96 protein-coding genes (2 of these 96 only partly in view) are annotated in these 114952 nt (G+C 68.7%); 36 read left to right on the plus strand and 60 right to left on the minus strand.

Annotation, left to right across the window (positions count from 1 at the left end; translation table 11 throughout):
• A protein-coding gene (locus IPF36_RS00265; protein ID WP_135703056.1) for a ring-cleaving dioxygenase crosses the window boundary here: on the plus strand, positions 1–137 show its 3' end. It extends 814 nt beyond the left edge of the window; 137 of the gene's 951 nt are visible here — the last part of the coding sequence; its start codon lies off the left edge, out of view; its stop codon occupies positions 135–137.
• Positions 138–154: 17 nt separating this feature from the next.
• Positions 155–781 carry an NAD(P)H:quinone oxidoreductase gene (gene wrbA, locus IPF36_RS00270; protein WP_195426926.1) on the plus strand — a complete coding sequence of 209 codons (627 nt, stop codon included), beginning with the start codon at positions 155–157 and terminating at the stop codon, positions 779–781.
• 91 nt (positions 782–872) lie between these two features.
• Here wrbA and IPF36_RS00275 read toward each other — a convergent pair whose 3' ends face one another.
• The 4 genes from IPF36_RS00275 to IPF36_RS00290 all read right to left on the minus strand — a co-directional run bounded on the left by IPF36_RS00275 (position 873) and on the right by IPF36_RS00290 (position 5420).
• On the minus strand, positions 873–1844 hold the full coding sequence (locus IPF36_RS00275) for a glutathione S-transferase family protein (RefSeq protein ID WP_368671090.1): 972 nt from the start codon (positions 1842–1844) through the stop codon (positions 873–875).
• Between the two features lie 104 nt (positions 1845–1948).
• Complete coding sequence (locus IPF36_RS00280) at positions 1949–2857, minus strand: tryptophan 2,3-dioxygenase (protein ID WP_135703053.1); 909 nt, start codon at positions 2855–2857, stop codon at positions 1949–1951.
• On the minus strand, positions 2854–4275 hold the full coding sequence (locus IPF36_RS00285) for an amidase (RefSeq protein WP_195426933.1): 1422 nt from the start codon (positions 4273–4275) through the stop codon (positions 2854–2856). Before IPF36_RS00285 ends, IPF36_RS00280 begins: the two co-directional genes overlap by 4 nt.
• Positions 4275–5420 (minus strand): iron-containing alcohol dehydrogenase, encoded by a 1146-nt coding sequence (locus IPF36_RS00290; RefSeq protein WP_195426935.1) that lies wholly within the window; start codon positions 5418–5420, stop codon positions 4275–4277. The genes IPF36_RS00285 and IPF36_RS00290 overlap by 1 nt, the downstream gene beginning before the upstream one ends.
• A 257-nt stretch (positions 5421–5677) precedes the next feature.
• On the opposite strand from IPF36_RS00290, the gene IPF36_RS00295 reads away from it, so the two are divergent.
• Positions 5678–6361 (plus strand): nitroreductase, encoded by a 684-nt coding sequence (locus IPF36_RS00295; RefSeq protein ID WP_133096025.1) that lies wholly within the window; start codon positions 5678–5680, stop codon positions 6359–6361.
• Between the two features lie 107 nt (positions 6362–6468).
• Here the strand turns inward: IPF36_RS00295 and IPF36_RS00300 are convergent, their stop codons facing one another.
• On the minus strand, positions 6469–6990 hold the full coding sequence (locus tag IPF36_RS00300) for a hypothetical protein (protein WP_133095724.1): 522 nt from the start codon (positions 6988–6990) through the stop codon (positions 6469–6471).
• A 421-nt stretch (positions 6991–7411) separates the two neighbouring features.
• Here IPF36_RS00300 and IPF36_RS00305 point away from each other — a divergent pair, with 421 nt between their 5' ends.
• The 6 genes from IPF36_RS00305 (at position 7412) to IPF36_RS00330 (ending at position 13642) form a co-directional block, all read left to right on the plus strand.
• On the plus strand, positions 7412–7999 hold the full coding sequence (locus IPF36_RS00305; protein WP_135703050.1) for a hypothetical protein: 588 nt from the start codon (positions 7412–7414) through the stop codon (positions 7997–7999).
• Between the two features lie 156 nt (positions 8000–8155).
• Positions 8156–10477 (plus strand): DUF3141 domain-containing protein, encoded by a 2322-nt coding sequence (locus IPF36_RS00310; protein WP_135703049.1) that lies wholly within the window; start codon positions 8156–8158, stop codon positions 10475–10477.
• Positions 10478–10513: 36 nt separating this feature from the next.
• Complete coding sequence (locus tag IPF36_RS00315; protein ID WP_218959454.1) at positions 10514–11476, plus strand: phosphate acetyltransferase; 963 nt, start codon at positions 10514–10516, stop codon at positions 11474–11476.
• 4 nt (positions 11477–11480) lie between these two features.
• Positions 11481–12683 carry an acetate/propionate family kinase gene (locus IPF36_RS00320; RefSeq protein ID WP_135703048.1) on the plus strand — a complete coding sequence of 401 codons (1203 nt, stop codon included), beginning with the start codon at positions 11481–11483 and terminating at the stop codon, positions 12681–12683.
• 93 nt (positions 12684–12776) lie between these two features.
• Positions 12777–13043 (plus strand): hypothetical protein, encoded by a 267-nt coding sequence (locus IPF36_RS00325; protein WP_133095719.1) that lies wholly within the window; start codon positions 12777–12779, stop codon positions 13041–13043.
• Between the two features lie 62 nt (positions 13044–13105).
• Positions 13106–13642 carry a GNAT family N-acetyltransferase gene (locus tag IPF36_RS00330; protein WP_195426937.1) on the plus strand — a complete coding sequence of 179 codons (537 nt, stop codon included), beginning with the start codon at positions 13106–13108 and terminating at the stop codon, positions 13640–13642.
• A gap of 60 nt (positions 13643–13702) precedes the next feature.
• Here the strand turns inward: IPF36_RS00330 and IPF36_RS00335 are convergent, their stop codons facing one another.
• Complete coding sequence (locus IPF36_RS00335; RefSeq protein ID WP_255519635.1) at positions 13703–14368, minus strand: hypothetical protein; 666 nt, start codon at positions 14366–14368, stop codon at positions 13703–13705.
• A 17-nt stretch (positions 14369–14385) separates the two neighbouring features.
• The gene (locus IPF36_RS00340; protein ID WP_135703046.1) at positions 14386–15063 is read right to left on the minus strand and encodes a hypothetical protein; all 678 of its coding nucleotides are present in this window, start codon (positions 15061–15063) and stop codon (positions 14386–14388) included.
• A 459-nt stretch (positions 15064–15522) separates the two neighbouring features.
• On the opposite strand from IPF36_RS00340, the gene IPF36_RS00345 reads away from it, so the two are divergent.
• The 3 genes from IPF36_RS00345 (at position 15523) to IPF36_RS00355 (ending at position 18528) form a co-directional block, all read left to right on the plus strand.
• Positions 15523–16551, plus strand: a complete 1029-nt coding sequence (locus IPF36_RS00345; protein WP_133095716.1) for a YeiH family protein — start codon at positions 15523–15525, stop codon at positions 16549–16551.
• Between the two features lie 186 nt (positions 16552–16737).
• A complete protein-coding gene (locus IPF36_RS00350; RefSeq protein WP_240745823.1) occupies positions 16738–17670 on the plus strand; it encodes an IclR family transcriptional regulator in 933 nt (310 codons plus the stop codon).
• 45 nt (positions 17671–17715) lie between these two features.
• Positions 17716–18528 carry an SDR family oxidoreductase gene (locus IPF36_RS00355; RefSeq protein WP_133095715.1) on the plus strand — a complete coding sequence of 271 codons (813 nt, stop codon included), beginning with the start codon at positions 17716–17718 and terminating at the stop codon, positions 18526–18528.
• A 23-nt stretch (positions 18529–18551) separates the two neighbouring features.
• On the opposite strand, the gene IPF36_RS00360 is transcribed toward IPF36_RS00355, so the two are convergent.
• The 3 genes from IPF36_RS00360 to IPF36_RS00370 all read right to left on the minus strand — a co-directional run bounded on the left by IPF36_RS00360 (position 18552) and on the right by IPF36_RS00370 (position 24209).
• Positions 18552–19943 carry an MFS transporter gene (locus IPF36_RS00360; RefSeq protein ID WP_133096023.1) on the minus strand — a complete coding sequence of 464 codons (1392 nt, stop codon included), beginning with the start codon at positions 19941–19943 and terminating at the stop codon, positions 18552–18554.
• A 148-nt stretch (positions 19944–20091) separates the two neighbouring features.
• Positions 20092–23535 (minus strand): ATP-binding protein, encoded by a 3444-nt coding sequence (locus tag IPF36_RS00365; protein WP_195426940.1) that lies wholly within the window; start codon positions 23533–23535, stop codon positions 20092–20094.
• Positions 23536–23561: 26 nt separating this feature from the next.
• Positions 23562–24209 (minus strand): response regulator transcription factor, encoded by a 648-nt coding sequence (locus IPF36_RS00370; protein WP_135703043.1) that lies wholly within the window; start codon positions 24207–24209, stop codon positions 23562–23564.
• Between the two features lie 468 nt (positions 24210–24677).
• On the opposite strand from IPF36_RS00370, the gene IPF36_RS00375 reads away from it, so the two are divergent.
• On the plus strand, positions 24678–24842 hold the full coding sequence (locus IPF36_RS00375) for a zinc ribbon domain-containing protein (protein WP_133096022.1): 165 nt from the start codon (positions 24678–24680) through the stop codon (positions 24840–24842).
• 181 nt (positions 24843–25023) lie between these two features.
• Complete coding sequence (locus tag IPF36_RS00380; RefSeq protein WP_135703042.1) at positions 25024–25275, plus strand: hypothetical protein; 252 nt, start codon at positions 25024–25026, stop codon at positions 25273–25275.
• Between the two features lie 57 nt (positions 25276–25332).
• On the opposite strand, the gene IPF36_RS00385 is transcribed toward IPF36_RS00380, so the two are convergent.
• Positions 25333–25776: a BLUF domain-containing protein gene (locus tag IPF36_RS00385; RefSeq protein WP_133095711.1), complete on the minus strand. Its 444-nt coding sequence runs from the start codon at positions 25774–25776 to the stop codon at positions 25333–25335.
• Positions 25777–25832: 56 nt separating this feature from the next.
• Positions 25833–26582, minus strand: a complete 750-nt coding sequence (folE, locus tag IPF36_RS00390) for a GTP cyclohydrolase I (protein WP_133095710.1) — start codon at positions 26580–26582, stop codon at positions 25833–25835.
• Between the two features lie 323 nt (positions 26583–26905).
• On the opposite strand from folE, the gene IPF36_RS00395 reads away from it, so the two are divergent.
• Complete coding sequence (locus tag IPF36_RS00395) at positions 26906–27103, plus strand: arsenite efflux pump ArsB (protein ID WP_368671091.1); 198 nt, start codon at positions 26906–26908, stop codon at positions 27101–27103.
• Between the two features lie 44 nt (positions 27104–27147).
• On the opposite strand, the gene IPF36_RS00400 is transcribed toward IPF36_RS00395, so the two are convergent.
• The 3 genes from IPF36_RS00400 to IPF36_RS00410 are packed head-to-tail and all read right to left on the minus strand — an operon-like array spanning position 27148 to position 31621.
• The gene (locus IPF36_RS00400) at positions 27148–28401 is read right to left on the minus strand and encodes an arsenic transporter (RefSeq protein WP_133095709.1); all 1254 of its coding nucleotides are present in this window, start codon (positions 28399–28401) and stop codon (positions 27148–27150) included.
• A gap of 45 nt (positions 28402–28446) precedes the next feature.
• Positions 28447–30603, minus strand: a complete 2157-nt coding sequence (locus tag IPF36_RS00405; protein WP_195426943.1) for a penicillin-binding protein 1A — start codon at positions 30601–30603, stop codon at positions 28447–28449.
• Between the two features lie 55 nt (positions 30604–30658).
• On the minus strand, positions 30659–31621 hold the full coding sequence (locus IPF36_RS00410; protein ID WP_135703040.1) for an alpha/beta hydrolase: 963 nt from the start codon (positions 31619–31621) through the stop codon (positions 30659–30661).
• Between the two features lie 206 nt (positions 31622–31827).
• Here IPF36_RS00410 and IPF36_RS00415 point away from each other — a divergent pair, with 206 nt between their 5' ends.
• Positions 31828–32070, plus strand: a complete 243-nt coding sequence (locus IPF36_RS00415) for a hypothetical protein (RefSeq protein ID WP_133095706.1) — start codon at positions 31828–31830, stop codon at positions 32068–32070.
• 179 nt (positions 32071–32249) lie between these two features.
• Entirely contained in the window at positions 32250–34211 is a 1962-nt protein-coding gene (locus IPF36_RS00420) for a sigma-54-dependent Fis family transcriptional regulator (RefSeq protein ID WP_195426946.1), read from the plus strand.
• Positions 34212–34217: 6 nt separating this feature from the next.
• Here IPF36_RS00420 and IPF36_RS00425 read toward each other — a convergent pair whose 3' ends face one another.
• From IPF36_RS00425 to IPF36_RS00440, 4 genes are all read right to left on the minus strand, one after another.
• The gene (locus IPF36_RS00425; protein ID WP_195426949.1) at positions 34218–34613 is read right to left on the minus strand and encodes a DUF779 domain-containing protein; all 396 of its coding nucleotides are present in this window, start codon (positions 34611–34613) and stop codon (positions 34218–34220) included.
• A gap of 14 nt (positions 34614–34627) precedes the next feature.
• Positions 34628–35656: an alcohol dehydrogenase AdhP gene (gene adhP, locus IPF36_RS00430; protein WP_195426951.1), complete on the minus strand. Its 1029-nt coding sequence runs from the start codon at positions 35654–35656 to the stop codon at positions 34628–34630.
• A 115-nt stretch (positions 35657–35771) separates the two neighbouring features.
• The gene (gene adh, locus IPF36_RS00435) at positions 35772–37292 is read right to left on the minus strand and encodes an aldehyde dehydrogenase (RefSeq protein WP_195426955.1); all 1521 of its coding nucleotides are present in this window, start codon (positions 37290–37292) and stop codon (positions 35772–35774) included.
• Positions 37293–37541: 249 nt separating this feature from the next.
• Complete coding sequence (locus IPF36_RS00440; protein WP_195426958.1) at positions 37542–40028, minus strand: FAD-dependent oxidoreductase; 2487 nt, start codon at positions 40026–40028, stop codon at positions 37542–37544.
• A gap of 304 nt (positions 40029–40332) precedes the next feature.
• Between IPF36_RS00440 and IPF36_RS00445 the strand changes: the two genes are divergently transcribed.
• Complete coding sequence (locus IPF36_RS00445) at positions 40333–41376, plus strand: sigma-54-dependent Fis family transcriptional regulator (RefSeq protein ID WP_240745821.1); 1044 nt, start codon at positions 40333–40335, stop codon at positions 41374–41376.
• 47 nt (positions 41377–41423) lie between these two features.
• Here the strand turns inward: IPF36_RS00445 and IPF36_RS00450 are convergent, their stop codons facing one another.
• From IPF36_RS00450 to IPF36_RS00590, 29 genes are all read right to left on the minus strand, one after another.
• Positions 41424–41888, minus strand: a complete 465-nt coding sequence (locus tag IPF36_RS00450; RefSeq protein ID WP_133095701.1) for a hypothetical protein — start codon at positions 41886–41888, stop codon at positions 41424–41426.
• Positions 41885–44704 (minus strand): DUF4157 domain-containing protein, encoded by a 2820-nt coding sequence (locus IPF36_RS00455; RefSeq protein ID WP_195426959.1) that lies wholly within the window; start codon positions 44702–44704, stop codon positions 41885–41887. Before IPF36_RS00455 ends, IPF36_RS00450 begins: the two co-directional genes overlap by 4 nt.
• Entirely contained in the window at positions 44701–48297 is a 3597-nt protein-coding gene (locus IPF36_RS00460; protein WP_195426961.1) for a DUF4157 domain-containing protein, read from the minus strand. The genes IPF36_RS00455 and IPF36_RS00460 overlap by 4 nt, the downstream gene beginning before the upstream one ends.
• An 11-nt stretch (positions 48298–48308) precedes the next feature.
• Positions 48309–50444 carry an ATP-binding protein gene (locus tag IPF36_RS00465; RefSeq protein ID WP_195426962.1) on the minus strand — a complete coding sequence of 712 codons (2136 nt, stop codon included), beginning with the start codon at positions 50442–50444 and terminating at the stop codon, positions 48309–48311.
• A gap of 4 nt (positions 50445–50448) precedes the next feature.
• The gene (locus IPF36_RS00470; protein ID WP_195426964.1) at positions 50449–52197 is read right to left on the minus strand and encodes a hypothetical protein; all 1749 of its coding nucleotides are present in this window, start codon (positions 52195–52197) and stop codon (positions 50449–50451) included.
• A gap of 2 nt (positions 52198–52199) precedes the next feature.
• Positions 52200–52448 carry a hypothetical protein gene (locus IPF36_RS00475; protein WP_195426966.1) on the minus strand — a complete coding sequence of 83 codons (249 nt, stop codon included), beginning with the start codon at positions 52446–52448 and terminating at the stop codon, positions 52200–52202.
• Positions 52449–52459: 11 nt separating this feature from the next.
• Positions 52460–54724, minus strand: a complete 2265-nt coding sequence (locus IPF36_RS00480; RefSeq protein WP_195426968.1) for a hypothetical protein — start codon at positions 54722–54724, stop codon at positions 52460–52462.
• A 12-nt stretch (positions 54725–54736) separates the two neighbouring features.
• Positions 54737–56725 carry a hypothetical protein gene (locus IPF36_RS00485; RefSeq protein WP_135703029.1) on the minus strand — a complete coding sequence of 663 codons (1989 nt, stop codon included), beginning with the start codon at positions 56723–56725 and terminating at the stop codon, positions 54737–54739.
• Between the two features lie 13 nt (positions 56726–56738).
• The gene (locus IPF36_RS00490) at positions 56739–59234 is read right to left on the minus strand and encodes a YncE family protein (protein ID WP_195426970.1); all 2496 of its coding nucleotides are present in this window, start codon (positions 59232–59234) and stop codon (positions 56739–56741) included.
• Between the two features lie 74 nt (positions 59235–59308).
• Positions 59309–61693 carry a hypothetical protein gene (locus tag IPF36_RS00495; protein ID WP_195426972.1) on the minus strand — a complete coding sequence of 795 codons (2385 nt, stop codon included), beginning with the start codon at positions 61691–61693 and terminating at the stop codon, positions 59309–59311.
• Positions 61690–63684, minus strand: coding sequence for a putative baseplate assembly protein (locus tag IPF36_RS00500; RefSeq protein WP_195426975.1), 1995 nt, complete (start codon positions 63682–63684; stop codon positions 61690–61692). The genes IPF36_RS00495 and IPF36_RS00500 overlap by 4 nt, the downstream gene beginning before the upstream one ends.
• Positions 63685–63694: 10 nt before the next feature.
• The gene (locus tag IPF36_RS00505; protein WP_133095690.1) at positions 63695–64093 is read right to left on the minus strand and encodes a GPW/gp25 family protein; all 399 of its coding nucleotides are present in this window, start codon (positions 64091–64093) and stop codon (positions 63695–63697) included.
• Between the two features lies 1 nt (position 64094).
• Positions 64095–64859 (minus strand): hypothetical protein, encoded by a 765-nt coding sequence (locus IPF36_RS00510; protein ID WP_135703025.1) that lies wholly within the window; start codon positions 64857–64859, stop codon positions 64095–64097.
• A 53-nt stretch (positions 64860–64912) separates the two neighbouring features.
• Entirely contained in the window at positions 64913–65425 is a 513-nt protein-coding gene (locus IPF36_RS00515; RefSeq protein WP_135703024.1) for a phage baseplate assembly protein V, read from the minus strand.
• Positions 65422–66669: a phage late control D family protein gene (locus IPF36_RS00520; RefSeq protein ID WP_135703023.1), complete on the minus strand. Its 1248-nt coding sequence runs from the start codon at positions 66667–66669 to the stop codon at positions 65422–65424. Before IPF36_RS00520 ends, IPF36_RS00515 begins: the two co-directional genes overlap by 4 nt.
• A gap of 10 nt (positions 66670–66679) precedes the next feature.
• Entirely contained in the window at positions 66680–67384 is a 705-nt protein-coding gene (locus IPF36_RS00525; protein ID WP_133095686.1) for a LysM peptidoglycan-binding domain-containing protein, read from the minus strand.
• Positions 67381–67611 carry a hypothetical protein gene (locus IPF36_RS00530; RefSeq protein WP_133095685.1) on the minus strand — a complete coding sequence of 77 codons (231 nt, stop codon included), beginning with the start codon at positions 67609–67611 and terminating at the stop codon, positions 67381–67383. The genes IPF36_RS00525 and IPF36_RS00530 overlap by 4 nt, the downstream gene beginning before the upstream one ends.
• Positions 67608–68162 carry a phage tail protein gene (locus tag IPF36_RS00535; RefSeq protein WP_133095684.1) on the minus strand — a complete coding sequence of 185 codons (555 nt, stop codon included), beginning with the start codon at positions 68160–68162 and terminating at the stop codon, positions 67608–67610. The genes IPF36_RS00530 and IPF36_RS00535 overlap by 4 nt, the downstream gene beginning before the upstream one ends.
• Positions 68159–70237: a phage tail sheath C-terminal domain-containing protein gene (locus IPF36_RS00540; RefSeq protein WP_195426977.1), complete on the minus strand. Its 2079-nt coding sequence runs from the start codon at positions 70235–70237 to the stop codon at positions 68159–68161. Before IPF36_RS00540 ends, IPF36_RS00535 begins: the two co-directional genes overlap by 4 nt.
• A gap of 32 nt (positions 70238–70269) precedes the next feature.
• The gene (locus IPF36_RS00545) at positions 70270–70728 is read right to left on the minus strand and encodes a phage tail protein (protein WP_133095682.1); all 459 of its coding nucleotides are present in this window, start codon (positions 70726–70728) and stop codon (positions 70270–70272) included.
• A 33-nt stretch (positions 70729–70761) separates the two neighbouring features.
• Positions 70762–74562, minus strand: a complete 3801-nt coding sequence (locus IPF36_RS00550) for a phage tail sheath C-terminal domain-containing protein (protein ID WP_195426980.1) — start codon at positions 74560–74562, stop codon at positions 70762–70764.
• A gap of 54 nt (positions 74563–74616) precedes the next feature.
• Positions 74617–75798, minus strand: coding sequence for a hypothetical protein (locus IPF36_RS00555; RefSeq protein ID WP_195426981.1), 1182 nt, complete (start codon positions 75796–75798; stop codon positions 74617–74619).
• Positions 75795–76433: a DUF4255 domain-containing protein gene (locus IPF36_RS00560; RefSeq protein WP_133095679.1), complete on the minus strand. Its 639-nt coding sequence runs from the start codon at positions 76431–76433 to the stop codon at positions 75795–75797. The genes IPF36_RS00555 and IPF36_RS00560 overlap by 4 nt, the downstream gene beginning before the upstream one ends.
• A 3-nt stretch (positions 76434–76436) precedes the next feature.
• Positions 76437–76682: a hypothetical protein gene (locus IPF36_RS00565; protein ID WP_135703018.1), complete on the minus strand. Its 246-nt coding sequence runs from the start codon at positions 76680–76682 to the stop codon at positions 76437–76439.
• A 291-nt stretch (positions 76683–76973) separates the two neighbouring features.
• Positions 76974–77825, minus strand: a complete 852-nt coding sequence (locus IPF36_RS00570; RefSeq protein WP_195426983.1) for an EamA family transporter — start codon at positions 77823–77825, stop codon at positions 76974–76976.
• A gap of 111 nt (positions 77826–77936) precedes the next feature.
• Entirely contained in the window at positions 77937–79070 is a 1134-nt protein-coding gene (locus tag IPF36_RS00575) for a 2-aminoethylphosphonate--pyruvate transaminase (RefSeq protein ID WP_135703016.1), read from the minus strand.
• A 57-nt stretch (positions 79071–79127) separates the two neighbouring features.
• The gene (locus tag IPF36_RS00580; RefSeq protein WP_195426984.1) at positions 79128–80936 is read right to left on the minus strand and encodes a putative 2-aminoethylphosphonate ABC transporter permease subunit; all 1809 of its coding nucleotides are present in this window, start codon (positions 80934–80936) and stop codon (positions 79128–79130) included.
• Positions 80927–82039: a putative 2-aminoethylphosphonate ABC transporter ATP-binding protein gene (locus tag IPF36_RS00585; RefSeq protein WP_135703014.1), complete on the minus strand. Its 1113-nt coding sequence runs from the start codon at positions 82037–82039 to the stop codon at positions 80927–80929. The genes IPF36_RS00580 and IPF36_RS00585 overlap by 10 nt, the downstream gene beginning before the upstream one ends.
• Before the next feature lie 72 nt (positions 82040–82111).
• A complete protein-coding gene (locus IPF36_RS00590; RefSeq protein WP_195426986.1) occupies positions 82112–83143 on the minus strand; it encodes a putative 2-aminoethylphosphonate ABC transporter substrate-binding protein in 1032 nt (343 codons plus the stop codon).
• 267 nt (positions 83144–83410) lie between these two features.
• Between IPF36_RS00590 and IPF36_RS00595 the strand changes: the two genes are divergently transcribed.
• From IPF36_RS00595 to gdhA, 5 genes are all read left to right on the plus strand, one after another.
• The gene (locus IPF36_RS00595; RefSeq protein ID WP_135703012.1) at positions 83411–84130 is read left to right on the plus strand and encodes a phosphonate utilization associated transcriptional regulator; all 720 of its coding nucleotides are present in this window, start codon (positions 83411–83413) and stop codon (positions 84128–84130) included.
• A 47-nt stretch (positions 84131–84177) separates the two neighbouring features.
• Complete coding sequence (gene phnA, locus IPF36_RS00600) at positions 84178–85446, plus strand: phosphonoacetate hydrolase (protein ID WP_195426988.1); 1269 nt, start codon at positions 84178–84180, stop codon at positions 85444–85446.
• Positions 85447–85526: 80 nt separating this feature from the next.
• Positions 85527–86990: a phosphonoacetaldehyde dehydrogenase gene (gene phnY / locus IPF36_RS00605; protein WP_135703010.1), complete on the plus strand. Its 1464-nt coding sequence runs from the start codon at positions 85527–85529 to the stop codon at positions 86988–86990.
• A 145-nt stretch (positions 86991–87135) separates the two neighbouring features.
• Positions 87136–87891 (plus strand): DeoR/GlpR family DNA-binding transcription regulator, encoded by a 756-nt coding sequence (locus IPF36_RS00610; protein ID WP_133094256.1) that lies wholly within the window; start codon positions 87136–87138, stop codon positions 87889–87891.
• Positions 87892–88180: 289 nt separating this feature from the next.
• Complete coding sequence (gene gdhA / locus IPF36_RS00615; RefSeq protein WP_135703009.1) at positions 88181–89524, plus strand: NADP-specific glutamate dehydrogenase; 1344 nt, start codon at positions 88181–88183, stop codon at positions 89522–89524.
• A 105-nt stretch (positions 89525–89629) separates the two neighbouring features.
• Here the strand turns inward: gdhA and IPF36_RS00620 are convergent, their stop codons facing one another.
• The gene (locus IPF36_RS00620; protein WP_133094258.1) at positions 89630–90061 is read right to left on the minus strand and encodes a phasin family protein; all 432 of its coding nucleotides are present in this window, start codon (positions 90059–90061) and stop codon (positions 89630–89632) included.
• Between the two features lie 271 nt (positions 90062–90332).
• Here IPF36_RS00620 and IPF36_RS00625 point away from each other — a divergent pair, with 271 nt between their 5' ends.
• Positions 90333–91874, plus strand: a complete 1542-nt coding sequence (locus IPF36_RS00625) for a methyl-accepting chemotaxis protein (protein WP_195426990.1) — start codon at positions 90333–90335, stop codon at positions 91872–91874.
• Between the two features lie 79 nt (positions 91875–91953).
• Here the strand turns inward: IPF36_RS00625 and IPF36_RS00630 are convergent, their stop codons facing one another.
• The gene (locus IPF36_RS00630) at positions 91954–93324 is read right to left on the minus strand and encodes an esterase-like activity of phytase family protein (RefSeq protein ID WP_195426992.1); all 1371 of its coding nucleotides are present in this window, start codon (positions 93322–93324) and stop codon (positions 91954–91956) included.
• 347 nt (positions 93325–93671) lie between these two features.
• Between IPF36_RS00630 and IPF36_RS00635 the strand changes: the two genes are divergently transcribed.
• Positions 93672–95909 carry an NADP-dependent isocitrate dehydrogenase gene (locus tag IPF36_RS00635; RefSeq protein WP_195426994.1) on the plus strand — a complete coding sequence of 746 codons (2238 nt, stop codon included), beginning with the start codon at positions 93672–93674 and terminating at the stop codon, positions 95907–95909.
• 79 nt (positions 95910–95988) lie between these two features.
• Here IPF36_RS00635 and IPF36_RS00640 read toward each other — a convergent pair whose 3' ends face one another.
• Entirely contained in the window at positions 95989–96207 is a 219-nt protein-coding gene (locus IPF36_RS00640; protein ID WP_135703006.1) for a hypothetical protein, read from the minus strand.
• A gap of 281 nt (positions 96208–96488) precedes the next feature.
• Between IPF36_RS00640 and IPF36_RS00645 the strand changes: the two genes are divergently transcribed.
• From IPF36_RS00645 to IPF36_RS00655, 3 genes are all read left to right on the plus strand, one after another.
• Positions 96489–96692, plus strand: coding sequence for a cold-shock protein (locus IPF36_RS00645; RefSeq protein ID WP_135703005.1), 204 nt, complete (start codon positions 96489–96491; stop codon positions 96690–96692).
• A gap of 177 nt (positions 96693–96869) precedes the next feature.
• Entirely contained in the window at positions 96870–97157 is a 288-nt protein-coding gene (locus tag IPF36_RS00650) for a hypothetical protein (protein ID WP_133094263.1), read from the plus strand.
• Between the two features lie 84 nt (positions 97158–97241).
• Positions 97242–97616 carry a hypothetical protein gene (locus tag IPF36_RS00655; RefSeq protein ID WP_135703004.1) on the plus strand — a complete coding sequence of 125 codons (375 nt, stop codon included), beginning with the start codon at positions 97242–97244 and terminating at the stop codon, positions 97614–97616.
• A gap of 62 nt (positions 97617–97678) precedes the next feature.
• On the opposite strand, the gene IPF36_RS00660 is transcribed toward IPF36_RS00655, so the two are convergent.
• From IPF36_RS00660 to IPF36_RS00675, 4 genes are all read right to left on the minus strand, one after another.
• Entirely contained in the window at positions 97679–97933 is a 255-nt protein-coding gene (locus IPF36_RS00660) for a translation initiation factor 1 (protein WP_135703003.1), read from the minus strand.
• An 80-nt stretch (positions 97934–98013) separates the two neighbouring features.
• Positions 98014–98235, minus strand: coding sequence for a translation initiation factor IF-1 (gene infA, locus IPF36_RS00665; RefSeq protein WP_133094266.1), 222 nt, complete (start codon positions 98233–98235; stop codon positions 98014–98016).
• 73 nt (positions 98236–98308) lie between these two features.
• Complete coding sequence (locus tag IPF36_RS00670; RefSeq protein ID WP_135703002.1) at positions 98309–98569, minus strand: isochorismatase; 261 nt, start codon at positions 98567–98569, stop codon at positions 98309–98311.
• Positions 98570–98986: 417 nt separating this feature from the next.
• Positions 98987–99895 carry a LysR family transcriptional regulator gene (locus IPF36_RS00675; RefSeq protein ID WP_135703001.1) on the minus strand — a complete coding sequence of 303 codons (909 nt, stop codon included), beginning with the start codon at positions 99893–99895 and terminating at the stop codon, positions 98987–98989.
• A gap of 157 nt (positions 99896–100052) precedes the next feature.
• Between IPF36_RS00675 and IPF36_RS00680 the strand changes: the two genes are divergently transcribed.
• Together IPF36_RS00680 and ycaC are read left to right on the plus strand one after the other, a co-directional pair.
• Positions 100053–100730: a hydrolase gene (locus tag IPF36_RS00680; RefSeq protein WP_195426996.1), complete on the plus strand. Its 678-nt coding sequence runs from the start codon at positions 100053–100055 to the stop codon at positions 100728–100730.
• 85 nt (positions 100731–100815) lie between these two features.
• Positions 100816–101442 carry an isochorismate family cysteine hydrolase YcaC gene (gene ycaC / locus IPF36_RS00685; RefSeq protein ID WP_135702999.1) on the plus strand — a complete coding sequence of 209 codons (627 nt, stop codon included), beginning with the start codon at positions 100816–100818 and terminating at the stop codon, positions 101440–101442.
• Positions 101443–101568: 126 nt separating this feature from the next.
• Here the strand turns inward: ycaC and IPF36_RS00690 are convergent, their stop codons facing one another.
• The 4 genes from IPF36_RS00690 to IPF36_RS00705 form a co-directional block, all read right to left on the minus strand.
• Positions 101569–102927 carry an MFS transporter gene (locus IPF36_RS00690; protein ID WP_135702998.1) on the minus strand — a complete coding sequence of 453 codons (1359 nt, stop codon included), beginning with the start codon at positions 102925–102927 and terminating at the stop codon, positions 101569–101571.
• A gap of 32 nt (positions 102928–102959) precedes the next feature.
• Positions 102960–104564: a benzoate-CoA ligase family protein gene (locus IPF36_RS00695; RefSeq protein WP_195426997.1), complete on the minus strand. Its 1605-nt coding sequence runs from the start codon at positions 104562–104564 to the stop codon at positions 102960–102962.
• Between the two features lie 92 nt (positions 104565–104656).
• Positions 104657–106204 (minus strand): 3,4-dehydroadipyl-CoA semialdehyde dehydrogenase, encoded by a 1548-nt coding sequence (locus IPF36_RS00700; RefSeq protein ID WP_195427000.1) that lies wholly within the window; start codon positions 106202–106204, stop codon positions 104657–104659.
• Between the two features lie 8 nt (positions 106205–106212).
• Positions 106213–106704: a DUF4863 family protein gene (locus tag IPF36_RS00705; protein WP_135702995.1), complete on the minus strand. Its 492-nt coding sequence runs from the start codon at positions 106702–106704 to the stop codon at positions 106213–106215.
• A gap of 87 nt (positions 106705–106791) precedes the next feature.
• Here IPF36_RS00705 and IPF36_RS00710 point away from each other — a divergent pair, with 87 nt between their 5' ends.
• From IPF36_RS00710 to boxA, 4 genes are all read left to right on the plus strand, one after another.
• Positions 106792–107754 carry a helix-turn-helix transcriptional regulator gene (locus tag IPF36_RS00710; RefSeq protein ID WP_133094274.1) on the plus strand — a complete coding sequence of 321 codons (963 nt, stop codon included), beginning with the start codon at positions 106792–106794 and terminating at the stop codon, positions 107752–107754.
• A gap of 212 nt (positions 107755–107966) precedes the next feature.
• Complete coding sequence (gene boxC / locus IPF36_RS00715) at positions 107967–109625, plus strand: 2,3-epoxybenzoyl-CoA dihydrolase (protein WP_195427003.1); 1659 nt, start codon at positions 107967–107969, stop codon at positions 109623–109625.
• A gap of 56 nt (positions 109626–109681) precedes the next feature.
• Positions 109682–111109 carry a benzoyl-CoA 2,3-epoxidase subunit BoxB gene (gene boxB, locus IPF36_RS00720; protein WP_195427006.1) on the plus strand — a complete coding sequence of 476 codons (1428 nt, stop codon included), beginning with the start codon at positions 109682–109684 and terminating at the stop codon, positions 111107–111109.
• Between the two features lie 128 nt (positions 111110–111237).
• Positions 111238–112518: a benzoyl-CoA 2,3-epoxidase subunit BoxA gene (gene boxA / locus IPF36_RS00725; protein WP_135702991.1), complete on the plus strand. Its 1281-nt coding sequence runs from the start codon at positions 111238–111240 to the stop codon at positions 112516–112518.
• A gap of 91 nt (positions 112519–112609) precedes the next feature.
• On the opposite strand, the gene paaX is transcribed toward boxA, so the two are convergent.
• On the minus strand, positions 112610–113533 hold the full coding sequence (paaX, locus tag IPF36_RS00730; RefSeq protein WP_133094278.1) for a phenylacetic acid degradation operon negative regulatory protein PaaX: 924 nt from the start codon (positions 113531–113533) through the stop codon (positions 112610–112612).
• Positions 113534–113672: 139 nt separating this feature from the next.
• Between paaX and paaA the strand changes: the two genes are divergently transcribed.
• Together paaA and paaB are read left to right on the plus strand one after the other, a co-directional pair.
• Positions 113673–114671: a 1,2-phenylacetyl-CoA epoxidase subunit PaaA gene (gene paaA / locus IPF36_RS00735; RefSeq protein WP_135702990.1), complete on the plus strand. Its 999-nt coding sequence runs from the start codon at positions 113673–113675 to the stop codon at positions 114669–114671.
• 69 nt (positions 114672–114740) lie between these two features.
• Positions 114741–114952, plus strand: partial view of a 1,2-phenylacetyl-CoA epoxidase subunit PaaB gene (gene paaB, locus IPF36_RS00740; RefSeq protein WP_029044895.1) — the 5' portion only. The gene runs 70 nt beyond the window's last position; only the first 212 of its 282 coding nucleotides appear in the window; it begins with the start codon at positions 114741–114743; its stop codon lies off the right edge, out of view.

Consider the following 114952-nt stretch of genomic DNA (forward strand, 5'->3'; position numbering starts at 1 on the left):
TCGAGGCCACGACCACCGACATCGGCTTCGCGATCGATGAAGAGCCCGGCCATTTTGGCGAGGAGTTCCAGCTTCCGCCCTGGCTGGTGGATCGCAAGGATGAGCTGCTGGGCCGGCTCGAGCCCATTTCCGCATGACGTTGCCGGGGATCGATATGCGCAAGCCAAAGGTACTGATCGTTTTCTATTCACGCAACAGCTCCACCGAGATGCTGGCCAAGGCTGTCGCCGAGGGGGCCCTCGAGACCGGCGCCGAAGTCCGCATGCGGCGCGCGCGGGAGGTCGTCGGCCCCGACGTCATGCGGCAGGCGCCGGGCTGGCTCGAGAACGCCACGGAGATGAACGCGAAATACGACGCGCCGACCGAAGCCGATGCCGAGTGGGCCGACGCCATCGTGTTCGGCACGCCGACGCGGTTCGGGACCATCTCGACCGAACTCAAGGCCTATATCGACGGGCTCGGCGGCCTGTGGTTCGCGGGCAAGCTCAACGGCAAGGTGGGCTCGGTGTTCGGCACGACGTCCTCGCGCCACGGCGGCAATGAAGCCACGCTGCTGGCGGCCTACACGCCCATGGCCCACCTGGGCCTGATCATCGTGCCGCTGGGCTATGCCGACGCGGCGATGTTCAAGGCCGGCACCCCCTACGGCGCGACGCACGTCTCGCACCGTGACACCGTGAAGCCCGACGACGATCACCTCGACGTTGCACGGTACCAGGGCCGCAGGGTGACGACTGTCGCCCGTGCCCTGCACGTCCAGCCGGAGCCCGTGGCAGCCTGAAAGTAAAAGCCTGATCGTAAAAAAAGGCGGAGACTCGGAGTCTCCGCCCGATTGCTTCATCGGCACAGCCCGATGACAAGCTGGCTACCGCTCAGGCCGGCGCCGTCTCCATGCAGGTTCCCAAGGCATCCATCTGTCGCGATGGCGGCAGCGAGTCGATCGTGGCGCGGACCGCCTCCCTGCAGAGCGAAGGCCGCTTGACCAGGGTTTCGACATAGCGGGCAACGTTGGGCAGGTCGTGCCACATCGGCGCGAGCCCCAGGTACGCCAGCCGCACCAGGTTGACACCCCACAGCACATCTCCAAGGGAGAACGCGTGTCCCGCAACATACAGGGCCGGTGCGGCCCCCAGCGTGCGGTCCAGCTCCTTCAACACGCCTTCGACGTGATGGTGCGCGGCACGCTGGAATGCGGCATCGCGGCGGACCGCCCGGCCGCCGCGCTCCTTCGCGAGCTTGGCGCGATAGGCGGCAACGAGTTCAGCGTCGTCGCCATTGCCGGCCAGCATGGCCTCGAGCGCTGCGATCTTGTGGTCGTAGACCGTTTCCATGACCGTCTTGAGCGCGTCTGGCCGCCGGTCGGTGTCGGGATGAAAGCCATATAGCAGGGCGCCGTTCGGCATCTGGTCGACGATGCTCACCTGGCGCATCACCGCGGCACGCGCCTCGGCATCGTCCGGCAAGAGCTGGACGGGCGCGCGCGATGCCGCGTCGAGATAGCAGCAGATCCGCCGGGAATCCGCGATCACGCGGGAGGCTTCGTAGTCGACGAGCAATGGCACCGCGCACGGATCGAAGCCGTCGGTATCCACGGAAGGGCGCCCGCTATAGCCGCTGACGAACTCCCGCCCGATTTCCAGTCCGGCCATCAGCCGCAGGCGTACATAGGGCGGGTGATAGTGCTCCGCGGGAACGACGCCGTCCGGACCCATCGAACTCAGGATCATCATGTCGTTCGACCGGTATGGCAACTGCTTCTCGGACAGCACCGTGCGGACCTTCTGCGAGCACAGCGAACTGGCCGCGTGGAACAGCTCAAAGCGCGGGTTTGCATCGCTTCCCACGATGGAGATCCGCGCAGGATCGGCGATGGCAGCGCGGGCACCGGCTGCCAGGTTTCTCAACAAGTCATTGCGCATGGGTTTCTTCCAGCTGATGGTTAGTCACGTCACTCCGCAGCCCGGGCGCCGGCCTGTCCGCGCGCGTGCGGACACACCGCGGGCGGATCGCCGATGAAGCCGCGCGCGGACCAGAGTTCAGGGAACGGGATCTCGTTCATGGTCGGCAGCAGCCAGGCAATGCCCTCGGTGCCGAAGTAGGCCGGCCGGGCGCCGAAGGTCCGGCGCGTGGCCATCAGGTGCAGGTGCTTCCATGCGGAGAATCCCTCCGCAATATCGGCCAGCGTCTCGCCGAGTTGCTGCAGTTCGCGGTGCTGGTCCGGGTCGGCGTAGACGTCGCGCCAGACGTTTTCGACCGCCTTGTCCGGCGCGTAGGGCACGCTGAAATCGCGGTCGAGTGCCAGCGCCGGCACGGCGAAGCCCTTGCGGCTCAGGTGGGCGAGCACGTCGTCATACAGGCTCGGCTCTGCCAGCGCCTTGCTGAGCTGCTCCCAGCGCCGGGGCTGCGGCAGGAAGTGCTGCAGGTGCTCCCCCTGCTTGATGCCGAGCAGGTAGACCATCTGCCGGAACGTCCAGCCCTGCAGTGCGGTGTCCTTGCCAAACTTCGGCCCGACGCAGGACAGGATGGCCAGCAGGTCGACCGGCGTCATCCACGCGATGGAGCGCCAGGTGGCATTGAGCGGCTCGTGGTGGGCAACCACGCGCCGCAGCGTGCGGCATGCGCCGGCCAGGTCATCGGCACGCAATTGCGCCTGCGCGGCCTGGATTTCCCTGATGATCAGCATCCAGTAGAGCTCGGACACCTGCGCCGATACGATCCAGGCGTGCTCGCCGGGATGATCGCTGACCGGGTGCTGCAGCGAGTGGAGCACGTCTGTCTGCAACCAGTCACTGTATGGCGTGCGCCCGGCTGGCGTTTCTGCCGGTGCCCGGGATGCGGGCTTGACGGAATCTTTCATTCTGGTCTCCTCGTGGTGGTGTGGTCAGGCAAGTCTTGTGCAACGGAGACGGTCCCCAGCATCGACTCGATCTGCTGCGCGACCTGCAGCAGCGCGCCGTCGCCGCCGGGCCTGCCGACGACCTGCAATGCGGCTGGAAGGCCGCCGACGCGGGGCGGCAGCGGAATCGAGATGGCGGGAAATCCCGCGACGTTGAACGGCGCGGTGTAGGTCATCAGGGCCTCGCGGACGGTGCCGGTCCAGTTGCCGATGTCGACCGTGCCGGCATCGCGGGGCGGGGCGGTGCAGGGGCAGGTCGGCAGCACGAGATAGTCGAGTGTCGACATCGCTTCATGCAGCCGGGCCGTGAAATGCCGCCTCGACTGGTGGGCCGACGCATAGGCGCGCAGGTCCATGGCCTGTGCACGCCTGAGTCTGTCGACCGTTTCCGGGTTGTAGTGCGTGGCGATGCGATCCCAGTCGTGGCGTCGGAAATGCTCGATTCCGCCCTCGATAAGAACGATGGCCGCAAAGGCATCGAACACCATATCGAACATGGCGTCGAACCGGCGGATCTCGCCGAGGTCGACGCAGCTGAATCGCTGCGCCAGTTGTTCCACCGCCTCGTCGAATGCGCTGGCGACCTCAGGACTCAGCGGCACCGGCGCGATCTGCCTGACGATGCCGAGGCGGGCGGAAGGCGTGGCATCGCTGCGGCGGATGTCGATGCCAGCGGCATCGGCGAGCACCAGCACGTCATCGACCTGTCCGCCCAGCAGGCCGACGTGGTCGCAGGTGGCCGCCAGCGGAAACACGCCGCGCGTGGACAGCGTGCCGAGCGTCGGCTTGAAGCCGACGACACCGCACAGCGCGGCCGGGATACGGACCGAGCCGCCGGTATCGGTGCCCACGCCCGCCATGACCGCGCCATGCGCGATCGCCGCCGCGGCGCCGCCGCTGGAGCCGCCGGGAATGCGGGAATGGTCGAGGGGATTCAGGGTGTCGCCGAAGCTCGGGCTGGCGGTCGTCACGCCCCACGCAAATTCGTGGGTGGTGGTCTTGCCGATGACGATGGCGCCGCATCCGGTCAGTGTCTTCACGATGTCGGCATCGGCAGCGGGAACATTGCCGCGGTAGGCGGCAGATCCATACAGTGTTTCGATGCCCTTCGTGTCGATCAGGTCCTTGATGGCGATGGGCAGCCCTTCCAGCGGACGCTGGCTGCCTTCGCCGTAGCGGCGGTCGCTCTCCGCCGCGGCCTGCAGCGCGCGGTCCTGGTCAATGGCGGCGAACGCGTTGAGCGATTGCTTGCTGGCTTGCGCGCGGAGGAGCGCCTCTTCGGTCAGGCCCGTCGCCGTGATCCGCCGGCTGGCCAGGGCCGCAAGCGCGTGGCGCAGGCCCGCGGGATGCGGGAAGCTGTAGGATGGCTGGCCGGTCATTACCACAGGCTCTCCAGCAGCGCATCCAGCCTGGTGCCGGCATTGTCGCCAAGGTCGCCAAGGTCGCCAAGGTCGCCAAGGTCGCCGACTTCGGAAGGATAGTTCTGCCTGAGCAGGGCCGCGATCTCGGGAAGCTTAGCCCGATCGAAATCGAGGTCGCGGAGCCGGCTGGGCAATTGCAATGCATCCACGGCTGCCTCGATGCGGTCGGCGAGAAATGCGGCGGGCGGGCGGCTGCCGCGTTCCGTGGCGAAGATCTCGAGCTTGCGGCCATAGGCGCCGGCGCAGGCGCGGATGACGGGCGCCAGCGCAATGCACGAAGTCACGCTGTGCGGTACCCCGAAGGTCCCGCCGAGGATGTGGCCGATGCGATGGCTCAGGCCGTAGATGACCGAAGCGGGATAGAAGTAGCACTGCCACGCGGCGAGCTGAAGCTGCAGCAGGTCGTCGGTCGACACGAGTCCGCCCGCGATGGCCTCGCGCGTTTCGAGCTTGCGCGGCCACTTCTCCAGCACGGCAAGGAAACGCTCCACGCCCCTGGCGGCCAGGATGGCGTGAGGGTGATCCACGTCGACCCGGCGCATGCCTTCCACCGCATGGTCGATCCCCTTGATGGCCGAACTCAGCAGCAGCATGCGTGGCGTGTCGACGATCATGCGGGGATCGAGCACCACCAGCCGCGGTGTCGTTTCGCGCACCGCATAGCTGCGCTTGAACTTCTGCGGGCCGTCCGTTTCCGTCACGCCGAAGTAGTGGGAGAACTCCGAGCCCGACAAGGTCGTCGGAATCGCCGCAATCGGCAGGTAGCGGCCCGTCTGCTGGAAATGCTGGTACGAGACTGCCTTTGCGGCGTCGAGCACGGAGCCGCCGCCGAGGGCGATGATCGATGCCGCATCGGCCTCGATGCAGGCACGCAGCCCGTCGCGTACGGCGAAATCGGGCACATGCGGCGGCAGGCCGGTGAAGGTGCCCACGCCGTCGCCGATGACAGGCTGCAGGTGCTCGCGGTTCAATGCCTCAAGGAATTCGACCGTGAACGTGATCGGACGGCGGATGTCGTAGTTCTCCATGGAGGCAGCGACGGTCTTCAGCACGTCGTGTCCCCAGGCAATCTCTTCCTGCGGCAGGCATTTCAACTGGTTCATTCCACGTCTCCCCATGTTTTCATATGCGATCGGGGCTCCGATCCCGTGTAGGAAGATAGGCGAATCGCGTGCGCGCGTGCGCGCGGGATCGGGGAACGAAGCGTTCAGGAATTTGGACGCCGGGCCTGCGCGGTCGCGCGCCGTCGTTCGCTGCTGCCGAACGAAGCATTCAAGCATTGCCATCTTCACAAGGCAGGGGACGTGTCTATGATCTTTTCCACCGTAGCGACCCCCACCACAAGAACGGAGACATGAAGATGGAGACAATGCAGATGACGGAAGCGCTGATCCGCGGACGCCACAGCAAGCGCGGCTTCCTTGACCGGCCGGTGCCGATGGAGACTGTCAGGGACATCCTGTCGGTCGCGAAATACGCGCCGAGTTCGAGCAACACGCAGCCCTGGCGCTGCTATGTGCTGACCGGAAAGGCGCGCGAGAAAATCGCCGGTGCCGCGGTCGAGGCGTATCGCGCCGATCCCGAGGGACTGGTGCCCGATTACCCTTTCTTCCCAAAGGAATTGCCGGCGCCATTTGCGTCGCGCTTCAACACGTTTCGCGGGATGCTGGGCGACGCGCAGGGCGTGCACAGGAGCGATATCGCCGGGCGCCGGCGCGACGTCGAACGGCAGTTCCGGTTCTTCGATGCGCCAGTGGGACTGATCTTCACCATGGACCGGCGCCTGGAATGGGCCAGCTTCATCTGCTACGGCTGTTTCCTGCAGAACCTCATGCTGGCCGCTCGCGCGCGGGGGCTGGACACCTGCCCGCAGCAGATCTGGTCGCTGCAATCGCCGGTGCTTCGTGAAGGACTCGCCATTCCCGACGGGGAGATGGTCGTGGCCGGGATGTCACTCGGCTATGCGGACAACAGCATCCCCGAAAACAACATGGAGCTTTGCAAGCTGGAGCTGGACGAGTTCGTCTCGTTCGTCGATGGCTGACATGCGGAACCGGACAGGCCGCGCCCCGACCTGTCCGGCGCAATTGTCATCGGCGAGTGTGGTGCGACGCCATGGGCCTGCGCGCAGGCGGCCTGCCCGCGGCCGGCCTATTTGCTGCTGTCGCGCGCGTCGCCGCCGATCGCGTCGAGGATGATCATGGTCCGGTCGAGAACGCCGCGTTCGTCAAAGTAGGCGCTGAAATGTGCCGGCATGTAGGCACCTGCGTAGAGCCGGTAGGACCAGGCTTCCCGCTTCATCAGCGGGTAGAACTGGATGGGCTCGCGCGGATGGCCAAAGCGCTCGGCAATATCCTGCTTGGTCCAGACGCCCGGGCGCGCTTCGTAGATTTCCTTCTCGGTGAGCATCTGCCTGAACCTTGTCAGCTTGCCGTTTCCGTCAAAGTCTGCCGCGTAGACCTCGAAGCCGAGCGGCTGCTTCGAATAGATCCAGCGGGTGGTGCCGTCGGCGAGCTGGTAGGTTTCGGTGGGAGTGCCGAACGTATCGCGCACGGCATTCTGCGGAGCGCCGAGCATGCGTTCTGCCGTCTGGAGGGGCTGGAGGGAGGCGCAGGCGCCCAGCACCAGGCTCGCCACGGCGGCGGCCACGCAGGTGGGGAGGCGATAACCCATGATCGTTCTCCTGGGAGGCGGCGGGGCACGCGCCGCGCCAGTTCAGCATAGCGCACGCAGCGCAGGAGTGTTCATGCATCCGGCCGCCCGTGACCGAAATTTTTCTCATGTCGTCTTCCGAAAAGATTCAGTTCAGTTGCGACCACGACTGACGTTAGAGTTCGGAGCGACCTTATCCACGGATACCCGCATCAAAAGCCTTTTCATCGTCACCCACGACGGGCACGCCTTCGGGCGGGATCCCGGGCCGGACAGTGACGCCCTGTCAAGCTGCAAGTACAGGTTGCGAGGCGCCTCCACGGCATGTTCTCCAACAGTCACAGGATTTCCGCCCTGGTAGTGAGTGAGCGCTTCAACCGAGGCGAAAGGCGGCATAGGAAGCCCGAATGGGCGCAAGGCAAGTCTGATCAGAGGGGATAGCATGAAACGAATGACTCTACTGGCTGCGGCGGTCATGGTCGCGGCGACCGCTTCTGTCTGGGCGCAGCCCGAAACCCGCGTGGATGTCACGCAGTCGCCCGGACAGGCGACCGCGACCGGCACGGCGAAGCTCAATGCCACGATCGTCAAGATCGATGCGCCGACGCGAACGGTCTCGCTGAAATCCGCCGACGGCAAGGTCACGGATCTGGTGGTGGGGCCGGAGGCGCGGAACTTCGAGCAGCTCAAGGTCGGCGATACCGTCGCGATCGAGTACAAGGAAGCCCTGACCATGAGCCTCAAGAAGGGCAAGGGGCCGCTTGCCATGACCGAGCGCGAGATCTCGGACCGTGCGGCGCCGGGCGCCAAGCCGGGCGGCACAGTCGGCCGCGAAGTGACCGTGACCGCCGACGTTGTGGCGGTCAATACCAGCGCCAAGACCGTCACCCTGAAGGGGCCGAAGGGACGCACCGTGGACCTGCTGGTCGAGGATCCGGAACGTCTCAAGGGCATCAAGAAGGGTGACCGGGTCGAAGCGGTCTATACCGAGGCCATTGCTGTGTCCGTGCAACCGGCCGCAGCCAAGTAGCAGTACCGAAAAGCACCGAATTGCTCCAGGACAGGCCCGCCGGTCATGCGGGCCGTTTCCTGGCGTCCGCGGTCGGGGCGGTCGGGGCGTACCGCCACGGTGGACCGACCCCCGCCCCCTGGCCTCCCTGTCACAGAATGTCTGGTGGAGAACGGCATGGATGCAGCAAAGCAACTGGTTCACGCGCGTGAAGTTGGCCTCAAGACCGGCATGGTGCTGCAAAAGCGTCTGAAGAATGCGCAGGAGGCCTATAGCGGCCGCGTGCAGCAAGCCGTTGGAGCTCCGGGGAGCGCTCCGTCCACGCCGATGGCCGACATGGATCCGATGGGCGGCTATGCCTATGCCGTCGACAGCATGCAGCGTGCCATCCTGTTCTGGGACACGCTCAGGCAACGGGGCAACAACTTTGTCGAAAATACCATGCAGGGCCTCAAGCCGGTCCTGCATTTCGGCTACGAGACCATCATGGACGGGCGCCAGTTCGAGCGGCCCGTCAACTATGCGCTGCTGAAGATAACGGCGCCCGATGGCGTGACGATCGATGACAGCCGCCGGCCCTACGTCATCATTGATCCGCGCGCCGGCCATGGGCCGGGCATCGGCGGCTTCAAGGACGACTCGCAGGTCGGCGTGGCGATGCGTGCCGGCCATCCCGTGTATTTCGTCATCTTCTTCCGCGATCCCGAGCCGGGACAGACCCTGCTGGATGTGTGCGAGGCCGAGCAGCAGTTCATCAGGAAGGTGCGCGCGCTGCATCCGGACAGCCCCAAGCCGGCCATCATCGGCAATTGCCAGGGGGGCTGGGCCGCGATGATGCTGGGCGCCTCGGATCCCGACGACACCGGGCCGATCGTCATCAACGGCGCGCCGATGTCGTACTGGAGCGGTGCCTGGAGCGAGGGCGAAGGCGACAACCCGATGCGCTATTCCGGCGGGCTCCTTGGCGGCACCTGGCTGGCCTCGTTCACGGCGGACCTTGGCAACGGCAAGTTCGATGGCGCCTGGCTGGTCCAGAATTTCGAGAACCTGAATCCTGCCAACAGTCTCTGGGACAAGTACTACAACCTGTACCGGAAGGCCGATACCGAGCCGCCGCGCTTCCTGGAGTTCGAACGCTGGTGGGGCGGCTACTACCTGATGAACCGCGAGGAGATCGAATGGATCACGCGCAATCTGTTCGTCGGCAACAAGCTCTGGAGCGGTGACGTCAAGAACGCCGGCGGCAAGGCGTTCGACCTGCGCGAAATCCGCTCGCCCATCGTGCTGTTTGCGTCGATGGGCGACAACATCACCCCGCCGCAGCAGGCATTCAACTGGGTGGTGGACATCTACGGCAGTACCGAGGAGATCAAGAGCCGCGGCCAGGTGATCGTTGGCATGATGCACCGGAGCGTCGGCCATCTCGGCATCTTCGTTTCCGGCAAGGTGGCGCAGAAGGAGCACGCGCAGATCGTCTCGGTGCTCAAGAGTATCGAACTGCTGCCGCCGGGGCTCTACGGCATGGTCATCCATGAGCGCAAGGGCAGCGATGGCGTGGAGTACGAGGTCGAGTTCGAGGAGCATTCGCTCGAGGACATCGCCAGCCGGCTCAACCGCTTTGAGCGCGTCGACGAGCGGCCATTCCAGACCGTCGCCAACCTGTCGGACTTTACGCAGCGCGCCTACGAGCTGTTTGCGCAGCCTTATGTCCAGGCGGTGTCCAACGAGATGACAGCGCGGGTGCTGCGCGAATTCCATCCGCTGCGCATGCAGAACTGGCTGTTCTCGGACCTGAACCCGTGGATGGCATGGCTGAAGCCTGCCGCCGAGGCGATCAAGGCCAACCGGCAGGCGCTGGAACCGGACCATCCGCTGCGGCGGCAGGAACAGGCAGGCGCGGAATTGCTCAGCGCCGGACTGGACGCATACCGCGCCGTGCGCGATGCGATGACCGAGTACACCTTCTTCAATGTGTATGCCAACCTGTTCCCGTTCCAGCCAAGGAGCGAGCCCGATGCGCACGCGGGCACACCGGCGGCGACCGACCCGCGGGAGCTGCCGGAAGTCAAGGCGGCGCTAGCCGCGGCCGGGCAAGGCGGGTACGCCGAAGCCATCGCCCGGCTGGCCTGCCTGCTGAGCCGCAAGGGCGAGCCCCTGCCGCTGTCCAGGCTGGAGTTGCGCAAGGAACTGGTCACGGACTATGCGGATCTGCTACCGGAACTGGAGCCGGACGCCTGGCGCAAGATCCGCGGCCGGCAGGAACTGATCACGCGCTACGCGCCCGAGGAGGCGCTCGCGACGCTGCCCGCCTTGCTCAGGCATCAGGCCGACCGCCAGCGGCTGCAGGCGCTGGCGGACAAACTGCGTACCGATGAGCGCGTGCTTGGCGCCACGCCCACCGACGAGCAGGCGGCAATGCTTGAGCGGATCCGCACCGTGCTCGGCAGCCGGCCAGAACGCGCGCGCGGCGCGGCCGTTCCGATCAAGCGCGCTTCCTAGCGCGCCGTGGAGCTGCATCGCAGGCGACTGAAACCGATGAACCCGACGCAGGAGCAAACCGTGAATGCCAAGCATGAGAAGTACCAGCGTCTGATCGACTACTGCAAGACCATGCCGCCCACGCCGACCGCAGTGGCGCATCCGTGCGACAAGTCTTCGCTGGAAGGCGCCGTGGAGGCCGCCCGGCTGGGTCTGATCGCGCCGATCCTGGTCGGCCCGCGCGCCCGCATCGAGGACGCCGCCCGTGAAGCCGGCATCGACATCCGCGAGTACCCGATCGTCGATGCCGCGCACAGCCATGCGGCGGCGGCTGCCGCCGTGCAGCTGGTGCGCGAGAGCAAGGCCGAGGCCCTGATGAAGGGCAGCCTGCACACCGACGAGCTGATGGGAGCCGTGGTCAAGGGCGACACCGGCTTGCGCACCGCGCGGCGTATCAGCCACTGCTTTGTGATGGACGTGCCCGGGCACGAGGACGCGCTGATCGTCACCGACGCGGCCGTCAACATCGCCCCCACGCTGGCCGAGAAGGCCGACATCCTGCAGAACGCGATCGACCTGGCCCATGCCTTGCGGGTCGAGGAGGTGCGCGTGGCGATTCTTTCGGCCATGGAGACGGTCAACCCCAAGGTGCCGTCCACGCTGGATGCGGCCGCGTTATGCAAGATGGTCGACCGCCACCAGATCACCGGTGCCGTCGTCGACGGGCCGCTCGCCCTGGACAACGCCATCAACCTGGATGCCGCGCGGATCAAGAAGATCGACTCACCGGTGGCCGGGCGCGCCAATGTGCTGCTGGTGCCGGACCTGGACGCCGGCAACATGCTGGCCAAGAGCCTGACCTTCCTGGCCGGCGCCGACGCCGCGGGCATCGTGCTGGGCGCGCGCGTGCCCATCATCCTGACCAGCCGCGCCGACTCCGTCACGACCCGGCTGGCGTCGTGCGCGGTGGCCGCGCTGGTGGCCAGGGCGCGCCGCGAGTCCGGCCAGGTGGCGGGGTGATGCCATGGCCGAACTGATCCTGGTCCTGAATGCGGGTTCGTCGAGCATCAAGTACTGCGCCTACGATACCCATGACGATGCCCTGAGACTTGTCTTGCGCGGCAGCCTCGAAGGCCTCTATACGGCGCCGGCATTCCGCGCCACCGACGCGGCAGGGGCCGAGATCGAGGCAAAGCGCTGGGAGGCCGGCACCGAGCTCGGGCACGAGGGTGCCATCGCCTTCCTGGCGGACTTCCTGCGCAGCCACGGCGAAGGGCATGCGCTGAGCGCGGTGGGGCACCGGGTGGTGCATGGCGGCGTGCGCTTCACCCAGCCGGCCAGGGTGACCGATGCGCTGCTGGCCGAGCTGGATACGCTTTGCCCGCTTGCCCCCTTGCACCAGCCCCACAACCTCAAGCCGATCCGCATCCTCGCCGAGCGGCGTCCGGAACTGCCGCAGGTCGCCTGCTTCGATACCGCCTTCCACCGGGCGCAGCCGGAAGTGGCACAGGCCTTCGCGTTGCCGGCGGAGATTACCGACAGGGGCGTCAGGCGCTACGGCTTTCACGGGCTGTCCTACGAGTACATCGCAAGCGTCCTGCCGAGTGTCGATGCGCGCGCCGCCGCGGGCCGCACGGTTGTGGCGCACCTCGGCAACGGCAGCAGCATGTGCGCGCTGGTCGGAGGGCGCAGCGTGGCCAGCACCATGGGCTTTACCGCGGTGGACGGGCTGCCGATGGGAACCCGCTGCGGCAGCCTCGATCCGGGCGTGATCCTGTACCTGATCAGCGAACTCGGCATGGATGCCCACGCCATCGAGGACCTGATTTACCGCAAGTCCGGCCTGCTTGGCGTCTCCGGCTTGTCGAGCGACATGCGCGCGCTGCTCGCCAGCGACGATGCGCAGGCCCGCTTTGCCGTCGAGTTGTACACCTACCGCATCGCCCGGGAGCTTGGCTCGCTGGCCGCCGCCGCGCAGGGGCTGGACGCGCTGGTGTTCACCGCAGGCATCGGCGAGCATGCTGCGCCGATCCGCGAGCGCGTATGCCAGCTCGCGGCATGGCTCGGCGTGAGCGTAGATGCCGCGGCGAACGCGGGCGACGGACCGCGCATCAGCCCGGCGTCCGGAAAGGTTCCGGTCTGGGTCATCCCGACCAACGAGGAACTGATGATTGCCAGGCATACCAGGGAGGTCCTCGCAGTGCCCGCACGCCGGTCGGACGGATGACGGGGGCGATGCCAGACCGCGCCAGCTAGCCAAGCTCTCCTGCGGAAACTAAAGTGGATTGACGACACAAGGCCGATCCATCAAGGAGGCGCCATGTTCCATTCCTACCCGCTGCGGCTGGCTTCCCTGGCGGCATCGCTGGTCCTTGCCAATGTTGCGTTTGCCAGCGTTGCATGGGCGACCGAGCAAGCGCAACAGCGCCGTGCCGGTCGTGACGTTCGCCAGGAAACACGTCAGGACTCCAGGCAGACCAAGCAAGACTGTCGTGCCGCGGACCAGCAAAGCAATGCCGGTTGCCGGCAGGACAAGCGGCAGACAAAGCAGCAAGGCCGCGAGACAGCCAGGGACATCAAGTATTGATGCATGGCAATTCGGAGCTGCCGTCCAGCGAACCCGCTTTCTTTTCCACCCACAACGTTGCCATGCAAGACAAGCCTGCAGCGACAAGCTTCGTGCCCTTCAACGTGCCGCTGCGCGATGGACGGCAAGTGCTTGTGCGGGAGATAACCGAAGACGACAAGGTCGGGCTGCTGGCGGCATTCAACAGGCTGTCGGCCGATGCGCGCTACGCCAGATTCATGGCTGCCATGCAGCAGCTGCCGGAAGCGATGCTCGAACATGCGACGCACCCCTCGGTCGAGCGCGAGTTTGCGCTGGTGGCGCTTGCCACGGAAGGCAAGGCGTCGTCCATCGTGGGTGGCGCGCGCTACGCTGCGGCACCGGGCAGCAATACCTGCGAGTTCGCGGTAACGGTCGCCGATGACTGGCACAGGCTTGGGCTGGCCAGCCGGCTGCTGGGCACCCTGATCGACATTGCCCGGAGCCGCGGCTATCGGAGCATGGAAGGCTATGTCTTGTCGTCGAATACCGGCATGCGGCGACTGGCCAGGCAATTTGGCTTTGCCGACGTGGCCTGTCCGGACGATGCCACGCTGCGCGTGGTGACGCTTGCGCTGTAAGTCCAAGCGCACGCATCCGGATCAAACCGTACTCAAACGTACGTGCTGCGCTCGCCAGCGTCAGAAGCTCAGCCCGATCGAGACCACGGCGATCTGGTCGTGCGCGGCGGGGTTGAACCAGTAGACCGCCCCGGAGACGTGCTTGCCCTTCACTTGCGCAAACACGCCGCGCTGCAAATTGCGGCCATTGTCAGGCACACGCGTGCGCTGGGCCGCCAGGCCCAGCCGCAGCCAGTCCCGAGGGCGCCAGGCTAGCTCGCTCCATGCATAGGCGTACCCGGACGGCTCGGCGTCCGGCACGTACTCGAACTCGATATAGGCATCGGCATAGCGGCCGGTCAGCGTGGCCTCGAACCCGCCCACGACGCTGTGCGTGCTGCCGGTGACCACACCCAGGATCGGCGTGAAATCCAGCCGCAAGGCGTCACCCCAGCCAAGGTTGTAGCCGACGAAGAACGAGTACGCATCCATGCCTTCGTAGTTGCTGCGCGCCTCCAGGTGCAAGGCGCCGCGCTTGGCGATGGCGATGCCCGTGACATAGGCTTCGCTGCCGCGCGGCAGATTGAGGTAAGCCGAGACTCCGCCGCTCCACGCCGGCGCCTCCGCGGTCGCGGGCGCGACGCTGTCTTCGGCGGCATGCAAGGGCAGCGGCGCGGTTGCCGCGGCCAGCACCAGCCAGCGTGCGGCCAGTCGTGTTGCGGGTCGTGTTGCGGGTGGTGCAGCCATACCCCCGGCCTCCATGGTCAGCCTCCAAGCGCGATGATGGCCACGGTCAGTGCAACGCCGACCAGCGTCATCGCCGCACCCGCTATCCATCCGCCGAAGCCGGCATAGCGCCCAAGCGCGATGCCGGCCCCGAACAGCATCAGGATGGTCAGCACGCGCGATACCAGCAGCGCCGTGGAGACGTCCGCAAACACGATAAACGGCAGGGCCACCGGGAAGGTGGCAAGCACGACCAGCAGGAAGATCCCGGCAGCTGCCAGCAGATCCTGTGTGCCCAACGCCGGGCGCGCGGGCAGATCGACGGTGCGGGCGATGCGGCCCCGCATCGCTTCCAGCTCGGCATCGTCGACCAGCGTGCGCAAGGCGGGCGAAAGCGCATCACGCAGGCGCGCGATGGCGTCGCCCGGGTCGCCGGCATTGCGAACCGCCTTGACCAGCGACAGCCTGCGCCCGCGCTCGGTCAGCGTGCGCACCAGGTACATCACGGCATCGGCCAGCCCCCAGGCCAGGTTGCAGCCCAGCGCAGTGAAGAACATCGTGCGTGGGGCATCCGCCGGCGCGCCGACGGCCGACACCGCGCCAACGAAGGTCAGGGCCATGAACAGGCCGAAGCACATCTCGCATACGCGGTCGACGGTATCGAGCAGGCGCGGCCGCACTTCGGCGGCGTGGGGGTCGAGGGAAGTAGTCAACACTGGCTTGCACCCGGCTGCAACTGCCCGCGGCGAAGGTCTGCGACGAAGCCCCCGCCCCCCGTGCCGGGTGCGACAGCATCGAGCCTGCGGCTCCCGGGCGGGCAGGCATCCCGGGGGCGCGACCTGACGGCGAAGGCGGCGCCGCCGGCACTCGCCAACTGCCGCCGCATCTACTGTAGGCAAAGATCCACACCGACGATAGCGGCGCATGGTGCGGAAATTACACCCGGAGGTATGGCGGCAGCCTGCGGTACCTTCGGCATCTGCGCCGCCATCAGCCCGAAGCGAGGTGCTGCAGGGAACGCTCACCAGTAACGGTGGCATGTAATGCAAAGCCGCTGGCATCCTTTGCATGGCGGAAACCGGTTCGCTGCACCATGCTTGCCGGATGGGAAATTGCAGAGTGTGTCCGCGTGCGTTTTCCGGTTTGCAACGATGGCGGACATCGGAGAGACATTCATGTCCGAAAGATTTCTGAATCCGGGCTGGCTGGGCACCTTCCGCGGCTACCTGCCCGGCATGGTCATCAGCGCGGTGGTAACCGTGGCAGCCATGTCGCTCGCCGCGCATTACCAGGCGCCGGTAATGCTGTTCGCCCTGCTGTTAGGCATGGCGCTGAACTTCCTGTCCCGGGAATCCTCCAGCGCCGCAGGCATCGACTTCAGCGCCAAGCAGGTGCTTCGGCTGGGCGTGGCCTTGCTGGGGTTGCGCATCACGGCGTCGCAGGTGGCGGCACTGGGTTGGCACTCGGTTGCCATGGTCATACTGGCGGTGGCGCTGACCATACTGTGCGGCATCGTGCTGGCCCGGTTGATGGGATTCCAGACCTTCTTCGGCTTGCTCACCGGCGGCGCCGTGGCAATCTGCGGGGCTTCCGCGGCGTTGGCCCTGTCGGCGGCCATGCCCCAGCATCCGCTAAAGGAGCGCGCGACGCTGTTCACGGTGATCTCCGTCAGCGCGCTGTCGACGATGGCGATGGTGGTGTATCCGATGATCGCGCAACTGCTGGCCTTGCCTTCCCTGCAGGCCGGAGCCTTTATCGGCGGGACCATCCATGACGTGGCCCAGGTGGTTGGGGCCGGTTACAGCATCTCGCACGAAGCCGGCGATGCGGCCACGCTGGTCAAGCTGATGCGGGTGGCCATGCTGCTGCCGGTGATCGCGCTGGCCGCGTGGTTGTCGCAGCGGCATCAGCGGGCGCAGGGAGAAGCCGGAAAGGGGCCGCGTCCGCCGCTGCTGCCGTGGTTTGCCGTGGCGTTTGCGGTACTGGTGGCGATCAACAGCACCGGCTGGCTGCCTGCGGGACTGGTTAAGGCGGGGCAGTTCGCGTCGCAGTGGTGCCTGGTCATGGCCATGGTCGCAATCGGCATGAAGACTCACCTCAAGGACATTCTGTCCGTAGGGTGGAAGCCCGTGGCGCTGATGGTCCTGGAAACGCTGTTCCTGGCCATGCTGTTCTACGGCATGCTGGTGTTGGCGCGGTCCTAGTTTGTCCGGCGGCTCGGCAGGCTTTTGCTCCCGCGGTCAACGGCAATGGTCGCGCGAACGTGCGGATTCGTGCCCATGAACGCCGTCTCTCGCGCACATGATTTCGCTACATACCGATGCCAGCTTCGGCCGGGAACTGCTATCAAGAGTCCTTTGCCGTTGCCGCACGCCGTAGCCGCCTGCCCGATGAAGCGCTCCACCACCATCCCGACTCCGCCGCCCGATGCCGCCCACGCGCTTGCGCCGGTCGACGCGCAGGCGAACTCCGGTTGCGAGGACCGCAATTTCGTCACGGCGCTGGCGCGCGGCATGGAACTGCTGCGGGCCTTCGGGCCGCAGGACGATTACCTCGGCAATGCCGAATTGTCGCGCCGCACCGGCATCCCGCGGCCGACCGTGTCGCGGCTGACTTACACGCTCGCCACGCTCGGCTACCTGACCTATATCGAGGGCACGGAGAAATACCGGCTGGGGCAGGGCGCGATGGTGCTCGGCCATCGCTACATCGCGGGCGCGGGCATCCGCGAGATCGCGCAGCCGCTGATGCAGTCGCTGTCCTTTGCCACCGACTGCACCGTGGCGCTGGCGATGCCGGACCGGCACGCCATGGTCTACCTGGAAAGCTGCCAGCCGCGCGGCGCGCTGGTGATCCGGCTGGCGCCGGGTGCGCGCCTGCCGATGGCCACCTCGGCGATCGGGCGCGCCTGGCTGGCAGGGCTCGACCCCGGCCAGCGCGAAGCGGCACTGGCCGAGCTGGCGCGCCACTACGGCGCGCGCTGGGCTGCCATGCGCAGCGGCATCGAGCGCGCGCTGCACGACTACGCCCGCCGCGGCTTCTGCGTGGCGCACGCGGAATGGGACCGCACCGTCAGCGGCGCCGCGGCGCCGCTGCGGCTCGCGGGCAGCAGCGAAGTGCTGGCGATGAATATCGGCGGCTCCGCGGCGCGGCTGTCGCCGGAGATCCTGGAAGGCAATCTCGGCCCGCGCATCCGCGACCTGGCCGAGACGTTGCAGGCGCGCCTGTGGCAGCCCGGCGGCGCGCGCGCTTCGATGCGCCTGCCAGCGGATGGGCCCGAGGCGGGCGCATGTCCCGCCGGCCAGCGAGCCGCCAACGAATGACGCGGTGGCAGACCATATCAACAAGGATCGATGAGGAGATAGCGCATGGACATACGTAACAAGACCGTAGTGGTGACCGGCGCGGCCACCGGCATTGGCCGCGCGCTGGCGCTGGCGTTTGCCCAGGCCGGTGCACGTGGCGTGGCCGTGGCCGACCTGAACGAGGCCGGCGCCGCCAAGGTCGCCGGCGAAGTCCAGCAGGCAGTGCCGTCGTGCCAGGTGTTCGCGCAAGCGGTGGACGTTGCCGATGCCGCCGCGGTGCAGGCACTGGCCGACGAGGCCACGCGCCGCTTCGGACAGGTCGATGTGTTCTGCTCCAACGCCGGCATCATCCTGCGCAAGGGCCTCGACGCGGGTGCCGACGAATGGCAGCGCATCTGGGAAATCAACGTGATGGCGCATATCCACGCGGCGCGCGCGGTGCTGCCGCAGATGCTCGAGCGCGGCGACGGCTATTTCGTCAATACGGTATCGGCGGCAGGGCTGCTGTCGCAGATCGGCTCAGCCCCCTACGCGGTGACCAAGCACGCGGCGATCGGGTTTGCCGAATGGCTGTCGATCACCTATGGCGACCGCGGCATCAAGGTCAGCTGCATCTGCCCGCAGGGCGTGCAGACCAATATGCTGTTCGGCGAGAACGGTGAGCGCAAGGGCTTCCTGCAGGAGGGCTCGGTTACCGCCGAGCACGTGGCCGCGGCGACCCTGGAAGGCGTGGCCCACGAGCGCTTCCTGATCCTGCCGCACCCGGAAGTGCTGGAGTACTACCGCCGCAAGGGCCAGGACTACGACCGCTGGCTGCGCGGCATGCGGCGCCTGCATGACAAGGTGATGCAGGAGTTCGGCGGCATCGCGGTGTAAGCGCGCGGGCCCGGCGGCCCGCTTCAGGCGTCCGGCTCCGCCGCCGCCTGCGCATTGCCTTCGCCGCTGGGATCGCGCAGCCGGCTCAGGCTGATGAGGGCGCCGACGGTTGCGACCGCCGCCGCCACATACAGCGCGATGCGCGCGGCGCCGTCCGGCGCCAGGCTGAACAGCAGTGCCACCAGCGCCGTGCCGGTGGTCTGGCCCAGCAGCCGCGTGGTCGCCTGCGCGCCGCTGGCGCCGCCGCTGCGTGCCGGCGGCGTGGCGCCGATCATGGCGCGGTTGTTAGGTGACTGGAAGAAGCCGAAGCCCATACCGCACAGCGCCATGCGCCACGCTATGTCGAGGCTGCTTGCATCCGCTCCCAGCGTTGCCAGCCCTACCAGCCCGCCGGCCAGCATGGCCAGCCCGAGGCCGGCGAGGATGCTGGCCGGGTAGCGGTCCGACAGCCGCCCCGACAGCGCCGCCATCACCGCCACCATCGTCGGCCACGGCGTGATCAGCAGCCCGGTCTCCTGCAGCGAGCGGCCAAGCTGGTATTCGAGGTAGAAGGGCAGCGCCACGAAGGACAGCATCTGCGTCATGAACGAGCAGAACGAGGTGCCCACCGCCAGCGCGAAGGCCCGGCTGGCAAACAGGTCCACCGGCACCAGCGGCGCGGCGCGGCCGCGCTGGCGCCGCACCAGCAGCCATCCCAGCACGATCGCCGCGGCAAGCCCCGCGACGCCGGCCGCGCGCCAGGCTGCATGGCCGAGCCCGTCCACGCCCAGGATAAACAGCCCGAACACCAGTGCCGACAGCAGCGCGCTGGGATAGTCGAACTCGCGCGGCTGCGGCGGCGTTGCCGGCAGCGCGCGCCGGCTCAGCACCAGCGCCAGGATGGCCACCGGCACGTTCACCGCGAACAGCCACTGCCAGCTGGCTACCGCCAGGATGATCGCCCCCAGCGAAGGCGCCACCGCAATGGTCACGCCCACCACCAGCGCGTTCAGCCCGATGCCGCGGCCCAGCTTCGTGGGCGGGTAGATAAAGCGCACCAGCGCGGTATTGACGCTCATGATGCCGGCGCCGCCGATGCCCTGCAGCACGCGCGCCGCCACCAGCATCGGCAGGTTGACCGAGAGCGCGCACAGCAGCGAGCCGACCAGGAAGGTTGCGAGCCCGGCACGGTACACACGCTTGTAGCCGAGGATGTCGCCCAGCGACGACAGCGGCAGCAGGCACACGGTCACCGTGAGCTGGTACGCGTTGACGACCCAGATGGTGCTCGACGGCTCCGCGTGCAGTTCGCGCGAGATGGAGGGCAGGGCGATGTTAGCGATCGAGCCATCGAGCACGGCCATGATCAGGCCAAAGAAAACGGTGAGGATCGCCCAGGTGCGTTGCGGCTGGGGGAGGCCTTGTTCTGGCTGCATCGGGAAAGACATTGGAGACAATGCCGGGCCGCGGAAAAACCGCATGAAGACCCGGATGGCTGGCCGCTGGCGCGGCCTCGCCCATTATCGTCCGGCGTCGCGGTCCTCGCAAATCCGCGAATTGTGGTAGGCGTCCCGCGCGCAACGCTCAGGCTGCCACGGCGGTGTCCTGCATATAGCCGCGCAGCCTTTCGCGCAGCGCCGCCGCCGCCGCGGCGATCGCGGGTGTCCAGCCTCCGGCCGCGGCGCACAGCGCTTCCAGTGCCCGGCACTCGCGCACGATCGAGTTACGCCGCACGATCATGAAGGCGCCGGCCACGGAGTGCGTCCAGCAACGCAGCGCAGGCAGCTCGCACTGCGCGATGATGCGTTCCAGCTCGGGCAGGTCCTGCCGCAGCTGGGAGCGCAGCATGGCTTCATAGCGCTCGCGGTCGGCGGCGGCGGGATCCGTGCCGGCGCCGGCGGGTGGGGCGGCTTGTGCCCGGCCGCGACCGGGCAGGTTGCGCAGGCATGCCTGCAGGTCCTGCAGCGACGCCGGCTTGGACACATAGCCGGCGAACCCGCGCTGGCGCCAGTCGGCCAACCACTCGCTGCGCGCGAACGCGCTGAACGCCAGCACCGGCACGCCGGCATGCCGGGCGCGTACCGCTTCGAGCAGTTCATAGCCATCCATGCCGGGCATCCGGATGTCGGTCAGCACGGCGTCGACCGGCGTGGTCTCCAGCACGGCCAGCGCCTGCCTGCCGTGGCTTACGACGATCGGCTGGCAGCCGAGCGCCTGCAGCTGTTCGGCGATCAGGGCCTGGTTCAGCGCATTGTCTTCTGCCACCAGGATGGTCGGCACGGTTGCGGCCGCGTCAGCGGAAGGCGTTGCTGCCCCGGCCGCGTTGCCGCCTTCGCCGGCATGCAATGCCACGCCCGCGGCAGCGTTCTCGCAAGCCTCGGCTACGCACGCCAGCAGCGCGCGGTGGCTGAACGCGGTGACTTCCAGGATGCCGGGCGCCCGCTGTTGCGGCCGATGGGGGCCGTCCGGCGTGACCCACGCCACGGTGGCGGGCACCGTTTCGCGCAGCGCGTCCAGTGATGCCAGCGTGAAATCGTCGCTGGCCACGATGGCCCGGACCGGCGTGAAGGCCTGATATTCCCGGGCTGCCTCGACGGACGCCAGCACGCTGGTGTGCCAGCCGGCAGACTGCAGCCACGCGTCCAGGCTTGCGGCGGTGCGCGCGTCCTGGCACAGCACCATGACGTGGCCGCGCCCGTGTCCGGGCCCGTTTCCGCGCCCGTTTCCGCGCCGCGCTGCAGCCCCGGCCGCCGCCGGTACCGCCTGCACGCCGCGGGCCGGGATGGTCACCGTGAAGGCGCTGCCCACGTCAGGCACGCTGGCCACCGCGATGCTGCCGCCCATCAGTTCGCACAGGCGCGCGCAGATCGACAGCCCGAGGCCGGTGCCGCCGTAGCGGCTGGCACCGGCGCCATCGCCCTGCACGAACGGCTGGAATGCCCGCTCCATCAGCGCGGGCGGCATGCCGATGCCCGAATCGCTGACGCGGCAGACCAGTTGCGGCACGCCGTGTTCATTCGCCACCAGCTCGCCGCTGAGGGCGATGCGGCCGCTGGTGGTGAACTTGAAGGCATTGCTGAGGAGGTTGTTGATCACCTGCACCAGGCGTGTACGGTCGCCGGTGATGTCCACGTCGAGCGACGGCGACAGGTGCAGGCTCAAGTGCAGCGGGCGCCCGGCCGTCATCGGCGCATAGGCCAGCGCCACGCTCTCCAGCGCGTCGACGGGACGGAACGGTTCCTCGACCAGTTCGAGCTTGCCGGCATCGATCTTGGAAAAATCCAGCACGTCGTTGACGATGCGCCGCAGCGCTTCGGCCGCCGTGTCGAGGACCTTCAGCCTGGGCGCATGCGGCTCCAGCCCGGGGCTGCGCGCAAGCAGTTCCAGGTTGCCCAGCAGCGCATTGAGCGGCGTGCGGATCTCGTGGCTCATGGCGGCGAAGAAGGTCGAGCGCGCGCGCATCATCGACTCGGTTGCCTGCTGCGCCGAGCGCAACTGGTCCTGCAGCGCCTGTTGCGCGGTGCAGTCGTGCACTGCGCAGAACAGCACGTCGTCGTCGCGGTAGCGTGCAGGCGCATAGGTGACCTGCAGGAAGCGCCCGGCATCGGCGGACGGTGCCATCGCTGGCGTTGCGACCGTGAAGCTGGCGATCGCGTCCGGCCTCTTGCCGCCATCGCGCGGCTGCCTGCCGAAGGCCTCCACCAGCGGCTGCGGCATGGGCCCGCACGGTTGCCGCTGCAGCAAGGTATCGGCCTGCTGGTTTGACATCAGCACGGCGTAGTCGCGCCGCCGCACGATGCACAGGCCAACCGGCGTGGCACTGACGAGAATGTGGTTCATCAGCTCGCTTTCCAGCGCGCGCGACGCATCGGCATGCATGCGCCGCAGCAGGTTCCGGCTCCAGTAGCGCGCGGTGAGGACAATGCCGCCCACCAGCACCAGGATGGCGGCGACAATGCCGGCCAGCTCGGGGGCCAATGCGTCCGCCAGCAACCGGTACGGCAGGAAATAGACCAGCCGGCCAAGGCCGGCCTGCAGCGGTTGCACCAGCAGCACGCCCGAGCCGGTGTATTGCAGCGAATCCTGTGGCCGGTCGCGAGCGCGCCCGGTCAGGCTGTGCAAGGTCTCCGCGGGGATCATGCCGTCGCGCGGCGAGATGTCGATAATGTCGTCGGATTCGTTGAGCAGCACCAGCAGCGCCGGGTCGGATGGCCGTTGCAGTGCCGCGAGAAATCCCTGGGCCGGGATGCAGGCAGCGACCAGCGTGGTGGGGATATCGCCCGCGTAGGCGGCGCTGGCCAGCGCCATGATCGCGCTGTCGTCGACCGGATGCCGCAGCGGCCCCAGCCACACCTGCCGGTCGGGGGCCGGGACGGCATGGCCAGTGCGGTCCAGCAAGGCTTCGTTCAGGCGCGTGCGCAGCAGCGGGATCAGGGTGGGGTCGAGCGCCATCGGTGCGCGCGCCCCGGATTCCGGCTGGCGGATGACGACGGCACTGTCCTCGTCCAGCGACACCGCGAAGGCGTCGTGGTCGAGGTTGAACGCCTGCTGTGTGGCCATGGTCGCCATGGCCAGCTGGCGCAGGCGGGCGAACTCCGAAGGCAGCCTGGCTCCCCAGGCCTGGCGCGTGGCCTCGGCAGCGAGCAGGTGGTAGTCCTTGTGCACCGCCTCGACATGGACGCTGGCCGCGCCGGTGCGCAGAAACGACTCGAACGCGGGATCGCGGACCGGATCCGGGGCTGGCGTATCGCGCTGGTAGCGCAGCGTCAGCACGCTGCGGCGCAGGAACGAGGACTCGTTCTGCAGCAGCTGCGTCAGCGACGCGACGTATTGCGCCGCGTGGCCGCGCCGGTAGTCGAGGTGCCTGGCGGCAGCCAGCCCGGCCAGCAGCAGGCCCGAGAACACCACCATGGCGACCAGTACAGCGATGGTGGCCGCATAGCGCTGCTGCTGCCGGCGGGATTGCTCGGCCAGGGCGTCAAAGGCGCTGGCCAGCGATTCGCGCGTGCGTTCCAGGGATGGCTGCATCGGCGCGGGTCTACGTTGCCAGGGGTTCAGATAAGGCCGTTTTCATACGCGTAGCGGATCAGGCCGGTGTTGGTCTGCACCCCGAGCTTGCGCATGGCAACAGTCTTCTGGCTGGAAATGGTGCTGACCGAGCGCCCGAGCTTGCCGGCGATGTCCGCGAGCTGGATCCCCTGCGCATAAAGCCTGACCACCTCCAGTTCGCGCAGCGTCAGTTCGGTCGCCGGCGCCGCGGCGAGCGCGGCGCTGTCAAGGATGGCCTGCGCCGCAGGCGAGTGGTAGCGACCATCGCAGGCGACAACCTGGAGGCAGGCCCGCACCACTTCATCGATCGGGTCTTCCTTGCTGACGTAGGCGCGCGCGCCCAGCTTCATGGCGCGGCGGATGATGGCGGCATTGGCCTGGGCACTGACCACTACGATGCGGGTCAGCGGATGGCGGCGCGCGAGCCGGTTCAGCAGGTTGAAGCCGTCCGACGAGGCATCGCCCCGGCCCATGCAGAAGTCGGTGATGGCAATGTCGGCGGGCTCGCGGTCGAGCGCGGCCAGCAGTTCCGTGCCGTTGCCGCAGTTGCTGGTGACCTGGAAGTTGGGCGTGCGCTGCAGGCAGTCCTGCAGCGCGACCATGACCAGCGGATGGTCGTCCGCCAGGGCGACACGGATGATTCGGTCGTACATCGTTTTCTAGTCCTCCGGGTTCTTGGCGCTTGCCTGGCCGGGGCCCCTGCAGGCGCCGCGGCGTCACCCAAAATCCGCATTCTGGCTATGTTCCCGGCGCCCCTGAATCGCAATTCGGCTAGTTCGCGGTCACTGCGGTCGTACGGACGGGCAGGTGGAATACAAGGGTACGGCCTGAACCCCACATGCATTGACGGCGAACTGCGCGAAGGCTGCGCGATTTTTCCGCGGATCGCGCGCAATGGCATTTGCGGGACATCAACGCATGGCGCAGCAGTGTCCTTACCGAGGAAGTGGATTGCCGGCGACATATGCCGGCGCGCCGGCAGCAGCAGCCATCGAACTTTCACGTTGGCCCGCGCACGCTGTCCTAGAATGAACCTGACACGCGCCCGCGGCCATCATGCCGCGCAGGCCCGGCTCGCGCCGGGTGGCGCTTGCGGCGCGTGCCGCGTGGGGGAATTTGCCATGCCCGTCTATCAATACCGCTGCGAGAAGTGCGGTCATGTGTTCGAGAAAACCGAGCATCTCGCGGAACATGTCTCTGCCCATCCGAATTGCCCGAAATGCGGCAGCCAGTCCGTCCAGCACGCGCCGGCCCCGTTCGTGGCAGTGACCCAGCGCAAGAGCTGAGCCGTAACAGCAACGTCCCAGGAGATTTGCGCTCCGCCGCGAGGCCGCAGCGGGGCGCTGGCGTGCATGCCGCCGGACAAAGCCGGCGGGATGCCGAGTGGTTTTTTATGCGTGGCGCATGCACCGCCACGCGCGTTCGCGCTGCGCGCAAGCGGCGATCTCAACCTTGACGGAGGATGCCATGGCCACGAGACCGTTTTCCCAGTTTCCCGCCGACGAGCAGCAACAGGTAACGCAGGTTTGCATGCATGTCGGGATTGCAACCGAGGCGTTCCAGATCACGGACGAGGGCGGCGGCGAGGGACGCCGCGTCAGCGTGAAGCGGCTGGGCACGGACGCGGTCAGCGTCTATGAGGCCGGGCCGGGTTCGGCCTGGGTCGAGGAATTCGAGAGCGATCTCGAATGCGGCCTGTTCGGGCGCGTGGCGGCGTAGCGCGGGAGCGCCGGGAGAAGAGCGCCGAGGGGCGCAAGACACCGCTGGCAGCGCGGCTCAGTGCCGGCCGCGCTCGCCCAGGCGCGACACTACCGAGGCGCCGGCAATCAGTTCCTTGAGCAGTGCCAGCGAGGCCGCGCCGCTGGTCCGGAACGGATCGAGTTCGGCGTGTGCCGAGAACTTCAGCAGCGTCGCGGTGTTGATGCGCGCCGCGTTGACCTGCCCCATGGCCCAGCCGGCAAAGTCGCGCGTGCAGGTCTCCTCGAAATGCAGCAGCGTCACGTCCTGGTGGCGCGGATCGCGCGTGATCGACTGGAACAGCTGCGAGACCTCCTGCCGGTCGCCTTCGAGCGCCTGCAGGAAGATGCCGTTGCCGTGGCACAGCACGCCGGTGATGCCGTGGCGCGGGTTGCGTTCCAGGCTGGTGGCCAGGATCGCATCGAGCAGGGCCGTGTCGATGGCCTGGCGGGCACGGCTGGCATAGATCAGGCGGACTAGCATGGTCGTGGCGGTTCCGTAATGGGGAAGGGGCGGAGGCTGGTGCGGAGACGGGGCACCTAGCCGCGGTTGTTGTTCAGCAGCGTGAGGAATTCGCGCCGCAGGCTGTCGTCCTTCAGGAAGGAGCCGCGCATCACGCTGTTGGTCATCTTGGCGTCGGTGTCGCGCACGCCGCGCCAGTGCATGCAGAAGTGCTCGGCCTCCATCACGATGGCAAGGCCGTCGGGATTCATCTTTTCCTGCAGCAGGTCGGCCACCTGCGCCACGGCTTCTTCCTGGATCTGCGGCCGGCACATGATCCACTCCGCCAGCCGCGCGTACTTGGACAGGCCGATCAGGTTGGAATGCTGGTTGGGCATGACCCCGATCCACAGCTTGCCGAGGATCGGGCACAAGTGGTGCGAGCAGGCACTGCGCACGCGCAGCGGGCCCACGATCATCAGCTCGTTGAGCTGGCCGACGTTGGGAAACTCGGTCACTGCCGGGGGCTTCGCGTAGCGGCCGGCGAAGATTTCCTTCAGGTACATCTTGGCCACGCGCCGCGCGGTTTCCTGCGTGTTGTGGTCGTTGTCGACGTCGATTACCAGTGCGCGCAGCACGCCTTCGATGCGGGACTGGACCTCGGCCTGCAGCTGCTCCAGCTCGCCCGGCTCGATATAGCGGGCGATATTGTCGTTGGCGTGGTAGCGTTCCTGCGCCGCCAGCAGGCGCGCGCGGATCCGCTCCGAGACGGAGGAGGCCGGGTCGCCGGCCGCCGCGTCGGCCGGGTGGAGATCATGCGCGCGGCGTGCCGCGTCCTTGCTGTTCATGGGTAGCGTGGTGGTTGCGGATGGATTCCGGAGTGGTCCCGGAGTGTTCCGGCATGGGCGCCGGCGGGTGTGCCGGATTCACTATATGGCAGATGCGGTGGCCCGACAACCTACGCTGCCGCGCGTCCCGAGGACCGTTGCCCACTGCCGGACGCGCCGCATAGCGCACACTCCCGCGTGCCTCCGTGAATAGTTCGTGACAACGCTCAACGTCGTCCCGCGCGACGCCGACAAACGCACATAATGTCCGCAAACATGAGCCGCCCGCCACCTCGATGGCGGGCGTACCGCAAGTTGCGGCCTTACTTTTTGTCGGGAACAACGTGACCTTGCCGATCGCCTTTCCGTGCAGCAGCCTGATGCTGATCCATGTCGTGACGGTACCGCTGCCGGCAACGCCGGTGGAAACGGGTGTGGCGGAGCATCACGCCAGCGCGGCCCGTGCGGGCAAGCCCGGCTTGCGGCGGCCGATCGCCGTGGGCGCACGCGTGCCGACCGGCGGGCGTGCCACCACCGGCTGAGGCGCGCGGCAGCGTGCCGGACCCGTTCAGGCGCCCCGCAACACCTACCAGAGCAGCAGCGCCAGCGCCGGGACCATCGCGGCCGGCATGACGATCGCGCCCAGGCGCAGGAACTGGCCGGCGCTGACCATATGCCCCTCGCGGCGCAGCGCGGTGAGCCACAGCAGCGTGGCCAGCGAGCCGGTCACCGACAGGTTCGGGCCCAGGTCGATGCCGATCAGCACCGCGCCGGTGACCGCGTGCGACGCATCGCCCGCGGACAGCGCCGACGCCGCGATCAGCCCCGCCGGCAGGTTGTTGGCGATATTGCCCGCCAGCGTCACCAGCCCGCCCACCGCCAGCAGCGCCAGCGCACCGCCATCGCGCGAGGCGGCCGCGACCGCATCGGCCAGGTAGCCGATCACCGACGTCTGTTCCAGCGCGGCCACCAGCACGAACAGGCCGGCCACCATCGGCAGCACGCTCCACGAGACTTCGCCCAGCGCCGGCAGCAGCAGATCGCGCCGGGTGGCGCAGACCAGCAGCAGCGTGGCCACGCCCGCGGCGCAGGTGGGCCAGCCCAGCTCACTGCCGCGCAGCGACGCCACCAGCAGCGTGATGCCGGTCAGCACGATGCCCAGCGCGGTCAGCCAGGCCTGCAGCGACAGCGGCGGCACCGGGACGTCGCTGCCGATCGGCTCGGCCAGCGCATGGCGCTGGGTCCACCACAGCGCGGCCAGCGTCGCCAGTATCGCGGCCAGCGACGGCAGCGCGAAGCTCGCCAGCCATCCCGCCAGCGGCGGCATGCGCTCGCCGAAGATCACCAGGTTGGCAGGATTCGAGATCGGCAGCACGAAGCTGGCCGCGTTGGCGATGAACGCGCACGCGTACAGGTAGGGCAGCGGATGGCGCACGCGCGCCGCACGCGTGGCGGCCAGCACCGCGGGCGTGAGCACCACCGCGGTGGCATCGTTCGACATGAATGCCGTAACCAGCGTGCCGAAGCCATACACCAGCAGGAACAGCCGCAGCGCCGAGCCGCGCGCCTGGCGCACCGCCAGCGCGGCGACGTGGTCGAACAGGCCGGTCTTGCGGGCCAGTTCGGAGATCAGCATCATGCCGGCCAGGAACAGGTAGACGTCGTAGCCACGCATGACCGCGGCGAATGCGTCGGGCAGCGCCAGCAGTCCGGTGGCGCACAGCAGCAGGGCGCCGGCGGCGGCCCAGAATGCCTCGGGCAGGCGGAAGGGGCGGAACAGGACGCCGGCGGTGGTCAGCGCGGCGACCGACCAGATCAGCAGCGGGCTGTGGCTGGACATCGGGATGGGCTCGAAGTGGGGTGAGGCGGCGGGAAAGCGAGGAGTTTACAGGCCGTCCCGGCTGATGGAAACGCCGGGCGCGGCCACGGCGGCGGGCGCCGGCATGGCGGTGGCGGGAAGCTGCGTGCCCGCGGCCGGCGGCGCCGGGGATGTGGCGGGGGTGGCCGGGGTGGCCGGGGTGGCCGGGCTGGCGGCGTTGCTTGCCACCGGCGCCACGACCGGATCGGCTGCCGGCGTCACCGGCGCATCCGCCGGCGGCAGCGGGAAGCCGAGCGAGGCGATGCCACGGCTGCCGTCCGCATATTCCGCATACACCCAGTCGTTGTTCGCGCGCACCAGGCCGGCCGGGGCATCCGGCTGCGCCTCGGGGACGCCGGCCAGCCGCCCTTCCATGTACGCTGCCCACACCGGCAGCGCCGTGGTGGCGCCGAACTCATGCTCGCCCAGGCTGCGGTTGTCGTCGTAGCCCATCCACGCCACCGTGACCACGCCGCCGGCGTAGCCGGCGAACCAGCCGTCCATGGCTTCGTTGGTGGTGCCGGTCTTGCCGGCCACGTCGTCGCGGCGCAGGTAGCGGCGCACGCCCGCGCCGGTGCCTTCGTCGACCACGCTGCGCAGCAGGCTGTCCATTACGAAGGCATTGCGCGCGCTGATCACGCGCGTCGGCGCCGCGGCGCCATTGGCGCTGGTGTGGCTTGCTTCAAACAGCACGTTGCCCTCGCTGTCGGTGATGCGCTCGATCAGGTAGGGCTCCACGCGATGGCCGCCGTTGGCGAACACGCCGTAGGCCGCGGCCAGGCGCAGCGGCGAGGTGGTGCCGGTGCCCAGCGCCAGCGGCAGGTAGCGCGGCAGCCGCCTGGGCGAGAAGCCGAAGCGGCTGGCGAACTCCACCGCATAGGGGATGCCGATCGCCTGCAGCGTGCGGATTGCCGGCAGGTTGCGCGATTCGGCCAGCGCCTGGCGCACGGTGACGGGGCCGACAAAGCGGCCGTCGTCGTTGGTCGGCTGCCAGCGCGACGAATTGGCCAGCGGCGTATCGTTGATGACCGTGCCCGGCGACACGCCGCGTTCCAGCGCGGCGGCATAAACGAAGGGCTTGAAGGTCGAGCCCGGCTGCCGCAGCGCCTGCGTGGCGTGGTTGAAGCGGCTGGTCCCGAAGTCCGCGCCACCCACCATCGCCTCGATCGCGCCGGTACTGGCGTCGAGCGACACCAGCGCCGCCTGCGGCCCCTGCGCCAGCTCAGGCACGGCCTTGCGGTGGCGGCGCGCATAGCGCTGCAGTCCGCCGCTCACGGCATCGTGGGCCAGCGTCTGCCGCACCGACGACACCGTGGTGTAGACGTTCAGTCCGCGCGTGTAGGCCTCGTCGCCAAAGCGCTCGCGCGCCAGCTGGCGCGCCAGTTCGGCCACGTATTCGGCATGGCCGGCGAAGCTGCCCGGCGTTTCGCCGGAGATGGCCAGGCGCTCGGCGCGGGCCGCGCGGTAGTCGTCCTGGCTGATCATGCCCAGCGCCAGCATGCGGCCCAGCACGTATTCCTGGCGGCGCTTGGCGCGCGGCAGGTTGGCCACCGGGTTCATGGTCGACGGCGCCTTGGGCAGCCCCGCCAGCATCGCGCTCTCGGCCAGCGACAGCGCCGCCAGCGGCTTGCCGAAATACGCATGCGCCGCGCTGCCGAAGCCATAGGCATGCTCGCCCAGGTAGACCTGGTTCATGTACAGCTCGAGGATGCGGTCCTTGGGCAGCGACTGGTCGATGCGCCATGCCAGCAGCATTTCATACCACTTGCGCGCCAGCGTCTTCTCGCGCGACAGGTAGAAATTGCGCGCGACCTGCATGGTGATGGTCGACGCGCCCTGTGCGTAGCCCTGGCCGAGGTTGGCCAGCGCGGCGCGGAACAGCCCGGGGATGTCGACGCCCTCGTGCTGGTAGAACTGGTCGTCCTCGGCCGCCAGCAGGGCCTGGACCATGCGCGGGGGAATCTGCTCGAAGGGGATGAATTCGCGGTGCTCGCTGCCGAATTCGCCGATCTGCACGTTGTCGCTGGTGTAGATCCGCAGCGGGACATCGGGGCGATAGTCGCGCAGGGCGTCGACCGGTGGAAGCTGCCGCAGGCTCAGCACCGCGGCAAAGCCGGCGAGCAGGCTGGCGGCCGCAGCCAGCGCCAGTATGGCGCCGCCTGCCTTGACTGCGATTTTTTTCATGCGCGCATTCTACCTGCTCCGCTACCTGCTCCGGGTCGCCGAACCGGCGGGGCGGTCATCGGGTGGCTGCCAGCGGCAGCGGGCTGCCGTCGTCGTCCCGCTCGGCGGGCGGGGCGATGGCGTCCGGCACGGCATGGAGCGCCGGCGCGGTAGCGGCGGCGTTGTCCGGTTCCGGCTGCGCCGGCGCGGCTTCGGCCATGCGCAGCCGGGCCTCGCTGTGCTGGCGCGCGAACTCGAACAGCGACAGCCAGGTCTGCTGCTGTTCGATGATGGTGAAGTGGTCCGTGCCGGGCATGGTCTGCAGCGCGACCGGCCCGGGCCATGCTGCCATCAGCCGCTCCGAGCAGGCATGCGGCACGACCTCGTCCGACTCCGCCAGCAGCACCTTGGTGCTCTGCACGACCTTTTTGCAGTGCAAGATCGAATCGAAATGGTGGCGCATCAGCTGCCGCAGCGGCACCAGCGGGAAGCGCTTGCGCACCAGTTCCAGCATTGAGTCGTAGGGCGTGATCAGCTGCAGGCTCTCGAATTCCTGCAGGTCGGCCAGCTGGATCGCGACGCCGGTGCCGAGGCTGCGCCCGACCACGTGCACGCGGGTGTCGGGAAACACGCGCCGGACATGCAGCAGGAACTGGCTGGCATCGGCGACGGCCCCTGCCTCGGACGGACGGCCGTCGGAATGGCCCAGCCCGCGGTAGTCATAGGTGGCGAAGGCCATGCCTGCCGGCAGCCAGCGTGCGAATTGCAGCGTTTCCAGCACATCCTCGCCGCGTCCGGGCAGGTAGAACAGCAGGTCGCCCACGCTGTCGCCGGGCGCCTGGTAGATGTAGCCACGCACCACCCCGCCGGGAATCCTGTGCGAATACCCGATGATGCCGTCCGGCAGGTCGCGCGGCGGACGCCGGCGCGCGTCGAACAGCAGGCGGTCCTGGTTCAGCGTCAGGTAGGTCCAGTAGCAGGCGAAGCCGCTGGCAGTCATCAGCGCGGCGGCCAGCGCGTGGCGGGTCTTGAATCGCATGGCAAGTCTTCAGGTGCGCGGCGGGCGTGGCGCCGGGGGGCGCCGGCCATGCCGCCCAAGCTGCGCAGCCTACCTCATTTTTGACAGGCGCGGCCGCGCGGCGCAAGCCGGGCCGCGCAGTTCTTGTACGATATGCCTCATACACGCACACGCGCGCCCACCCCCACCGGCATCCCGGCCGACGGCGCGCCCAGGGAGCAAACCACATGAGCGAGCAGAAAGACGAGCAGTTCCGCGCCGAAGAGGCGCAGGCCATGGAGCGCGTGGTCGCGGCCACGCGCCAGGTACAGGTGGCATTCACCGCGCTGCAGGGTCACTATCCGCCGCAAGGCAGCGGCAAGCCATCCAAGCTCGCGCTGCAGACCTTCGATGCGGCGCTGCAGGCGCTGGAAGACGCCCAGGCGGCGTTCGACGAGATCCTGAACGACCTGCTCGACGAAAAACGCTGACCCGGCGCCCTGGGCGGCGCGGATCCCGTACACGGCCAGTCCGCTGTGATAAGGTTGCCGGACAACAGCCGCCCGGCCTGCCGCAGCGTCCGCCTGCGCGGCCTGCACGATGTGTGCAAGGGGACGGCAAGGCAGCGGCCGCCACGCGAGCCGCCAGCCGCCACTGGAGACCCGCCGTCATGCACCGTGCCGCCCATCCCGCTGCAGATCCCGCCGCAGACCTAGCGCTTTCCGGCGTCCAGCGCCACGGCGCCGAAGCAGGCGCAAATCCGGATGATACCGATCGCGCCGCGCTGATCGCGCGCGCGCATGCGCGCTCGGCCGGCTTCGGGCTCGATGCCGGCCACGCGCCGGGCTACGAGGCCCTTGCCGCACGCGCCCTGGGAGAGCTGGTCGACGCCAGCCGCGACCTGTACCGCCACGCGCTGCCGGTGATGGAAACCCTGCACGCGCAGATCGCCAACACCGACAGCATGGTGCTGCTGACCGACAGCAGCGGCGTGATCCTGCACAGCCTGGGCGACGGCGATTTCGTCGCACGCGCCCGCCGCGTGGCGCTGGCGCCGGGCGTGTCATGGTCAGAACCCAGCAAGGGCACCAACGCCATCGGCACCGCGCTGGCCGAGGCGCGCCCCACCATCGTCCACGCCGGCGAGCACTTCCTGCAGGCCAACCACCAGCTCACCTGCTCGTGCGCGCCGATTGCCGGCCCCACCGGCGAGATCCTGGGCGCGCTCGACGTCAGCGGCGACCACCGCGGCTTCCATCGCCACACCATGGCGCTGGTGCGGATGTCGGCGCAGATGATCGAGAACCACCTGTTCGCCAACCATTTCCCCGAAGCCGTGCTGGTGCGCTTCCATGCGCGGCCGGAATTCGTCGGCACGCTGTTCGAGGGCATGGCGGCATTCACGCCCGACGGCGCCTTCCTGGCCGCCAACCGCAGCGGGCTGTTCCAGCTCGGGCTGGCGCCGCACGCGCTGGCGCTGTCAGGCTTTGCCGAGCTGTTCGGCCAGCCGGTGCGCATGGCGATGCAGGCGCGCGCGGCCGGAACGCTGCACGTGCTGACGCTGCCCAGCCGCGTGCAGGTGTTCGCGCGCATCGAATACCGCGCCGTGCCGGTCAGCGTGCGCCAGCCGCTGCCGGACGAGCCGCTGCCGCCCGCGCTGGCCGCGCTCGACACCGGCGACGCCGCCGTGGCGGCCGTATTGCGCCGCGTGCGCAAGGTCAGCGGCCGCGATATCCCGATCCTGGTCCAGGGCCGCACCGGCGCGGGCAAGGAGTGGCTCGCACGCGCCATCCACGCCGCTTCGCCGCGCGCCAGGGGTCCCTTTGTCGCCGTCAATTGCGCGGCCATCCCCGAAACGCTGATCGAAGCCGAGCTGTTCGGCTATGAAGAAGGCGCCTTCACCGGCGCGCGCCGCCGCGGCTGCGCCGGCAAGCTGGCGCAGGCGCATGGCGGCACGCTGTTCCTCGATGAAATCGGCGACATGCCGCTGGCGCAGCAGGTGCGGCTGATGCGCGTGCTGCAGGAGCGCGCGGTGACGCCGCTGGGCGCGTCGCACGCGGTGCCGGTCGATGTGCGCGTGGTCTGCGCCACCCACCGCGACCTGCGCGCCATGATCGCCGACGGCACCTTCCGCGAAGACCTGTATTACCGCATCAATGCACTGGTGGTGACGCTGCCGGCGCTGTGCGAGCGCAGCGACCTGCCGGTGCTGGTGGAGCGGATCCTGCAACGGCAGCGGGAAGAGGCCGGGCCCGGATCACCGGTCCAGGTCAGCGCGCAGGTGCTGGCGTTGCTGCGCAGCCATCCGTGGCCGGGGAATATCCGGCAGCTCGCCAATGTGTTGCGCACGGCGGCGATACTGGCCGAGGGCGAGGCGGAGATCGGGTGCGAGCACCTGCCGGAGGGGTTTGAGCAGGAGTGCGGCGGGCCGGTGGAAGGGGCGCCGTCCGCGACCGCCGCGGCAGCACCTGCCTCACGTGAAAGCCATGGTCGCGACTTGCGTGGCTGGGAGGTCGGGGTCATCCGCGAGGCGCTGGCACGGCACAAGGGCAATGTCAGCCACGCTGCGCGCGAACTGGGTGTGTCGCGCAACACGATCTACAGGCGCTTGAAAGACCTGGGCGATACCTGAGACGCATCACGGAGCCGGCTGCGCCGCCAGCCACGCCGCCTCTTCATCGCTGAACAACTCCGACCGCGTCAGGAACCGCTGACCCGTCCGCCCCTCCAGCGAAAACATCCCGCCCGCGCCCGGCACCACGTCGATCACCAGCCGCGTGTGCTGCCAGTACTCGAACTGCGCGCGCGTCATGTAGAACGGCGCGCCGCCGATCTCGCCCAGCCGGACATCGGCCGGGCCGACCAGCAGCTCGCCGTCGGGGTAGCGCATCGGCGCGCTGCCGTCGCAGCAGCCGCCGGACTGGTGGAACATCAGCGGGCCATGCCGCGCGGCCAGCTGCGCGATCAGCGCCAGCGCGGCGGGCGTTGCCACCACGCGGGCGACGGACGGGACGGCAGATGCGGAAGCCGGCATGACCCCACTCCTCGTCAGGCGTTGAAGTCCAGCACGACCCGGCCTTCGATCTTGCCGTCGCGCAGGCGCCCGAACACATTGTTGATGTCGTCGAGCTTCGCGGTGGACACCGTCGCCTTCACGTCGCCATGCGCGGCAAAGTCCAGCGATTCCTGCAGGTCGCTGCGCGTGCCGACGATCGAGCCGCGGATGGTGATGCCCTTGAGCACCACGTCGAAGATCGGCGTGCCGAACTCGCCCGGCGGCAGCCCGTTGAGCGCGATGGTGCCGCCGCGGCGCACCATGCCGATCGCCTGCGAAAATGCAATCGGCGACACCGCGGTGACCAGCACGCCATGCGCGCCGCCGATTTCCTTCTGCAGCCACGCGGCGGGATCGGTGGTGCGTGCGTTGACGGTGGCTTCTGCGCCGAGCTTGCGCGCCAGCGCGAGCTTGCCGTCATCGATATCGACCGCGGCCACGCGCAGACCCATGGCACGCGCGTACTGCACGGCCACGTTGCCGAGGCCGCCGATGCCGGAAATCACCACCCACTGGCCCGGCCGCGTATCGGTCACCTTCAGACCCTTGTAGACCGTCACGCCCGCGCACAGGATCGGCGCAATCTCTACAAAGCCGACCTTGTCGGGCAGCAGGCCCACGTAGTTGGGATTGGCGACGACATATTCGCCGTAGCCGCCGTTGACGGAATAGCCGGTGTTCTGCTGCTTCTCGCACAGCGTTTCCCAGCCTTGCAGGCAGTGTTCGCAATAGCCGCAGGCGCTGTAGAGCCAGGGCACGCCGACGCGGTCGCCTTCTTTCACGCGGGTCACGCCGCTGCCCACGGCGGAAACGTAGCCGACGCCTTCGTGGCCGGGGATAAAGGGCAGGGTGGGTTTGACCGGCCAGTCGCCGTCGGCGGCGTGCAGGTCGGTATGGCAGACACCGGAGGCCTCGATCTTTACCTGGATCTGGCCGGGGCCGGGTTGGGGAACAGGAACTTCGTCGATCGTGAGCGGCGCGCCGAATTCGCGCACCACGGCAGCTTTCATGGTTGCAGGCATCTCGACTCCTTCAATGACTCCTTGTCCGGGATGGCCCCGCGTCCGCGGGGCACAACCGGATCATGGCACGGGCAGGGCCGCAATAGGCGGCCATTGCGCCATGCCTTGAGCGTCGTCAGAAAAACCCGAGTGCGTTGGGGCTGTAGCTGACCAGCAGGTTCTTGGTCTGCTGGTAGTGGTCAAGCATCATGCGATGGTTCTCGCGGCCGATGCCGGACTGCTTGTATCCCCCGAATGCGGCATGCGCGGGATAAGCGTGGTAGCAGTTGGTCCACACGCGGCCCGCCTGGATGCCGCGGCCCATGCGGAATGCGCGCGCGCCGTCACGCGTCCACACGCCGGCGCCGAGGCCGTAGAGCGTGTCGTTGGCGATGGCGAGCGCCTCTTCCTCATCCTTGAAGGTAGTGACCGACACCACCGGCCCGAAGATCTCTTCCTGGAAGATGCGCATCTTGTTGTGCCCCGCGAACACGGTCGGCTTGACGTAGTAGCCACCCGCCAGGTCGCCGTCCAGCGCATTGCGCTCTCCGCCCGCCAGGCACTGCGCGCCTTCCTTGCGGCCCAGGTCGATGTACGACAGGATCTTCTCGAGCTGTTCCGCCGATGCCTGCGCACCGATCATGGTGCCCCGGTCGAGCGGATGGCCCTGGCGGATCGCCGCCACGCGCTTGAGCGCGCGTTCCATGAAGCGCTCGTAGATCGATTCCTGGATCAGCGCGCGCGACGGGCAGGTGCAGACCTCGCCCTGGTTCAGCGCGAACATGGCAAAGCCTTCGAGCGCCTTGTCGAAGTAAGCGTCGTCGGCGGCCAGCACGTCTTCGAAGAAGATGTTGGGCGACTTGCCGCCCAGCTCCAGCGTCACCGGGATGAGGTTCTGCGACGCGTATTGCATGATCAGCCGGCCGGTGGTGGTTTCGCCGGTGAAGGCCACCTTGCTGATGCGCGGGCTCGATGCCAGCGGCTTGCCCGCCTCCAGCCCGAAGCCATTGATCACGTTGACCACGCCGGGCGGCAGCAGGTCGCCGATCACCTCCATCAGCACCAGGATCGACGCGGGCGTCTGCTCGGCCGGCTTGAGCACCACGCAGTTGCCGGCGGCCAGCGCCGGCGCCAGCTTCCAGGTGGCCATCAGCAGCGGGAAGTTCCACGGGATGATCTGGCCGACCACGCCCAGCGGCTCATGGAAGTGGTAGGCGATAGTGTCGCCGTCGATCTCGGAGATGCCGCCTTCCTGCGAGCGGATGCAGCCGGCAAAGTAGCGGAAGTGGTCGACCGCCAGCGGCAGGTCGGCGGCGGTGGTCTCGCGCACGGGCTTGCCGTTGTCGATGGTCTCGGCCACCGCCAGCAGCGTCAGGTTGGCCTCGATGCGGTCGGCGATGCGGTTCAGGATGTTGGCGCGCTCGGTGGTGGAGGTGCGTCCCCATGCGGCCTTGGCGGCGTGCGCGGCATCGAGCGCGGCATCGACGTCCTGCTGGTTGGAGCGCGGCACGCGCGTGAACGGCTTGCCGGTGATCGGCGTGACCGACTCGAAGTACTCGCCGCCGGCGGGCGGCACCCACTGGCCGCCGATGTAGTTCTCGTACTGCTGCTTGTAGGGGTTGCTGACGCCCAGCTGGGCGATTTCCGCCATGTTCATGTCTCGCTCCGTTCGAAGGATTTGTGTCGTGTCGTCACGGCGTGGGACCGTGCGCACGGGAGCAGATCGCAAGAGGTGTGCCGGGGCGCGATAAGACGGAAACGCGGGGGAATTGGGAGGAATATCCGCGGAAATGAGCCAGGAATGTGTCACGCGCCGGCGGCGGTGTGCCAGCGCGTGACAGCGGTTGCTCCAGATTGGAACACCTATTCTCGTCGCAGCAGGTCGCCCTTGTTCCCCCGGCCCTGTTCAAGCCTTCGGGCGCGCGGATGCCGGATCGTAGGGCGCGCGCAGGTGTACGCGTGCGGGCAGCAGTTCGCCGGCCAGGTCGACGTGGTACGTGCCGGCTTCAAGCCACGCCGCATCGGCCGGCCCATCCTCGCGCGCCAGCAAGGCCATGCCGACCGGGCAGCCCAGCGTGTGGCCGAATGCGGCAGAACTGAGCGATCCCACTGCGCGCACGCTGCCGTCGGGGCCGGTGCGCAGCACGGCCTCTGCGCCCCACAGCATGGCGTCGCTCGCGCCATCCATCGTCACGACCACCATGCGCCGCGTGGGCGCGCCCGCCTGCCGCAGTTGCAGCAGCGCTTGCCGGCCGCGGAAGTCGATGCCGCTGGCCAGCTTGCAGGAGAACGACAGTCCCGCCTCGAACGGGTTGACCGACGGCGACAGCTCGCGGCCCCACGCGCGGTAGCCCTTTTCGAGCCGCAGCGATTCGATGGCGTAGTAGCCGGCATTGACCAGCCCGAGCGTGCGCCCGGCTTCATGCAGCGTCTCGTAGACGCCAACCGCGAATTCCACCGGCACGTACAGTTCCCAGCCCAGCTCGCCCACGTAGGTCAGGCGGGTCGCGCGCACGGTGGCATAGCCGAGGTCGATCTCGCGCGAACTGCCGAAGGGGAAGCCTTCGTTGGAGAAGTCCGCGCGCGACACCTTTTGCAGCAGCTCGCGCGAGCGCGGCCCCATCACCGCCAGCACCGCGTACTGGCCGGTGATGTCGACGATCACGCAGCGCTTGTCGGACGGGATCAGCCGCTCGATATAGCTGAAGTCGCGCGTGGCCTGCGCCGACCCGGTCACCACCAGGTACTGGTCGTGCGCCAGCCGCGTCACGGTCAGGTCGGACTCATAGGTGCCGCGTTGGTTGAGCATCGCGGTATAGACGGCCTGCCCCGGCGGCACCGCCACGTCGTTGCTCATCACGTACTGCAGCACCGCCTCGGCATCGATGCCCTTGACCAGGTACTTGGAGAACGAGCTCATGTCGAAGAGCGCCACGCCTTCGCGGCAGGCACGGTGCTCGGCACCGCTCCACGGCAGCCAGTTCTGCCGGCCGAAGGCATATTCGATCCGCGGCGATGCGCCCGGCGGCGCGAAGAAGCTGGGCCGCTCCCAGCCCATCTTGCTGCCGAAACTCGCGCCGGCATCGCGCAGGTGCGCGTACAGCGGCGAGCGGCGGAACGGGCGCGCGGTCTCCAGCTCACGGTTCGGCCACGGCATCGCGTAGTGCAGGCCGAGCGTTTCCTTGACGCGGTCGTGCAGCCAGTTCTGGTTGCCGTTGAAGCCGGCGAAGCGGCGGATATCGACGGGCCACAGGTCCATGGTGGGTTCGCCCGCCACGATCCATTCCGCCAGCGCCATGCCGGCGCCGCCGGCGGAGGCGATGCCCATCGAGTTGAAGCCCGCGCCGACGTAGAAATTGCGCAGCTCCGGCGCCTCGCCGAGGATGAAGTTGTTGTCCGGCGTGAAGGATTCCGGGCCGTTGTAGAACTGCTTGACCTGCGCCGTTTCGAGCGCGGGCACGCGCACCAGCGCGTTTTCCATCAGGACCTGGAACTGGTCCCAGTCGTCGGGCAGCAGCTGGAACTCGAACGGCTCGGGAATGCCCTGCATGCCCCAAGGCTTGGCGTCAGGCTCGAAGCCGCCCATCACCAGCCCGCCGACTTCCTCCTTGAAGTAGATGAAGCCGTCCGGGTCGCGCATCACCGGCAGGTCGGGGGGCACGCCGGCGATGCGCCCGGTGACGATGTAGTAGTGCTCGGCCGAATGCAGCGGCACGGTCACGCCGCACATCAGGCCTACCTGCCGCGCCCACTGGCCGGCGCAGTTGACCACGATCTCGGCCTGCAGCCGCCCCTCGTCCCCGTTCTTGTTGCGCCAGCTGACGCCGGTGGCGCGGCCGTCGGCGCTATGGATCGCGGTGATCTTCGTGTCCTGCGCGATGATGGCGGCGCGGCTGCGCGCGCCGCGCGCCAGCGCCTGCGTCAGGTCGGTGGGATTGGCCTTGCCGTCGCCGGGCAGCCAGACCGCGCCGCGCAGGTCGTCGGTACGCATCGCCGGCCACAGCTCGCCGGCCTGCGAAGGGGAGATGACCTCGCACGCCACGCCATAGGCGCGCGCCACCGCCGCGGTGCGGCGCAGCTGCGTCATGCGCTCGGCGGTGCGCGCCACGGACAGGGAGCCGCATTGTTTCCAGCCGGTGCCGAGGCCGGTTTCCGCTTCCAGTTCGCTGTAGAGCTGCGTGGAGTAGCGGATCAGCTTCGTCATGCTTTCCTGCGAGCGCAGCTGGCCGACCAGCCCGGCGGCGTGCCAGGTGGTGCCGCACGACAGCTGGCCCTGCTCGAGCAGCACCACATCCTTCCAGCCCAGCTTCGTCAGGTGGTAGGCGACGCTGCAGCCGATGATGCCGCCGCCGATGATGACGACGCGGGTTTGGGCGGGGAGGGGGATAGGCATGGCGGGACTCGAGGGGCGCGGATCGAGGCTTGATGTTATTCCACAAAATGCCAATAAACAACACAAAATGCAACAAAAATGCGCTTTCGCGTCGCCCTGCGAAACGCCTAAATCCTTGAATACAAGCTGCAAATGCCGTGTGAAAGCTGATCTGCGGCAAACTTAATTGCGTTTCGGCCGCCATGGGCTAGTGTGTAGCCATCCCGCCGCTTGCTGCTGCCCTGCACAAAGGCGCCGGGTGAGGCATTTGGGCCCGTGACGCGCGATGCTTGTCGCTGCGCTGCCGGCGCCGGGGGAGGGAAAGATGTCTCCGAAGCAAGAATTCGCGCCTGCCGGCATCGCGCAGGCAGGGGAGGACGGCGTCATGCCGGACGGCGAGGACCCCGGCGGGTTGCTGGGATCCAGCCAGGTGTTCCGGGAGGCGATGGCGGTGGTGGCCCGGCTGGCCCGCGTCGACGTGCCCGTGCTGATCCTGGGCGAGACCGGCACCGGCAAGGAGCTGGTGGCGCGCAGCCTGCACTATCGCGGCGGGCGCCGCGACCGGCCCTTCGTCCCCGTGGATTGCGGCGCGTTGCCCGAAACGCTGTTCGAAGGCGAACTCTTCGGCCACGTGCGCGGCGCCTATACCGATGCGCGCCGCGATGCCGCCGGCCTGGTCGCGCAGGCAGAAGGGGGCACGCTCTTCTTCGACGAAATCCATGCGCTGTCCCTGCGCAGCCAGGCGTCGCTGCTGCGCTTCCTGCAGGACTTCCGCTACCGGCCGCTGGGTGCCCCGCACAGCCGCAAGGCCGACGTGCGCATCGTCGCCGCCACCAACCGCGAGCTGAAGCAGGGCGCCCAGGATGGCTGGTTCCGCGAAGACCTGCTCTATCGGCTCAACGTGGCCAACGTGCGCATGCCCAGCCTGAGGGAGCGCCCTGAAGACATCCCGCCGCTGGTCGAGCTGTTTGCGTCGCGCTTCTGTGCCCGCTATGGCTGGCCCGGCTGCCGGTTCGACCAGGCCTCGCTGGCGTGGATGCTGGCACAGCCGTGGCGGGGCAACGTGCGTGAGCTGGAGAACTTCGTGCAGCGCTGCCTGCTGTCGTGCGACGGGCGCGTGGTGCATGCCGAAGGCTGCCCGGCGACGCCCTGCACGGTCGACCTGGCCAGCGAGGCTGCGCCCGGCATGCAGCCATTCAAGGAGGCGCGCGACCAGGCCCTGGCGGCATTCGAGGCGGCCTACCTGCGCTCGGCGCTGGCGCGCAGCCACGGCAACGTGTCAGCGGCGGCGCGTGAGGCGGGCAAGGAGCGACGGGTCTTCGGAAGGTTGCTGAAGAAGCACGGCATCGATCGGGCCGAGTTCTCCTAGCCGGCTTGCAGGCGCGCTTGCGATACGGGCCGATTCAGGGGGCCGATTCAGGCCAGCTCGTGTTCGGCGGTGGCAAGCAGCGTGCCGAGCGGGATGCGCGGCAGTGCGTGGATCGCGTCGTATGCGAGCGCGAACGGGTCAAGCCTGGCCCCGGCCGGCACCGGCGCGTCCATGCCGGTGACCACAAAGGCAAGATAGAAGCGCTGCTGCGGATTGTCCTGCACCGTGAGCTGGCCGCCGTGGCGGGCCATCACGTAGTGCGCCAGGTAAAGGCCGAGCCGGTTCAGCAGCCAGGTGCGCGCGTCGTCCGTCGCCGCCTGCAGGTCGGTGCGATCGACAAAGGCCGCGAGCCGCGCGAACTGGCCCTGCGGGTCGTCCGACAGGGCGCTGTGGGGCACGATGCCGGCGACCTGCGCGAGTTCGTCCAGCATGTCGCGCTGGCGCGCCTTGAGCGTGTCCAGCCAGGCGCGGCGGGCGGCCAGCGAAGGGAGGGGTTGGGCGGGCTCGGTCAAAAGCTGTACTCGATAAAGACGATGCCCTCGTCCCGCAGCGCCTGCCGCAACGCTGCAGAGGGCGGGGCGTCGGTGAACATCCAGCGTGGATCATAGCCCGGGACGTTGTTGCGCAGCCAGACATCGCGCTGGATCTGTTCGCGGATGCGGTCGGTGAGTTCGACCTGGTTCGGAATCCCGCCGCGCTGTCCGGGCACGCCGATCCAGCGCGTGTACGATTTTGCCTCGCCCGCCAGCACGCCGCCGCCGGCCTGCGGCACGGGTACGTCCACGTAGCGCCCGCCGGTATTCGGCACCGGGAAGTGCTGTTGTCCCGGCGCGCCGTACACTTGCTGCAGGTATGTCTCGCGCTCTTGCCACAGCATGGGCTGGCGCATGCGGCTGATTTCGTCCCAGGTGTACGTGGTGGCATTGCCCGGCCCGAGCATCAGCGGCTCGCGCGGCGGCGGCGTGATCAGCACACGCGCCGGCTGGCTGCCCGTCGACAGCGGCGCCAGCGTCGACCCCGGCGCCGTGGGCGAGAACGGCACCAGCGCTTGCGGGCCCACCGGGACCAGCGCCGTGCTTGCCGCCCCGGTGCCGCTGCCGGCCTCCAGCATCAACGGCGCACTGCCGGCGCCGCGCGATGGCACGGTGGCACTGGCGGCCACCCGCATGCCGCCGCCTTCGAGCAGTTGGTACAAGGTTGCGGTTTCTCCCCGCACCATGATCACCAGGTCCGGACGCGAGGCAACGGTCACGAACATGGCGCCGTCCTCGCCGATGGTGATGACATACTCGCCGTGTTCGAGGGTGCGTGCGGCGGTGGCGCCACGGCCCGACAGCGCCAGTCCACCCTGTGTCAGCGGCGCCGCGCGCGGCATGGCGGTGCCGGCGCGCAGGGCACCGCTGAACATGCCCAGGTAACCGGTGGCCACGCTGACGAAGCCGTTGAGCACCATCGCGTCGCCAGCCTGCTGCTGCTCAGGCGTGAAGACATCGTGTGCGCCGATACCCAGCCGGTAGGCGGAACCAATGCGCATGGCTTCCTGGCCCTTTTGCACGCTGTAGTAGCCAAGCGAGATCTCCAGCGCGGCAAAGAACGCAATGCCCGCGGCGGAGGTGGGCGGGAAGATGGTCAGCAGCAATGCCAGCGCCGACAGCGCCGCGACCACCACGGATTCAACCTTGTCCCAGAACGCGTTGCTGTCCATCTCGTCCTGGATGGCGGTACGGACCGTCTCGTCGGCGAGAGGCAACAGGCTTCTGATGACCGGGCCGAAGTGCTCATAGCCAACTTCGTTGGCCCGGATCTTGGCCATCAGTTCGTCGTAGTTGCCCTTGCGCGTGGTGATCGCCGACAGGATCTGCCCGCGGATATCCTGCGCGGTGCCGGTGCGCAACGTGTTGAGCATCCCTTCGGGCAGCACCTTGTAGCCCGATGGTCCAAGCGCGCCGATGATCGGCCCGACCCGTGCCAGCGCCTGCCCGGTTGCCTCGGGATCGGGGAACAGCTGGTGCAGCTCGGCTTCGGCAGTGCCGGCCGGCGGCCGGTACAGGCCCGGCCGCGCGAGTTCCATGGCCGGATGCGCCGCCGGCGCAAGCCCATAAGGCCCGGCCAGGTCCGGCGGGCTGCTGAAGCGGGCCAGTGTTTCGAAGCGCGAAGGCGGGCGGATACCGGCGCGCATTTCGTTGGGCGTGGCCCAGCCATAGGGGCTCAGTGCCTCGCGTTCGGTGCGCGACGCGGAGATCTGGGTTTCCAGATGGCAACCGGTGCAGGCGCGGAACTGGCCAAAGGCCTGCCGCGCGCGCAGCTCCCGCATCTGCGGGTCGCGCATGTCCTGAAGCTCGAAGTAGGGCCGCGACGCGCCGGATTGCGTCATGCCCAGCGCGGCGATGTCCTCGCTGGGGATCATGTCCTCGACCAGGACTGCCCACATGCCGAGATTGCGTTTGTTCGACAGCAGCCGGTGGATTGCCGTGGTCTTTACGAGCTCCTTGAACGACGCGACACGCTCGTCCAGCGAGCCGGTGAGGTCTAGGACGGTCGGGTTGGCAGGATCCGGCGCCGCCATGCACATCTGCGGCTCGGCCGGCTCCTCGCCCCTGCAGACCTGGGACGCGTCGTCGGCGGGGGCCAGGCTTAGCAGGGAGGACGCGGAACCGGTGGATGCGGACGATGTGGATGAAGACAGGGGATCGCGCCGCAGCGTGGGTTGCGCGTCGTCCTGCAGTACATGGGCCAGTTCGTGCCCGATCAGCCGTTTGCCTGCGCTGGTGTGTGGCTGGTACTCGCCGGCACCAAAGACGATGCTCGAGCCGATGGCGAACGCGTGCGCATCCAGCCGTGCAGCGCTGGCGGCCGCCTGCGCAGTGTCATGAACGCGCACTGCCGACAAGTCTGCCTGGTAGCGGCTCTCGAAGAAGCGGCGCGTGCCGTCATCCAGCGCACGCCCGGGACCCGGCGCGAGGTCCGGGGTCTCGGCCAGCCAGTCCCGGCCGCGCGGCTTGCGCCGCAAGGTGGCGCCGGCGCTGGCCTGGCACGCGGAACAGGGGGGCTCGCCCGATGTGCAGGTACAGCCTGCGGGGACAGGCTGCGCGCCGCTGACGGCGGCTTCGGCCATCTGGTCGGCCTGCAGCTCGGCGGTGTCGGACGCGACGCCAAGCACCGGCTTGGCACGGATCGCACCGCGCGCGCAAAGCGCCTGCATCGCCAGATTCCCCGCTTGCCGTTGCGGCTCGCGCCCCCCGTGCGCGCGGCCGCTTCCCCTGGCAGGCGCATCGGGGCAGTCGGCGTCACGGACCGGCGCGGGCGGCTTGCGTGAGGTCGGGCTCATGGCCCGCTCCCGGCCGCGGGCGGAGGCTCGCGCCGCGCCATGGTCAGCAGCGTGACCCAGCGGGCGATGGCCTGCTGCTCTTCCGTGGAGATCTCCGACGATGACATCATCGGCTCGAGCGTGGTGGTTTCGCCGATGGTGGCGACCACGCGCGGCGCCATGGCTTGCCGCAGCGCTTCGGCTTCCCGTGCGCGGCGCGCCTCGGCGGCCGCGGCGTCGGCATTCCAGGATTCCGCGCTGCCCGGCACCACCTGGTCGAGGATGTAGGCGGAGACGCCGCCCGCAATCGCGCCGACGATGAAGCCCACCACCGCACCGGCCGCGGTGCCGGCGCCCGGCACGACAGAGCCTGCCGCCGCCCCGATTTCCATCGAGACGATGGCGATGCCCACCGCGCGGCCGACCCGCGTGGTGACCTCGAGCCCGCTATGCGGGCGCTGTTCCTGGCTGATGTTGTAGATCTCGATGCCGCCCGAGAACAGCGCAGTAGGCCCGGCGCGCGCGCCAAAGCGGGCCAGCCCGCTCAGCGGTGCGCCAGTGGCGATGGCGCGCTGTGCCATGTAGTACGTCAGCCGGCTCTCCAGTGCCGACTGGGTGCCCGACAGCGCAAAATCGCGGCCGCCGGCCAGCGCCAGTTCCTGCGCCCAGTCAGGGTGTTCCTGGGTGTCGACGTAGATCGTGCCGGCGGTGGTCACCACACCGACGATCATGCCGCCGAGGCCGCCCCGGCCAAAGCTCTCGGCGGTAGCCCGGGCAGAGCCGAGCCGGACGTGGGACAGCACATCCGGCTGCAGCACCGTGCCGGCCTGGTCGCCCAGCGCCACGGTTGCGACGTCGCGGAATCCCTCCAGCCGGTTGAGCTGGGCGGTGGTCACGCCGCTGCCGGTGACGCGGCCGGCGACCAGGCCCTGCGCCTGCGCGCGCGCCTGGTTGTACTGCTCCGGCGTCATGGACGCGCGCGCCGCGTCCAGTTCCGCGGGGGAGTGGAACGTGCGCGGGCCGGAAGCGGTCGTGACGGTGACGGGACTGTCCGCCATGGCGGCGCCGAAGCTGGTGCGCAGCCGGCCGTCCCAGGCCGCGTCGCTGTGCAGCGTCGCCTGGAAGGCGCGCACATCGTCGGCATTGATCGCCAGCAGGGCGTTGCCGAGGACCTGCTGGCGCGCCGCGTCGAATTCCGGCGTGCCGCGCTGCAGGGACGGATTGCCGGTCATGGCACGCACGGCCGAAAGCACCGGGTCGGCTTGCGCCGCGGTGGTCCAGCGGGCGCCGCCGCTGCCTGGCGCGCCGGCCGTGCGCGCGTCCGCCAGGCCCTGGCCGATGCGCTCGCCGATGTAGCCAAGATCGTGGCTGTCGATCTCCAGGATGCGAGTCGGCGTGGCAATGGTGGGGCCGACGGGGGGCGGGCGTGCCGCGTCCGCGGCGGCAGCCATGGCCGGCGCGCTGCCGATCGGCACGATGCGGCTGGCGGCGGTGCGGCCCAGCTCGGCCATGGCCCGGTTGAACTCGGCGGTGGAGATACGCTGGTTCGGCGGGTAGGACAGGCTTGATCCCGCCACGCTAAAGCTGGATGCCGCCGGCGCGCGTGCCGCCAGTTCAGCCAGGCTGCTGCACATCACCGTGCTGCCATCGCGCAGCGTGAGCCGGACCGGCGCAGCGCGCAGCGCGTCGGTGTACAGCGCGCGCAAGCCGCCGGGGCGCGCGATCATCCGGTTGGCCCCCCCGGGCGGCGCGGCGTTGGGGTTGGCAATGGCGCTGCGCAGGCTGGCCAGGTCGGCGTCGGGCACGGCAAACATGGTGTCAGACAGGAAGCGCGCCTGCGCCTGCTGGTACGCGGCCGTGCCGGGCGCCAGCGTGGCATCGCCGCTCGCCTGCTGAAGGTGGCGCAGCACCAGGTCCGTGCTGGCGGGCGAGGTCGCGCGCCGGCCTGCCACGTCCAGCAGCGCCTCGATCTTCATCGTGTATTGCTGCTGCCGCGTGTCGTAGTCCGCGGCACCGCTGGTGGTCACGGAGATCGGCTGGATATCCAGGATGCGCGGTACCCGTCCCTCGCCCGGACCGAAATCCACCACGGGGAAGTTGCCGGTCTGCGTGCGGCCGGTCACATCGACCCAGGATACGCGGTTCAGGTCCTGCAGGCCGGTGCCCCAGCCGGTGCGCCAGTCGCTGCCCATGCCGATCTCGCCGATGCGCCCGCGGAAATTGGCGTCGGCCAGGCCCAGCGGCAGCTGTCCCGGGGCCGTGCCCGGGCCATATGGATGAAACCCCCCTGCCAGGCGGTAGTCGAGAAACGGCGTACGGCCGATCCCGCCCTGCGTCGGCAGCGACAGGCCACGTTGCCGCTCGGCGGCGATCGCGCGCTGGATCAGGTCGGCGCGGTTGGCGATCATCCCGTCAGCCTGCGGACCGCTGATGGTGCGGTAGCCCAGGGTCGCCACGTAGGCGCGCACTTGCCGCTGCGTCATGATTGCGCCGCCCAGCGTGACATCCGCAGCGCCCATCGCCGCCGCGGCGTTGGTAGTGACAATCTCGATGATGCCGGGCGCCGCGCTGCCGCGCATCTGGTAGAGCGCCGCAGGCGTGGTGTCGGTCCGTTCAGCCAGGAACACAAAGCCGCGCGCGATGCGCCGTGTCCGCTCCGCCGCGATCGCGCGCTGCAGCCGTTGCCAGCCGGCGGTTCGCGGGCTGGTGGCGGCGGCTTGCGCGAGGAACGTGGACGCCTCCAGATCGCGAGCGATCAGGTCGGCATTGGTCAGCGTGCGCGCATCGGCATTGGCCGGATCGAACGCGGCAGGCGCCGACGGGACCGCGGAGGATGCCGGCGAGGTCGATGACGATGACGAGGACGAGGACGAGGACGAGGACGTGGCGACCGTCCCCCCGCTTGCGTCGTCGGATGAGCAGAATGCTGGCGGCGGCATGCTGGACGGCGTGTCCGGCGTGCTGGTCTCCTGCCGGCCGATGGCGGCGACCTGACCGCTGGCCGGGCGCGCCGCGCCGCGCGCACCGTCCAGGACGCGCGGGCCCAGCGCATGCGCCTCGCGTTCGGCGGCATCGTCGTGGCGGCTCAGGCTGCGCAGGCGCCCAGGGCCGAACGCCTGGTTTTGCGCGACATGCACCAGCTCGTGCCCGAGCAGGGCGCGGCCGGCCTGGGTATCCGGTGCCCACTGTTCGGGCCGGACAAAGACGTGATTGCGCCAGGTCAGCGCATCCGCGCGGCTGCCCGCCGTCAGTTCGGCGGCGGCGCTGCCGTGATGCAGGCGGACATGGCCGAGCGACAGTCCCAGCGTTCCCTCGGCGGCATTGCGCATCGCTGCAGGCAGCGACTGGCCGGATACCGTTGATGCCTGTGCCGCGGCGGCCTCGAGCCCGTCATCCGGCCGGGCCGCGCTGGCTGCGGGGATGGCGGTCGCGCTGACGGTGGCGCTGACTGGCGGTGGGGCCAGCAAGTGTTGCACTGCCTGGTTGCCGAGCACCGCCAGCGGGGCCGGGCCGTGATGGCCTGCACCCTTGCCCGCACCTGCGCTACCGTCCGGCTGCCTGGTCCGGCTGGCGTCGGGATGCGGCGCGGCCTTGCGGCTGTCGCGTGTCTTCATGGCTACCGCCGTCAGGCACGCCTGTGTTCGGCGGCGTCCTGGTGCGCGCGAAAACGCGCTGCCGTGCCCGCGTCGCCATGCTTGGTCTGCCGCCGCGACAGCGCCCGCATCAGCTGCGCCATGCCCACCGCACTGCCTTCGCCGGCCGCCAGGAACGCGGCTTCCAGCGCAATGGCCTGGATGTCCCCGCCGGTCAGCTCGAACTGCTCGGCGATAAAGGCATAGTCAATATCGCCCGCCAGCGGCACCTCGGCCGGGAACATGCCGCGCCAGAGCTGCTCGCGCAACACTGCGTTGGGCCGCCCGAACTCGACGGTATAGTGCATGCGCCGCGCAAAGGCAGGGTCGAGGTTCTTGGGCAGGTTGCTGGCCAGGATCACCACGCCGTCGTGCGTTTCCATGCGCTGCAGCAGGTAGGCCACCTCGATATTGGCGTAGCGGTCGTGCGCGTCCCTGACCTCGGCGCGCTTGCCGAGCAGGGCGTCGGCCTCGTCGAACAGCAGGATCGCGTCGGCATCCTGCGCCGCGCTGAAGATGCGCTCCAGGTTTTTCTCGGTCTCGCCGATGTACTTCGACACCACGCTGGCCAGGTCGACGCGGAACAGGTCCAGCCCGGCGTGGTTGGCCAGCACCGAGGCGGCCATGGTCTTGCCGGTGCCGGAGGCGCCGGCGAACAGCAGCATCAGTCCCGCGCTGCGGCCGGTGCGGCCCTGCATGTTCCAGTCGCGGAACACCTGCTCGCGGCGGGCGATGGCGGCGCCGATTTCATGCAGCAGCTGCAGCGTGGTGGCGGGCAGCACCAGTTGCGGCCAGCGGTGCGGGCGCGTGGCCAGCTCGGCCACCTGTGCCAGCCCCTGCGCGGCGAGCTGGCGCGCGGCGCGGTCGAGGGCCTCGTGGCCGCTGGCGATGGCCGGGTCGGCCGCCCACAATGCCTGCGCGGCGCGCACCGCCTGCCGGATGCGGGTGCCGGACAGCGAGAAGCGGGCGGCGAGCGTGTCGGCCAGGCTCGCGGCCGGCTGTCCCGCATCGGCCAGCCGGGCGTCGCGGATGGCATCGGCCCATTCCCGTGCGCGCTCGGCGCCGGTGGCGGCCGGCAGCGTGAAGGTGGTCAGCGGCAGGCGCGACAGCGCGGGCAGGGGGCGCCAGTTCGGCGGCACCAGCCACAGCACGTCGAGGCCGCCGTCGAGCGTGCGCCGCAGCGCGGCGGCCAGGCGTTCGTCCGCGGCGGCGTCGCGGCTGGTGCCGGCGGCATCATGCAGCACCAGCGCGGCGTGCGCGAGCCGGGCGGCCAGCAGCGGCGATGTGCCGGCCAGCAGGGCGTGCGGCGCCAGGTGCAGCGCGTGGCGGCCGCGGCGGGCCAGCAGGCGGCGCGCCCAGCCGGCCTGGCGTTCGGGGTCGTCGCTGCGGCAGGCGATCAACTCGCTGCAGGCGGTTGGCGCGCCGACGGCGTCGGCTACGGCTTCCAGCCAGGGTTCGTCCGCGTCTGCCGTCTCCTGCGCGGCGGGCGGGATGCCGAGCAGGAATTGCGCGACCGGCGGCGCCAGCGCCAGGCTTTGCCCGAGCGTGCTGCGTTGTTCGTCACTGTCGGCCAGCACCAGGATGCCGGCCGCGGCCAGCGCGCGGACGCGGCCGCGCAGCGCGGCGGCGTCATGCGGGACCACGTCGGCGCCGAGCAGCCGGCACACCATGTCGACGGTGGCGACCTTGCGCGCGATGTCGTTGTTCAGGTAGGCGTAGAGCGTTTCGTAGCGCAGGTCGAGTTCAGGCGCGAGCACCACGAACAGCAACTCCAGATCGTCCGGCGCCAGCGCCAGCCGCTCGCCCAGCAGCGCCAGCGGCGAGCCCGCGTTGAAATGCTCGCGCCACTGCGCGGCCTGGCGCGTCAGCGCGCCGGCGGGATCGGCATCGGGTTGGCCGAGCTGCCCGGCCTGCTGGCGCAGCAGCGCATCGACCTGGCGGTCGGAGATGTAGAGGCCGCGCAGTTCGTCGAGCGACAGTTCGTAGCGTGCGCGCAGGCGCAGGATCTCGCGCTCGACCAGGCAGTCCAGCCACAGCCGTTCGTTGCCGAAGGGATGCGCCTGCGGCCATGGCGCCGGCATCGGTGCTTGCCGGCCACCGGCGATGAGCGGGTCGAGATCGCGGCGCATGCGTTCACTCCGTGCAGTGCAGGCTCAGCTCGCGCCGGCCCGGCCAGGCCACGCGCAGCCGCGCCATGCCGTTCAGGCTCAGCAGCACGTGCAGCGGCGGGCGCCGCAGCGAGAGGGTCCAGGCGGTCCCGGTTGCGGCGCCGGCACCGCCGCGGTGGGCCTCGCCGCGTGTATCGAGCACGTTGGCGAACAGGTACGGCAAGGTGCAACGGGCCGCGCCCGGAATGCGGAAGGCGATGCGCCGCAGCGCGGCCTGCGCCAGCGTGGCGAAGATGTCCCGCCAGGCCGGCGGCAGCGCCGCCAGCACCGGGCTGGCACCCAGCAGCGCAAGATCCTGGCGCAGCAACCGTGTCAGGCGCAGCCGCATGGCGAGCGGCAGCGGCGCGGACTCGGCCAGGCCAGCCGGTGGCGTCGTGGCATGCAGGCGGCAGGCGCTGCCAGGTTCGATCCATACCTCGGTGCGGATCGCCCCGGCTGGCACCCGCAGCCGCGCGACGCCGGTGAAGGCACAGCGGCGCAACGAGGCGGCGAGTGCCAGGGCCGGCGCTTCGGCGTCCGTGGCGGCCAGCCAGTCGTGCAGCGCTGGCAGTGAAAAGGCTGGCGCCACCTGCAGGAAGGTGCGCCAGAACGGGTCGCGCCACACCCGTTCGCCACGATGGCCGGCGGCGATCGCCAGCGCCAGCAGCGCGGCAACGTCGCGCGCGCTGCCGGCCCCGGCCGGCGGCGCGGGCAGTGCGCTGGCCCAGCCGCCGTCGAACAGATCATGCAGGGCAGGCAGCAGCCACGCGAGGCCGCCGAATGGCGCGTCAAGCGGTTCCGCAGCGGCATCGGGTGTGGATGGCGCGCGCTCTTGCTGCACCTGCCTGGCCTGTGCCGCCAGCGATGCCATTGCCGCACGCACAGGCTGCGGCGTGGTGGCGAGCAGCACCAGCCAGTCGGGATCCGTGGCGCAGACAGGTTTGCCATCGATGACGCCGTGCGCGGCAAGACGCGCCAGCACGGTGGCAGGCATGTCCTCAGGCATCGACAGCAACGCCGCCAGCCAGCACAGCGCGCCGATGCCAGCCGGCTGCGCCGCGCCGCCATGCGCGAGCAGCCACAGTGCCAGCAGCGCGGGCGCGACGCGGCCGGGCGACGCCTGCCGCCATGCGCTGGCGGCAGGCTCCAACGGGCCCACGTCGGTGGCCTCGCTCTCCTGTTCGTGCCAGCGGGACAGGATGCGCACCGCCTCGCGCTCGCCCAGCGCCGCCAGCAGCATGGGCCAGCTTGCCCTGTCCAGCAGCGCCAGCGTGGCGCGTCCCGTGGCGGCGTCTTCCGTCAGCAGGGTGCGGATGGCCGCGCCCGCCGGCAGCATGCGCAGGCCGGCGAAGCGGTGGAAGAGCCAGCTGTCCCAGCCGTCGCCGCGCAGCAGCCGTTCGATAAAGCGCGCATGGTAAGCCGCGCGCGAGGGCATGCTGATGGCGTCGCCGGCTGGATCCGCCAGCGCGCGCGCAAAGGCCAGCGCCAGCTGGCGCGACCAGTGCCGCACGATCTGCCCGGCGGGGCACGCGGTATCGATCTCGCAGGCGATCTCCAGCCGAGGCAGCAGCACCACGGCGTCGTCATCCAGCCCGAGTGCGTCGAGCTGATCCGCCAGCGCCTGCGCCAGCTGCGGCGCCAGCGCGTCGAGCTGGTGGCCGAGCGCGGCCGGCGCGGGGTGCGCGGCAGGCACCGCATATGCGTTGTGCCACTGGCGGATGCGCAGGTGGGCCATGGCTAAGCCTGCGCAGTGACGGCCGCTGCAGGCGGCTGCGCATCGACGGCCAGCAGTTCTTCCAGCATCTGCGCGGCGCCGCCGATGCGCAGCAGCTGCTCGCGCAACGTGGCGGCGCGCGCCTCGGCCTCGGCCAGCAGGCGCTGGCCCGCGCTGTATTCGCCGCGCAGCGTGGCCAGGCGCGCCTGCAGCAGGCTGCGTTCGATGGGCGCGGCGGATGCCGCGGGCGCATTGGCGGTGGCGTGGTCCATGGCGGCTCCTTTCAGGTGCGGGGCCCGTAGGCGACGAAGTGGAAGGCGTTGTCGACGAAGCTGCCTTCCGACGGCGGCGTGACGTCGCGGGCGATCAGCGTGAAGCCGCCGGGGCCGACGTTGCGCACGGTGCAAACCTGGTCGTCGTTGGCCGAGTCGACCAGGCTGGCGACGATGACCGGCGTCGCGGTGAAGGCCGGCGCGAAGCTCACGGTGTACTGGCCTGTGCCGGTGCGCGTCGCGCTCCACCCTGTGCCGGCGGAGCCGCCACCCGCGCTGGCCTGCCCGGCCACAATGCGCATCTCGGCCAGGCCGCCTACCGCGAAGTAGTCGCCGTTGTCGCCGAGCCGGATCGCGCCGCGCACTTCCAGCGTGCTGGCGGGCGCAGCGGTGCCCAGGCCCATGCGCCCGGCCGGGGTCACGGTCAGCTTGTCGCCGTTGCTCCACAGCCGCGCATTGCCGCCGCTGGCGTACCAGACCCAGCGCTCGCCGTTGCCGGGGTTGCCGATAAAGGCGCCGGTCTCGCGGTTCTCGAACGAAAACCCGGCGCCGCCGCCGCCGCTGTGGATCTCGCTGCCGAGCACGTGCAGCGTGCGCGACGGCGTCAGCGTGCCGATGCCGACGCTGCCGCCGAACAATGCCAGGTCGGACGAGTTGCCACGGGCCTGGCCGATCCAGCTGGAGAATTGCGCGGCCGCCTCGTTACCGTTGCCGACCTGCTGGAACTGCACCCGGGGCGGATCGTCGAAGTCGCTCAGCACCAGCAGCGGCGCCAGTTGCGGGCCGTACTGGAACCAGGCCTGGCCGGCATCGGGGGCGGTGCTGCTGCCCATCTGCAGCCACTTGCCGTTGCCCACCGCATTGCCCTGCGGCGACGGCACGCCCTGGATGTCGAGCCGTGCGCCCGGCGTCAGCGTGCCGATGCCGACGTTGCCGCTGGCCGCCTCGATAAACAGGTTGCTCAGCGTCGGATCCGACTGGGTCACGTTCAGGCCGTTCTTTGCCGGGCCCATGTTGATCTGCCACGCCAGCGCGCCGCCGGTGCCTTCCAGCCCGACCAGGCCGCCATTGGCCGCGAGCGCGCGTATTGTCAGCGGCAAGGCCAGCGCCTTGTCGGTGCTGCCGATGCCGACACGGCCGTCGTGCTGGATCGCCACGCCGGCGGTATAGCTGAATCCGATCGCGCAGGGATCGGTGCCGGTCGGGGTGGCGGCGCCGAGGGTGAGCCGGGTCGGGCCGGCGCTGCCTTGCGGCTGGCCCAGCAGCACCTGCAGGTCGACCCCGTCGACGGCACTGGGCGCGGCGCGCTGGAGCGCGGTGACGGTGCCCTGTGCCAGGTAGTCGGTGCCGCCGGCATCGACCCACTCGGCGCGCGTGCCGTAGTAGCGCAGGTGGCCGCGCGCGCGCGTGTCGGCGTCGAGCCAGACCGGTTCGCGGAAGTGCGGCGTGTCGGGGTCGCTGGCGCAGAACACCAGGTCGGCGGCGGCGGGCTGGTCGGCCTCGCACAGTTGCTCGACCGGCGTGGCGCCCGCGCGCGGGATCCAGCGGCCGCGCAGCCGCAGCAGGCCGCCGGTGCCGTGCAGCGCCTCGCCGATCCAGCCGGAATGCCGGCGGAACAGGCGCGACTGGGTGGCGCTGGCGGGCGTCGGTTTCTGTAGCGTGCCGCCTTGCCACAGCACGCGCCCGACCGGGATCAGCCACAGGCTGGGATCGTCGTCGCCGGGAAAGCGCTGCGCCGGCACCGAACCATCCGGCGCGAGCGGCTGCAGCGGCAGCAGCGCACCCGGCGCCTCGCGCGCGTCGCCGTAGCTGTCGTCGCCCAGCGCCACGCCGCCCTGGCGGGTTTCGATGGTCTTGCGCTCGCCGACCTCGACCAGGAAGGACTCCACCACGCGGGCATAGGCATCGGTGGCGCCGCATACCTCGAAGCCGGGGCGCACGCCCTGGCCGGCGGCCTCGTCATAGCGGATCCATACGTTGACCAGCCCGGCTGGCTGCCCCGCGAACAGGCCGGCGTCGAGCGGGAAGGGCTCGGCCACCACGATGGCGCGGCCATAGCCGTCGGTGGCCAGCCCCGGCGTCAGGTAAGCCTCGACCGCGCCCTGCGGCGAATCCTGGTAGACCAGCTCGATGCCGGAGGCGATGCCCCAGCTGTGGCTGCCCAGGTGGTGGCGCGCCAGCTGTGTGCTGAAGTAGCGCAGCAGCGCCTGCAGGTCCTCGGCGCCGAGATACTGGCCCTCGAAGAAGCGCGGACGCTCGGCAAATTCGGTGGTCATGGCGCACTCCTCCTAGCCGGGTTTGCGGCCGCCGCGCTTGGTGGCAGGCGCGGGCTTGGGCGCAGGTCTGGCCGCTGCCTTGAGCCGTTCGATCTCGGCGGCCTGCGCCTTGACGCTGTCGCGCAACGCGTCCATGTCGGCGCGCAGGATGGCCATGGCATCGGGGGCGGCCGTCTCCGACGCTGCCCCGGCAAAGGCCGTGGCGCGCAGCGACAGGCCCAGCGCGGCGTCGAGCAGCGGTGCGATCGCGGCCGCGACGCTCGGACGCATCAGTTGGTTGGCGATCACGAACTGGGGCAGGTTGGCCGTCTCCGCGGGGGACAGCCGGTCCCGGCCATTGCCGGGGCTGCCGGGCCCCATCATGCTCTCGGCCAGCGTGCTGAACTCCAGCGTCTTGCCGGTGCGCGCCAGCGCGGCGCGCAGCAGCCCGGTGGCGCCGGCGATGCGTTCGGGTTCGGCCACGGCCGGGTTCAGCAGGTCGTTGGCGCGCTGGTAGGCCGCATCGGCCAGCTTGATGTCGGCGCTGCCGCTGCCGTTGCCATTGCCGTTGCCATTCCCGGCCGCGTTGTCAGGCGCCATGTTCGGGGCTATATCGGGCACCACCTCCGCGCGCATCGCGAAGAGCCCGGGCTGCGCGCCCGCCGCGCTGTCCTGCAGGCGGTTGTCGGGCAGGATGCCGCCGATATCGAAGCAGCACAGGTTCTCCAGCAACTGCCGCAACTGCTTCCCGAATGGCAGGATGCCGAGCCAGTACTGCAGCGACGGGAAGGTGGTGGCGAACTTGCGGTGCACGGTCCAGTTGCACACGCGCAGCACGCGGCAGGACTGGGCCCCGCAGCCGCCGGCGACATGCAGCGACGCCAGCGGCACGCGCACCTCGCGCGTCGGTGCCGGGCACGGCGGCAGCAGCGCCGAGCAGAAGCAGGCGAGCATGGCGTCCAGCCACACGATCATCAGCAGCACCACCGCCAGGTAGATGGCGCCCGCATTGGCGAGCGTGCCCGCGGCGGGGTAGGAGATGGCATTGAACTGTGCCATCAGGTCGCAGTTGTAGCTGCCGTGGCTGCCGAAATAGCGCCGCAGCTGCATGCGCGCCGCGCCGAGCCACTGGTACCACGCCAGCGCTTCGGCAGCGGTGGCGGGGACCTTGAGCGCGCCGGGCAGCTTGGGCATCTGCGTGACCAGCAGCTCGACGCAGCAGCGGAAGCGCTGCATCAGTTCGGAGTCCGGGTTGAAGGCCTGGTTGTTGCCAGCCGCGCCCCCGACGGTGCTGTCGCTGGTCCCGACCGGGTCCGGGGCCTTGTCGGGCGGCTTGCGGTAGACCTCGAAGGCAAAGCCCTCGCAGATCACGGTGGGCTCGCACTGCACCGGCGCGCCGCGCGGCCTGGCCAGCGTGGCGCCGTTGCAGCCGCACTTCATGCCGCCGCAGGCACCGCCACAGCCGCACTTGCCGCCATTGCCGCCGCAGGCACAGCTGTTGGCGGTGCAGTCCGGCGCCGGGCGCAGCGGCTTGACCCCGCGCGCCGGCGCCTCGGCGTAGCGGATCGCCAGGATCCACTCCTCCTCGCCGGCATCGCACTGCTGCGGCGGCGGATGCTTCATCGGCTCGCACTGCTGCCAGCGGTGCTCCGCGTCCTTGCAGCGGCGGATCAGCTCGCACACATCGACGCTGACCGCCTCGCACACCACGATGTCGTCGCCGCAGGGGGTGAGCGCATAGCCGCAGCCGACCGCGACGCCGTCGCCGCACGGGTTGCAGGTGACTTCCAGCCCGTTGACCACGCCCCAGCCGTGCAGCTGCCGGTTGTGCAGCCGGTGCTTGCCGCGGATATAGCCGTCGAGCCGGTTGAGGTCGTCGGCGGTCAGCACCTGGCCGGCGAAGAAGCGCGGCCGGCACAGGCATTCCAGCATGCCGCAAGTGCCGCAGACGCAGGGTTCGGGCGGGCAGGCGGTGGGGCTCTGCCCCTGCCGTTTGCGATAGAGGTCGTTCACGGTGTTCATGGCCTGGTGCTCCCTATCGTTGCTCTATGGTGAACCAGCTTTCGAAGGTGCCGCCCTCGATGCCGTCGCCGCTGACGCGCTCGTCCTGAGGCTGCAGCCACTCCGGCACTGCGCCGGGCTGCGGCGGATTGGGCGGCGACGGCGGGACCAGCTTGGGGATGTGGTCGGCGTCGAGCGCGCGCAGCTGCTTGGTGTCATGGTGCAGCCCGCGGATAAAGTCTCCGTTGACCAGCAGCCGCAGCTTGACCGGCTTGCCCTGCATGGCCCCAAACAGCTTTGGCAGGACCTGCTGGCCGATGCGCACCGCGGTGGCCATGCCGTTGGCGTCGACGCCGGGGTCGAACTGGGTCTGCGCATCGCAGTCGCGTTCCAGCCGGCCGGGTTCCAGGTCTTCGCGCGACAGTGGCAGGTCGCACCAGCATTGCAGTGGCAGTTCGACCAGGCGGCCCTCGTGCTGCACCTGCAGGTGAATCGAGTCGGCATGCAGGTCCCCGGCCATCACCGGCGTGTCGAACGCCACCACCAGTCCCCTGGCGATGGCGTCGAAGGGGATTCGCTCGGCATGCTTCCAGTTGATGTCGCAGATGTGGGGCAGGGCCCAGTCCAGGCCGTCGCCGGGCTTGCCTGGCTCGCCCTGATCGCCGGGGTCGCCCTTGTCGCCCTTGTCGCCCTTATCCCCCTTTTCGCCTTTCTCACCCTGTTGTCCGGGCAGGCCAGGGTCGCCCTGCTCGCCCTTGGCGCTGGTGCCGCCGCAGCAGTGCTCCAGCATGCAGCGCACCGCCAGCGCCAGGTCGGCCACGCTGGGCACGTCCGCGCGCCACGTCAGCATGTCGAGGCGGGCGATATTGGCCGCCGTGTCGGCGAGCGGGTCGCTGGGCGGCACGGTCGGGTCTTCGAGCTTGCGCGACGGGCGGTATCGGGCGATCGTGGCCAGCGTCACGCAGTCCGGCGCGGGGCAGGCCGGGCAGGGATGCGGATCCAGGAAGTCCTCGCAATGGGTAGCTTCGATGGCGGCGATCGCGGCGCCGTCGTCATACACTGCCCACAGCCGCTCGCCGGCGAGCGCCAGCGCGTCGCCGCCCGGGCCGATTTCCAGTGCGTTGGACAGCAGCGCCGGCTGGCCCTGCTGCATGCGGCGCAGGTCTACCGCGACGATGCGGCTGTTGCCGGTGGCGGGCTGCATCAGCACATAGCCGAAGCGGCCGGCCGCTTCGGCGACCAGCGCCACGGGAGGCGCGGGCAGCGGATCCTGGTGCAGCAGCGTGCCGTCCGGCTTGGACAATGCGATGCGCTGGCCGGCCTGGTCGGTCCAGGCGAGCAGGTCGAGGGCATCGGTCTTGACCGTGGCCAGCGCACTGACGCTGGTGCCGGACAGGCCAAGCGCGGCCGGCGTCAGTGCTGCCGCGGCCAGGTCGACCGATTGCATCGCGCCATTGGCCTGCGCCAGGTACAGCGTCTTGCCGTCGCTGCCAAGCGCCCAGGCGGTGGCGGCAAAGCCGCTCAGCGTGGCGTCGAGCACGGCCGTCAGCGTGCCCGGCGCGAGATCGACCGTGAATAGCAGGCTGTCGCCGCCGCCGACCACGAGCGCGGCCACGCGGTTGGGACCGATCGCCGTTACCCAGGCCTGCGTGGCACCAGCCGTGCCCGGCAGGTCGAGCGTTGCGTCTTCGGCACCGGCGAAATCGCCGGCGGATGTGGTATCCAGCAGCGCCAGCCGTGCCGGGTCCGCCGCGGTGGCGCCGGCGACCAGCGCCACCAGCAGCGTGCCGTCGCCGCTCACGGCGATGCCGGACACGGCGGTGGTGAAATTGTGGGTGGCGATATACGCCTGGTTCGACAGCCACAACTGCTGCACCGTGCCACCGCCGCCCGACAAGTCCGCCGCAAGATAGGCGCGCTGGCTCGCCTCATGCAGCGCCACCGCGCGCGCGCCGGCCAGCGTGACGCTGGCCTGCCACGTCAGCCTGGGCGGCTGCGGCTGCGCGGGCGGTACCGCCGGCAGCTCCGGGTCAACCAGCACGTCAAACTCGTAGCTTTCCAGGATGCGATTCGGCGCGCAGCGGGAGTCGTCGCAGCCGCATTCGTCGTACAGCACAGGCACTTCCTCGGTGGGGCATTCGCGGTAGCGGATGCATAGCAGCAACAGGTGGTCCGCGTTGTCGGGCTGCTCGATCAGCGCACGGACCGCCGGGAAGCAGGTGATGTCCAGCGTTTCCTCGTCGATCACCAGGATCTCGTTGCCGCAGCAGTCGAGCGCCGCGCCGGGCCTGACCACCACGTAGCGGTCGCGGCAGGCAGGGTTCGGGTGTGCTGCCACTTCCAGTCCGCAGATCACGCCGGTGCCGTGCAACCGTGCATGGTGGCGGCGGAATTTCTCCACCACGTAGGCCTGTTCCACGTCGAAGTCCGGCACGTCCATCAGCTTGCCGAAGAAGTAGTGGTTGCGCAGCGGGGTCTGCACCTCGCAGCCGGGGCAGGGTGCGTCGCAGCAGCCAGTCGGGGTATGCATTGCGTTGCCCATAATTCAGACCTCTCGTCGTTTGGCAGCTGTCGTTGATCCGCTCTGGTGGCCAGCTACAGCCATTACTGCATGGTGGTGTCCATCCCCACGCGCCGCGTGCCCACACGCAAGGCGCGCGCGCCGCCGTCGCGGTCGGCGCCGCCCAGCACGGTGCCGCGTCCCAGCCGCATCGCATCCAGCGCGGCCGGCGCGGCGCGGTAGCCGATCACGGCATCCAGCCCCAGCATGGCCTGCACGCCGATGCGGAAGCGCGGCTCCACCGGCACCAGCGTGGCTTGCACGTGGGCCGGCACCTCGGCCTTGAGCAGTTGTGCCAGCGCGCGTGGCAGCGCCGGATCGCGCACGCACGCCGCGGGCACAAACACCGACAGCTTGTGCGCATAGACATGGAAGGGATCGCGCCACGGGTCCTGCGCGGTCTTGAGCTGGGTGACGCCGAGACGCGCGCTTTCGTCCGGGCTGGCGGCGCCGTGCCGGCCGGCATGGACGGCACCGACGCACGGCTCGCAGTCATCGCCGCCTTCGCTGCCGGCACGGCCCGGCAGCGGGCAGCCTGGCATCGCCGCCGGCGGCGCGCCCGCGCCCAGCCGGCTGCGGTTGACGATGCGCTCGCCCCACAGGCGCGCGTTGTCGGACAGCCGGCCGAATCCCAGGAACAGCCAGCGCCGCAGGATGTAGTGCTCCAGCAGCAGCCGCGGTGGGCGCCAGCGGAAGCGTTCGGGAATGTCGCTGGCGCACGGTACGCAGGGCGCCGCGCCGGCGCTGTATCCGCACCAGCGCTGCAGGCCGAGAAAGAGGTAGAGCGTGTGCGTCAGCCCGCGCGGCGTGCCGCGCCAGGCAAATGCCCGCGCCGCATGCTTGATGAACGCGCGCTGCCGGGCCAGCGGCAGCGCCGACAGGCCGCTGCCCAGGCCGAGCCAGCCGGCCAGGAAGCCGAGGAAATCCTGGCGCCCGCCGGCAGGCGCCGAATTCGGGTCGAACAAGCGCGCCTGTGTGTCGATCTGCCGTTCGATGTCGCGGAACTGGCGGTCGAACAGCGCCAGCCAGCGGTCCGTGAATTCGGCGCTGACCGGCTCGGCGCCGAAGATCGCCGGCAGGTAGCGGCGCCAGCTGATGCGCGGGAAATCGATCGCCACGCAGGCCAGCGACGGCGTCGCCGCGCCGTTGCCGTCCAGCCGCAAACGCAGCCACAGGAAGCGGCCGGGGCGGGCCCGCACCATGTAGTCGATGCCGTCGAAGGCGGTGGCGCCTTCAGGCTCGGGATGCAGCGCCAGCGCGGGCTGCCAGTCGCCGCTCTCGAACAGGTCTGACGCTTGCAGCGCGGTTTCGGCGGTGAGCACGTCGATGGCAAGCCGGGTATGCGCGGGCAGCGTGGCGCCAAGGACGATGCGGTCCCACATGCACTCCGAGATGCCGCTGTCGAGCGCCTGCGAGTGCCACGTGCCGGTGGAGGGCCAGGCATCGGGTGGATCGTCGGGCGGCGCGTCCAGCAGCGTGCCGGACGGGTCGAACACGCACGGCGCGGCGCATGGCGGGCTGCATAGCGCGGACAGGTCGACCGAGCCGTCGGCATGCACCGTCAGCGGCAGCGGCGCGAAGGCGCCGGCGAGGTCGGCCGGGCGCAGCGGCGGATCGAGACGCCTGCGCGTGGGGGGATCGTAGAACACCACCGCCTCGGCGCCATCCGTGGCGACCAGCAGGCTGCCGTCGCAGGTGGCGGCCAGCGCGGCGACGGCGCCGAAGCCGTCATGGCGCTCCAGTACGCAGCCGGACGCGGCAAAGCGCAGCAGCAGGCCGTGCATGCGGTCGCCGACCCAGATATCGCCGTTGGGCGCCACCGCCAGCGCCGCGGGCTGCCAGTCGTCGAGCCGGCTGCCGGCATCGCACGGTGGCGTGGCCAGCGGTGCGCGCCACACGCCGCGTGCCGCGCCGGTGGCTGCGTTGAGCACGACCACCCGGCGCGTGGCAGGATCGGCCAGGTAGAGACGCCCGCAGCTCGCGGCCAGAGTGGCCGGGCCCGAGGGCAGCCGAGGATCCTGCGGGCGCAGGCAGAAGGCGTCGGTGAACACGCAGGCGCATGGGTCGAAGCGCAGCAGGCGCCGGCCCGTGGCATCGAACAGCAACAGCGCCTGCTGGCAAGGCCCGAGCGTGGCCAGCGCCATATGCCGTGGCAGCACCAGCCCGCCAAAGCTGCCGCTGGCTTCCGGCAGCGTGCGGCCGGAACCCGGCAGCGGCAGCAGCGTCAGCGCGCCGCATTGACCCAGCGGGCCGATGGTGGCGGCCGGCACGGCCGGCGGCTTGCCGGGCAGCGCCTGCCAGCCGAGTTGTCCGTTGAGCACCAGCGTCAGGGGATCGTGCGGCGGGCGCGGTACCGGTGGCAGGTAGGGCGCGTGCGAGGCTGGCCCCGCCGGTGCCGTGGCGGCGGGCAAGGTGCAGGGCTGGGTCATGCATCCACCTCGCTGGCCTCGTAGCGGACGCTGAGCGCCAGGGAGTCGTCGGCCAGCCGCAACAGCGCGCCGCCGCCGACCGGGACATTGGTGCAGGCCGGGTAGTCGGTGTCGTCGAGCCGGAACAGCAGGTCGTCCACGCTGATCACGCCGGCCAGCAGCAGCCGCTGCACCACGCGCGAGTAGTTGATGTCGCCGCCGAACGGCCAGCCGCTGCCGTCGGCATCCGGCTTGCTGTCTTCGCCGCCGACCAGCGGATGGAAGTAGCGCCGCAGCGCCAGCAGCGCGGCCTGCTTGACCGCGGCCAGGTCGGCAGCGCCGGCCACGGTGAGCGTGGCGGAGAGCCGGAGCAGCCGGTAGGCCGGTGCCAGCACATAGAGTTCGGTGGTGGCCAGGCGGCGCTGGTCCAGCTGCGCGCAGACCTCGCGCAGCAGGCCTTCGGTGGGCTGCGGCGCGGGGTCGTCCAGCGGCTGCTGCGGGTTGCTGGCCTCGGGCACGACCACCACGCTGACCACGCCGGGCACTTCCACATTGGGGAAGGACGGATGGAACAGCGGCAGCGCCCGCGCGCGCGCTACGCCGCCGACCTGCCGCGCATGCAGCTCGAAGTCGTCGCGGGTGACGGCGCGCTCGTGGCTCTTCAGCGTGGCCGCGGCACGTTCGCGCGCGGCCTCCAGCGTCTCTTCATCGGCACCGCCGAAGGCCGGGAACAGGTTGCCGACGCCCTCGGTGTCGATGCCCGGTAGGCTGCCGCGCAGCGTGGCGATCAGCCCGGCACCGACATTGCCGTGCGCGCCGCCGCCCACGCGGTAGCGCCGCGCGACGATATTGGCGGGGCGGTTCGGGTTGGCCACCGGGATGCGGCCGCCGATGCCGTGGAAGCGGATCTCGCCGGTGGTGCGGTTGAGCACGTAGTGCGCGTCGTCCGGCCCGGATGCCAGGAAGTCCGCCACCTCCTGCCACGGCTGCAAGCCGTCGCCTTCGTCGACTTCAAGCGCCAGGCTGCCGGCCAGCACTGGGTGCTGGGCGAGCTGGAACACCTGGTCGGGCATGCCGGTGCTGCGCCCGGCGATCTCGGCATCGACCGATTGCGCGGCGATCGCCGGGACCGTGTTGGTGCGCACCGCCAGCAGCCGCGGCGGGCGCTGGTAGGCGCCGCCGGCCAGCCGCGCGCGCAGCCAGTAGCGCGGCGCGGCCACCTTGCCCAGCACCGCGCGCTGCGGGCCGTTGCGGGGCGCGGCGCCGAGCAGCACATGGCCGCTGCGGGTGAAGGCGGCGGTGTCGTCGCGCAGCGTGTCGAGCGGGTACCAGTCCTTGCCGTTCCAGTATTCCCACGCGAGCGTCGCCGGCGGCGCGGTGGCCAGCGGGCTGTCGACATAGAAGGGCGCGCGCGCATCGCGCCGGGCGATCCACACCGCCAGGTCGATCGGCACGCTGGGGAAGTCCAGCGGGGAGTCGAATCCCAGCATCAGCGCATTGCCTGTCCGTACCGCCGGCCCGAAGGCGAGGAAGCCGGCCTGGACCTCCGCGTTGGCGGCGCTGACGTCGGTGGTCTGCAGGCCGAGGTCGACCTGCACCGCATCGAGCCGGGCGCTGAGCGCGACCAGTGCCTTCTCGGTCTCGAACACCACGGGCCGGTCTTCGCCCGGCACCTCGGCAGCGACCTGCGTGTGCAGCGGCACGATCAGCGTCGGCTCGGCGTAGGTCGCCTGCACCGGGAAGCTCAGCTCGGCGCGCGCCGGCCGCGCCGGCAGCAGCTCGATGCCGAGCAGCTCCAGGAACTTCAGGTAGTTCAGCTTGGGCACGCGTCCCAGCCGCGCCAGCAGCAGGTCGCTCATCCAGGCCATCAGCTGCACCACCGCCATGCCGGGCTCGTTGTCGTTGACGTCGTCCCACTCCGACGTGTAGCGCGGGATGCGCGCCCGCGCCTCGGCCACCAGGTCGGCGTAGCGCCTGTCGTCGATCACCGGGTATTCGTTCCTGAGCGGCATGATCCTGGCCCTAGACGTAGGATTCGTTGATGTAGAACGGGTACACCAGGTTGGCCAGCGCGTTGTTGGCGCGGATGCGGTAGTCGACGCGGATCAGCAGCAGGCTGGGCTGCGCGGGGTCGAAGTCGGCCGTCACGGCCAGCACGTCGATGCGCGCCTCCCACAGCGCCAGCGCCTCGCGCACCGCGTCGACCGCCTCGGTGCGCGTGGTGGGGTCGTTGGGCGCGAACAGCAGGTCGTGGATGGCGCAGCCGAACGCCGGCATCATCAGGCGCTCGCCCAGCCGCGTGCCCAGGATCAGGTAGATCGATTCTTCGATGCGCTGCCCGGCGCGCGCCAGCGCCAGCTTGCCGCGCGGCGTGACCGAGAGCGGGAAGGCAAAGCCGGTGCCGAGGAAGTCCTGTGCCATCTCAGCCTCCCAGCGCGTCGGCGACGAGCTGCAGCGCCTTGGTCAGCTCGTCGAGCGTGGTGACCACGTTCTGCAGGCTCTCGATGTCCTCGGCCGCGCCGATGGTCGGCGTCTTGATAGGATCGACCCCGGCAATGCCCATGAAGGGCTCGGCCAGCGACAGCAGCACCAGCACCGGGTCGATTGCCGACATCATGTGCTGGGCCGAGGCATTGGCGTTGGCCTGCGCGCATTCCAGCGCGGCCATCAGCTCGCTGTTGCCCTCGGCCTGCGCCGACGAGATCTGCAGCGCCAGACCGCCCATCAGCGCCAGGACGCTCTTGAGCTGGCCGATGATGCACCTGAGCAGCTTGATGATGAGCAGCAGCACGTCGCGCACGAACGGGATCATCACCACGGGCGTTGGCACCGCCAGGCAGGGCAGCACCGCCTCGGCCGCCTGCAGGAACTCCGGCACCACCTTGATCAGCGTGGGCGGGTCGGGCGGGCCCAGCGCCTTGACCACGTCGATCAGCGGCTTGATCAGCTTGAGCACCTTGACCAGGCATTCGATGCTCGCCATCACCGGCGCCAGTTGCAGCACCAGCGAGAAGTTGAGCGAGCAGTCGTCCGGAATGCCCTTGGTGATATCGACGATTCCCTTGAGCGTGCCGCCGGTGGGCAGCTGGATCTGCGCGCTGCCGGGCTTGGGCAGCGGGATGCAGACCGGCTTCTGCAGCGCCTTCTGCAGGGATTCGGGCAGCGGTACCTCGATCGGGACGTCCATGCTTGCCTCGCGGTGTGGTCTGCGTCGGTAGGGCCAGCCGGCAGGGCCAGTCTTCAGATCGGCCCGCCGGCGGGCCGCACCAGCCGGTCGTTGATGGTGATGCTGCCGACCGCGTTGATCGCCAGCGCGCCGCGCGTGTTGATGCTGATATGCGTGTTGGTCATCACCACGGTATTGCCGTGCGCGTCCTCGATGATCAGCGCGCCCTTGTTGCCGGCCACCGGCGTGGAGTCGACCATGCGCAGCGCATGCCCGTTGCGCGAGCGGATCATGCGCTGGCGCTCGTCGGAGGACGGCGGCCGCTGCCGCGGGTTCCACAGGAAGCCGATCACATAGGGGTGGTCCCACATGCCCTGGTCGAAGGCGAGGATCACCTCGTCGTCCACCTCAGGCATGAAGAACGCGCCGCGGTCGCCGCCGGCCATCGGCGCGGCCACTGGCACCCAGCGCTGCTCCGGTCCGGACAGCCACGGGTAGTTGACCTGGATGCGGCCCAGGCGCTCCGGGTCGCGTACCGCGATCACCTTGCCGATGACGATGCCTGCACTGCGTTCGCTGCGGTTCATGGGGTGCCTCCTCCGGGGGCGAGTTGCAACCCGGTGTCCGGGTCTTCCCGGCGCGCGGTGAAGCGGGTGACATAGCCGCTGGTGTTGATCGTGTGCGTGGTCTCGGTGACGAAGAACTCGCCCGAGAGCCGCGCGCCGATGCCCTGGATGCTGACGTGCGAGCCGGCGCGCAGCCGCGGCAGGCCGACCACGCTGGCCTGCACCTTCACCAGTTCCTGCGCGTGGCCGGTGAGGATGTCGAGCGCGAGCCGCCGGGCCTCGTTGCGGGTCGATACCGGGCGCGTGACCACGCGTTCCTCGCGCGGGTCGCACTGCCTGACGATCTCCAGCAGGCGCGGGTTGCGCCGCAGGAAGCGCGGGTCTTCCAGGTCGGCGGTTTCCTCGATGGCGCGCTGGCCGGCGCGGTCCCAGCCGCGCACAGTCACCTTCTTGACCTGGTTGGCGGTGGTCAGGGTGGCCTTCAGGTCCACCAGGCCGGCACCCCAGTCGAGCCGGTAGGGCCTGGGCCCGCCCTTGGTGGACGGGCCAAAGTAGAGCCTGTCGCTGCCGTCGGCAGGGTCCTGCTCGATCGTTACCACGTAGCCGCGCAGCCGCGCGCGCCGCCACAGGAAATCGATGTCGTATTCATTCTTCTGGCCGACGAAGACCAGCGGCGGTTCGTTGTCGGGGTCGGTGCGGATCGGCATCGGGATGCGGCGCGCGTCCTGGCCGCTGTTGCGCCAGTCGGGGTCCGTCAGGCCGTCGAAGCTGCGGGCGATGGCGCTGTCGGTGGTGTCGTGCCAGTTGCCGTCATAGCGCTTGCGCCGCAGCCGGTGCAGCCGGTTCAGGCCGCGCACCGCCAGCGTGTGCGGGCCGCCGGTGGAGAAGGTCGGCTCCATGGTGGTAAAGTTGCCGGTCAGCATCTCCACCAGTTCGCTGGCGTAGCCCATCCTGATGCGGACCACCTTGGAGCAGGGCTCGAACAGCGTCTCCAGCTCATGCAGCGTGGCATCGGCCGCGCTCTTGCTGTCTTCCGAGCCGATGTACTTGTAGCGGCGCCGCGCCGGATCCCAGTTGCCGACGGTCAGCTCGAAGCCGTCGATCTGGTCGATGTTGTCGCGGTAGGTGATGTCGACGATGTCGCGCAGCACGCTGTTCTCCGGCCGCACGCCGTCGATGGTCAGCTCGAAGCGCGGCACGCGCAGGCCACCCATTTCGCTGCGGGCGGATTCGCCGGCAAGGGTCAGGTATTCGCTCGCGCCCATGGCATCGCCCCTAGCGGATCGACGGCACCGTCAGCCGCAATCCCGCCGCCAGCCGGCGCGGATCCTCGATGCCGTTCTCGTCGGCAATGGCGCGCCACTCGCCGGCGCGCTCGTAGTAGTCGCCCGCGACCGCGCTGAGGGTGTCGCCACGGCGCAGCACGTGGGCGTGGCTGCGGTCGGGCGAGCTCGGGTTCTGCCTGCCGAGCTGCTGCTCGATCGGGCGCCACTCGCGCAACACCAGGTTGACCGTGGCGCGCAGCGGGATGCCTTCGGGGCTGAACAACGTGAAGCGGCTGCGCACGCTCTCGGCCACGCCGGTGAAGCTGGTGCGCCGCTGGCTGCCGCCCCAGGCCTTGCCGACCTCGTTGCCGGGAAACTGGTCGTTCCAGATGAAGGTGACCACCGGCGGCGCATGCAGCGCGGGGATCATCTTGACCAGCTGGTAGTACTTGTCGGCTTCTTTCGTCACCGACTGCGCGCCGATGCCCATGCCCTTGTCGGTGCTGTCGCAGAACAGCTCCAGCGTCAGCTTCTCGGCATTGCCGCGCACGAACTGCTGCAATGGCGCATCCAGCCCGGGAATGCCGATCTCCGCCATCTGCACCTGCTTGTCGAACTGCAGCTCGGTGGGGTTGAACTGCACCGGGTAGCTGATGGTGTCGGAAGGCTTGGGCCCCACCCGCACCTTGAACTTGCCCTTGGCCGGTATCGTCATGGCGTTGCTCCGTCAGGTCCGCCGGAGCCGGTCTCGCCTTCCATCCAGTCGAGGTATCCATTGCCGGTCGAAGTCTCGCTGGACACCTGGCGCTGATGCGCCAGCATCTGCTGTACCGCGGGCAGGATCGCCGCGACGATGCTGCGCACGGTCTGCTCGGACAACCCGCCGGCACCGTCGACGATGCGCACGCGGCTGACCACGCTTTCGATGATGACGTCGCTCAAAACAGGCTCCCGATGGCTCCGGCGGCCTCGCCGATGGCGCCGGCCAGCGCGGCCGCGCCGCCCAGCTGGTAGAGGCCTTCGTGGGTGATGGTGACGGCTTCGACCGCCACCGCGCTCTGCTGGGCATTGAGTTGCGGCCCGCTGTACCTGGTCGGCAGGCCGCGGCGGAAGCCCCATACCGTGTGCGGCTTGTGGCGCGCGTCGCACAGCGTGATCAGGCCGTCCTTGCGCTTGCCGGCGCCCGCCGTGAAGGCGTAGAACCAGTCGAACAGCTCGGTGCTCCTGGTCACGCCGTGGCGCAGCACGATCTCGGTGTTGCGGATGCGCTTGGGGAACTTGAGCACGGTGCCGTTGAGACCGCCCTCCATGTAGTCGTCGGTTTCCATCGTCATCTCCAGTCCGCTGCATTCGCTGAAGCCGGCCACCGGCGCGGGCATCAGCGGCGACAGGGCGATCCGTGTCACCGCCGAACCGGTGGAAGCGGTCGAGTCATACAGCGTGACCAGGAAGTTGAAGCCGAGCAGCGGGTCGCGGCGGGTGGCGAGGCTCATGCGAACTCCTTGCGTTCGAACAGCGAAAACACCGGCAGGTTGTCCTGCCTGCCCACGCGCAGCACGATGAACTCGGCCGGCGCCACCGGCGCGATGCCGACCAGCGCGATCAGCTGGCCGTGCTCGCGCGCGTCGGCGTTGGTGGTGTCTTCGGTGGGGTCCTCCTGGCAGCGCACGAAGAACGATTCCGCCGCGGTGGCGCCGGCAAAGGCGCCGCGCTGCCAGAACAGCGTCAGGATGGCGATCAGCGTGGTGGCCACGGCGGCGCGCGTGGGCGCGTCGTTGGGCTCGAACACGGCCCAGCGCAGCGCGATGTCGCAGGCCCGCCTGAGCGCGATCAGCATGCGCACGGTGCTGACATAGCGCCATTCCGGTTCGTCGCTGACGGTGCGCGCGCCCAGCAGCATCGGCGCGCGGCCGAATTCGGCGCGCAGCACGTTGACGCCGGCATCGTTGAGTTCGCCATGCTGGGCATCGTTGACCGCGCTGTGCACGTCGACCACGCGCTGCACCGGCACATTGGCCGGCGCCCGCATCACGCCGAGCGCCAGGTCGGTACTGGCGATGGCACCGGCAACGTGGCCGCAGGCAGGCACGATCCTGACGCCGGCGACGCTGCCGGCAACGGGTGGCGCGGCGCCGTCGTTCTCGGCCACCGCCAGCCACGGCGCGTACAGCGCGGCGGCGCGGGCGGGCTGCTGCTCGACCAGCATGCGGCGCCATTCGGCCAGCGCGCGGATACCGCGGGCGCGGCTGGTGGCGCGCTCGAACGGCGCGGACAGCACGGCAAAGCGGTCGCCACGCGCATCGCAGTCGGCGATCAGCGCGGCCTGCACGCGCAGGATGTCGGCCTCGGCAAAGACCGGCGGCAGCTCGGCGACGGCGCGCGGCTGGTGCACGCGGCGCGGCGGCGCGGGCGGCGGGCAGGCGAGGCAGGGATTGGCGGCATCAGGCGGCAGCGGCTCGTAGTCGGGGTCCGGCTGCGGCCGGATCAGGATGTCGGGCGCGGCCACCAGCGAGATTTCGTCGATCTCCGCCAGCGCCTGCAGGCCGCGCGCCTTGCGTAGTCGGGCGAAGTCGCTGTCGCGCGGCGAGTACGGCTCTCCGAGGAAGTCGCTGGCGGTCAGCGCGGCCAGGCCGTCGGCGCCGGACGCAAGCGGCAGCCGCTCGCCGGACGCTGCCGCCAGGGGCAACGGCGGCAGCGCGGGGGCAAGGCCAGCGATCTCGACCAGTCCGGGCGGCACGGGCAGGGCGCCGGGATTCACCGGCGGCAGGCGCAGCCGTTCGGCCCCGCTGCCATATGCCGGCGCCAGCACGGTGCCGAAGTAGCGCGGGTGCCGCGGCGACGGGTGCAGGTCGGGGTATTGCGCGGCAAAGGCGTCGCGCCGCCAGACGTCGAGCGTGTAGGCGACACGCTCCACCATGAGCGGCTGGGCAGGGTCCAGCGCGCTCCAGGCGAGCTGGTCGGCGCCGCGCTGGCGCGGATCGGGATGGACCCAGTAGAGCTTGCCCGCCGCCGCGTCGACATGCACCAGCACGCGATGCGCGCTCGCCGCCGGCTGCGCCAGCCGCACCAGCTCACCGGGTGCAAAGCCGGCCACGGCGGCCAGCCGTGCACTGGTGCTGTCGGCCGACAAGGCGCGCTGCGTCAGCGGCCGCTCGCGGCGCCACGCTATGCTGAGTTCGTTGCCCCAGCTGCCGGGAGAGGTGGCCGACAGCCGCCAGCGCGGCACGCCCGCGGTGTCCGCCAGCAGCACGCCGGCGCTGCGTGCGCCGCCGCCCGGCGCGGCCTCGTTGCCATCGTCGCCAAACTGCCGCGCGGCCACGCGCACGACCCAGCAGCGCAGGCCGTCGTTGTCGAAGAAGCCGCGCACCGCCCACGCCAGGTAGGCGCTGCCGAACGGGCGCCCGAAGTGCGCCTGGAACTGCCGCCACGATTCCACTGCCACCGGCGTATCGAGCGGGCCGCGCTCGGCCAGCCCGATAAACGCGGCGATGTCGGTGCGCAGCACCACCGGCCCGTCGCTGGCGGCGTCGGTCCGTTCGATGCTGACGGCGGGCATGCCGTGGCGCATGGCGGTCTCCGGTGCTGGGGTTGCGGTTCCGTTCAGGGCGCGGTGCTGATGATCTCGATGGTCAGGCCCTCGTGGTGCAGCTCCATGCTTTCCACGGCCACCTGGTTGCCGGTGGCGGTCAGGCTGGGCCCCTCGATCTTGTTGATCCACGCGTTGACGAAGTTCCAGCTCAGCACGTCGCGGTGGGCCTCGTTCATCAGGATCACGCTGCCGTTGCGGCGCTCGTTGGCGCCGTCGGCGATATGGCGGTACCACTGCCACAGCGTGTCGTCCTGCACGTAGCCGCGCTTGAACATCAGCGGCGTGTACTTGCGCAGCCCCTGCAGCTTGCGCACGTTGTTGGTGGGGTCCTTGCCCTCGCGGTAGTCGATCGCGTCGCCGTCGGCGGTCAGGCCGCTGACCTCGCTGAACGAGGCCACGATCAGTCCGTCCAGCTCGACGCGGAAGTTGAAGACCGGGAAGGGATCGATGCGGATGTCGGTGGCAGCCATGGCCTTGCTCCTCGGCTTTCGCTCATTGTTCGCTTATTGCTCCGCGTCGGCCGTCCACAGGCCGATGCGGATGATCACGTACTCGGCCGGCTTGACCGGCGCCACCCCGATCACCACGATCAGGCGCCCGTTGTCGATGTCGTCGCGGGTCATGGTGGTGCGGTCGCACTTGACGAAGAAGCCTTGCTCGGGCGTGGTGCCTTCCAGCGCGCCGTTGCGCCACACCGTGGTCAGGAAGTTGGTGATGCTGCGCCGCACGCGCGCCCACAGCTCTTCGGCGTTGGGCTCGAACACCACCCACTGCATGCCGCGGTCGATCGAGTCTTCCAGGAAGATCAGCAGGCGGCGCACGTTCAGGTACTTGAACTCGCTCTCGGAGGTGATGCAGCGCGCGCCCCACACGCGCAGGCCGCGGTTGTTGGGCCGGAAGTCGCGCACCACGTTGATATTGGCCGGATACGGGTTGAGGATGTCCTGCTCGCCCTTGCTGAAGTAGCGCGTCAGCCCGCTGATGCCGCGCACGACTTCATTGGCCGGCGCCTTGTGCACCCCGCGCTCGTTGTCCACGCGGGCATAGATGCCGAGCATGTGTCCGGACGGCGGGATCGGCACCTGCCGCAGGTTGGCCAGGCTCTGCGGGAACGGGTCGGGAATGGTCAGCCACGGGTGGTAGACCGCGGCATAGCGCGAGTCGTAGCGGCTGCGCAGGTCCTGCACGTCGGCCAGCGTGTCGTTGTCGGGCGGCGGGCCGTCGAGCACGGCGAAGCGGTAGCGCATCGCCTCGCACTGGTCGATCAGCGCCTGCTGCAGGGCCGCGGTGGTCTGGCCGGGAATCGCGACCAGCGAGATGTTCTGCGGGTTTTTCAGTGCCTGCAGGCCGGTGCGCAGGTCGGGCTCGTTGTTGTCGGTGCCGGCGTACATGGGATCACCCATCAGCGGCACGGCATCGCTGCCGCCGGACAGCGGCAGGCGCGCGGGGCGCACCAGGCCGGAAGGCAGCACGTCCAGCAAGGCCTCCGGCCCGAGCCGGATCGCGGTGCGGTTGGCGATCACCGGCTCCAGGTCCAGCACGCGAATATACTGCGACGCCCCTTCGGAGCGCCGGTCCCAGCGCCGCAGCGGGTTGCCGGCGTCGTCGGCGGGCGCTCCCGGCGTGAAGGTGGCGCCGATCACGCGCTCGAAATAGCGGCTGTGGCGCGGGTCCATCGACAGCTGGCGGAAGCTCTCCTGGTCCAGCAGGTTGTCGTTGCGCGTGGGTACGGCGGGGTCGGGGCGCTGGCGCAGTAGCACCGTCAGGCTCCACTCGCGCGAGCGCACACGGGCGTTGAGGCCGGCCATCAGCGCGTTGTTGACGGCGTTCATATGTGCTGCCTGCAGCCCGGGCGGGTCCAGCAGCACCAGCCGGCTGGCGCGGTCTACCGCGCGCGCCTTCAGCAGCGGGGCGCCGGCCACCGGCGCGCCGTCGGGTGCGAGCAGCTCCAGGATGGTGCCGGGCTCGATGCCGGTCAGCGTGGCCAGTTGCAGCGACGAGAACATGCCCGGCCCCGGCGGCGGGTTGGCGGCCAGCACATTGGCGTTGGCCGCGAGGCTGCTGGCCTCGTCCGCCGCGGCGACCATCAGCCGGTCGCCCCAGCCGCCGGCGTCCAGCGCCTGCACCGCGAACAGCCGGTTGCGCTCGGCCACCACCGCGCCCGCGGCGTGGCTGAAGTCGAGGCGGTCGTCCAGTTCGATCTCCAGCGGGCTGGCATTGGCCGCGGCGCCGTCGAGGCGGTGGAAGTAGGCAATGCCGTCCGCGGTGGTGAAGCGGACCACTTCCGGCAGCACCGCACCATAGGTGGTGCCGTCGCCAACCAGCAATTGATCGCTGCCGTCGGCGGGCGACAGCACCAGCGTGGCCGGCTGGCGCGTGGTGTCGACCACCACGTCCTGGCGCGCGACCTCGACGCCGCTGGCATGGCCCCCGCTCAGCGGGTGCGCCAGCTGGACCACGCCGGCGTCGGGCGAGACGCCGCGCTCGCCCAGCATGCGCGCGATGGTCACGTATTCCTCGTCCGGAGATGCACCGATGCGCAGCACGTCGCCGGCATCGAGGCCGAGGCGGTTGTCCAGCGCCAGCGTCGTGGCGCCGGCGCCGGCGGCCTGGGTGGTGTGGCGCAGCGCGAAGCTGGCGGTGGCGCCTGCGGCGGGCGCCGCGGGCAGCGGGGCCTGAAGCGCGACCGCGCCCACCGTGGTGTTGACGGCGCTGATGGTGCCGGTATCGGCGCCGATGGTGATCGACATGCCGGGCGCCAGGCCGTCGACATCGTCCAGCGGGATCACGTCGGGGCGCAGCAGGGACTGCGCCGTATTGGCATTGCCGCCGACCGTGACCGCGGTGCCGGCGGCAGGCGCTGCCGCCAGCGCGGTCGCCAGCACCACCGCGCGCAGGTCGGGCAGCACGGTCGCAACCAGCGCGGTATCGCCGGCATTGTCGAAGGTCATGCCGGTCTCGACGCCGTTGACGCTGTCGAGCGGCACCACGCGTTCGGTCGGATAGGCCACCACGCTGGCCGCTATCGCGCCCACCTGCACGGCATCGCCGGCGGCCAGCGCCGGGCCTGGCAGCGGCGCGGCCAGGCGCACCAGGCCGAGGGCCTGGTTGACCGCCGCCACCACCTGGTTGTTGGCGCCGAAGGTGAAGGTCATGCCGGCGCTCATGCCGGCCACGGTATCGAGCGGCACCACCACATTGGTCGGCAGGTCCACGACCGTGCGCGCGTCGTCGTCCAGCGTGACCAGCTGGCCGATGGTGCCGGCCGGGTAAGGCGCGTAGGCGGGCACGTCCAGCGGCAGCTGCGCCAGCGTGCCGACGCGCTGCACTTCTTCCTGCGCGCTGCCCACGCCGACCACCACCAGGTTGCCCGCGGTGCTGAAGCCGGGCCCGAACAGCAGCAGGCCGCCGGCGCTGGCCGCCACGTCCAGGTTGACGTTGGCGCCGGCCGGGATGTCGAGGCCGTCGACCTGCGCGCCGCGCGCATGCGGCAGCCGCAGCGGGGTTTCCAGCAGCACGCGGGCCTCGGTCGTACTTAGCCCGACCACCGCGGCGGCAAACACGTACTCGGCACCATCGACCTGCAGCAGCTGGTGCGTCAGCGGCAGCAGTGTGGTGATCAGTGCGGCGGTGCCGCTGAGCACCACTTCGGTGGCGCCGGCGCGGGTGTCGTCGCGCAGCGTGAAGGGGCTGAGCGTGGCGTTCACGGTGACGGCGATATCGCGCGTCGGCGCGCCGGCCGCGTGCGAGAAATACAGCGGCAGCGTCAGCGCGGTATGGGCCGGCGCCGCACCCAGCGCCTGCACCTGGCGGTAGTCGGCGCGGCTGCCGTCGCCTACGCGCACCCAGTCGCCGACGCCGAAGTTGCCGGGATCGAGCACGTACAGCCGCGGCAGGTTGATGGCCGTGCCGGTGTCCTGCAGTGCCGGGCGCAGCAGTACGCTGCCGCCGATGGCCGCATTGGCCAGGTCGAGGTGGAACAGGTCGCGCCGCGCGCGCTCGGCCTGCTCCGGCAGCACGCGCGTGACCCAGGCGCGCTTGCCGCCGTTGAGGAAAAAGCCCTCGACCGCATGCGGCAGGTAGCTGTGCACGCGTGCGCCCGGCCCGGTGAACTCGTCCGCTGGCAGCATGCCGCCGAACAGCCGCTGGAACTCGCCGAAGCTGGTGACCAGCTGCGGCACGTTCAGCGGGCCGCGCTCGGTCACGCCGACCAGCCCGGTGGTGCTGGTGCTGACCCCCTCGATCGGCTTGTTGCTCGCCTGGGTTTCCTCGACGTAGACGCCGGGTGCGAGATATTCGGGCATATTGGTTCCCCTATGCGGTTGCGGGACGGAACAGGAGGGCGTAGTTCATTCGCGTCATTCGAAAGCCACCGGCAGGACCTGCTCGGCCAGCCCGTAGTCGGGCTCGATGGTCAGCAGCAGCGGTTGCGGCGGCGCGGGGTGCGTGGCGCGCAGCCGGAACAGGGCCAGCCGCGAGATGCGCGGCAGGCGGAAATAGCCGTCGGCGTCGGCGGCGGTGGCGTAGTGCTCGATGCGCTGGTATTCGGGCGGGTTGGCGCCGTCGTCGACCTGCACCAGCGACAACGCCGGCCACGGCGCGGCCGCCGCCAGGAAGGCGCACGGGTCGCCCGCCTGCGCCGCGCGCGACAGGTTGCGCGGGTCGTGCGTGGCGGGGATGCTGGCGGGCACTGCCTGCGCCTGGCGCCGGTGCAGGTGCCTGAGCGGGTAGTCGAGTTCAACCCAGGCCGGCTGGTCGGCGGACAGGCTGGTATCGACCGCATGGATGCCGATCACTTCCCGGCGTTCGGCATCGCCGGCGTCGATCACCAGCGGCATGCCGGGCGCCAGTGTGTCGCGGTTGTCCAGCCGCAGCTGGCGCGCGCCCGGCGCGGCGGGCTGGAGCAGGCGCTTGGCCTGCGGCAGGTCTTCGACCAGATCGCAGCGCGCCAGTGCGGCCACCGCATGGCTGCGGTAAAGCCCAGGCGACAGCGCTACCAGGTTGGCCGGTTCCATCACCGCGGCAGGCATCACGCCAGCGGGCGGATAGGTCGGCCATACGCCGTCGATCTCCACCGTCGCGCCGGGCAGGGGCAAGTTGGCCGCCGTGTCGCGCCGCACGACGCGGCCTTTGCAGGCGACCCCGGTCCGGTGCAGGAAGACATCGCCGTGGTCCAGCGCCGTGAAGTCGCCGGGGAAGGCGGGGAACGGGCCGAGCGTGCCGTCGAGGTCGAGTGGCAGGTAGCCGTGGGCTTCGATCCGCATTGGTATCGCGGCAGCGCCCGATGCCAGGGCCGGGAAGACGCTGGCCGGCCAGCCGGCGAGACCCGCCAGGCCATCGCGCGTGATGCGCTGGGCCACGTGCAAGGCCAGGCGCCGGTCGGTCGTGCCGACCCGGCTGGCCTGCACCGGCCGCTGCGTGATCTCATCGATCAGCCGCGCCTGTACCAGTGCGCGCAATCTTGCGCCCGCCGGCTGCAGCGGGTCGGGGCAAAGGTGCCAGGTGGCGGCGCCGATGGTTTCCGGGCGGCAGTCCATCATGCCGGCTCCTGCACGCTGGCGATGCCGTGTTCGGACAGCACCGAGTCCACCGGCGTGACCCGCTCCGGATCGTGGCCCGAGGCGATCGGCACGATGCTCATCTCGAACGACACGCAAAGCTGGTAGGGCTTGTCGAGCGCGTCCCAGACGCGCGTGATCTCCTCCAGCGACAGCGGCTCCAGCCGCACGAAGAACTCCAGCCCGGAGCCGGCCAGCGTGCCGGCCAGGCGCGCGCCGCTCAGGCTGGCGTCGTCGTGGAAAAGCTGCAGGATCTTGCCCAGGATCAGGTGCTCGAGGTCGGTGGCGTCTTCGCGCTCATCCGCGACCTGGGGCGTGACCAGGAAATGCAGGCGCAGCGGCAGCGGGCGATGTTCGATGCGGTCGGCGGCGCTGCGCCGGGGCGGGCGGTTGAGCGTGAATTCCTCGCGCTGGACCAGGTAGAGCCACAGCGACAGGCCTTCGCGATCGCGCTCTTCCAGCTCTTGCGGCGTGTCCAGCGAGACGATCATGGTGCCGATCGCGTCCGGCATCGGGTCGGCCGGATCGAAGTACGGCGACAAGTCCGGGTCGTCGCGCAGCGCCTGCTCGATATGGCGGCGCAGGCTCTGGCAGGCATCGCGTATCGCTGTCTTCATCGCTCAGTTCCCGTTGCGCGGCGCGCTGTCGTTGCCGTTGCCGAAAGCGGCGGCGGCGCTGTAGAGGAAGTCTCCCGAGGGCAAGCGCCTCGCCTGCAGCATCCCGTCCCGCACAAGCGCCTCCAGCGCCCGCAGTACCACCGCAGGGTCGGCCTGCGCGCCGGCCGGCAGCCACCAGCGGGCAATGCCGTTGCAGGTATCGGCGGCCCGCGGATTGCGGCGCACATACCGGACCACCTGCAGCGCCACGGCGGCTGCACTGGGGTCAAGGCCTGAGACCGAGCTGTCGACCATATCGTGGCTGTCGCGGGTGGGGCGGGTTGGCCAACCCAATGTGCAACAAGCGGGCCAGGCCGGCCAGGCCTTGCAACCGGCGGCACGGCGGGGGAGGAGGGGGGGAGGCGGGAGCGGGGGTGGGGCGCCGCGGACCCGGCGGACGCGGCGGCTTTCGTGGAAAAACAGCGGGTTGCGCCGAAGGCGGGGTGGGGTGCGAATGGCCCGGGCGCGGCGCGGGGCGCCCACCCCGCCCGCGTGTGGCGTCTAGCGTGCCAGCTGCAGCGTCAGGATGCCGGCAAGCACCAGCCCGGTCGCGATCAGCCGCCGGCGATCGAACGGTTCGCGCAGCAGGAAATGACCCAGTAGCGCGGCAAAGATCACGCTCGATTCACGCAGCGCCGCCAGCTTGGTCACCGGCGCCAGCGTCATCGCCCACAGCATCAGCGCGTACGAGCCCACGCGGTTGATGCCGCCGATCCAGGCGCGCTTCCATTCCGCGCGCAGCAGCGTCAGTAGTGCGCTGCCGCGCCGGTTCAGCGCGTAGGCGGGCATGAAGATGTGCGACATCGCCTGCAGCCAGACGATGTAGGTGAAGACTTCGCCGTAGCGCTTGACCGCCGTGCCGTCGATCACCGTCCCACCGGCCAGGCACGCGCCGGCCAGCAGCGCAAAGCCGAGCAGGTCCGGCGACTGCCGGCGCCAGCGCACCAGGCTGACCAGGCCGCAGCAAATCAGGGCGATGCCGGCATAGCCGCGGGGGCCGAGCCGCTCGGTGCCGGTCAGCAACAACAGGACCGCCACCATCATCGGCGCCGAGCCGCGCATCAGCGGATAGGCCTGGCTGAAGTCGCCACGGTTGTAGGCGGCCACCAGCGCCAGCTTGTAGACCACTTCCAGCGCCACCGTGGCCAGCAGGAAGGGCCAGGCCTGCGGCGCTGGCATGGGTACGAGGAACAGGAAGGGAATCGCCACCAGCAGGCAGAAGGTGTCGATCAGCGCCATCGACGACAGGCGGTCGCCGCCGATCTTGACGATGGCGTTCCAGGACGCGTGCATCAGCGCGGACAGCATCACGGCGGCAAAGGCGACGCCGTGGAAGTCGGTGGGGAGGGGCATCGGAAGTGTGTCTGGACCCGGGGTTTGCTCCCCTCTCCCGGCCCCTCTCCCGCGCGCGGGAGAGGGGCCGGGAGAGGGGAGCCTGCTGCTAGCGTTGGGAGGTAAAACCGATCATGCCGCCTGCGCCAGCGGTGCCTGCATGTCAATCCCCATTTCTCGCAGCACCTCGCCAACCGCCGTCACCACATTGCGCATTTCGTTGTCGTCGATCGCGCCAATGCAGCCAACCCGGAACGTCTCCACCTGCGTCAGCTTGCCCGGATACAGGATGTAGCCGCGCTCGCGCACCTTGCCATAGAACGTCTTGAAGTCATAGCGCGCATCCGCCGGCGCATGGAAGGTGACGATGATCGGCGCCTGCACCGCCGCAGGCAGGAACGGCCGGAAGCCGAGCTCGCCCATGCCTCGGATCAACGCATCGCAATTCTTGCGATAGCGCGCCCCGCGCACTGGCTGCCCGCCTTCTTCCAGGAACTGGTCCAGCGCCGCGCGGAACGCCGCCACCACGTGCGTGGGCGGCGTGAAGCGCCACTGCGTGGTCTTCTGCATGTAGACGTACTGGTCGTACAGATCGAGCGCCAGCGAATGGCTGTTGCCCTGGCTGGCTTCCAGCACATCCTTGCGCACCAGCACGAACCCCATGCCCGGCACGCCCTCGATGCACTTGCCGGTGGCAGCCACCAGCGCATCGAACGGCATGGTGCGCGCGTCGATCTCGATCGCGCCGAACGAACTCATCGCATCGACGATCAGTCCCTTGCCAAGCCGCTGGCACAGCGCTGCAATCTCCGGCAGCGGGTTCAGCACGCCGGCGCCGGTCTCGCAATGCACCTGCGCCACGTGCGTGATCGACGGGTCGCGTGCGAGCGCCTGCTCGATCAGCGCGGCCGTGGCCGGCTGGTCTTCGGGGAGCGGCAGTTCCACGCCGGCGCGGCCCAGCACCTTGCAGATCTTCAGGATGCGCTGGCAGTACGCCCCGTTCTGCGGCACCAGTACCTTGCCGTCGCGGGGCACCACGTTGGCAATGGCGGCTTCCACGGAAAAGGTGCCGCTGCCCTGCATCGGCACGCACACATGGGTGCCTTCGCCGTGGACGATGCGCACGAGGTCATCGCACAGGCTGCGCGTGATGCTGTTGAAGCTGGCATCCCACGATCCCCAGTCGCGCAGCATGGCCTGCTTGGTCGCGAGCGAGGTGGTGAGTGGGCCGGGGGTCAGAAGGATCGGGTCGTTGCCGCGGATCATTGGGAACTCCTCGTTGTGAAGGAGATTGGGGAAGGAGAAATTGCGTATTGGAAGAGTTCAGTCGCTTGCCTGGCCCTGGCGCCATGCCTGGGTCTTGCGGTCGAGCACGCGTTGCAGCAGGTAATAGAGCAGGCAGGCCAGCGCGGAGGTCACCACCACCAGCGTGGCCATGGCCGCCGCCGGGCCGATGTCGCCGGACTCGTCCAGGTTGACGATCTCGACCGAGGCCAGCTTGGTGTCGGCGCCGTAGAGGAACACCACCGCCGACACCGTGGTCATGGCGTTGATGAACAGGTAGCGCGAGATCTCCAGGATGGCGGGCAGGCAGGCCGGCACAGTGACTTTGAAGAAGGTCTTGTAGAAGGGCACCTTCAGCGATGCGGACACGGCCTCGAACTCGCTGTCGAGCTGCTTGAGCGCGGTCACCGCGGTCAGGTGGCACGACGCGTAGTAGTGCACGATCGTCACCAGGACCAGGATGCCCAGCGTCTGGTACAGGCCATGCAGCGGGTTGGCCTGCGGCACGAAGAAGAAGATGTAGCCCAGCCCCAGCACCAGTCCCGGCACGCCCATCGGCAGCACCGCCATCAGCCGCACGAAGCCGCGCAGCCAGTCCAGCCCGCGCGTCTTCTCCAGCAGGTAGGCGGTGGCGAAGATAAACACCGGGCCGATCACCGCGGCCAGCGCGGCCATGCGCACGCTGTTCAGGTAGGAATCGACCACGCCGCCCTCGACCAGCCCGACGCGGTAGTGGTTCAGCGACAGCGAGAAGTTGTACGGCCACAGCTTGACGAAGGACGCATAGATCGCCATGCCCATCACCGCCACCATCAGCGCCGCCGTCAGCCAGCAGAACGATGCCATGGCGAGGTCGAAGCGGCGGCTGCGGCGCGGCACGTAGGGCACCGAGCGGGCCGACATCAGCGCCATCTGGCGCTTCTGCACGCGCGCGTCGACGCAGTAGGTGACCGCCACCGGTACCAGCAGCATCAGCGACACCACCGCGCCCTGCGAGAAGTCCTGCATGCCGATCACCAGCTTGTAGATATCGGTGGCCAGCATATGGAAGTTGCCGCCGATCACCTTGGGGATGCCGAAGTCGGAGATCGCATAGGTGAACACCACCATCGCCGCGCTGACCAGGCCATAGCGCGCGCCCGGCACGGTGATGGTGAAGAACTTGCGCACGGTCGAGGTGCCCAGCGCGTCGGCCGCCTCGTACAGCCGCGCGTCGGTCAGCGACAGCGCCGTGACCAGGATCATCAGCGCATGCGGAAACGTGGCGAACACCAGCGAGGCGACGATCCCCAGCGGCCCGTAGATCTGCGTGCTGCCCATCCACGGCTTGAGCAACCCCTGGTTGCCGAACCAGAAGATAAAGGAAATGGCTGCCAGCAGCGACGGTGCCAGCAGCGGGATCAGCGCCAGGTTGCGCAGCAGCCCCTTGCAGGCAATGCGGCTGCGCGTCAGCGCGTAGGCAAAGGTAAAGGCCAGCGGCACGGTGATGCAGGTGGCCAGCGCCGAGACCCACAGGCTGTTCCACACCGAGCGCAGCAGCGCCGGCGATTCGAAGTAGGCGCGGAAATGTGCGATCCCCGCCAGCGAGCCGTCGCGGTTCTGCACGCTCTTGGCCAGGATCATCGCGATCGGAGCCAGCACGAAGCAGAGCAGGGCGACTGCGGCCAGTGCCAGCAGCAGGTGCGCGAGCCGGTCGCTCCAGTGCGCACGCACCGAGGTGGCAACGAACGCGGGTGGCGCCGGCAGGGAAGGCCTCGTGCCGGGACTGGAAATCCCGGCCGGCACGGCGCCCGGGGCGGTATCGGTAGCCGGCGCAGTGGCCGGCGCCGTCGAGAGGCTCAGGCGCATGCGTGGCGGAAGATACGAAGGCGGTCGGCGGGGATGGCCAGGCGCAGGCGGTCGCCGGTATTCGGGCGCAGTTCGTGCAGGTCATTCAGCGAGAGGTCGGCGCACAGCGTGCCCGACGCGGCATCGGGCAGTCGCAGCGTCAGGCGCGAGAACGCGCCCAGGAACTCGATCTTGTCTACGGTGGCCTCCAGCACATTGGGCCCGTGCTGCTCGACGCCGCGTACGCAGACGTCTTCCGGCCGGAAGAACACCTGCACCGCTTCCTCCGCGCCGCAGCCGGCCGGTGCGTGGCAGTGCATGCGCACGCCGCCAAGATGCAGCGCGCCGTCGCTGCCCACGCGCGCGCCCAGCATGTTGGTCTTGCCGACGAAGTCCGCCGCAAAGGGCGTGGCCGGTCGCTGGTAGACCTGCGCCGGCGTGCCGACCTGCTCGATCACGCCCTGGTTCATGACCACGATGCGGTCCGCCATCGACAGCGCCTCTTCCTGGTCGTGCGTGACCAGGATGGTGGTGATGTTCAGGCGCTGCTGCAGCGCGCGGATCTCGCTGCGCAGCCGCACGCGCACGCGTGCGTCGAGCGCGGACAGGGGTTCGTCCAGCAGCAGCAGGCCGGGCGAGGTGGCGAGCGCACGCGCGATCGCCACGCGCTGCTGCTGGCCGCCGGAGAGCTGCGCGGGGTACTGGCTGCCGCGGTCGGGCAGGCTCACCAGCGTCAGCAGTTCATCGACGCGCGCGCGGCGCTGGTCGCGCGGCATGCGCCGGTTGACCAGGCCGTAGGCGACGTTGTCCGCCACGGTCAGGTTGGGAAACAGCGCATACGACTGGAACACGATGCCGTAGTCGCGCTCCATCGGCGGCAGCGTGGAGATGTCGCGCCCGCCCTGGTGGATGGTGCCGGCGTTCTGCGATTCCAGTCCGGCGATGATGCGCAGCAGCGTGGTCTTGCCGCAGCCGGACGGGCCGAGGAAGCACAGCAGCTCGCCCTGGCGCACGTCCAGGTCGATGTGATGCAGCGCGACAAAAGGGCTGGCGCCGCTGCCGAAGCGCTTGTGGATGCCTTTCAGGCTGAGATAGGTCTCAGCCGTGGAGGTTGGGGAATGCATGGCGTGGGATCCTCGGCGATGTTGTCGTGGCAGTAGTCCGGCGCTCGCGCGCCGGGCCCAGGCGTTCCCGGATTACTGCTTTTCCGACTTGCCGGCGTACCGCTTCTGCCATTCGTTCAGCACGCGCTCGCGGTTCTTGGCGATGTAGCTGAAATCATTCTTGACCAGCATCTGCTCGTAGTTCGCAGGGATGGTCTCGACCTTCCGGGCCACACCCGGGTAGGTCACGATGGCCCAGTCCCTGGCGAACAGCTGCGCCGCTTCCTTGCTCGCCAGCCAGTCCAGGTAGCGCTGCGCGGCCTCCTGCTTCTTGGTCCCCTTGACGATGCCGGCGGCCTCGATGTCATAGCCCAGCCCTTCCTTCGGGAAGATCATCTCGATCGGCGCGCCCGAGGCCAGCGTCTTGTGCGCGCGCAGCTCGAACGAGATGCCGATCGGGAACTCGCCCGCGCCCGCCTGCTTGCACGGCTTGGAGCCGCTGTGCGTGTACTGGGCGATGTTCTCGTGCAGCGCGTCCATGTACTTCCATCCCTCCTGCTCGCCGAACAGCTGCAGCCATGCGGTCACGTCGAGGAAGCCGGTGCCGGACGACGCCGGGCTGGGCATCACGATGGCGCCCTTGTAGACCGGCTTGGCCAGGTCCTTCCAGCTTTCCGGGCGGGGCAGGTTGCGCTTCCTGGCTTCGACCGTGTTGAAGCAGACCGTCGCGCCCCACACATCGAGGCCCACCCACGACGGCGGCGTGGCCTGGTCGCTGTAATGGCGCGTCAGTTTTTCGAAGCCCTTGGGGGCGTAGGGCATCAGCATGCCTTCCTGCTTGAGCAGCTCCAGGCTGGATGCGGCCAGGCCGGCGATCACGTCCGCTTGCGGATTGGCCTTTTCAGCGAGTGCCTTGGCAGTGATGACGCCGGTGGAGTCGCGCACGTACTTCAGCTCGATGTCGGGCGCGACCTTGGCGAAGCCTTCGGCGTATGGCTTCAGCGTTTCGATTTCCCACGCGGTGTAGACGGTCAGGGTGGTTTTCTGCGCCAGCGCGGTGCTGGCGGCGCCCAGTGCGAGCAGGGCGGCGGCGGTGTGCAGGGCGGACTTGATGGACAGTTTCATGAGGCCTCCGTTTTCCGGCATTGTAGGTGGAGATATGTGTCATTTTGGTGAATATGTTGCAACGTGTGGCGCGGGTTGCACAGCCATGTATCACCTTGAAACCCTTGTTCTACAACACTCGCAAGACATGTGCCCGGCTATTTCCAGCTTTTGCGTTACCCTGTTGGTGCCACCGATGTCTTGATTGTTGACAATATACAAACCGCTTGCTTTAATCGCAACAAGGATTTTCGATATTGCTGAATCCGTCACAAACGGGAGTTTTTCATGTCACGCCAAGTCCCGCTGGCGAGTGAAATCACCATCCTGCAGAGCCAGTCGCTGACCACGCTGGTCCAGCGCGAACTGGAGCTGCGGATCATGTCCGGCGAACTGCCGCCGGGAGCCAAGCTCAACGAGGTCGAAGTCGCGGGCCAGCTCAACGTTTCGCGCGGCCCGGTGCGTGAAGCGTTCCGCGCGCTGGAGCAGGCCGGCCTGCTGCGCACCGAAAAGAACCGCGGCGTGTTCGTGCGTGCCATCTCAGTGCGGGAAGCCGACGAGATCTATGAACTGCGCGCGGTGCTCGATGAATTCGTCGGCCGGCAACTGGCGGCCCGCATCACGGCGGAAGGCTTGCGCGAACTGCGCGCGCTGGTCGAGGCGCTGGGCGCCGCCAGCGCTGCCCGCGACCTGGACGAATACGCGCGCCTGAACTTTGCCTTCCACGACCGCATGGTCGAGCTGGCCGGCAACGGCAAGCTGCTCGACACCTACCGGCGCCTGGTCAAGGAGCTGACGCTGTTCCGGCGCGAGGCGCTGTCGGGCAGCAACGCGGCCATGCCCGATTCCACCCGCGAGCACCGCGCCATCGTCTCGGCCATCGCCGCGCGCGACGGCGAGCTGGCGGCGCGGCTGATGCGCGAGCACGTCGAGCGCGGACGCGCGCGCATGCATGCCGCTGTCGATCCCGATACCGCCGGTACCGCCGGCACCGGTGCGGCCGACTGACGACCACAACCATCGATTCCCAAACACTCGCACACCGGACCGCCACCATGCCCGATACCAACGTTCCCGCCCGCACCATTACCGTCAACCAGCGCTGCTACCGCTGGATGCAGCAGCCCGTCGTGGTGGTCTGCGTCGACGGCTGCGAGTTCGACTACCTTGAGGCCGCAGCCGACAGCGGCAGCGCGCCTTACGTCAAGCAACTGCTCGCCAGCGGCTCGTCGTTCCGCGGCGCTTGCGTGGTGCCCACCTTCACCAACCCGAACAACCTTTCCATCGTCACCGGCGCGCCGCCCGCGGTGCACGGCATCTGCGGCAACTATTTCTTCGACCGCAGCGCCAATGACGGCCGCGGCGAGGAAGTGATGATGAACGACCCCAAGTACCTGCGCGCGGGCACCATCCTGGCCGCGTTTGCCGGCGCCGGCGCCAGCGTCGCGGTGGTGACCGCCAAGGACAAGCTGCGCCGCCTGCTCGGCCACGGCATGCGCGGCATCTGCTTTTCGTCCGAGAAGGCCGACCAGGCCACGGTGGCGGAGAACGGCATCGACGGCGTGCTGGAACTGGTCGGCATGCCGGTGCCCGATGTCTACAGCGCCGAGCTGTCCGAGTTTGTCTTTGCCGCCGGCGTGCGGCTGATGGAAACGCGCCGCCCCGACCTGATGTACCTGTCCACCACCGACTACATCCAGCACAAGTTCGCACCCGGCTCGGACGGCGCCAACGCCTTCTACGCGATGATGGACAAGTACCTCGCGCGCCTGGATGAACTCGGCTGCGTGGTGGCGCTGACGGCCGACCACGGCATGAACGCCAAGCACGACGATGCCACCAAGGCGCCCAACGTGATCTACCTGCAGGACCATCTGGATGCATGGCTTGGCCGCGGCGTTGACGAGGGCGGGGCGCGCGTGATCCTGCCGATCACGGATCCCTATGTGGTCCACCACGGCGCGCTCGGCTCGTACGCCACCGTCTACCTGCCCGAAGGCGCCGACCGCGACGCGCTCAAGGCCCGGCTGTCCGACCTGCCGGGCGTGGAAAGCGTGCTCGACAACACCGAAGCCTGCGCGCGCTTCGAGTTGCCGTCCGACCGCGTGGGCGACCTGGTGGTGACTAGCGACAAGCACGTGGTGCTGGGCACCAGCCGCAGCCGCCACGACCTGTCCGGGCTCGATGCGCCGCTGCGCTCGCACGGCGGCGTCTCGGAGCAGACCGTGCCGCTGGTGTTCAACCGTCCGACGGCCGGCATCCCGGGCAAGACCGTGATGCGCAATTTCGACATCTTCGACGTGGCGCTCAATCACCTGCACTGAGACCTGCACTGAGACCTGCACTGAGAGCTGCACCGCGGCCCGCAGCGGGCCGTTGCTCCCGTACTGACCGGAGAAATCCCATGAATGCCCCCCATTTCCCTGCAGGCACCGTCAGCCCGCACTTCCGCGCGGAGGCGCTGCGCATCGATGGCCAGAAGATCGTGCGCGAGCGCGTGATCGAGGTGCGCAACCCGTATGACGGCACGCTGGTGGGCACCGTGCCCAAGGCCACGCTCGACGACGTGCGCCGCGCCTTCGGCGTGGCGCAGGCGTACCGTTCCAAGCTGACCCGCTACGAGCGCGCCGCCATCCTGAACCGCGCCGCCGCGCTGCTGCGCGAGCGCACCGAGGAAGCGTCGGACCTGATCACGCTGGAGTCCGGCCTGTCCAAGAAGGACTCGCTGTACGAGATCGGCCGCGTGGCCGACGTGCTCGGCTTCGCCGCCACCGAGGCGCTGCGCGACGACGGCCAGCTGTTCTCCTGCGACCTGACCCCGCACGGCAAGAAGCGCCGCGTGCTGACCCAGCGCGAGCCGCTGCTCGGCGTGATCTGCGCCATCACGCCGTTCAACCACCCGATGAACCAGGTGGCGCACAAGGTGGCGCCGTCGATTGCGACCAACAACCGCATGGTGCTGAAGCCGTCGGAAAAGGTGCCGCTGTCGGCGTACTACCTTGCCGACCTGCTGTACGAGGCCGGGCTGCCGCCGCAGATGCTGCAGGTGGTCACCGGCGACCCGCGCGAGATCGCCGATGAGCTGATCACCCATCCGGCCGTCGACCTCGTCACCTTCACCGGCGGCGTGGCCATCGGCAAGTACATCGCCAGCAAGGCCGGCTACAAGCGCGTGGTGCTGGAGCTGGGCGGCAACGATCCGCTGATCGTGCTGGCCGACGCCGACCTCGAGCGCGCCTCCGACCTCGCGGTGCAGGGCTCGTACAAGAACTCGGGCCAGCGCTGCACCGCGGTCAAGCGCATGCTGGTGCACCAGGCGGTCGCGGCGCGCTTCACCGAAATGGTGGTGGAGAAGACCCGCGCGTGGACGTATGGCAACCCGATGGACCGTGGCGTCGACATGGGCACGGTGATCGACGAAGAGGCCGCCATGCTGTTCGAGGCGCGCGTCAACGAGGCGGTGGCGCAGGGCGCGCGGTTGCTGGCCGGCAACCAGCGCATCGGCGCCAGCTACGCGCCGACGGTGATCGACCGCGTCGACCCGGCGATGACGGTGGTGCGCGAGGAGACCTTCGGGCCGGTATCGCCCATCATCACCTTCCGCGATATCAATGATGCGATCCGGATTTCCAACGGCACGGCGTTCGGCCTGTCGTCGGGGGTCTGCACCAACGATATCGAGGCGTTCACGAAGATCGCCAACTCGCTGCATGTCGGCACGGTGAACCTGTGGGAAGTGCCGGGCTACCGCATCGAGCTAACGCCTTTCGGCGGCATCAAGGATTCGGGGCTGGGCTACAAGGAAGGCGTGCAGGAAGCGGCCAAGAGCTTTACCAATTTAAAGACGGTGACGTTGCCGTGGGCGTGAAGTATCAAGCGCGTTGATTCGACCGCGGACCTGCTCGCTCTCACGCAAGCGGGAGAGCGAGCAGGTCCGCGGTAGTTGGCTGCCACCATGCCAATCACACCCGCGCTAGAATCACCGCTCAGCTAAACACGCTCCCGGAGTCCCCGTGCTCGCCGAACAACGGCAGAAATACATCCTCGACCAGCTCTCCGCCACCGGCGCCCTGGCCATCAGCGAGCTGGTGGCCGAGCTCGACGTCTCGCGCGAGACCATCCGGCGCGACCTGAACACGCTCGCCGGCCGCGGCCTGCTGGTGCTGACCCACGGCGGCGCGCTGGCCTCGGACCGCACCGAGCCCGACACCCAGGCCCGCGCCGCGGTCAATGCCGAAGGCAAGCGCGCCATCGGCGTGCGCGCCGCGGAACTGGTGCGCGACGGTGCATCGCTGATCCTGGACTATGGCACCACCACCCATGCGGTGGCGCAGGCGCTGCACGGCCACCACAACCTGCTGGTCTACACCAACGACCTTGCCATCGCCCAGCTGCTGGGCCGGCGCAACGGCAACCGCGTGATCGTGCTTGGTGGCGAGCTGCAGGACAATGAAGACGCGACCCACGGCTGGGACACCATCGAGCAGCTGTCGCGCTACCACACCGACTTTGCCTTTATCGGCATCGGCGGCGTCACGCCCCGCGGCGAGATCTGCGACTTCTCGCGCGCCGCGGCCGAACTGCGCAGCCGCATGCTGATGGCTGCCGACACCCCATGCGTGGTAGCCGACTACACCAAGTTCGGCCGCAACACCGGCGTGACGATCAAGCACTTCGACCTGGCTGCCTGGCTGATCACGGACATGGCGCCCGAGCCGGAAATCGGGGCGGCGCTGAAGGAGCGCGGCGCCAAGCTGCTAATTGCCTAGCCGCGCGGCAAGTCGTTTTTCGATCGCATCTGTGCGCTGATCGAACGAAAAGCCCCGCTGTTCGCACCAAAATGTAGCCTTCACGTGGCAGTCACAGGTGTTTTGACTGCCACATGCCCCATGCTGGTGCTACAGTTTCGGGTTGCCAGACAGGCACGGCATGCCGTCAATGTCTGGACAATTGGAGGCCACCCACCTTCCCCCCGGCGCAACGCCAAACGGCTCCAGAGACCGGCACCAGCCGGCAGGGCCGTCAGACCAGACACAGCACCAGCACAGCAGAGACATCGTGAACGTTCCTTCCCTCGACGCATTCCTGGCGGGGGTCGCCCGCCGCGACCCCAATCAACCTGAATTCCTCCAGGCCGTGAAGGAAGTGATGATGACGCTCTGGCCGTTCGTCGAGCGCAATCCGCGCTACGCCGACCAGGCCCTGCTCGAGCGCCTGGTCGAGCCCGAGCGCGTGATCCAGTTCCGCGTGGCCTGGACCGATGACCGCAACCAGGTGCAGGTCAACCGCGCCTTCCGCGTCCAGCACAGCTCGGCGATCGGCCCGTACAAGGGCGGCATGCGCTTCCACCCGACCGTGAACCTGTCGGTGCTGAAGTTCCTGGGCTTCGAGCAGACCTTCAAGAACGCGCTCACCACGCTGCCCATGGGCGGCGGCAAGGGCGGCTCGGACTTCGATCCCAAGGGCAAGTCCGACGGCGAAGTGATGCGCTTCTGCCAGGCGCTGGTGACCGAGCTGTACCGCCACCTCGGCCCCGACACCGATATCCCGGCCGGCGACATCGGCGTGGGCGCGCGTGAAGTCGGCTTCATGGCCGGCATGATGAAGAAGCTGTCGAACCAGTCCGCCTGCGTCTTTACCGGCAAGGGCCTGGCCTACGGCGGCAGCCTGATGCGCCCGGAAGCGACCGGCTACGGCACTGTCTACTTCGCCCAGGAGATGCTGCACCGCCGCGGCCGCGAGTTCGACGGCCTGCGCGTGCTGATCTCCGGCTCGGGCAACGTGGCGCAATACGCTGCCGAGAAGGCGATCGAGCTGGGCGCCAAGGTGCTGACCCTGTCAGACTCCGGCGGTGTGCTGCACTACCCGCAAGGCATGACCACGGCGCAGCTGGCCGAAGTCATGGCCTTCAAGAACGAAGAGCGCGGCCGCCTGCTCGACTTTGCCGACCGCCACGGCATGCGGTTCGAAGCCGGCCGCACCCCGTGGCACGTGCCCGCCGACGTCGCGCTGCCGTGCGCAACGCAGAACGAGCTCGACGGCAACGATGCCGAAACCCTGCTCGGCAACGGCGTGATCTGCGTGGCCGAAGGCGCCAACATGCCGTCGACGCTGGAAGCGGTGGACCGCTTCGTCGACGCGAAGATCCTCTACGCGCCGGGCAAGGCCAGCAACGCCGGCGGCGTGGCGACCTCCGGCCTGGAGATGTCGCAGAACGCGATGCGCCTGTCGTGGCACCACGCCGAGGTCGACGAGAAGCTGCACGCGATCATGAAGGACATCCACCAGAACTGCATCCACCACGGGCAGAAGGCGGGTGGGTATATCAACTACGTGGAAGGGGCGAACATTGCCGGCTTCGTCAAGGTGGCGGATGCCATGCTGGCGCAAGGGGTGATCTGACGATCTGACCCGGACGCGGCCGGTGCAATGCCGGCCGTCGGCACGACGGAGGCCCACCGGAGCCAGGCTCTGGGATAGTGGGCCGTCCGATACCAGGGCCGGCCGCTAGCCCTTTTTCCCGGGCTGCTGGAACAGTGCGCCGGCCTCCTTGACGTTCTGCTCGGCGCGCTTGCCGATCACGGTCAGCGCCTCGGCCTGCGCCTTCTGCGCGGTCTCGGCCAGCTCGCGCATGTTTTCGAACGCCCGCTGCAGCGCCTGCTGCACCAGCTCGCCATGCTTGGCCATGGCCTCGGCCGGATTGCCCGTGGTGCCGTACTGCTGCGCCGCGGCCTGCAGTTGCTGCATGGTCTGCATGAAGATTTCCTGCTGCTTTTGCATCACGGCCTGCATGCCCTCGTAGGCCAGCTTGTTGGCCTCGGTCAGGGCCTCGATATCCTTGCGGCGCGCCTCGATCACGGCGTTCATGTCGAGGCCCGGCACGCGGAACTGTTCCATCAGCTTGGTGAAATCGGCAAAAGGATTGGGAGGCGTGGCCATGCTGGATCTCCTGGTGGGGGAAGTGTGAGCAGGGGTGGAGCGGGCCGCGGGACGGCCCTGCGCCGGATTTCACTCCACTATAGCCGGAATCCGCACACTTCTAGCCGTCAATCGAGGAAGACCCTAAAGTTTCGGTCCCCCATGCCGTTGCCATCCATAGCCCGCGCCTGCGCCGGCCCGTCGGGCCCGCCCGCGGACGACAAGAGCGGAGAACGCAGCGCCCACCGGGCGCCGGCACTTCGCCGTAACCAGTCCTAATCAGGTAGAAGACATGAAGAAACTAGGAATCGGGGTCCGCCTCGGCATCGGTTTTGGGGTGGTATTGCTGCTGTCGGCGCTCATGACGGTATTCGGCATGATGCGCCTGCAGCAGGTGGCAGAGCGCACCCACGCGATGATGCAGCAGCCGCTGACCAAGGAGCGGCTGGTCAGCGACTGGTACCGGCTCATGCACACCAGCGTGCGCCGCACCACCGCGGTGGCGCGCAGCGCCGACCCTTCGCTGGGCCAGTTCTTTGCCGCCGAGACCAAGGCGTCGATCGAAGGCATCGCGCAGCTGCGCGACAAGCTGCAGCCGATGCTCAGCTCCGAGCAGGAAAAGGCAGCGTTCCAGAAGATCCTGAGCGTGCGCGACCCGTATAACAACGGCCGCGACAAGATCACCAAACTCAAGCAGGAAGGCCTGACCGAAGAGGCCAACCAGGTGCTGGAGAAGGAATTCGTCCCCGCCGGCGACGCCTACCTGGCCGAGATCCAGAAGCTGCTCGACATCCAGCGCACCAGCATCGACGCCACCGCGCGCGAGATCAACGATATCTACGTCAACGCGCGCAACAGCCTGATCGGGCTGGGCGTGGTGGTGCTGGCGATCGGCATCGCATTCTCGGTGTGGCTGACCAGCGGCATCACGCGCCCGCTGCACCGCGCCGTGGCGGTGGCCCGCACCGTGGCTTCCGGCGACCTCACCAGCCGCATCGACGTCGACAGCCGCGACGAGACCGGCCAGCTGCTGCAGGCATTGGCCGACATGAACGCCAATATCCTGCGCATCGTGCGCCAGGTGCGCGCGGGCACCGAGTCGATCGTGTCGGGCACCAGCCAGATCGCGGCCGGCAACACCGACCTGTCGCAGCGCACCGAGGAGCAGGCTTCGTCGCTGCAGCAGACCGCGGCCAGCATGGAAGAACTGACCAGCATTGTGCGCCAGAACGCGGACAATGCGCGCCAGGCGAGCACGCTGGCGGTCAATGCCTCGGATATCGCCGAGAAGGGCGGCGCAGTCGCGGGCAAGGTGGCCGAGACCATGGAAGAGATCAACGGCGCGTCGAAGAAGGTGGTCGACATCATCGCCGTGATCGAAGGCATTGCCTTCCAGACCAATATCCTGGCGCTGAACGCGGCGGTGGAAGCGGCGCGTGCCGGGGAGCAGGGCCGCGGCTTTGCCGTGGTGGCGGGCGAAGTGCGCAGCCTGGCGCAGCGCAGCGCCAACGCGGCCAAGGAGATCAAGGGCCTGATCGGCGATACCGTCGAGCGCGTCGACAACGGCTCCATGCTGGTGACGCAGTCGGGCCAGACCATGGAAGAGATCGTCGCGGCGGTCAAGCGCGTGACCGACATCATGGGCGAGATCAGCGCGGCGTCGGCCGAGCAGAGTTCGGGGATCGAGCAGGTGAACCAGGCCGTGACGCAGATGGACACGGTGACGCAGCAGAACGCGGCGCTGGTGGAAGAGGCGGCTGCGGCGGCGGGTTCGCTGGAGGAACAGGCGCAGCGGTTGAAGGAGGCGGTGGCGACGTTCAGGCTGGTGGCCTGACGGTGATCCGCTGGTTTTCCCCCCTCTCCCCCTGGGAGGGGGGCGGGGGAGAGGGGAGCACTCCCCCCCGGCGCTGGCCTTACCGCGCCTTCAAAAACTCCCCCACCTCCAGCAACACCAGCTCATTGTCATCCGCGCGATTCGGTTCGCGGCTACTGCTGAAGGGCAGGTTGTTGTCGTTGCCGACCACGATATGCGTGGCATCGACCAACTCGACGTTCTCGATGGTAAAGAACGGGAACGCCAGCACGCCATCGGTCAGCGGCTTGCGCGCCAGCTTGCGCGGATCGGCAATGCGCAGCATGTCGATGTAGCCGACCTTGCGCACCGGTCCGCCGGCATTGGCGTCGGTCAGCTCGACCTTGTAGACCCGCTTGAACTTCGCCACATCGTCGAAGCAATCCGGCCGCTTCTGCCCCGCCGGGCAGGCCTTGTCCGGCGTGCCCTCGCCGTTGTCGCGCTCGATGATCAGGCCGTGGCTGGCGTCGATCATGTTGAAGTCACCGATGGCGTGGCTGGCGCCTTCCAGCACGTACTTCCAGTGGCGGCCGGTCCAGGCCTGCTGCTTCACGTCGAATTCCAGCACGCGCAGGTACGGCTTGCCGCCCTCGCTCTCATAGGCCCTGGCGTCCTCGTTCCACAGGGCGCCTTCCAGCAGCGCATACAGCTTGCTGCCGTCGGGCGACGATGCCATGCCCTCGAAGCCCTTCGAGCGCTTTACCTGGAACTTGATGCCGGCGTCCGGCGCGCCGGGCGTGGTCACCGCCGGATGGTCGGGCGAGCGCACCAGCTTGCCGTCGGCCATGGTTTCGAACACCGCCAGCACCTTGCCGCTCATGTCGGCCTTGATCAGGAACGGACCGAACTCGTCGCCGATCCAGATGGCGCCGCCCGCGAACTGGAAGCTCTCGGTGTCGAAGTCCGAGCCGGTCAGGTAGCGCTGCTTCGTGCCCTCGTGGACGATGCGGAATGGCACCTTCTTGTCCGGATCGTGCAGGAAGATCGTCTTCAGCCGCCGGAACTGGCCGGTGCCGAAATCCACCTTGTACTGGTTCAGGTACAGCATGAAGTCAGGCGAGTTGGCCTTGGCGCCCGCGCCGTTGTCGGTCAGCAGCCAGAAGCTGCCGTCGGCCATGCGCTTGATGCCGGAGTGCCCCTGGGCCGGCTGGCCGCGGAACGGCAGCGAGACGCCGGTCGGCCGGCCGTTGGACTTGCCTTCGATCGTGCCCGGCGCCTCGGTGCGCTGCGCGGTGGTGAACTTGCCGCTGACCTGCAAATCCGCCGGGGCGTCCTTGGGCGCCGCCAGCAGGGTTTGCGCGGGCAGCACCGCATGGCCGGCGAGCGTGGCGGGGAAGGCTTCGGGCGCATCGGCCCACGCCGGCAGGGCGCCCAGCAGCGCTGCGGCCACGGCGAGCCGGGCCAGCGGCAGGACAGGCAAAGGTCGGGACATGATCGGTTCCTTGGCGTTGAGAGGACAAAAGACGACATTGTCGGCGTCAAGTTTGACAACTCTGTGATCCGTCGGGCGCACCTGGGGCATCGGTGGCCTGACCCCAGCTTGTCCCGAAATGTCAATTCGGGCGCCGGGCTGGCACCGTTCGGGTGCAACGGGCGAAACCAGGCGCCACCGGACCGGCGCCGGCCTGATTTTCTGCCCGATTGCCGCGCAAAATGCGCTGGTTTTCAGACTACTGAAAGCAAACTGAGGCAAAATTCCATCTTTCGCCTAGTTTGTCGCCCTGGCCGTGACCCGGCAGGCAGAAGTCCCACCCACCGATAGAGGATCTGAGAGAAGCAATGAGTACCCAGCAACCCACCATCATCTACACGCTGACCGACGAAGCTCCGCTGCTGGCGACCAGTGCGTTCCTCCCGATTATCCAGACCTTCACCAAGCCGGCCGGCATCAACGTCACCACCAGCGACATCTCGGTGGCCGCCCGTATCCTGGGCGAGTTCCCCGAATTCCTGACCGAAGCACAGCGCGTGCCGGACAACCTGGCCGAGCTGGGCAAGCTGACGCAGCAGCCGGACACCAACATCATCAAGCTGCCCAACATCAGCGCCTCGGTGCACCAGCTGGTCAGCGCCATCCGCGAGCTGCAGGGCAAGGGCTACAAGGTGCCGGACTATCCGGAAGACCCGAAGACCGACGAAGAGAAGGCCATCCAGAAGCGCTATTCCAAGTGCCTGGGCTCGGCCGTGAACCCGGTCCTGCGCGAAGGCAACTCCGACCGCCGCGCCCCGGCCGCGGTCAAGAACTACGCGCGCAAGCACCCGCACAGCATGGGCGAGTGGAGCATGGCCTCGCGCACGCACGTGGCCCACATGAAGCACGGCGACTTCTACCATGGCGAAAAGTCGCTGACGCTGGACAAGGCCCGCGACGTCAAGATGGAGCTGATCACCAAGAGCGGCAAGACCATCGTGCTCAAGCCCAAGGTTTCGCTGCAGGACGGCGAGATCATCGACAGCATGTTCATGAGCAAGAAGGCCCTGTGCGCCTTCTATGAAGAGCAGTTCGAAGACGCGCGCAAGACCGGCGTGATGCTGTCGCTGCACGTCAAGGCGACCATGATGAAGGTGTCGCACCCGATCGTGTTCGGCCACGCCGTCAAGATCTTCTACAAGGAAGCCTTCGCCAAGCACGGCGCGCTGTTCGACGAACTGGGCGTGAACGTCAACAACGGCCTGGTCAACCTGTACGAGAAGATCGAGTCGCTGCCCAGCTCCAAGCGCGAAGAGATCATCCGCGACCTGCACGCCTGCCACGAGCATCGCCCGGAACTGGCGATGGTGGATTCGGCCAAGGGCATCTCGAACCTGCACGCGCCGAACGACGTGATCGTCGATGCCTCGATGCCGGCCATGATCCGCATCGGCGGCAAGATGTGGGGTGCCGACGGCCGTCCGAAGGACACCAAGGCCGTGATCCCGGAAAGCACCTTTGCCCGGATCTATCAGGAGATCATCAACTTCTGCAAGACCAACGGCAACTTCGACCCGACCACCATGGGCACGGTGCCGAACGTCGGCCTGATGGCGCAGAAGGCCGAGGAATACGGCTCGCACGACAAGACCTTCGAGATCACCGAAGACGGCGTTGCCAATATCGTCGACCTGGCCACCAATGAAGTGCTGCTGACGCAGAACGTCGAGCAGGGCGACATCTGGCGCATGTGCCAGGTCAAGGACGCGCCGATCCGCGACTGGGTCAAGCTGGCCGTCACGCGCGCGCGCAACTCGGGCATGCCGGCCGTGTTCTGGCTGGACCCGTACCGTCCGCACGAGGCCGAGCTGATCAAGAAGGTCGAGGCCTACCTGAAGGACTACGACACCAACGGCCTGGACATCCAGATCATGTCGCAGGTGCGCGCCATGCGCTACACGCTGGAGCGCGTGATCCGCGGCCTGGACACCATCTCGGTGACCGGCAACATCCTGCGCGACTACCTGACCGACCTGTTCCCGATCATGGAACTGGGCACCAGCGCCAAGATGCTGTCGATCGTTCCGCTGATGGCCGGCGGCGGCATGTATGAAACCGGCGCCGGCGGCTCGGCTCCGAAGCACGTCAAGCAACTGGTGGAAGAGAACCACCTGCGCTGGGATTCGCTGGGCGAGTTCCTGGCGCTGGCGGTGTCGCTGGAAGACGTCGGCATCAAGACCGGCAATGCCCGCGCCAAGATCCTGGCGAAGACGCTGGATGCCGCCACCGGCAAGCTGCTCGACAATAACAAGAGCCCGTCGCCCAAGACTGGCCAGCTGGACAACCGCGGCAGCCAGTTCTACCTGGCGATGTACTGGGCCCAGGAACTGGCCGCCCAGTCGGACGACGCGGAACTGGCCGCCAAGTTCGCGCCGCTGGCCAAGACGCTGACCGACAACGAGCAGAACATCGTGGCCGAGCTGGCCGCGGTGCAAGGCAAGCCGGTCGACATCGGTGGCTACTACCAGCCGGACGCAGCCAAGCTCAGCGCAGCGATGCGCCCGAGCCAGACGCTGAACGCCGCGCTGGCGTCGGTCACGGCCTGATGGATGCCGGCCCGCATGACGGGCCGGAGCAGCGCCGCAACCCCGAGGACGAGGTCCCCGGGGTTTTTTCTTTTCCGGGCTAAGTGTCCTGTTGTACTTCCCAGCCTTGTTCCGTGCCCTTTTTCTGGTCGCGGTAAGTCCAGCGCGCGCCGCAGTCCTGGCACACAAAGGTGCTGATGGTGATCGCGGCTGACCCGGGCGGCTTGATGCGCTGGGTATCGGTAATGCGCAGCGCGGCGTGCCCGGGGGCGCCGCGGCGGTGGCGTTCGATGGCCTGGCAGGCAGTGCAGAGTGTCATCCGTTCTTGTCCGTTCGATGCGGCACTGTAGCATGCACGGACAGCGCGGCCCGCAGCCAGCGCATGCGGCGCTTATTGCCGCAATTTCCTGCCGATCTGCCGAAGTGCATTGACCCTGGGTAGCGGCACCTGTATAAGGGTGGATGCAGGTCTTTCAAGCAGCAATCTCGAAGTCCAGGTGCTTGCCCACACGGCGCCACTTTCTCTCCAAGTTACTTCCTTGATCGTCATGCCTTGCCGGCGCTTTTGCCAGGCAGGAAATACTTTTTGAGGAATCCAGCATGGAAACCGGTACCGTTAAGTGGTTCAACGATTCGAAGGGTTTTGGCTTCATTACGCCTGAAGCAGGCGGCAACGACCTGTTCGCGCACTTCTCCGAAATCCAGGGCAGCGGTTTCAAGTCGCTGCAAGAAGGCCAGAAGGTTCGCTACGTCGCCGGCGTTGGCCAGAAGGGCCCGGCCGCGACCAAGATCGAGCCGATCTGAGTCTGAACGACTGCCATTGCACTGAGCGCCTCGGCGCCGGTTCAGTCAAGAAGCTCCGCCAGCGCGGAGCTTTTTTGTTTTGTGTGGCGCTATCTTGTACCGGCATGAAATAAAGCCACTCTTGACGTTGCAACAGGCGTAGAGTGAGGGGAACACCACCAACCGCCGGAGGCCGACATGGATGTTTATCCAGCTGCGACTTACAAGGGATACGACGTCTATCCCCTGGTGTACAAGCATGCCGTCGCGCGGGTGTGGCCGGAGCCCAGGCCCGACCGCTCCTTCGATGCCGCGGTGGTTATCTGCCTCGCCGGCGAATCGCCTGAAAGCGCGCAGGCACGCACGTTCCGCCTGGATGCCGCTCCCTGGGACAACGTGGGCGGCGCGCGCCGCGGTGCACTGCGCTATGCCGAGGACATCATCAACGGCACGGTGCCTGGGGTGTCGCTGGTCATGGCGCAATAAGAATACTCCTCCGCATCAACGCGGCACGATGCCGCCGGCGCCAGCGTGCGCGGCAGCATCCGTCAGCCAGCAGGGAATTCGTACATGGACATACGTTCGGGATCATCCGGTTTTCTGTGCACGTTGCCCGGCGAGGGCAAGGGCATCACCTACCACGTTGCGGTCTGCTTCATCGATGCGCAGCGGCCCACCGGTGTGCTTTTCACCAGCTTTGTCGGGGTCGGGCGGCGCGCATTCGCCGTGCTGGCCGAAGCCGATGCATTGCCGGACCAGCTTGGCGCCAGCGGCGAAGCGCTGTGCCGGCTGGCCATCGGCCAGGTGGTACGCGACCAGCTGCATGACAAGGCGCGGGAAGGCGACTATGTGCTGGACCTCGGCGCTGCGCCGTGGGACGGCGAACTGAGGCCGGTCGGCAGCGGCGTCCGGGCCGGACGGCCGCATGTGCGCGTAGTGGGCTGAGGCGACGCTCAGGGGCGCTCAGGCCGCTCGTGCCGGCACGCGGCAACACGGCGCGATTCCTGTCAGATCTTGAACACCGGGGCGCCGTGGCGCTCCAGCAGCGCTTCGATCAGCGCCATGTCGGCGATTTCGGGCGTGCGGTCTTCCACCGCGCGCGACGGGCCGCAATAGGTCGCGGTCACGTGGCGCCTGACCGTCAGTACGCCGGCGGCCGGCGGCGCGATCTGTACCTCCTGCCACGGTGAGTGCCGGTAGGTGCCTGCCTGCCAGCCTTCCGGCGTCAGGTGCAGGGCTTCCCATTCTTCGATGGTCGACATGGTCGGTTCTCCTATGCGATGAAATGACGTGTTGGGGTGGCATGCGCCGGTGCGGCACATGCCATGGCGGAAAACGCGGCCTACGACTTGTGTCGATAGTTGATGCGTCCCTTGGTCAGGTCGTACGGCGACATTTCCAGCGTGACGCGGTCGCCGGCCAGCACGCGGATGCGGTTCTTCTTCAGGCGGCCGGACGAATAGGCCCAGACCTCGAACCCGTTTTCCAGCACGACGCGGAAGCGATTGTCCGGCAGCACCTCGGATACCTTGCCGCCAAATTCCACCAGTTCTTCTTTTGCCAAAGAGGCTCCTTGCGAGAGCGGCGCCGGGATGGCGCACGCCGTTGTGACGGCCCGTAGGCCGGAAGATCGGTGGTTACCGCAGGCGCAGCCGCGCCGCGGCGCGTTCCCCGGCACGCCGCGCGGCCAGGCACGCACGGGCTTCGGTGCGGTGCGTGTCGTGGCGCATGGCCACGTTGGCGACGATGCGCTCGGCGCCGTTGCGGTATTCGGCAATCATGTAGGTCGCGAACCAGAGGCCGGGTTCCTGCTGGATCGGATAAACCGAAACGGTGTACGGGTCCTGGCTGAGTCGGTTGTCGAGGCGTTGGTTGTGGTGGTGGTTGTGTGGCTTCAATGTGTTGTCCGTTCAAGAGGCGCGGCCGCGCGCGGCGCGGTGCATCGGTCCGATGCAGGCGGCGCAGGATTGGCGACCGTTCGCCGTTGCTGTAGGCCAGCGTCGGGGCCCGCGCGCGGCGCAGGCAGGGAGTCTGGCGGGAGTGGACCATGCCTGCGCAACCGGTGCGCTGCGAGGGGCGCGGTGGTTGCGGAGCGGGCGTGCCGCCGGTCGGATAGGGTGAGGGGCGTTGCCGCCCTGGGAATGCCGGGATCGGGCCCGGCCACCGCCGATGTACTTTTTGTGGGATGGTCCTGCGGCGGGCGCACTGGCGTCGGGCGTTGCCGATCCGTGCGAACGAAACCGAATGATACCACTTCTGGCGCGGGCCGTTCCCGCATGCCGGACAGCGCACGTGGCGCGCGCCCTGCCAGACGCTCAGGTTTCGCTGATCTGCGCGAACCGCTGCGACAGGAAATCGATCAGCTCGCGCACTGAGGGAAGCAGCCCCCGCCGCGACGGGAACACCGCGTGGATCACGCCGCCCTTGATCGACCAGCCGGGCAGCACCCGGACCAGGCGGCCCTCGCGCAGTTCGTCGCTGACCATCATCACCGGCAGTTGCACCAGCCCGGCGCCGGCCACCGCGGCGGTGCGCAGCATGATCATGTCGTCGGTGACCAGCCGGGGCTTGTGGTGCAGTTCGGCGCTGGCGCCGTCGGGGCCGTGCAGCGCCCACACATGCGTGGGGCGCGGCGGACCCAGGTCCAGCGTCGACAGCGGGTTCAGGTCGGCCGGCGTCAGCAGCGGGGGCCGGCCCTCCACCAGCCTGGGGCTGGCGAGGATGCACCAGGCACGCTCGGCCAGCACCCGCATGACCAGGTCGCTGTCGTCCAGCGGCGGCACGCGCACGCGGATAGCCAGGTCCACGCCTTCGGCGACCACGTCCACGCGGCGGTTGGTGGCCTCCAGGTGCACCGTGACCTTAGGGTTGGCGGCCATGAAATCCGCAATCATTTCGCCCACGCGGGTATGCAGCAGCGCCACCGGGCAAGTCATGCGCACCAGGCCGCTGGGTTCGGCGCGAGTGCGCTCGATCACACTCTCGGCGGCCTCCGCCTCGACCAGCATCGCCTTGCAATGCGCGTAGTAGGTCTGCCCCAGTTCGGTCACGGAAAAGCGGCGCGTGGAGCGCTGGATCAGGCGCACGCCCAGCCGCTCTTCCAGCATGGCCACGCGCCGGCTCAGCTTGGACTTGGGGATCCCTAGCTCGCGCCCCGCCGGAGCAAAGCCCTGGTGGTCGACTACCTGCGCAAAGTAATACAGGTCGTTGAGGTCCGGATGCAACGGCGGCTCCTGTCGTCCTGCCAGTAGGACGCTGAGGGCGGATTTTCAAGCCTACCGGGGCAATCTGCCAAGACCTATGCTCTTGCCACACGGTCGGTTCCACGGCGTCGGCGCCACGGCCACCGTATCCCAGTCCACTGTGCAAGGAGAAAGCGAGATGACCACCCCCGCCAATTTCAATGGCAAGCGCCCCGCAATCGATCCCGCCGATACGGCCATGCTGCTGATCGACCACCAGAGCGGCCTGTTCCAGACCGTGGGCGACATGCCGATGCCCGAGCTGCGCCTGCGCGCCGCCGCGCTGGCGAAGATGGCAACGCTGTGCAAGCTGCCCGTCATCATCACGGCCTCGGTGCCGCAAGGCCCCAACGGCCCGCTGATTCCCGAGATCCACGAGAACGCCCCGCATGCCAGGTATGTCGCGCGCAAGGGCGAGATCAACGCGTGGGACAACCCCGACTTCGTTGCCGCGGTGAAGGAAACCGGCAAGAAGACGCTGATCATCGCCGGCACCATCACCAGCGTTTGCATGGCGTTCCCGTCGATCAGCGCGGTCGCCGACGGCTACAGGGTGTTCGCCGTGGTCGATGCCTCCGGCACCTATTCCAAGATGGCGCAGGAAATCACGCTGGCGCGCATCGTCCAGGCCGGCGTGGTGCCGATGGATACCGCCGCGGTCGCCTCCGAGTTGCAGCAGAGCTGGAACCGCCCGGACGCGCAGCAATGGGCCGAGGTCTATACTAAGATCTTCCCCGCCTACCAGTTGCTGATCGAGAGCTACATGAAGGCGCAGGACGTCGAGAAGAAGCACGAGGTGCTGGACTCCCAACGCTGACATTGTTCGCACAGGCAAGGCTTTTACCCACGGAAGCGGCCGGTGAGAAATCCTCCGGCCGTGCCCGTTTTCACAGGAGCACGCCATGAGCAAGACCTACAAGCGCCTGGACAAGAGCCAGGCAGCTGTCCTGATGGTCGACCACCAGGCCGGCCTGCTGTCGCTGGTCCGGGATATCGAACCCGACAAATTCAAGAACAACGTGCTGGCATTGGCCGACCTGGCCAAGTATTTCAAGCTGCCGACCATCCTGACCACCAGCTTCGAAGACGGCCCCAACGGTCCGCTGGTGCCCGAGCTGAAGCAGATGTTCCCCGACGCGCCGTTCATCCCGCGGCCGGGCCAGATCAATGCCTGGGACAACGAAGACTTTGTCGCGGCGGTGCGCGCCACCGGCAAGAAGCAGCTGCTGATCGCGGGCGTGGTCACGGAGGTGTGCGTGGCATTCCCGGCGCTCTCGGCGATCGAGGAAGGCTTCGACGTCTTTGTCGTGACCGATGCCTCCGGCACCTTCAACGAAATCACGCGCGATTCCGCGTGGCGCCGCATGTCGGAGGCCGGCGCGCAGCTGATGACGTGGTTCGGCGTGGCCTGCGAGCTGCACCGCGACTGGCGCAACGATATCGAGGGACTGGGCACGCTGTTCTCGAACCATATCCCCGATTACCGCAACCTGATCACGGCATATACGACGGTGAAGGGCGGGAAATAATCCGCATTGCCTGCAGGACTGCCGGTTTGCTCCCCTCCCGCTTGCGGGAGAGGGCAGGGGAGAGGGGCAGGGGGAGAGGGCAGGCCGTGGGTATGCCCGTGGATGTGCCGACGGGCGAGATAACACTCAAGCCTGCTTCACCGCGCCCCCCACTGGCTCCCGCTCGACCTCGCCCTGCGCCGAGGCCGACCGGCGGTGGTCGATCAGCGACACCGCCAGCACCGCGATCACCGCCGGGATCGCGATCGCCATGAAGTTCTGCTGCAGCGGCAGCGACATCCCCACCAGCACGCCGATCACGATCGGCGCCAGGATCGCGCCGCTGCGGCCCACGCCCGAGGCCCAGCCGATGCCCGTGCCGCGCACCGCCATCGGGTAGAACTGGCCGGCATAGGCATAGGTGACGATCTGCGTGCCGATGGTCGAGGCACCGGCCAGTCCCACCACCACGAACAGCGCGGCGGTCGGCATCGGGTAGCCCAGCAGCGTGATCGAGATCGCTGCCAGCGCGTACATGCCGATCAGCACATGCTTGATCGGCAGGCGGTCGGCCAGCCAGCCGCCGCCCACGGCGCCGATCATCGCTCCGAAGTTCAGCACCAGCACGAAGGTCAGCGCGGAGCCCAGGCTGTAGCCGGCGGCGGCCATCAGCTTGGTCAGCCACGAGCTGAGCGCATACACCATGAACAGGCACATGAAGAACGCCACCCAGAACATGGCCGTGCTGAAGCCGCGGCCGTCCTGGAACAGGCGGCGGATCGGCGCGCTGCCTGACTTGTCGTCGGCGGGCAGCGTGAAGACGTCGCCGGCCTGCGGGCGGTGCGATGGCACCAGCCGTGCTACCACGCCCTGCAGCGTGGCGGTCTGCCTGGTGCGGATCAGGTAGGGCATCGACTCCGGCAGCGCGCGCAGCACCAGCGGAACCAGCAGCACCGGCAGCCCCGCGGCCAGGAACACCGACTGCCAGCCATAGCTTTCGATCAGCCCCTTGCCCAGCAGCGCGGCCAGCATGCCGCCGACCGAATAGCCGCTGAACATCAGCGTCACCAGCGTGCCGCGCAGCTTGCGCGGCGAGTACTCGGTCATCTGCGCCACCACGTTGGGCATCACGCCGCCGATACCCAGCCCCGCCAGGAAGCGCGTGACGCTGAACGCGACCGGATCGCTGGCAAGGCCCGCGGCCGCGGTGAACACGCTGAACAGCCCGATGCAGATGGCGATGGCGCGCCGGCGGCCGATACGGTCGGCAATGGTACCGAGGAAGATCGCGCCGAACATCATGCCGAACAGCGCGGAACTGACCATGAAGCCCGCGCTGGTCGCGGTGACGCCCATCTCCTTCATGATCGACGGCAGCGCGATGCCGGCGACGGCCAGGTCATAGCCGTCGAAGATGATGATGAGCGCGCACCAGAACAGGATTTGCGCATGGAAGCGGTTGAAGCGGGCCTCGTCGGCCAGCTGGTGGACATCGATCTGACGCATGGTTGTCTCCGGTAGGGTGGGATGGCGCGTGCTTACGCCACTGCTATGGCGCGCTCTGCGGCGGCCTTCAGTTCGCGCTCGCGCAGCACGAAGCGCTGGATCTTGCCCGTGGCGGTCTTGGGCAGCGTGTCGACGAATTCGATCGCACGCGGGTATTTGTACGCGGCCAGCCGCTCCTTGACGAAGGCCTTCAGCTCGCCGTCGCCCAGCTGCGCGCCGGCCTTCAGCACCACGAAGGCCTTGGTCTTGACCAGCCCTTCCTGGTCCGGCACGCCGATCACCGCGGCCTCCAGCACGGCGGGATGCTGCACCAGCGTGGCCTCGACCTCAAACGGCGAGACGTAGATGCCGCTGACCTTGAGCATGTCGTCGCTGCGGCCGGCGTAGCTGTAGCTGCCGTCCGCGTTGCGCACGTACTTGTCGCCGCTCTTGGTCCAGCCGCCGCGGAAGGTCTCGCGCGATTTCTCGCGGTCGGCCCAGTACATCATCGCGGTGCTGGGGCCCTGGATATAGAGATCGCCGATCTCGCCGTCGGCAACGGGCTGGCCGCATTCGTCGCGCAGCTCGATGGCGTAGCCCGTCACCGGCCAGCCCGTGGTGCCGTAGCGCACCTGACCGGGGCGGTTGGAAAGAAAGATATGCAGCATCTCGGTGGAGCCGATGCCGTCGATGATCTCGCAGCCGAAATGCGCGGTGAAGCGCTGGCCGATCTCGGCGGGCAACGCTTCGCCGGCCGACGAGCACAGCCGCAGCGCCACGTCGGCGCGCGCGGGCAGCGCGGGGTTGGCCAGCATGCCGGCGTAGCCGGTGGGCGCGCCGAAGAACACCGTGGGTTTGTGTTCCAGCCAGCGGCGGAAGGTGGCCTCGGGCGTGGGCCGCTCGGCCATCAGCACCACCGTTGCGCCAACGCTCAACGGAAAGCTCAGGCCATTGCCGAGGCCGTAGGCGAAATACAGCTTGGCCGCGGAGAAGCAGATGTCGTCCTCGCGCAGGCCCAGCACCGGGCCGGCATAGAGCGCGGCGGTCCAGTACGGGTTGCCGTGGCTGTGCACCACGCCCTTGGGCTGTCCGGTCGAGCCTGACGAATACAGCCAGAAGCCCGGATCGTCGCAACTGGTCGCGGCGGGCGCGGCGAGCGGGGTTTGCGCGGCGAGCACCGTGTCGAGCGGCACCATGCCCTCGGGCAACTGCCCTTGCGCGCGCGACACGAACACCTTGCCCACCTCATGCCCGGGCACCGCCAGCGCGTCCCGCAGCACCGGCAGCAGCGCCGCCGACACCAGTACCGCCTGCGCGCGGCTGTGCTGCAGCATGTAGACGTAGTCATCCGCGGTCAGCAGCGTGTTGACCGCCACCGGCACGACACCGGCGTACATCGCACCCAAAAAGCTCACGGGCCAGTCGGTGCAGTCGTGCATCAGCAGCAGCACGCGTTCCTCGCGGCGCACGCCGGCGCCGAGCAGCGCGGCGGCCAGGCGCCGCGCCTGCTGCGCCAGCTCGCCGTAGGTAAGCCGGCCATCGTCATCGATATAAGCGGTCTTGTCCGGGCGCCCGGCATTGCACGCCAGCAGGTGCGCGGCAAAGTTGAAGGACGCGCCCGGCGGCTGCACCGGGACGTCTGCGGTGGTGGCGGTCATGCTTGTCTCCCCGTTACTGGTGTACGGTGTGCTGCGCGCCGCCATGCGAGGACGGCGCGGTGAAGGAGGGTGAAGGCGTGTGGAACCGGCGCTCAGGCCAGCGTGCCAAGTACCTCGGTGCTGGCCTGGATCGCGCTGCGGCGATGGTAGAAATGCAGCGCGCGCAGGCCGCCCAGCTCCTCGCCGCCGCCGGCGCGGCCGGGGCCGCCATGCAGCGATTGCGGCATCACGTTGCCGTGGCCGGTGTGCAGCTGCGCGACGTCGGGAGAGATCACATGCACGCGGCCGTGGCTGTCGGCCAGTTCGACCGCGGCGGCGCCGAGCGCAGCGGCATCGCTGCCATAGAGCGAGGCCACCAGCGAACCCTGGCCGCGGCGCACCAGTGCGAGCGCATGCGGGGTATCGCGATAGGGCAGAAGCGTGGCGACCGGGCCAAATACTTCGGTGTCATGCACCGCCGCGGCCGCATCGGCATCGCTGGCGCCGAGCAGCGTCGGCCCGAGGCAGCAGGCCACGGCCGGATCGGCGTCGACCAGCGGCTGCCGCGTGCCGTCGTGCAGCACCTGCGCGTGCCGGCGCAATGCCGCCAGCGCCGCGGTGACCGCATCGAACTGCGCGCGGCTGACCAGCGCGCCCATGCGCACCGAGTCGTTGCGTGGATTGCCGACGATGACTTTCGAAAGCCGCGCGCCGATCGCTTCGGCGGCCTGCCCGTAGAGCGCCTCGGGCACGAACACGCGGCGGATCGCAGTGCACTTCTGCCCGGACTTGACCGTCATCTCGCGCACCACTTCTTTCACCAGCAGCTCGAACGCGGCGGTGTCCGGCCCCGCCTGCGGCAGCAGCACCGCGCTGTTGATGCTGTCCGCCTCGATATTCACGCGCACCGAGCGTTGCGCGATGGCCGGATGCGAGCGGATCACCGCCGCGGTATCGGCCGAGCCGGTGAACGACACCACGTCGAACGGCTGCAACTGGTCCAGCAATCCCGCCGAGCTGCCGCAGACGACCGACAGCGCGCCCGCCGGCAGCACGCCGGCCTCGACCACGTCGCGCACCATGCGCTGCGTCAGCCAGGCCGTGGCGGTGGCGGGCTTGGCGATGACCGGCACGCCGGCCAGCAGCGCGGGCGCAGCCTTCTCCCACAGTCCCCAGCCCGGGAAGTTGAAGGCATTGATAAACAGCGCCACGCCGCGCGTCGGCACCAGCACGTGCTGCGACTGGAACAGCGGATCCTTGCCCAGTCGCGCGGCCTCGCCGTCGGGCAGGAAGCGGCGGTCGCCGAGCGCATCGCCCAGCTTGGCATAGGTGCCCAGCGTAAAGATGCCGCCATCGATATCGACCGCGGAGTCGTTCTTCACGGTGCCGCTGTTCGCGGTGGCAATCTCGTAATAGGCATCGCGGTTGGCCTGCAGCACCTTGACGATGTCGGCCAGCAGCGCGGCGCGCTGTCGGTAGGTCAGCGCGCGCAGCGCGGCACCGCCCTGTTCGCGCGCGAAGGCAAAGCCGGCGGCGAGATCCAGGCCGGCCGCATCGACCCGCACCAGTTCATCGCCCAGCACGGGATCGAACAGCGGCGTGCCGGCACCGCTGCCGGCCTGCCACTTGCCGCCGAGGTAGTTGGAAAGCAGTTCGGTCATGGCGGTCCTTAGCGGGTGGAGTCGCGGGTGAAGTCGATCAGGCCTTCCGGCAGCAGGTAGAGCACCAGCGCGCGGCCGTTGCTGACAGTGGGGCGGTGCGCGCTGCCCGCCGGGCATACCAGCCAGCCGGCGGGGCGGCCGTCGAATTGCGCATTGCTGCCGTCCAGCGGCATGATCAGGTCGATCTCGCCATTGGGATGCGTATGGTGCGGACCGGCAATGTCCTGCATGTCGACCACATCGACTGAAAATCCGTGCAGGTCGTCGGCGGGCTTGAAGATGCGGCCGTAACGGATGCCGCCGCCTTCGCGGTCGCACAACCAGCCTTCGGCCACGCCGGCCTCGCAGCTCGCCTTCAGTTGTTGGTAGGTAGCGCTGCCGGCGCCGTGCTCGGCATTGAGCCACGCGTCCAGCGCGGTATCGAGCGGCCGGCCGGCAAGCTGCGCGGTAAGTTGCGCAATCTGCTCGCGGAAATGCTTTGGAGAGAGGGTGAGGGACATCCAGGGGGCTCCGTCTGATTCAGCCATTGCTATCGAAGGCTTCATGCATTATTGTGCATGTATGAAAAATAGGACCACCGAGAAATCATGTCAAGCACTATATTGCATGAATCTGGGTTAACCCGGGATGAACGCCTGCAAGATGATTCAGGCGCGGCGGCCGCCAACGGCGCCGAGAAAAACCCCTTCCTGGTGGCGCTGGGCGAGCGCGTGCGCGACCTGCGCGCGCGCCGCGGCCTGACGCGCAAGGCGGCGGCGCAGGCGGCCGGGGTGTCGGAGCGGCACCTGGCCAACCTGGAATATGGCAGCGGCAACGCGTCGATCCTGGTGCTGCAGCACATTGCCGACGCGCTGCAGTGCTCGCTGGCCGGGCTGCTGGGCGACGTCACCACGTCCTCGCCGGAATGGATCCTGCTGCGCGAGTTGCTGGAGCACCGCGACGAAGCCACGCTGCGGCGCGTGCGCATCGCCGTGGGCGAGATGCTCGGCACCGGCGGCGAGAATGCCGCGCAGGCGGCGCGCAGCCCGCGCGTGGCGCTGATCGGCCTGCGCGGCGCCGGCAAGACCACGCTGGGCGGCATGCTGGCCGAGGACCTGGATTTCCCGTTCGTCGAACTGAGCCGCGAAATCGAGAAGTTCGCCGGCTGCAGCATTGCCGAGATCCAGGGGCTGTACGGCATGAACGCCTACCGCCGCTACGAGCGCCGGGCGGTGGAAGAGGCCATCCAGATCTATCCCGAAGCCGTCATCGCCACGCCGGGCGGCCTGGTGTCCGACCCGGCCACCTTCAACCTGCTGCTGGCCCACTGCACCACGGTCTGGCTGCAGGCCGACGCGGAAGACCATATGGAGCGGGTGCGGGCGCAGGGCGACTTCCGCCCGATGGCCGCGAGCAGGGAGGCGATGGAAGACCTGCGCCACATCCTGGCCGGCCGCGCCGCGTTCTATTCCAAGGCGGAGTTCTCGCTGAATACCAGCGCGCAGCCGCTGGAGCCAACCTTCGCGGCGCTGCGCGAGCTGGTGCGCACGGCGTTGCAGATGCCGGGCTGAGGGTTCGCCCGTCACCCGGGGTGTAATCCCCGCAATTTCCGACTGCGTGCCCCTCTCCCGCCTGCGGGGAGCAAGCCGGGCGGGTGCGTTTTCCGTCCCTCCTAAAAATCTGCACAATAGTGCTTGCATAAAATCTGAACGATGAACTATAGTTCGCATCACCAGATTCCAGTTCATGCACTATGGTGCAGTTCCACCGAGGAGACACCGCCGTGACCACCGCCCCCCGCGTCGAGTACCAGACCACCCCCGCCCAGTACAAGCACCTGAAGCTGAAGTTCGAAGGCCCTGTCGCCACGCTGGCGGTGGATATCGACGAGAACGCCGGCCTGCGTCCGGGCTACAAGCTCAAGCTGAACAGCTACGACCTCGGCGTCGATATCGAGCTGAACGATGCGCTCAACCGCATCCGCTTCGAACACCCCGAAGTGCGCACCGTGGTCGTCACCAGCGGCAAGGACAAGGTGTTCTGCTCGGGCGCCAATATCTTCATGCTCGGCGTCAGCAGCCATGCGTGGAAGGTCAACTTCTGCAAGTTCACCAACGAGACCCGCAACGGCATCGAAGACTCGTCGCAATACAGCGGCCTGAAGTTCCTGGCCGCGGTCAACGGCGCCTGCGCCGGCGGCGGCTATGAACTGGCGCTCGCCTGCGACGAGATCCTGCTGGTGGACGACCGCTCGTCCGCGGTGAGCCTGCCGGAAGTGCCGCTGCTGGGCGTGCTGCCGGGCACCGGCGGCCTGACCCGCGTGACCGACAAGCGCCACGTGCGCCACGACCTCGCCGATATTTTCTGCACCACCACCGAAGGCGTGCGCGGCCAGCGCGCCAAGGACTGGCGGCTGGTCGACGATATCGCCAAGCCGGCGGTGTTCGCGCAGAAGGTGCAGGAGCGCGCGCTGGCGCTGGCAGCGCAGAGCGACCGCCCGGCCGATGCGCAGGGCGTCGCGCTCGCGCCGATCGAGCGGACCATCGAAGCCGATGCGCTGCGCTACACGCATGTGACGGTCGAGATCGACCGCGCCGGCCGCACCGCCACCTTCACGGTGAAGGCGCCCACCGGTGCGCAGCCGCAGGATATTGAAGCGATTGTCGCTGCCGGCGCCAGCTGGTACCCGCTGCAACTGGCGCGCGAACTGGAAGACGCGATCCTGTCGATGCGCACCAATGAGCTGGACATCGGCACCTGGCTGATCAAGACCAGCGGCGACGCCGCCGCGGTGCTGGCCAATGACGAAACGCTGCTGGCGCACAAGGACCACTGGTTCGTGCGCGAGACCATCGGCCTGCTGCGCCGCACGCTGAGCCGCCTTGACGTGTCGTCGCGCAGCCTGTTCGCGCTGATCGAGCCGGGCTCCTGCTTTGCCGGCACCTTCCTGGAACTGGCGCTGGCCTGCGACCGCAGCTACCACCTGGCGCTGCCCGACGACGAGGCGCGCGCGCCGAAGATTACCGTGGCCGAAGTCAATTTCGGCCTGTACCCGATGGCCACCGGCCAGAGCCGACTGGGACGGCGCTTCTACGACGAACAGCCCGTGCTCGATGCCGTGCGCGCAAAGGCCGGCCAGCCGCTCGATGCCGACGCCGCCTGGGCGCTGGGACTGGTCACCGCCAACCCCGACGATATCGACTGGACCGACGAAGTCCGCATCGCGCTGGAAGAGCGCGTGGCGATGTCGCCCGACGCGCTCACCGGCATGGAGGCCAACCTGCGCTTCAACGGCCAGGAAAACATGTTCACCCGCATCTTCGGCCGCCTGACCGCGTGGCAGAACTGGATCTTCCAGCGCCCCAACGCCGTCGGCGACAAGGGGGCGCTCAAGGTCTACGGCAAGGGCGACAAGGCCGCCTTCGACTGGAACCGCGTCTGATCCCGCACCCACCGCGAACCCAACGACAACCGAATCGTCCTCCCCAGGAGACCACCATGTCCGGCATCAACTACAGCGACAAGATCCCCAACAACGTCAACCTGAGCGAAGACCGCACCCTGCAGCGCGCGCTCGAGCAGTGGCAGCCCAACTACCTGAGCTGGTGGAACGACATGGGCCCGGAAGGGTCGCACACCCATGACATCTACCTGCGCACCGCGATCAGCGTCGATCCGCAGGGCTGGGCCCACTTCGGCCACGTCAAGATGCCGGACTATCGCTGGGGCATCTTCCTGAACCCGGCCGAGGCCAACCGCAAGATCCACTTCGGCGATCACAAGGGCGAAGACGCGTGGCAGGACATTCCCGGGGAATATCGCGCCAACCTGCGCCGCATCATCGTGACGCAAGGCGATACCGAGCCGGCATCGGTGGAGCAGCAGCGCCACCTGGGCCTGACCGCCCCCAGCATGTACGACCTGCGCAACCTGTTCCAGGTGAACGTGGAAGAGGGCCGCCACCTGTGGGCCATGGTCTACCTGCTGCACAAGTACTTCGGCCGCGACGGCCGCGAAGAAGGCGAAGCGCTACTGGAGCGCCGCAGCGGCCAGCAGGACAACCCGCGCATCCTGCAGGCGTTCAACGAACAGACGCCCGACTGGCTGTCGTTCTTCATGTTCACCTACTTCACCGACCGCGACGGCAAGTTCCAGCTGTGCGCGCTGGCCGAGAGCGCCTTCGACCCGCTGGCACGGACCACCAGGTTCATGCTGACCGAGGAAGCGCACCACATGTTCGTCGGCGAGAGCGGCGTGTCGCGCGTGATCCAGCGCACCTGCCAGGTGATGAACGAGCTGAAGACCGACGACCCGGCAAAGCTGCGCGCCGCCGGCGTGATCGACCTGCCGACCATCCAGCGCTACCTGAACTTCCACTACAGCGTCACCATCGACCTGTTCGGCGCCGATGAGTCGAGCAACGCCGCCACCTTCTACAGCACCGGCCTGAAGGGCCGCTACGAAGAAGGCAAGCGCATGGACGACCACGTGCTCAAGGGCCAGACCTACCGCATCCTGCAGGCGCAGAACGGCCAGCTGACCGAGAAGGAAGTGCCGATGCTGAACGCGCTCAACGAGGTGCTGCGCGACGACTACATCAAGGACAGCATGGCCGGCGTCGAGCGCTGGAACAAGGTGATCGAGAAGGCCGGCATCCCGTTCCGCCTGAAGGTGCCGCACAAGGCCTTCCACCGCAATATCGGCGCGCTCGCCGGTGTGAAGGTATCGCCAGACGGCCGCGTGGTCTCCGACGCCGAATGGCGCGATTTCCGCGACCAGTGGCTGCCCACCGAAGGCGACCGCGCTTTCGTCGCCAGCCTGATGGGCCGCGTGGTCGAGCCCGGCAAGTTCGCCAACTGGATCGCGCCGCCGGTCATGGGCATCAACCGCCAGCCGGTGGATTTCGAGTACGTGCGGTTTAACTGAGCCACGGCGTCATCAACCGCGTTCGGTTTGCTCCCCTCTCCCACTGCGCGGGAGAGGGGAGCGTCCGCGGCGGGCCTCGGCAAGCTCAAGCGCAGTGCCCGCGAAGCACTCTGATTCTGGAGACCGCCATGGACATGGCAGAAATTCAAGTCATCAAGCAGCACCTGATCGATCCCGAGATCTGCATCCGCTGCAACACCTGCGAAGCCACCTGCCCGGTGGGCGCGATCACCCATGACTCGCGCAACTACGTGGTCGACGCCGACAAGTGCAACCTGTGCATGGCCTGCATTGCCCCGTGTCCGACCGGCTCGATCGACAACTGGCGCGACATGCCGAAACTGCGCGCCTACAGCATCGAAGAACAGCTGACCTGGGACACGCTGCCCGCAGAGCTTTCGCCCGAGCAACTGGCCGACCTGGCCCCCGGCGCCGGAACGCAGACCGCCGCTCCGGAGATTCCCGCCACGTCGCCGCTCGCCGGCACCGGCGAAGATACCTTCAACAGCGCGCGCTACGGCGCCACCGTGCCCCCCTGGTCCGCCGCGCATGCCTACACCAACCTCTATGGCGCCAAGTCCGCGCACAAGACCATCACCGCCACGGTGACCGGCAACGTGCGCGTGACCGAAGTCGGCCGTGAATACGACACGCACCACATCGTGCTGGATTTCGGCGCGACGCCGTTCCCGGTGCTCGAAGGGCAGTCGATCGGCATCGTGCCCCCGGGCACCGACGCCGGCGGCCGCCCGCACCACGCGCGCCAGTACTCCATCGCTAGCGCGCGCAACGGCGAGCGGCCGGGCTACAACAACCTGTCGCTGACAATCAAGCGCGTGCTGCAGGACCACGACGGCAACCCCGTGCGCGGCGTCGGCTCGAACTACATGTGCGACCTGAAGGTGGGCGACAAGGTGGAAGTGATCGGGCCGTTCGGCGCCAGCTTCCTGATGCCCAACCATCCGCGCTCGAACATCGTGATGATCTGCACGGGCACCGGCAGCGCGCCGATGCGGGCGATGACCGAATGGCGCCGGCGGCTGCGCAAGGCCGGCAAGTTCGATGGCGGCAAGCTGATGCTGTTCTTCGGCGCGCGCAGCAAGGAAGAGCTGCCGTACTTCGGGCCGCTGCAGAACCTGCCGAAGGATTTCATCGACATCAACCTGGCGTTTTCGCGCACGCCGGGGCAGCCCAAGCGCTATGTGCAGGACCTGATGCGCGAACGCGCGGCCGACCTCGTGGCGCTACTGGCTTCAGCGGATACGTACTTCTATGTCTGCGGGCTGAAGAGCATGGAGGAGGGCGTGGTGCTGGCCTTGCGCGATGTGGCGCAGCAGGCGGGCCTGCATTGGGAAGCGCTGGCTGAAGGGCTGAAGCGAGAAGGGCGGTTGCATCTGGAGACGTACTGAAGGCGAGGCGTCGCAGATAGCGCCATCGCCGCTCGCACAGGCTCCCCTCGCCCGCTTGCGGGGGAGCAAACCGGCGGCCTTCGCCGGGATGTCAGGCATGCTTGAACCGCTTGCGCAATTCGTTGGACGCATCGGCCAACCCGCCCTCCGCCACCTCCACCACCTCATGCAGGTACTTCTCGCTCGCCTCCAGCAACGCCCCATACATCCCACTACACATCCCCCGCGCCGTCCGCCCCGGCCAGTCCTGCGGCAGCAGCGCCTCCGGCAGGTTCGGGTCGCGCAGCAGCACGCGCCGGTATTCATGGACCAGCAGCGTCCGGACAAAGAAGGCATCCACCGGCGGCAAGTCTGCCGCTTCGTCCGCCAGCGGTGAAAACCGCCGCAGCAGCGCCTGCCACGCGTGCGCCACATCGCCCAGCTTGAAGGTCTGGTGCATCAGCGCCTGCAGCGGGCGCAGCGAGAACGCCTCCAGGCTGCTCGCCTCCATCACTGCCACATACTCCTGCGCGCGCGCCGCCTGGACGATCTCGCGCAGCGAGGCCAGGTCCGCGTTGGGGTGCGCCAGCACGCCCGGCGCGATGGCGCCGAAGCCTTCCCACAGCAATTCGCGCTTCAGCTTCTGCCGGATGGTGGCGCGTACGTCACCGCGCACCAGCACCATGGTCCAGCGGCCGTCCCAGGCAGGCGCCTCGCCGGCATAAATGCGCTTGCCGGCGTGCAGCATGCGCTGCAGGCCGGCCTCCGACAGCCCGTAGTAGCTGCGCCGCCCGATCCGGGTCGCGGCCAGCCAGTCGTCCGCCGCAAGGCGGAAAGTGGCCGTGCGCACCAGCCTGTCATTGATGCCGAACGGCGCCGCGAGGCGGATCAGGCTGCCCAGCCAGATCGCCTGTGGCCGCGGCGCCACCACGTCGCCGAACAGCGTCGACAGCATGGCATTGGCCCCGAGCTTCAGGCCGCGTGCCAGCCGGGCAATGCGCGGGGAGGGCAGTTCCGGAGCCGGGGAAAGCGCCATGATGGTTCTCGAAAGTGATACACATTCGTCGATTGCTTGAATCAAATTGTATCACTACCATCCATTGCAACTGACGAGCTTGATGCAAATCAAGCGCCCGTCAAGCTTCAGACAAGGCCCTTACAAAAGCGGAGCAGGCATGTACGCACAGCTGGTGGAGACAGGAGCAACAAGGCTCCGCGCGATGGAAGAGATGGACCCGCAGGAGCGCGCGTTCCAGTCCCGCGTGGATGACGGCATCAAGATCGAGGCCAAGGACTGGATGCCCGAGGCCTATCGCAAGACCCTGGTCCGCCAGATCTCCCAGCACGCGCACTCGGAAATCGTCGGCCAGCTGCCGGAGGGCAACTGGGTGACCCGTGCCCCCACGCTGGAGCGCAAGGCGGTGTTGCTGGCCAAGATCCAGGATGAAGCCGGTCACGGCCTGTACCTGTACAGCGCCGCCGAGACGCTGGGCGTGTCGCGCGACCAGATGCTGGGCGACCTGCATTCGGGCAAGGCCAAGTATTCCAGCATCTTCAACTACCCCACGCTGTCCTGGGCCGACATCGGCATGATCGGCTGGCTGGTCGACGGCTCGGCCATCATCAACCAGGTGCCGCTGTGCCGCTGCTCGTATGGCCCGTATGCGCGCGCCATGGTGCGCGTGTGCAAGGAAGAGTCGTTCCACCAGCGCCAGGGCTACGACATCCTGCTGAAGCTGTGCAACGGCACGCCCGAGCAGAAGCGGATGGCGCAGGATGCGCTCAACCGCTGGTGGTGGCCCGCGCTGATGATGTTCGGCCCGTCCGACGGCGATTCGCCCAACAGCGCGCAATCGATGCAATGGCGCATCAAGCTGTTCTCCAACGACGAACTGCGCCAGAAGATGGTCGACCAGACCGTGCCGCAGGCCGAATACCTGGGCCTGACCATCCCTGACCCGAAGCTGAAGTGGAACGAAGAACGCGGCCACTATGACTTCGGCGAGATCGACTGGTCCGAGTTCTACAACGTGATCCAGGGCAACGGCCCGTGCAACCGCGAGCGCCTGCGCACCCGCGTCAAGGCCTGGGACGACGGCGCATGGTTCCGCAACGCGCTGGTGGCCCACGCGGACAAGCAGGCCGGCAAGCAGGCGCAGCAAGCCGCCGCCTGATTTCCGCCTGATCGCACGCGGCGCAGCGCGCCGCTCCCCACATCGAATCGCTTTACACAGGAGGTTGCCATGAAAGAGTGGCCGCTTTGGGAGATCTTTATCCGCAGCCAGCACGGCCTGGCCCACAAGCACGTGGGCAGCCTGCACGCGCCGGACGGCGAAATGGCGATCAACAACGCCCGCGACGTCTACACGCGCCGCAACGAGGGCGTCAGCGTCTGGGTGGTCAAGGCCAGCGACGTGATGGCCAGCAGCCCCGGCGACAAGGGCCCGCTGTTCGA

The sequence above is a fragment of the Cupriavidus sp. IK-TO18 genome, from assembly GCF_015549295.1.
GTDB lineage: Bacteria > Pseudomonadota > Gammaproteobacteria > Burkholderiales > Burkholderiaceae > Cupriavidus > Cupriavidus oxalaticus_A.

Coding starts and splice junctions, on each gene's coding strand:
- wrbA (WP_195426926.1), top strand. CDS start 155: ATGCGCAAGCCAAAGGTACTGATCGTTTTCTATTCACGCAACAGCTCC.
- IPF36_RS00280 (WP_135703053.1), bottom strand. CDS start 2,857: ATGAAAGATTCCGTCAAGCCCGCATCCCGGGCACCGGCAGAAACGCCA.
- IPF36_RS00285 (WP_195426933.1), bottom strand. CDS start 4,275: ATGACCGGCCAGCCATCCTACAGCTTCCCGCATCCCGCGGGCCTGCGC.
- IPF36_RS00290 (WP_195426935.1), bottom strand. CDS start 5,420: ATGAACCAGTTGAAATGCCTGCCGCAGGAAGAGATTGCCTGGGGACAC.
- IPF36_RS00295 (WP_133096025.1), top strand. CDS start 5,678: ATGGAGACAATGCAGATGACGGAAGCGCTGATCCGCGGACGCCACAGC.
- IPF36_RS00300 (WP_133095724.1), bottom strand. CDS start 6,990: ATGGGTTATCGCCTCCCCACCTGCGTGGCCGCCGCCGTGGCGAGCCTG.
- IPF36_RS00305 (WP_135703050.1), top strand. CDS start 7,412: ATGAAACGAATGACTCTACTGGCTGCGGCGGTCATGGTCGCGGCGACC.
- IPF36_RS00310 (WP_135703049.1), top strand. CDS start 8,156: ATGGATGCAGCAAAGCAACTGGTTCACGCGCGTGAAGTTGGCCTCAAG.
- IPF36_RS00315 (WP_218959454.1), top strand. CDS start 10,514: ATGAACCCGACGCAGGAGCAAACCGTGAATGCCAAGCATGAGAAGTAC.
- IPF36_RS00320 (WP_135703048.1), top strand. CDS start 11,481: ATGGCCGAACTGATCCTGGTCCTGAATGCGGGTTCGTCGAGCATCAAG.
- IPF36_RS00325 (WP_133095719.1), top strand. CDS start 12,777: ATGTTCCATTCCTACCCGCTGCGGCTGGCTTCCCTGGCGGCATCGCTG.
- IPF36_RS00330 (WP_195426937.1), top strand. CDS start 13,106: ATGCAAGACAAGCCTGCAGCGACAAGCTTCGTGCCCTTCAACGTGCCG.
- IPF36_RS00335 (WP_255519635.1), bottom strand. CDS start 14,368: ATGGCTGCACCACCCGCAACACGACCCGCAACACGACTGGCCGCACGC.
- IPF36_RS00345 (WP_133095716.1), top strand. CDS start 15,523: ATGTCCGAAAGATTTCTGAATCCGGGCTGGCTGGGCACCTTCCGCGGC.
- IPF36_RS00350 (WP_240745823.1), top strand. CDS start 16,738: ATGAAGCGCTCCACCACCATCCCGACTCCGCCGCCCGATGCCGCCCAC.
- IPF36_RS00355 (WP_133095715.1), top strand. CDS start 17,716: ATGGACATACGTAACAAGACCGTAGTGGTGACCGGCGCGGCCACCGGC.
- IPF36_RS00360 (WP_133096023.1), bottom strand. CDS start 19,943: ATGCAGCCAGAACAAGGCCTCCCCCAGCCGCAACGCACCTGGGCGATC.
- IPF36_RS00365 (WP_195426940.1), bottom strand. CDS start 23,535: ATGCAGCCATCCCTGGAACGCACGCGCGAATCGCTGGCCAGCGCCTTT.
- IPF36_RS00370 (WP_135703043.1), bottom strand. CDS start 24,209: ATGTACGACCGAATCATCCGTGTCGCCCTGGCGGACGACCATCCGCTG.
- IPF36_RS00375 (WP_133096022.1), top strand. CDS start 24,678: ATGCCCGTCTATCAATACCGCTGCGAGAAGTGCGGTCATGTGTTCGAG.
- IPF36_RS00380 (WP_135703042.1), top strand. CDS start 25,024: ATGGCCACGAGACCGTTTTCCCAGTTTCCCGCCGACGAGCAGCAACAG.
- IPF36_RS00385 (WP_133095711.1), bottom strand. CDS start 25,776: ATGCTAGTCCGCCTGATCTATGCCAGCCGTGCCCGCCAGGCCATCGAC.
- folE (WP_133095710.1), bottom strand. CDS start 26,582: ATGAACAGCAAGGACGCGGCACGCCGCGCGCATGATCTCCACCCGGCC.
- IPF36_RS00400 (WP_133095709.1), bottom strand. CDS start 28,401: ATGTCCAGCCACAGCCCGCTGCTGATCTGGTCGGTCGCCGCGCTGACC.
- IPF36_RS00405 (WP_195426943.1), bottom strand. CDS start 30,603: ATGAAAAAAATCGCAGTCAAGGCAGGCGGCGCCATACTGGCGCTGGCT.
- IPF36_RS00410 (WP_135703040.1), bottom strand. CDS start 31,621: ATGCGATTCAAGACCCGCCACGCGCTGGCCGCCGCGCTGATGACTGCC.
- IPF36_RS00415 (WP_133095706.1), top strand. CDS start 31,828: ATGAGCGAGCAGAAAGACGAGCAGTTCCGCGCCGAAGAGGCGCAGGCC.
- IPF36_RS00420 (WP_195426946.1), top strand. CDS start 32,250: ATGCACCGTGCCGCCCATCCCGCTGCAGATCCCGCCGCAGACCTAGCG.
- IPF36_RS00425 (WP_195426949.1), bottom strand. CDS start 34,613: ATGCCGGCTTCCGCATCTGCCGTCCCGTCCGTCGCCCGCGTGGTGGCA.
- adhP (WP_195426951.1), bottom strand. CDS start 35,656: ATGCCTGCAACCATGAAAGCTGCCGTGGTGCGCGAATTCGGCGCGCCG.
- adh (WP_195426955.1), bottom strand. CDS start 37,292: ATGAACATGGCGGAAATCGCCCAGCTGGGCGTCAGCAACCCCTACAAG.
- IPF36_RS00440 (WP_195426958.1), bottom strand. CDS start 40,028: ATGCCTATCCCCCTCCCCGCCCAAACCCGCGTCGTCATCATCGGCGGC.
- IPF36_RS00445 (WP_240745821.1), top strand. CDS start 40,333: ATGTCTCCGAAGCAAGAATTCGCGCCTGCCGGCATCGCGCAGGCAGGG.
- IPF36_RS00455 (WP_195426959.1), bottom strand. CDS start 44,704: ATGAGCCCGACCTCACGCAAGCCGCCCGCGCCGGTCCGTGACGCCGAC.
- IPF36_RS00460 (WP_195426961.1), bottom strand. CDS start 48,297: ATGAAGACACGCGACAGCCGCAAGGCCGCGCCGCATCCCGACGCCAGC.
- IPF36_RS00465 (WP_195426962.1), bottom strand. CDS start 50,444: ATGCGCCGCGATCTCGACCCGCTCATCGCCGGTGGCCGGCAAGCACCG.
- IPF36_RS00470 (WP_195426964.1), bottom strand. CDS start 52,197: ATGGCCCACCTGCGCATCCGCCAGTGGCACAACGCATATGCGGTGCCT.
- IPF36_RS00475 (WP_195426966.1), bottom strand. CDS start 52,448: ATGGACCACGCCACCGCCAATGCGCCCGCGGCATCCGCCGCGCCCATC.
- IPF36_RS00480 (WP_195426968.1), bottom strand. CDS start 54,724: ATGACCACCGAATTTGCCGAGCGTCCGCGCTTCTTCGAGGGCCAGTAT.
- IPF36_RS00485 (WP_135703029.1), bottom strand. CDS start 56,725: ATGAACACCGTGAACGACCTCTATCGCAAACGGCAGGGGCAGAGCCCC.
- IPF36_RS00490 (WP_195426970.1), bottom strand. CDS start 59,234: ATGCATACCCCGACTGGCTGCTGCGACGCACCCTGCCCCGGCTGCGAG.
- IPF36_RS00495 (WP_195426972.1), bottom strand. CDS start 61,693: ATGACCCAGCCCTGCACCTTGCCCGCCGCCACGGCACCGGCGGGGCCA.
- IPF36_RS00500 (WP_195426975.1), bottom strand. CDS start 63,684: ATGCCGCTCAGGAACGAATACCCGGTGATCGACGACAGGCGCTACGCC.
- IPF36_RS00505 (WP_133095690.1), bottom strand. CDS start 64,093: ATGGCACAGGACTTCCTCGGCACCGGCTTTGCCTTCCCGCTCTCGGTC.
- IPF36_RS00510 (WP_135703025.1), bottom strand. CDS start 64,859: ATGGACGTCCCGATCGAGGTACCGCTGCCCGAATCCCTGCAGAAGGCG.
- IPF36_RS00515 (WP_135703024.1), bottom strand. CDS start 65,425: ATGAACCGCAGCGAACGCAGTGCAGGCATCGTCATCGGCAAGGTGATC.
- IPF36_RS00520 (WP_135703023.1), bottom strand. CDS start 66,669: ATGGGCGCGAGCGAATACCTGACCCTTGCCGGCGAATCCGCCCGCAGC.
- IPF36_RS00525 (WP_133095686.1), bottom strand. CDS start 67,384: ATGACGATACCGGCCAAGGGCAAGTTCAAGGTGCGGGTGGGGCCCAAG.
- IPF36_RS00535 (WP_133095684.1), bottom strand. CDS start 68,162: ATGAGCCTCGCCACCCGCCGCGACCCGCTGCTCGGCTTCAACTTCCTG.
- IPF36_RS00540 (WP_195426977.1), bottom strand. CDS start 70,237: ATGCGCCACGGCATGCCCGCCGTCAGCATCGAACGGACCGACGCCGCC.
- IPF36_RS00545 (WP_133095682.1), bottom strand. CDS start 70,728: ATGGCTGCCACCGACATCCGCATCGATCCCTTCCCGGTCTTCAACTTC.
- IPF36_RS00550 (WP_195426980.1), bottom strand. CDS start 74,562: ATGCCCGAATATCTCGCACCCGGCGTCTACGTCGAGGAAACCCAGGCG.
- IPF36_RS00555 (WP_195426981.1), bottom strand. CDS start 75,798: ATGATGGACTGCCGCCCGGAAACCATCGGCGCCGCCACCTGGCACCTT.
- IPF36_RS00560 (WP_133095679.1), bottom strand. CDS start 76,433: ATGAAGACAGCGATACGCGATGCCTGCCAGAGCCTGCGCCGCCATATC.
- IPF36_RS00570 (WP_195426983.1), bottom strand. CDS start 77,825: ATGCCCCTCCCCACCGACTTCCACGGCGTCGCCTTTGCCGCCGTGATG.
- IPF36_RS00575 (WP_135703016.1), bottom strand. CDS start 79,070: ATGATCCGCGGCAACGACCCGATCCTTCTGACCCCCGGCCCACTCACC.
- IPF36_RS00580 (WP_195426984.1), bottom strand. CDS start 80,936: ATGCGCCTGAGCCTCTCGACGGCGCCGGCCACTGCGCCGGCTACCGAT.
- IPF36_RS00585 (WP_135703014.1), bottom strand. CDS start 82,039: ATGCATTCCCCAACCTCCACGGCTGAGACCTATCTCAGCCTGAAAGGC.
- IPF36_RS00590 (WP_195426986.1), bottom strand. CDS start 83,143: ATGAAACTGTCCATCAAGTCCGCCCTGCACACCGCCGCCGCCCTGCTC.
- IPF36_RS00595 (WP_135703012.1), top strand. CDS start 83,411: ATGTCACGCCAAGTCCCGCTGGCGAGTGAAATCACCATCCTGCAGAGC.
- phnA (WP_195426988.1), top strand. CDS start 84,178: ATGCCCGATACCAACGTTCCCGCCCGCACCATTACCGTCAACCAGCGC.
- phnY (WP_135703010.1), top strand. CDS start 85,527: ATGAATGCCCCCCATTTCCCTGCAGGCACCGTCAGCCCGCACTTCCGC.
- IPF36_RS00620 (WP_133094258.1), bottom strand. CDS start 90,061: ATGGCCACGCCTCCCAATCCTTTTGCCGATTTCACCAAGCTGATGGAA.
- IPF36_RS00625 (WP_195426990.1), top strand. CDS start 90,333: ATGAAGAAACTAGGAATCGGGGTCCGCCTCGGCATCGGTTTTGGGGTG.
- IPF36_RS00630 (WP_195426992.1), bottom strand. CDS start 93,324: ATGTCCCGACCTTTGCCTGTCCTGCCGCTGGCCCGGCTCGCCGTGGCC.
- IPF36_RS00635 (WP_195426994.1), top strand. CDS start 93,672: ATGAGTACCCAGCAACCCACCATCATCTACACGCTGACCGACGAAGCT.
- IPF36_RS00640 (WP_135703006.1), bottom strand. CDS start 96,207: ATGACACTCTGCACTGCCTGCCAGGCCATCGAACGCCACCGCCGCGGC.
- IPF36_RS00645 (WP_135703005.1), top strand. CDS start 96,489: ATGGAAACCGGTACCGTTAAGTGGTTCAACGATTCGAAGGGTTTTGGC.
- IPF36_RS00650 (WP_133094263.1), top strand. CDS start 96,870: ATGGATGTTTATCCAGCTGCGACTTACAAGGGATACGACGTCTATCCC.
- IPF36_RS00655 (WP_135703004.1), top strand. CDS start 97,242: ATGGACATACGTTCGGGATCATCCGGTTTTCTGTGCACGTTGCCCGGC.
- IPF36_RS00660 (WP_135703003.1), bottom strand. CDS start 97,933: ATGTCGACCATCGAAGAATGGGAAGCCCTGCACCTGACGCCGGAAGGC.
- IPF36_RS00680 (WP_195426996.1), top strand. CDS start 100,053: ATGACCACCCCCGCCAATTTCAATGGCAAGCGCCCCGCAATCGATCCC.
- ycaC (WP_135702999.1), top strand. CDS start 100,816: ATGAGCAAGACCTACAAGCGCCTGGACAAGAGCCAGGCAGCTGTCCTG.
- IPF36_RS00690 (WP_135702998.1), bottom strand. CDS start 102,927: ATGCGTCAGATCGATGTCCACCAGCTGGCCGACGAGGCCCGCTTCAAC.
- IPF36_RS00695 (WP_195426997.1), bottom strand. CDS start 104,564: ATGACCGCCACCACCGCAGACGTCCCGGTGCAGCCGCCGGGCGCGTCC.
- IPF36_RS00700 (WP_195427000.1), bottom strand. CDS start 106,204: ATGACCGAACTGCTTTCCAACTACCTCGGCGGCAAGTGGCAGGCCGGC.
- IPF36_RS00705 (WP_135702995.1), bottom strand. CDS start 106,704: ATGTCCCTCACCCTCTCTCCAAAGCATTTCCGCGAGCAGATTGCGCAA.
- IPF36_RS00710 (WP_133094274.1), top strand. CDS start 106,792: ATGTCAAGCACTATATTGCATGAATCTGGGTTAACCCGGGATGAACGC.
- boxB (WP_195427006.1), top strand. CDS start 109,682: ATGTCCGGCATCAACTACAGCGACAAGATCCCCAACAACGTCAACCTG.
- boxA (WP_135702991.1), top strand. CDS start 111,238: ATGGACATGGCAGAAATTCAAGTCATCAAGCAGCACCTGATCGATCCC.
- paaX (WP_133094278.1), bottom strand. CDS start 113,533: ATGGCGCTTTCCCCGGCTCCGGAACTGCCCTCCCCGCGCATTGCCCGG.
- paaA (WP_135702990.1), top strand. CDS start 113,673: ATGTACGCACAGCTGGTGGAGACAGGAGCAACAAGGCTCCGCGCGATG.